Origin of the sequence: Variovorax sp. OV084, assembly GCF_900111625.1 — a bacterium.
GTDB lineage: Bacteria > Pseudomonadota > Gammaproteobacteria > Burkholderiales > Burkholderiaceae_C > Variovorax.
In genome coordinates this window covers 1-112,914 of record NZ_FOII01000012.1, presented here as the reverse complement: position 1 = coordinate 112,914, position 112,914 = coordinate 1, and the positions used below count along the sequence as shown (strand labels likewise).

Annotated in this window: 101 protein-coding genes and 2 riboswitches (1 of these 103 only partly in view); of the genes, 54 read left to right on the top strand and 47 right to left on the bottom strand. The window is 66.2% G+C overall.

Annotated features, from left to right (window positions below):
* On the top strand, positions 1 to 663 hold the 3' portion of the coding sequence (locus tag BMW87_RS24770) for an AEC family transporter (RefSeq protein ID WP_093079438.1). Its footprint begins 363 nt before the window's first position; 663 of the gene's 1,026 nt are visible here — the last part of the coding sequence; its start codon lies off the left edge, out of view; the stop codon is at positions 661 to 663.
* Here BMW87_RS24770 and BMW87_RS24765 read toward each other — a convergent pair.
* Positions 652 to 1,329, bottom strand: a complete 678-nt coding sequence (locus tag BMW87_RS24765) for a hypothetical protein (protein ID WP_093079277.1) — start codon at positions 1,327 to 1,329, stop codon at positions 652 to 654. The two genes, BMW87_RS24770 and BMW87_RS24765, sit on opposite strands and share 12 nt — an antisense overlap.
* A gap of 240 nt (positions 1,330 to 1,569) precedes the next feature.
* On the opposite strand from BMW87_RS24765, the gene BMW87_RS24760 reads away from it, so the two are divergent.
* Positions 1,570 to 1,779, top strand: coding sequence for a hypothetical protein (locus BMW87_RS24760; RefSeq protein ID WP_093079274.1), 210 nt, complete (start codon positions 1,570 to 1,572; stop codon positions 1,777 to 1,779).
* Between the two features lie 29 nt (positions 1,780 to 1,808).
* Here BMW87_RS24760 and priA read toward each other — a convergent pair whose 3' ends face one another.
* The 3 genes from priA to BMW87_RS24745 form a co-directional block, all read right to left on the bottom strand.
* Positions 1,809 to 3,884 (bottom strand): replication restart helicase PriA, encoded by a 2,076-nt coding sequence (gene priA / locus BMW87_RS24755; protein ID WP_093079271.1) that lies wholly within the window; start codon positions 3,882 to 3,884, stop codon positions 1,809 to 1,811.
* A gap of 477 nt (positions 3,885 to 4,361) precedes the next feature.
* Positions 4,362 to 5,471 (bottom strand): uroporphyrinogen decarboxylase, encoded by a 1,110-nt coding sequence (gene hemE, locus BMW87_RS24750; RefSeq protein ID WP_093057222.1) that lies wholly within the window; start codon positions 5,469 to 5,471, stop codon positions 4,362 to 4,364.
* Positions 5,472 to 5,504: 33 nt separating this feature from the next.
* Complete coding sequence (locus BMW87_RS24745; protein WP_093079268.1) at positions 5,505 to 6,440, bottom strand: LysR family transcriptional regulator; 936 nt, start codon at positions 6,438 to 6,440, stop codon at positions 5,505 to 5,507.
* 80 nt (positions 6,441 to 6,520) lie between these two features.
* On the opposite strand from BMW87_RS24745, the gene BMW87_RS24740 reads away from it, so the two are divergent.
* From BMW87_RS24740 to BMW87_RS24730, 3 genes are all read left to right on the top strand, one after another.
* Positions 6,521 to 7,240: an SDR family oxidoreductase gene (locus tag BMW87_RS24740; protein WP_093079265.1), complete on the top strand. Its 720-nt coding sequence runs from the start codon at positions 6,521 to 6,523 to the stop codon at positions 7,238 to 7,240.
* Between the two features lie 154 nt (positions 7,241 to 7,394).
* Positions 7,395 to 8,417 (top strand): alpha/beta fold hydrolase, encoded by a 1,023-nt coding sequence (locus BMW87_RS24735; RefSeq protein ID WP_093079263.1) that lies wholly within the window; start codon positions 7,395 to 7,397, stop codon positions 8,415 to 8,417.
* Between the two features lie 172 nt (positions 8,418 to 8,589).
* The gene (locus BMW87_RS24730) at positions 8,590 to 9,996 is read left to right on the top strand and encodes a TPM domain-containing protein (RefSeq protein WP_177192841.1); all 1,407 of its coding nucleotides are present in this window, start codon (positions 8,590 to 8,592) and stop codon (positions 9,994 to 9,996) included.
* A 7-nt stretch (positions 9,997 to 10,003) separates the two neighbouring features.
* On the opposite strand, the gene BMW87_RS24725 is transcribed toward BMW87_RS24730, so the two are convergent.
* The 4 genes from BMW87_RS24725 to BMW87_RS24710 all read right to left on the bottom strand — a co-directional run bounded on the left by BMW87_RS24725 (position 10,004) and on the right by BMW87_RS24710 (position 15,317).
* Positions 10,004 to 11,341, bottom strand: coding sequence for an MFS transporter (locus BMW87_RS24725; protein ID WP_093079257.1), 1,338 nt, complete (start codon positions 11,339 to 11,341; stop codon positions 10,004 to 10,006).
* Positions 11,342 to 11,475: 134 nt separating this feature from the next.
* Entirely contained in the window at positions 11,476 to 12,168 is a 693-nt protein-coding gene (locus tag BMW87_RS24720; RefSeq protein WP_176928854.1) for a thioredoxin family protein, read from the bottom strand.
* Positions 12,169 to 12,262: 94 nt separating this feature from the next.
* Positions 12,263 to 14,500, bottom strand: a complete 2,238-nt coding sequence (locus BMW87_RS24715; protein WP_177192840.1) for a protein-disulfide reductase DsbD family protein — start codon at positions 14,498 to 14,500, stop codon at positions 12,263 to 12,265.
* A 43-nt stretch (positions 14,501 to 14,543) separates the two neighbouring features.
* Positions 14,544 to 15,317 (bottom strand): alanyl-tRNA editing protein, encoded by a 774-nt coding sequence (locus BMW87_RS24710; protein WP_093057227.1) that lies wholly within the window; start codon positions 15,315 to 15,317, stop codon positions 14,544 to 14,546.
* Positions 15,318 to 15,447: 130 nt separating this feature from the next.
* On the opposite strand from BMW87_RS24710, the gene BMW87_RS24705 reads away from it, so the two are divergent.
* Positions 15,448 to 16,821, top strand: coding sequence for a PQQ-dependent sugar dehydrogenase (locus BMW87_RS24705; RefSeq protein WP_093079255.1), 1,374 nt, complete (start codon positions 15,448 to 15,450; stop codon positions 16,819 to 16,821).
* Positions 16,822 to 16,828: 7 nt separating this feature from the next.
* Here BMW87_RS24705 and BMW87_RS24700 read toward each other — a convergent pair whose 3' ends face one another.
* Both BMW87_RS24700 and BMW87_RS24695 read right to left on the bottom strand, forming a co-directional pair.
* Entirely contained in the window at positions 16,829 to 17,392 is a 564-nt protein-coding gene (locus BMW87_RS24700; protein WP_093079252.1) for a GNAT family N-acetyltransferase, read from the bottom strand.
* An 18-nt stretch (positions 17,393 to 17,410) separates the two neighbouring features.
* A complete protein-coding gene (locus BMW87_RS24695; protein WP_093079250.1) occupies positions 17,411 to 18,433 on the bottom strand; it encodes a zinc-binding alcohol dehydrogenase family protein in 1,023 nt (340 codons plus the stop codon).
* An 85-nt stretch (positions 18,434 to 18,518) separates the two neighbouring features.
* Here BMW87_RS24695 and BMW87_RS24690 point away from each other — a divergent pair, with 85 nt between their 5' ends.
* The gene (locus BMW87_RS24690) at positions 18,519 to 19,427 is read left to right on the top strand and encodes a LysR family transcriptional regulator (protein WP_093079248.1); all 909 of its coding nucleotides are present in this window, start codon (positions 18,519 to 18,521) and stop codon (positions 19,425 to 19,427) included.
* Positions 19,428 to 19,692: 265 nt separating this feature from the next.
* Here the strand turns inward: BMW87_RS24690 and BMW87_RS24680 are convergent, their stop codons facing one another.
* The 5 genes from BMW87_RS24680 to pgaA all read right to left on the bottom strand — a co-directional run bounded on the left by BMW87_RS24680 (position 19,693) and on the right by pgaA (position 27,068).
* On the bottom strand, positions 19,693 to 20,490 hold the full coding sequence (locus BMW87_RS24680) for an SDR family oxidoreductase (protein ID WP_093057232.1): 798 nt from the start codon (positions 20,488 to 20,490) through the stop codon (positions 19,693 to 19,695).
* Between the two features lie 84 nt (positions 20,491 to 20,574).
* Positions 20,575 to 21,147 carry a poly-beta-1,6-N-acetyl-D-glucosamine biosynthesis protein PgaD gene (gene pgaD / locus BMW87_RS24675; RefSeq protein WP_093079245.1) on the bottom strand — a complete coding sequence of 191 codons (573 nt, stop codon included), beginning with the start codon at positions 21,145 to 21,147 and terminating at the stop codon, positions 20,575 to 20,577.
* Positions 21,137 to 22,414 (bottom strand): poly-beta-1,6-N-acetyl-D-glucosamine synthase, encoded by a 1,278-nt coding sequence (gene pgaC, locus BMW87_RS24670; protein WP_093057234.1) that lies wholly within the window; start codon positions 22,412 to 22,414, stop codon positions 21,137 to 21,139. The genes pgaD and pgaC overlap by 11 nt, the downstream gene beginning before the upstream one ends.
* Positions 22,411 to 24,486 (bottom strand): poly-beta-1,6-N-acetyl-D-glucosamine N-deacetylase PgaB, encoded by a 2,076-nt coding sequence (pgaB, locus tag BMW87_RS24665; protein WP_093079243.1) that lies wholly within the window; start codon positions 24,484 to 24,486, stop codon positions 22,411 to 22,413. The genes pgaC and pgaB overlap by 4 nt, the downstream gene beginning before the upstream one ends.
* Entirely contained in the window at positions 24,486 to 27,068 is a 2,583-nt protein-coding gene (pgaA, locus tag BMW87_RS24660; protein WP_093079240.1) for a poly-beta-1,6 N-acetyl-D-glucosamine export porin PgaA, read from the bottom strand. Before pgaA ends, pgaB begins: the two co-directional genes overlap by 1 nt.
* A gap of 291 nt (positions 27,069 to 27,359) precedes the next feature.
* On the opposite strand from pgaA, the gene BMW87_RS24655 reads away from it, so the two are divergent.
* Positions 27,360 to 28,202 (top strand): creatininase family protein, encoded by an 843-nt coding sequence (locus BMW87_RS24655; protein WP_093079238.1) that lies wholly within the window; start codon positions 27,360 to 27,362, stop codon positions 28,200 to 28,202.
* A 7-nt stretch (positions 28,203 to 28,209) separates the two neighbouring features.
* Here BMW87_RS24655 and BMW87_RS24650 read toward each other — a convergent pair whose 3' ends face one another.
* From BMW87_RS24650 to BMW87_RS24610, 9 genes are read right to left on the bottom strand one after another with little or no spacing between them, the layout of a single operon-like run.
* Positions 28,210 to 29,181, bottom strand: a complete 972-nt coding sequence (locus BMW87_RS24650) for a threonine dehydratase (protein ID WP_093079235.1) — start codon at positions 29,179 to 29,181, stop codon at positions 28,210 to 28,212.
* Positions 29,182 to 29,190: 9 nt separating this feature from the next.
* Positions 29,191 to 29,823 carry a LysE family translocator gene (locus BMW87_RS24645; RefSeq protein WP_093079232.1) on the bottom strand — a complete coding sequence of 211 codons (633 nt, stop codon included), beginning with the start codon at positions 29,821 to 29,823 and terminating at the stop codon, positions 29,191 to 29,193.
* Positions 29,824 to 29,830: 7 nt separating this feature from the next.
* A complete protein-coding gene (locus BMW87_RS24640; RefSeq protein WP_093079230.1) occupies positions 29,831 to 30,523 on the bottom strand; it encodes a VOC family protein in 693 nt (230 codons plus the stop codon).
* Positions 30,524 to 30,544: 21 nt separating this feature from the next.
* Positions 30,545 to 31,468 (bottom strand): PhzF family phenazine biosynthesis protein, encoded by a 924-nt coding sequence (locus BMW87_RS24635; protein WP_176928856.1) that lies wholly within the window; start codon positions 31,466 to 31,468, stop codon positions 30,545 to 30,547.
* 5 nt (positions 31,469 to 31,473) lie between these two features.
* Positions 31,474 to 32,115, bottom strand: coding sequence for a glutathione S-transferase family protein (locus BMW87_RS24630; protein WP_093057249.1), 642 nt, complete (start codon positions 32,113 to 32,115; stop codon positions 31,474 to 31,476).
* A 36-nt stretch (positions 32,116 to 32,151) separates the two neighbouring features.
* Positions 32,152 to 32,790, bottom strand: coding sequence for a LysE family translocator (locus tag BMW87_RS24625; protein ID WP_093079227.1), 639 nt, complete (start codon positions 32,788 to 32,790; stop codon positions 32,152 to 32,154).
* A gap of 22 nt (positions 32,791 to 32,812) precedes the next feature.
* Complete coding sequence (locus tag BMW87_RS24620; protein WP_093079225.1) at positions 32,813 to 34,015, bottom strand: aminotransferase-like domain-containing protein; 1,203 nt, start codon at positions 34,013 to 34,015, stop codon at positions 32,813 to 32,815.
* Between the two features lie 60 nt (positions 34,016 to 34,075).
* Positions 34,076 to 35,014: a DMT family transporter gene (locus tag BMW87_RS24615; protein ID WP_371127392.1), complete on the bottom strand. Its 939-nt coding sequence runs from the start codon at positions 35,012 to 35,014 to the stop codon at positions 34,076 to 34,078.
* Between the two features lie 8 nt (positions 35,015 to 35,022).
* On the bottom strand, positions 35,023 to 35,622 hold the full coding sequence (locus BMW87_RS24610) for a LysE family translocator (RefSeq protein WP_093079222.1): 600 nt from the start codon (positions 35,620 to 35,622) through the stop codon (positions 35,023 to 35,025).
* Between the two features lie 114 nt (positions 35,623 to 35,736).
* Here BMW87_RS24610 and BMW87_RS24605 point away from each other — a divergent pair, with 114 nt between their 5' ends.
* From BMW87_RS24605 to BMW87_RS24595, 3 genes are all read left to right on the top strand, one after another.
* The gene (locus BMW87_RS24605; protein ID WP_093079220.1) at positions 35,737 to 37,182 is read left to right on the top strand and encodes an aminotransferase-like domain-containing protein; all 1,446 of its coding nucleotides are present in this window, start codon (positions 35,737 to 35,739) and stop codon (positions 37,180 to 37,182) included.
* Between the two features lie 92 nt (positions 37,183 to 37,274).
* On the top strand, positions 37,275 to 38,024 hold the full coding sequence (locus tag BMW87_RS24600) for a PhaM family polyhydroxyalkanoate granule multifunctional regulatory protein (RefSeq protein WP_093079217.1): 750 nt from the start codon (positions 37,275 to 37,277) through the stop codon (positions 38,022 to 38,024).
* Positions 38,025 to 38,069: 45 nt separating this feature from the next.
* Positions 38,070 to 39,350: an FIST signal transduction protein gene (locus BMW87_RS24595; protein ID WP_093079433.1), complete on the top strand. Its 1,281-nt coding sequence runs from the start codon at positions 38,070 to 38,072 to the stop codon at positions 39,348 to 39,350.
* Positions 39,351 to 39,356: 6 nt separating this feature from the next.
* Here the strand turns inward: BMW87_RS24595 and BMW87_RS24590 are convergent, their stop codons facing one another.
* A complete protein-coding gene (locus BMW87_RS24590) occupies positions 39,357 to 40,658 on the bottom strand; it encodes a D-amino acid dehydrogenase (protein WP_093057256.1) in 1,302 nt (433 codons plus the stop codon).
* 92 nt (positions 40,659 to 40,750) lie between these two features.
* A riboswitch (glycine riboswitch) is annotated at positions 40,751 to 40,867 on the bottom strand.
* Positions 40,868 to 40,870: 3 nt separating this feature from the next.
* Positions 40,871 to 40,971: riboswitch (glycine riboswitch) on the bottom strand.
* 116 nt (positions 40,972 to 41,087) lie between these two features.
* Here BMW87_RS24590 and rfbB point away from each other — a divergent pair.
* From rfbB to BMW87_RS24540, 10 genes are all read left to right on the top strand, one after another.
* Positions 41,088 to 42,161 (top strand): dTDP-glucose 4,6-dehydratase, encoded by a 1,074-nt coding sequence (gene rfbB, locus BMW87_RS24585; protein WP_093079215.1) that lies wholly within the window; start codon positions 41,088 to 41,090, stop codon positions 42,159 to 42,161.
* Positions 42,158 to 43,048: a dTDP-4-dehydrorhamnose reductase gene (gene rfbD / locus BMW87_RS24580; RefSeq protein WP_093079212.1), complete on the top strand. Its 891-nt coding sequence runs from the start codon at positions 42,158 to 42,160 to the stop codon at positions 43,046 to 43,048. Before rfbB ends, rfbD begins: the two co-directional genes overlap by 4 nt.
* A gap of 20 nt (positions 43,049 to 43,068) precedes the next feature.
* A complete protein-coding gene (rfbA, locus tag BMW87_RS24575) occupies positions 43,069 to 43,965 on the top strand; it encodes a glucose-1-phosphate thymidylyltransferase RfbA (RefSeq protein WP_093079430.1) in 897 nt (298 codons plus the stop codon).
* Complete coding sequence (gene rfbC, locus BMW87_RS24570) at positions 43,962 to 44,513, top strand: dTDP-4-dehydrorhamnose 3,5-epimerase (protein WP_093079210.1); 552 nt, start codon at positions 43,962 to 43,964, stop codon at positions 44,511 to 44,513. The genes rfbA and rfbC overlap by 4 nt, the downstream gene beginning before the upstream one ends.
* A 71-nt stretch (positions 44,514 to 44,584) precedes the next feature.
* Positions 44,585 to 45,658, top strand: coding sequence for a CDP-glucose 4,6-dehydratase (rfbG, locus tag BMW87_RS24565; RefSeq protein WP_256216896.1), 1,074 nt, complete (start codon positions 44,585 to 44,587; stop codon positions 45,656 to 45,658).
* Positions 45,655 to 46,491, top strand: a complete 837-nt coding sequence (locus BMW87_RS24560) for an NAD-dependent epimerase/dehydratase family protein (protein ID WP_093079205.1) — start codon at positions 45,655 to 45,657, stop codon at positions 46,489 to 46,491. The genes rfbG and BMW87_RS24560 overlap by 4 nt, the downstream gene beginning before the upstream one ends.
* A gap of 35 nt (positions 46,492 to 46,526) precedes the next feature.
* Complete coding sequence (locus BMW87_RS24555) at positions 46,527 to 47,468, top strand: glycosyltransferase family 2 protein (RefSeq protein WP_256216895.1); 942 nt, start codon at positions 46,527 to 46,529, stop codon at positions 47,466 to 47,468.
* A gap of 14 nt (positions 47,469 to 47,482) precedes the next feature.
* A complete protein-coding gene (gene rfbF / locus BMW87_RS24550) occupies positions 47,483 to 48,256 on the top strand; it encodes a glucose-1-phosphate cytidylyltransferase (protein ID WP_093079200.1) in 774 nt (257 codons plus the stop codon).
* Positions 48,253 to 48,645: a GtrA family protein gene (locus BMW87_RS24545; protein ID WP_256216894.1), complete on the top strand. Its 393-nt coding sequence runs from the start codon at positions 48,253 to 48,255 to the stop codon at positions 48,643 to 48,645. Before rfbF ends, BMW87_RS24545 begins: the two co-directional genes overlap by 4 nt.
* A gap of 40 nt (positions 48,646 to 48,685) precedes the next feature.
* Positions 48,686 to 50,896, top strand: coding sequence for a hypothetical protein (locus tag BMW87_RS24540; protein WP_093079194.1), 2,211 nt, complete (start codon positions 48,686 to 48,688; stop codon positions 50,894 to 50,896).
* Between the two features lie 26 nt (positions 50,897 to 50,922).
* On the opposite strand, the gene BMW87_RS24535 is transcribed toward BMW87_RS24540, so the two are convergent.
* The 4 genes from BMW87_RS24535 to BMW87_RS24520 all read right to left on the bottom strand — a co-directional run bounded on the left by BMW87_RS24535 (position 50,923) and on the right by BMW87_RS24520 (position 57,166).
* On the bottom strand, positions 50,923 to 51,789 hold the full coding sequence (locus tag BMW87_RS24535; RefSeq protein ID WP_093079192.1) for a GDP-mannose 4,6-dehydratase: 867 nt from the start codon (positions 51,787 to 51,789) through the stop codon (positions 50,923 to 50,925).
* Entirely contained in the window at positions 51,786 to 52,823 is a 1,038-nt protein-coding gene (gene gmd, locus BMW87_RS24530) for a GDP-mannose 4,6-dehydratase (RefSeq protein WP_093079188.1), read from the bottom strand. The genes BMW87_RS24535 and gmd overlap by 4 nt, the downstream gene beginning before the upstream one ends.
* Before the next feature lie 90 nt (positions 52,824 to 52,913).
* Complete coding sequence (locus tag BMW87_RS24525) at positions 52,914 to 55,901, bottom strand: glycosyltransferase (RefSeq protein ID WP_093079186.1); 2,988 nt, start codon at positions 55,899 to 55,901, stop codon at positions 52,914 to 52,916.
* Positions 55,901 to 57,166, bottom strand: a complete 1,266-nt coding sequence (locus BMW87_RS24520) for a class I SAM-dependent methyltransferase (RefSeq protein ID WP_093079183.1) — start codon at positions 57,164 to 57,166, stop codon at positions 55,901 to 55,903. Before BMW87_RS24520 ends, BMW87_RS24525 begins: the two co-directional genes overlap by 1 nt.
* A 437-nt stretch (positions 57,167 to 57,603) precedes the next feature.
* Between BMW87_RS24520 and BMW87_RS24515 the strand changes: the two genes are divergently transcribed.
* Complete coding sequence (locus BMW87_RS24515) at positions 57,604 to 59,724, top strand: glycosyltransferase family 4 protein (protein ID WP_256216893.1); 2,121 nt, start codon at positions 57,604 to 57,606, stop codon at positions 59,722 to 59,724.
* Between the two features lie 29 nt (positions 59,725 to 59,753).
* Here the strand turns inward: BMW87_RS24515 and BMW87_RS24510 are convergent, their stop codons facing one another.
* Genes BMW87_RS24510 through BMW87_RS24500 form a run of 3 tightly spaced genes read right to left on the bottom strand, consistent with a single transcriptional unit; the run spans position 59,754 to position 62,677 of the window.
* The gene (locus BMW87_RS24510) at positions 59,754 to 60,455 is read right to left on the bottom strand and encodes an ABC transporter ATP-binding protein (protein ID WP_093079180.1); all 702 of its coding nucleotides are present in this window, start codon (positions 60,453 to 60,455) and stop codon (positions 59,754 to 59,756) included.
* Between the two features lie 3 nt (positions 60,456 to 60,458).
* Positions 60,459 to 61,262 (bottom strand): ABC transporter permease, encoded by an 804-nt coding sequence (locus tag BMW87_RS24505; protein ID WP_093079178.1) that lies wholly within the window; start codon positions 61,260 to 61,262, stop codon positions 60,459 to 60,461.
* A complete protein-coding gene (locus BMW87_RS24500) occupies positions 61,259 to 62,677 on the bottom strand; it encodes a mannose-1-phosphate guanylyltransferase/mannose-6-phosphate isomerase (protein WP_093079175.1) in 1,419 nt (472 codons plus the stop codon). Before BMW87_RS24500 ends, BMW87_RS24505 begins: the two co-directional genes overlap by 4 nt.
* 215 nt (positions 62,678 to 62,892) lie before the next feature.
* On the opposite strand from BMW87_RS24500, the gene BMW87_RS24495 reads away from it, so the two are divergent.
* Positions 62,893 to 64,755 carry a glycosyltransferase family 2 protein gene (locus BMW87_RS24495; RefSeq protein WP_256216892.1) on the top strand — a complete coding sequence of 621 codons (1,863 nt, stop codon included), beginning with the start codon at positions 62,893 to 62,895 and terminating at the stop codon, positions 64,753 to 64,755.
* On the top strand, positions 64,755 to 65,738 hold the full coding sequence (locus BMW87_RS24490; RefSeq protein ID WP_093079170.1) for a glycosyltransferase family 2 protein: 984 nt from the start codon (positions 64,755 to 64,757) through the stop codon (positions 65,736 to 65,738). The genes BMW87_RS24495 and BMW87_RS24490 overlap by 1 nt, the downstream gene beginning before the upstream one ends.
* A gap of 13 nt (positions 65,739 to 65,751) precedes the next feature.
* On the opposite strand, the gene BMW87_RS24485 is transcribed toward BMW87_RS24490, so the two are convergent.
* Entirely contained in the window at positions 65,752 to 66,498 is a 747-nt protein-coding gene (locus BMW87_RS24485; protein WP_093057277.1) for a glycosyltransferase, read from the bottom strand.
* A gap of 45 nt (positions 66,499 to 66,543) precedes the next feature.
* Here BMW87_RS24485 and BMW87_RS24480 point away from each other — a divergent pair, with 45 nt between their 5' ends.
* From BMW87_RS24480 to BMW87_RS24465, 4 genes are all read left to right on the top strand, one after another.
* Positions 66,544 to 67,641 carry a glycosyltransferase family 4 protein gene (locus BMW87_RS24480; protein ID WP_093079168.1) on the top strand — a complete coding sequence of 366 codons (1,098 nt, stop codon included), beginning with the start codon at positions 66,544 to 66,546 and terminating at the stop codon, positions 67,639 to 67,641.
* 57 nt (positions 67,642 to 67,698) lie between these two features.
* Positions 67,699 to 68,592 carry an acetylglutamate kinase gene (argB, locus tag BMW87_RS24475; RefSeq protein WP_093057279.1) on the top strand — a complete coding sequence of 298 codons (894 nt, stop codon included), beginning with the start codon at positions 67,699 to 67,701 and terminating at the stop codon, positions 68,590 to 68,592.
* 65 nt (positions 68,593 to 68,657) lie between these two features.
* Positions 68,658 to 69,308 carry a nucleoid occlusion factor SlmA gene (slmA, locus tag BMW87_RS24470; protein WP_093057280.1) on the top strand — a complete coding sequence of 217 codons (651 nt, stop codon included), beginning with the start codon at positions 68,658 to 68,660 and terminating at the stop codon, positions 69,306 to 69,308.
* Between the two features lie 131 nt (positions 69,309 to 69,439).
* Positions 69,440 to 70,327: a DMT family transporter gene (locus BMW87_RS24465; RefSeq protein WP_093079164.1), complete on the top strand. Its 888-nt coding sequence runs from the start codon at positions 69,440 to 69,442 to the stop codon at positions 70,325 to 70,327.
* Between the two features lie 17 nt (positions 70,328 to 70,344).
* On the opposite strand, the gene BMW87_RS24460 is transcribed toward BMW87_RS24465, so the two are convergent.
* The 4 genes from BMW87_RS24460 to BMW87_RS24445 are packed head-to-tail and all read right to left on the bottom strand — an operon-like array spanning position 70,345 to position 74,643.
* Complete coding sequence (locus tag BMW87_RS24460) at positions 70,345 to 71,403, bottom strand: malate/lactate/ureidoglycolate dehydrogenase (RefSeq protein ID WP_093079162.1); 1,059 nt, start codon at positions 71,401 to 71,403, stop codon at positions 70,345 to 70,347.
* A 3-nt stretch (positions 71,404 to 71,406) separates the two neighbouring features.
* Positions 71,407 to 72,339, bottom strand: coding sequence for an SMP-30/gluconolactonase/LRE family protein (locus BMW87_RS24455; RefSeq protein WP_093079159.1), 933 nt, complete (start codon positions 72,337 to 72,339; stop codon positions 71,407 to 71,409).
* Between the two features lie 30 nt (positions 72,340 to 72,369).
* Positions 72,370 to 73,896, bottom strand: coding sequence for a UxaA family hydrolase (locus BMW87_RS24450; protein ID WP_093079157.1), 1,527 nt, complete (start codon positions 73,894 to 73,896; stop codon positions 72,370 to 72,372).
* A 30-nt stretch (positions 73,897 to 73,926) separates the two neighbouring features.
* Complete coding sequence (locus tag BMW87_RS24445; RefSeq protein ID WP_093057285.1) at positions 73,927 to 74,643, bottom strand: FadR/GntR family transcriptional regulator; 717 nt, start codon at positions 74,641 to 74,643, stop codon at positions 73,927 to 73,929.
* A 134-nt stretch (positions 74,644 to 74,777) separates the two neighbouring features.
* On the opposite strand from BMW87_RS24445, the gene BMW87_RS24440 reads away from it, so the two are divergent.
* Genes BMW87_RS24440 through BMW87_RS24425 form a run of 4 tightly spaced genes read left to right on the top strand, consistent with a single transcriptional unit; the run spans position 74,778 to position 78,002 of the window.
* Entirely contained in the window at positions 74,778 to 75,512 is a 735-nt protein-coding gene (locus BMW87_RS24440) for an SDR family oxidoreductase (RefSeq protein ID WP_093057286.1), read from the top strand.
* A complete protein-coding gene (locus BMW87_RS24435; RefSeq protein WP_093079154.1) occupies positions 75,509 to 76,264 on the top strand; it encodes an SDR family NAD(P)-dependent oxidoreductase in 756 nt (251 codons plus the stop codon). Before BMW87_RS24440 ends, BMW87_RS24435 begins: the two co-directional genes overlap by 4 nt.
* A 31-nt stretch (positions 76,265 to 76,295) precedes the next feature.
* Entirely contained in the window at positions 76,296 to 77,144 is an 849-nt protein-coding gene (locus BMW87_RS24430; protein ID WP_093057288.1) for a fumarylacetoacetate hydrolase family protein, read from the top strand.
* A 27-nt stretch (positions 77,145 to 77,171) separates the two neighbouring features.
* Positions 77,172 to 78,002 (top strand): AraC family transcriptional regulator, encoded by an 831-nt coding sequence (locus BMW87_RS24425; protein WP_093079152.1) that lies wholly within the window; start codon positions 77,172 to 77,174, stop codon positions 78,000 to 78,002.
* 3 nt (positions 78,003 to 78,005) lie between these two features.
* Here BMW87_RS24425 and BMW87_RS24420 read toward each other — a convergent pair whose 3' ends face one another.
* Positions 78,006 to 78,893, bottom strand: coding sequence for a LysR family transcriptional regulator (locus BMW87_RS24420; protein WP_093079149.1), 888 nt, complete (start codon positions 78,891 to 78,893; stop codon positions 78,006 to 78,008).
* A gap of 114 nt (positions 78,894 to 79,007) precedes the next feature.
* Between BMW87_RS24420 and BMW87_RS24415 the strand changes: the two genes are divergently transcribed.
* From BMW87_RS24415 to BMW87_RS24360, 12 genes are all read left to right on the top strand, one after another.
* The gene (locus tag BMW87_RS24415) at positions 79,008 to 79,766 is read left to right on the top strand and encodes an SDR family oxidoreductase (protein WP_093079147.1); all 759 of its coding nucleotides are present in this window, start codon (positions 79,008 to 79,010) and stop codon (positions 79,764 to 79,766) included.
* Between the two features lie 145 nt (positions 79,767 to 79,911).
* The gene (locus BMW87_RS24410) at positions 79,912 to 80,598 is read left to right on the top strand and encodes a TetR/AcrR family transcriptional regulator (RefSeq protein ID WP_093057292.1); all 687 of its coding nucleotides are present in this window, start codon (positions 79,912 to 79,914) and stop codon (positions 80,596 to 80,598) included.
* 76 nt (positions 80,599 to 80,674) lie between these two features.
* Positions 80,675 to 82,471, top strand: coding sequence for an acyl-CoA dehydrogenase C-terminal domain-containing protein (locus tag BMW87_RS24405; RefSeq protein WP_093057293.1), 1,797 nt, complete (start codon positions 80,675 to 80,677; stop codon positions 82,469 to 82,471).
* Positions 82,472 to 82,514: 43 nt separating this feature from the next.
* Positions 82,515 to 82,949 carry a DUF2147 domain-containing protein gene (locus tag BMW87_RS24400; protein WP_093057294.1) on the top strand — a complete coding sequence of 145 codons (435 nt, stop codon included), beginning with the start codon at positions 82,515 to 82,517 and terminating at the stop codon, positions 82,947 to 82,949.
* Between the two features lie 39 nt (positions 82,950 to 82,988).
* A complete protein-coding gene (locus tag BMW87_RS24395) occupies positions 82,989 to 85,388 on the top strand; it encodes a 3-hydroxyacyl-CoA dehydrogenase/enoyl-CoA hydratase family protein (RefSeq protein WP_093079144.1) in 2,400 nt (799 codons plus the stop codon).
* A gap of 11 nt (positions 85,389 to 85,399) precedes the next feature.
* The gene (locus BMW87_RS24390; protein ID WP_093057296.1) at positions 85,400 to 86,599 is read left to right on the top strand and encodes an acetyl-CoA C-acyltransferase; all 1,200 of its coding nucleotides are present in this window, start codon (positions 85,400 to 85,402) and stop codon (positions 86,597 to 86,599) included.
* A gap of 130 nt (positions 86,600 to 86,729) precedes the next feature.
* Positions 86,730 to 87,641: an alpha/beta hydrolase family protein gene (locus BMW87_RS24385; RefSeq protein WP_093079142.1), complete on the top strand. Its 912-nt coding sequence runs from the start codon at positions 86,730 to 86,732 to the stop codon at positions 87,639 to 87,641.
* Between the two features lie 29 nt (positions 87,642 to 87,670).
* Positions 87,671 to 88,507 (top strand): acyl-CoA thioesterase, encoded by an 837-nt coding sequence (locus BMW87_RS24380; protein ID WP_093079139.1) that lies wholly within the window; start codon positions 87,671 to 87,673, stop codon positions 88,505 to 88,507.
* A gap of 6 nt (positions 88,508 to 88,513) precedes the next feature.
* Positions 88,514 to 89,263, top strand: coding sequence for an SDR family oxidoreductase (locus BMW87_RS24375; protein WP_093079137.1), 750 nt, complete (start codon positions 88,514 to 88,516; stop codon positions 89,261 to 89,263).
* A 17-nt stretch (positions 89,264 to 89,280) separates the two neighbouring features.
* Positions 89,281 to 89,874: a 2-hydroxychromene-2-carboxylate isomerase gene (locus BMW87_RS24370; RefSeq protein WP_093057300.1), complete on the top strand. Its 594-nt coding sequence runs from the start codon at positions 89,281 to 89,283 to the stop codon at positions 89,872 to 89,874.
* Between the two features lie 38 nt (positions 89,875 to 89,912).
* Positions 89,913 to 90,677: an enoyl-CoA hydratase gene (locus BMW87_RS24365; RefSeq protein ID WP_093057301.1), complete on the top strand. Its 765-nt coding sequence runs from the start codon at positions 89,913 to 89,915 to the stop codon at positions 90,675 to 90,677.
* 183 nt (positions 90,678 to 90,860) lie between these two features.
* Positions 90,861 to 91,967: an ABC transporter substrate-binding protein gene (locus tag BMW87_RS24360; RefSeq protein ID WP_093079425.1), complete on the top strand. Its 1,107-nt coding sequence runs from the start codon at positions 90,861 to 90,863 to the stop codon at positions 91,965 to 91,967.
* A 15-nt stretch (positions 91,968 to 91,982) separates the two neighbouring features.
* Here BMW87_RS24360 and BMW87_RS24355 read toward each other — a convergent pair whose 3' ends face one another.
* Complete coding sequence (locus BMW87_RS24355) at positions 91,983 to 92,408, bottom strand: acyl-CoA thioesterase (RefSeq protein ID WP_093057333.1); 426 nt, start codon at positions 92,406 to 92,408, stop codon at positions 91,983 to 91,985.
* Positions 92,409 to 92,449: 41 nt separating this feature from the next.
* Here BMW87_RS24355 and BMW87_RS24350 point away from each other — a divergent pair, with 41 nt between their 5' ends.
* Together BMW87_RS24350 and BMW87_RS24345 are read left to right on the top strand one after the other, a co-directional pair.
* Positions 92,450 to 94,282 (top strand): ABCB family ABC transporter ATP-binding protein/permease, encoded by a 1,833-nt coding sequence (locus tag BMW87_RS24350; protein ID WP_093079134.1) that lies wholly within the window; start codon positions 92,450 to 92,452, stop codon positions 94,280 to 94,282.
* Between the two features lie 42 nt (positions 94,283 to 94,324).
* Complete coding sequence (locus BMW87_RS24345) at positions 94,325 to 95,263, top strand: 2-hydroxyacid dehydrogenase (protein ID WP_093057303.1); 939 nt, start codon at positions 94,325 to 94,327, stop codon at positions 95,261 to 95,263.
* A 4-nt stretch (positions 95,264 to 95,267) separates the two neighbouring features.
* On the opposite strand, the gene BMW87_RS24340 is transcribed toward BMW87_RS24345, so the two are convergent.
* Positions 95,268 to 96,710 (bottom strand): amidase, encoded by a 1,443-nt coding sequence (locus BMW87_RS24340; protein WP_093079132.1) that lies wholly within the window; start codon positions 96,708 to 96,710, stop codon positions 95,268 to 95,270.
* 61 nt (positions 96,711 to 96,771) lie between these two features.
* Between BMW87_RS24340 and BMW87_RS24335 the strand changes: the two genes are divergently transcribed.
* The 6 genes from BMW87_RS24335 (at position 96,772) to BMW87_RS24310 (ending at position 102,772) form a co-directional block, all read left to right on the top strand.
* Positions 96,772 to 97,761: a LysR substrate-binding domain-containing protein gene (locus BMW87_RS24335; protein WP_093057305.1), complete on the top strand. Its 990-nt coding sequence runs from the start codon at positions 96,772 to 96,774 to the stop codon at positions 97,759 to 97,761.
* Between the two features lie 174 nt (positions 97,762 to 97,935).
* Positions 97,936 to 99,402, top strand: coding sequence for an aspartate ammonia-lyase (locus BMW87_RS24330; RefSeq protein ID WP_093079130.1), 1,467 nt, complete (start codon positions 97,936 to 97,938; stop codon positions 99,400 to 99,402).
* A 168-nt stretch (positions 99,403 to 99,570) separates the two neighbouring features.
* Complete coding sequence (locus BMW87_RS24325) at positions 99,571 to 100,470, top strand: amino acid ABC transporter substrate-binding protein (protein ID WP_093057307.1); 900 nt, start codon at positions 99,571 to 99,573, stop codon at positions 100,468 to 100,470.
* A gap of 98 nt (positions 100,471 to 100,568) precedes the next feature.
* Complete coding sequence (locus BMW87_RS24320; RefSeq protein ID WP_093057308.1) at positions 100,569 to 101,300, top strand: amino acid ABC transporter permease; 732 nt, start codon at positions 100,569 to 100,571, stop codon at positions 101,298 to 101,300.
* Position 101,301: 1 nt separating this feature from the next.
* Positions 101,302 to 101,991 carry an amino acid ABC transporter permease gene (locus BMW87_RS24315; protein ID WP_093057309.1) on the top strand — a complete coding sequence of 230 codons (690 nt, stop codon included), beginning with the start codon at positions 101,302 to 101,304 and terminating at the stop codon, positions 101,989 to 101,991.
* A gap of 43 nt (positions 101,992 to 102,034) precedes the next feature.
* A complete protein-coding gene (locus BMW87_RS24310; protein ID WP_093057334.1) occupies positions 102,035 to 102,772 on the top strand; it encodes an amino acid ABC transporter ATP-binding protein in 738 nt (245 codons plus the stop codon).
* Between the two features lie 57 nt (positions 102,773 to 102,829).
* On the opposite strand, the gene BMW87_RS24305 is transcribed toward BMW87_RS24310, so the two are convergent.
* The 4 genes from BMW87_RS24305 to BMW87_RS24290 all read right to left on the bottom strand — a co-directional run bounded on the left by BMW87_RS24305 (position 102,830) and on the right by BMW87_RS24290 (position 107,106).
* Positions 102,830 to 103,873 carry an alpha/beta hydrolase family protein gene (locus BMW87_RS24305; protein WP_093079127.1) on the bottom strand — a complete coding sequence of 348 codons (1,044 nt, stop codon included), beginning with the start codon at positions 103,871 to 103,873 and terminating at the stop codon, positions 102,830 to 102,832.
* 129 nt (positions 103,874 to 104,002) lie between these two features.
* Positions 104,003 to 104,818 (bottom strand): class I SAM-dependent methyltransferase, encoded by an 816-nt coding sequence (locus BMW87_RS24300; protein WP_093079125.1) that lies wholly within the window; start codon positions 104,816 to 104,818, stop codon positions 104,003 to 104,005.
* Between the two features lie 158 nt (positions 104,819 to 104,976).
* The gene (locus tag BMW87_RS24295; RefSeq protein WP_371127393.1) at positions 104,977 to 105,963 is read right to left on the bottom strand and encodes a nucleoside hydrolase; all 987 of its coding nucleotides are present in this window, start codon (positions 105,961 to 105,963) and stop codon (positions 104,977 to 104,979) included.
* Positions 105,964 to 106,275: 312 nt separating this feature from the next.
* Positions 106,276 to 107,106, bottom strand: coding sequence for a dienelactone hydrolase family protein (locus tag BMW87_RS24290; RefSeq protein WP_093079122.1), 831 nt, complete (start codon positions 107,104 to 107,106; stop codon positions 106,276 to 106,278).
* Positions 107,107 to 107,214: 108 nt separating this feature from the next.
* On the opposite strand from BMW87_RS24290, the gene BMW87_RS24285 reads away from it, so the two are divergent.
* Positions 107,215 to 108,180, top strand: a complete 966-nt coding sequence (locus BMW87_RS24285) for a GlxA family transcriptional regulator (RefSeq protein ID WP_093079120.1) — start codon at positions 107,215 to 107,217, stop codon at positions 108,178 to 108,180.
* Between the two features lie 27 nt (positions 108,181 to 108,207).
* Here the strand turns inward: BMW87_RS24285 and BMW87_RS24280 are convergent, their stop codons facing one another.
* Genes BMW87_RS24280 through BMW87_RS24270 form a run of 3 tightly spaced genes read right to left on the bottom strand, consistent with a single transcriptional unit; the run spans position 108,208 to position 111,161 of the window.
* Positions 108,208 to 109,245 carry a DctP family TRAP transporter solute-binding subunit gene (locus tag BMW87_RS24280; RefSeq protein ID WP_093079117.1) on the bottom strand — a complete coding sequence of 346 codons (1,038 nt, stop codon included), beginning with the start codon at positions 109,243 to 109,245 and terminating at the stop codon, positions 108,208 to 108,210.
* A gap of 39 nt (positions 109,246 to 109,284) precedes the next feature.
* The gene (locus BMW87_RS24275) at positions 109,285 to 110,583 is read right to left on the bottom strand and encodes a TRAP transporter large permease (RefSeq protein ID WP_093079115.1); all 1,299 of its coding nucleotides are present in this window, start codon (positions 110,581 to 110,583) and stop codon (positions 109,285 to 109,287) included.
* Positions 110,580 to 111,161, bottom strand: a complete 582-nt coding sequence (locus BMW87_RS24270; RefSeq protein ID WP_093079112.1) for a TRAP transporter small permease — start codon at positions 111,159 to 111,161, stop codon at positions 110,580 to 110,582. Before BMW87_RS24270 ends, BMW87_RS24275 begins: the two co-directional genes overlap by 4 nt.
* A 663-nt stretch (positions 111,162 to 111,824) precedes the next feature.
* Here BMW87_RS24270 and BMW87_RS24265 point away from each other — a divergent pair.
* The gene (locus tag BMW87_RS24265; protein WP_256216889.1) at positions 111,825 to 112,703 is read left to right on the top strand and encodes a hypothetical protein; all 879 of its coding nucleotides are present in this window, start codon (positions 111,825 to 111,827) and stop codon (positions 112,701 to 112,703) included.
* Positions 112,704 to 112,914 lie beyond the last annotated feature (211 nt).

The following is a 112,914-nucleotide window of genomic DNA, read 5'->3' as shown; positions in this document are numbered from 1 at the left end:
GCAGCGGGGCCGATGATCATCACGATCGCGTTCGATCTCGTGGTGACTTCGTCGCTGTGCATTGCGCTGTCGCGCCTCGACGGTGCAGGCGGCGCGGGACGGCATGGTGCCACGCAGGCCGCGCGCAAGGCGCTGCGCGGGATCGTCGTCAACCCGATGCCGTGGTCGATCCTGCTGGGCGTGCTGCTGTCGGCCGCGCGCTGGCCGTTGCCCGGGCCCATCGAGCGCACCATCGCCATGCTGGCCGATGCGGCCTCGCCGGTGGCGCTCTTCACCATCGGGGCGGTGCTGGCCCGTTCGGCACTGCTGGCGCGCGAGCATGGCGCCAGCGCCGCGGTGGCCGAGGCCATGGGCACCACGGCGCGCAGCCCTGCGACCAAGGCACCGTGGAGCGACGTGCTGCCGGTGGTGGCGGTGAAGCTGCTCGCGCATCCGCTGCTGGTGTGGGGCCTGGGGCTGGGTGCCATCGCGCTCGGGCTGCCGCTGTCGCACGAGGCGCTGGTGGTGATCGTGCTGGTCGCGGCGCTGCCGAGCGCGAGCAACGTGTCGATGTTGGCCGAGCGTTTCGGTGCGGACAACGGACGCATCGCGCGCATCATCCTGTGGACGACGGCGATCGCCTTCTTCAGCTTTCCGCTCGCGGTGAGCGTGCTACGGGGTTAGGACGCCGAGCTTGTACGGATCGGCATCGGCAAGGCGCTCGCACTTCGAGAAGTCGCGGCCCTGCGTGCCGTCGCAGTAGTAGGTGTTGTAGATGCGGCCGAAGAGCGTCGGGCTCGCGGTGAAGAGCACGCCGTGGTCGGGCTGCCAGTTGTCCTTGACGACGGGCGGGGCGCTGGCTTCCACCGGCTTGGCTGCCGAGTTGGTGGTGGGCGTGAAGTCGGCCAGCGTCTTGTGGGCCTCCTCGCCGCGCCAGCGTATTGCCAGCTCGGCGGCCGTGGGGCGCGACGCGACCGGCAGCAGGATGCCGTTGACCTGCAGGCCGTAGCCGAAGCGATGTGTCTTGCCGGCCAGGAAGGCATAGGCGCATGCGGCCATGCATTGGCCTCGTATTTCGGTCTGCACGCCGCTCGCGCGGATGGCGTCGGCATATGCGCCCGCTGCTTCGGCGGTGCCGCCGAACGAATCTTCGAAGACCACGGTATGGACTGTTCCGCTGCCCAGCTGGTCGGTGAATTCCTTGATTGCGGTGCCGTCGAGCATGCCCGACACCACCAGGCGGCTGCCCTGCAGATCGAGCTCGGCCGCCGAAGCAATGGGTGCGGCAAAAACGCAGGCGAAGCACGACGCGAGCGAGAGAACCCAACCTGAGAAAGACGGCGGTTTCACGGCGACCTACCCTTTGCCTTCGATGAGCGAGCCAGTTTGGAACGCGAAACCCGCGAGGAGTTCGCGCGCTGTTACAGCTTGAACAGCGACGAGGCATGTCGTCAACTCTTTTTTCACAAATTTTCGGGTAGGCCGAGGCAGGCCGTAAGACATAGATATCGCTATGACTTCAGATGAATGCTTGAGTTTGCAGATGCGCTGCTACAGTGCTTGCAAGTCAAAGGTGTGAAGGGGCGCGCAATGGCAATTCTTTTTCGCATCCTGCTGTGGTTGGCCTGTCTCGCCGGCGTCGGCTGGTTCTGGCATGCCGGCAAGTTCGGCACCGCCACCGGGCTCGCGCTTGCCGCGCTGAGCCTCGTGGTGTTCGCCTGGCCCGTGAGCATCGCGCGGCGCAGGCACAACGAGCTGCGTTATGTGGACATGGGCAAGGAGCCCACTGGCTACCACTGAAACCGCGGTCTCAGGTTGATTGCCGCCGGTCAGATGCTGTGCGGATCGACGTCGACGAGCCAGCGGATCACGCCTTTGCCCTCCGGCGTGCGCCGCAGCTCGTGCAATAGCGGCTGCCAACTCGCAAGCAGCCGCTGCAGCGCGGCGCGCGAGGGGCTTTCGATCAGCATTTGCGCACGTTCCACATTGGCCACGCGCTGGATCGCCAGCGGCACCGCCGGGTAGCGCGTGACGAGGTCGGAGCCCGGCAGCGCCTCGGCCTGATCGGCTGCGATGTTCAGGAAGCCCTGCGCCACCGACTGCTCTCGCGCATCGGCCCGCAGCAGCGCCTGGAACGCGAAGGGCGGCATGCCGGCCGCGCGGCGCTCGTCGAGCTGCTGCTGCGCGAAGCTGGCGTAGTCGTGCTTGCGCAGCGCCATGAACAGCGGGTGCTGCGCATGATGCGTCTGGATCCACATTTCGGCCTTGGCGCCCTGCGCCGCGAGATACGCGGCATCGCGGCCCGCGCGGCCGGCCGACTGCATCAGCAGGCTGAACAGCCGCTCGGGCGCGCGGAAGTCACTGGAGAACAGCGCGCCGTCGGGGTTCACCGCCGCCACCAGCGTGATGCGGCGGAAGTCGTGGCCCTTGGCGATCATCTGCGTGCCGACCAGCACGTCGACCTCGCCCGCGTGCACGGCCGCGAGCTGCGATTCGAGCGCGCCCTGCTTCTTGGTGCTGTCGGCGTCGATGCGTGCGATGCGCACCGCGCTGCCATCGGGGTGCTTCACGGCCGAGAACAGCTCGGCCAGGTGCTCTTCGAGTCGCTCGGTGCCGCGGCCCACGGGCGCGATGTCGGGGTTGCCGCAGGCCGGGCAGGCGCGCGGCACGCGCTCGGTAAAGCCGCAGTGGTGGCAGCGCAGCGTGCGGTCGATCTTGTGGAACACGCGATACGCGCTGCAGTGCGGGCATTCGCTCTTCCAGCCGCAGTCGCCGCAGGCCAGCACCGGTGCGTAGCCGCGCCGGTTCAAGAAGATCATGCTCTGCTCGCCGCGCGCGATGCGCTGGCCGATGGCGTCGAGCAGCGCGCCCGAAATCACCGTCTTCGGCGGCTGCAGGTTCATGTCGACCAGCCGCACGGCCGGCAACTCGCCCGCGCCGATGCGCGATGGCATGGCCAGCCGCACGTAGCGCCCGCCCGGGTCTTCGCCTTCGGCGGGCCGGCTCTGGTGCCAGCTTTCGAGCGAGGGCGTGGCCGAGCCCAGGATCACCTTGGCCTTTTCGCGCTGGCCGCGCCACACGGCGAGGTCGCGCGCGGAATAGCGCGCGCCTTCCTGCTGCTTGTAGCTCGGGTCATGCTCTTCGTCGACCACGATGAGCTTGAGCCCCGGGATCGACGCGAACACCGCCATGCGCGTGCCCAGCACGATGCGCGCCGCGCCGCTGTGCGCCGCCAGCCAGCTCGCGAGCCGCTGCGGGTTGGTCATGCCGCTGTGCAGCGACACCACCGCTTCTTCGCCGAAGCGGGCCTTGAAGCGGGCTTCGAGCTGCGGCGTGAGGTTGATCTCGGGCACCATCACCAGCGCCTGCGCCTCGGGGTCGCGCGCGAGCAGGTCGGCCACGCAGCGCAGGTAGACCTCGGTCTTGCCGCTGCCGGTGCTGCCGACCAGCAAAAAAGTACCTGCTTCGGCCTCGATGCGCGCCAGGGCGGCCGTCTGCTCCGCACTCAGCGCGATCAGGTTCGCCGACTCGGCTGTTTCGGCCACTGGTCCGGCCGTCGTCTTGCGCTTGAGCCGGCGCGTCAGCTGCGTCGTCGACAGGTCGCGCAGCTGCGGCGGCAGGGCGGCCAGCGCGATCTCGCCGATCGAGCGCTGGTAGTAGCGCGCTGCAAAGGCCACGAGGCCGCGCCACGCCTCGCCCAGCGGCGCCAGCGCGTCGAGCGCCGCGCCCACAGGCTTCAGCGCCATGTCGGGCTCGGCACCCACCAGCGAAACCGGCTCGTTCCAGACCACGCCCAGCACTTCGCGCTTGCCCAGCGGCACGCGCACCAGCGTGCCGGGCGGCATCGGCTCGGCGCTGGCGTAGCTCAGCAGGTCGCCGAGCGCGGCATGCGCGGGCGTCTGCACCGCGATGTCGAGTCGCCACGGCAGTGCTGGCGGCGCACCGTTCGTTGGCTGGGAAGCGCTGTCTGAGGGGAGGCCGGCTGTGGAGATGAGCGGTCCTTCTTGGAAAGGTTTGTTAAGAAGACTTTGAGCAAGAGCGCTTAAGTCGTTGATTTTTCAGAGCTTTGGAGGCCGTCCAGAGTTTCTGTGGATAACTTTGTTGACAAGCCGGCTCGATTCGCTGCGGGGCCTTGAAAATCAAGGCTCTGGCTGGAATGCCCGGAAAAAAAGCAAAGTTCAAATCTTATATAAATCAATAACTTAGCGTCGCTATCTCTTTAGGAGCAAAGAGGGAGGTCCCCCGGAAAATCTTGCGCAGTGCAACACGGGTTTTGTGCATAAGTCAGACCGATATGCCGTTTTTGCGCTTGACAAACGGCTTCGTACCAACTTTACGGGGCGCCTCGGTGCCCCGCCGGCCCGTTCCCGAAGACTGCAGTGTTAACCGCGCAGCGCGCGCGACTGGGCGTGCACCGCCTGCACCAGCGCCGCCACGTGGTCCGGCGGCGTGAACTGGCTGATGCCGTGGCCCAGGTTGAAGATGTGCGTCGGGCCCTGGGCGTTGCGGTCGGCGTGGGGCTTGCCGAAGGCCTGCAGCACTTTCGCCACCTCGGCCTCGATCTGCGCGGGCGGCGCGAACAGCACGTTGGGGTCGATGTTGCCCTGCAGGGCCTTGGCCTTGCCGTCCGAGCCTTCGGCGATCTGCTTTCGCGCCGAGGCCAGGTTCACGGTCCAGTCGACGCCCAGCACTTCGCAGTCGAGTTCGCGCATGGCGTCGAGCCACAGGCCGCCGCCCTTGGTGAACACGATGCGCGGCACGGGCTGGCCGTCGGCGCCGGTGCGTTTGAGGCCGGCCAGCACGCGGGCCGTGTAGGCGAGGCTGAATTCCTGGAACGCGCCGTCGGCCAGCACGCCGCCCCAGCTGTCAAACACCATCACGGCCTGCGCGCCGGCGTCGATCTGGGCATTGAGGTACGCGGCCACCGAGTCGGCATTCACGGCCAGCAGGCGATGCATGAGATCGGGGCGGCTGTAGAGCATGCTCTTCACGAGGCGGTAGTCGCTGGAGCCCGCGCCTTCCACCATGTAGCAGGCCAGCGTCCACGGGCTGCCCGAGAAGCCGATCAGCGGCACGCGGCCGTCCAGCGCCTTGCGGATCGAGGCCACTGCATCGAACACGTAGCGCAGCTTGTCCATGTCGGGCACTTCGAGCGCGGCCACGGCCGCTTCGTCGCGCACCGGGCGCGCAAAGCGCGGGCCCTCGCCGGCCTCGAACGACAGGCCCAGGCCCATGGCGTCGGGCACCGTCAGGATGTCGGAAAACAAAATGGCCGCGTCGAGCGGATAGCGCTCCAGCGGCTGCAGCGTGACCTCGGTGGCGTAGTCGGTGTTGGTGGCCAGCCCCATGAAGCTGCCCGCCTTGGCGCGGGTGGCAACGTACTCCGGCAGGTAGCGGCCGGCCTGGCGCATGAGCCAGACGGGCGTGTGGTCGGTGGCCTGGCGCCAGCAGGCTCGCAGGAAAGTGTCGTTTTGCAGTGGGGCGAAAGGCATCCCGCGATTGTCGCAGGGGTGTGTCCTGGCCTCTCAGTTGACGGGCTTGCCGCCGAACACCTCGACCATCAGCGACACCAGCCATTTCAGGCCCGGGTCGCCGTCGTGTGCGGCCGCCCACAGCAGCGAGACCTCGTAGCTGGGCGTCTCGAAGGGCAGCGGGCTCACGGCCAGCCCGAGCGCGTCGCGCCACGTGGCGGCGGCGAAGGTGGGCACGGTGGTGATGGCGGGCATCTGCCGCACGATGAAGGGGCTGGTCGCGAAGTTGCGGCTGGAGAACACGACCTGGCGCGCATGCCCCTGCTCGCGCAGCAGATCGTCGACGAGGCCGCTCAGGTCGGCGCTGAACGAGGTCAGCAGGTGCGGGTGGTCCAGGTATTCCGCCAGCGTGATCTTCCTGCCCCGCGTCTTAACGAGCGCGGCGTTGTAGACGCAGACGAAATGCCAGCCGAACAGCGCGCGTTGCCGGTGCCATGCGGCGCACTCGATGAACACGCCCACCGCCAGTTCGATCTCGGTCGCGTCGAGCATGCCGGGCGCGTTGGTGCGGTCGGCCGCGCGTGCGATGAGCCGCACCCCCGGCGCCTGTTCGGAAAGTCGCTGCATGAGCTGCGGCATCAGCGCCACCTCGAGCGCGTCGCTCAAACCGATGCGGAACACGCGCTTGGCCGTGGCGGGGTCGAACGCCGGCTGTGCATGCAGCGCCTGCTGCAGCGACAGCAGCAGCGGCTCGATGACGCGCGCGAGTTCGAGCGCGCGCGGCGTCGGCGTCATGCCGTGCGAGGTGCGCACGAACAGCTCGTCGCCCAGCGCGGCGCGCAGGCGCTTGAGTGCGCCGCTCAGGGCCGGCTGGCCGATGAACAGGCGCTGCGCCGCACGCGTGACGCTACGTTCGTGCAGCAGCGCGTGGAACACCAGCAGCAGGTTCAGGTCGAGCCGCCTGAAATCACTTTCGTTGATGTATTCCATGGTTTCAAACGATTTGAATGATAGGGCGCCGCTCCCTAACCTGAAGGCACTTTCTTCATCAGGCATTCAAAGGAGTCGACATGGCTTTGGAACAACAGACAGTGGTGGTGGTCGGTGGCTCGTCGGGCGTGGGGCTCGAAACCGTGCGGCGGCTCGCGGCAAGCGGTGCGCGGGTGATCGCGACCGGGCGCGACAACGGCAAGCTGCAGGAAGCGATCGGCGGGCTGGGCGCGAACGTGAGCGGCGCGGCCTTCGACGCCTGCGACCGCGGCGCGCTCGATGCCTTCTTCGAGAAGACCGGGCCCGTCGACCACCTGGTGCTCACGCTCAGCGGCGGCGAGGGCGCGGGCGAGTTCGCGCAGCTCGATCTTCAGTCGCTGCGCCGCGGCTTCGAGGCCAAGTTCTGGCCGCAGCTCGAAGCGGCGCAAGCCGGCGCGCGGGTGCTGCGCAAGGGCGGCAGCCTGACTTTCGTGACGGCGATTTCCGCGCGCAATTCGCTGCCCGGCACAGCGGGGCTGGCCGCGATCAACGGCGCGATCGAAGCGATGGTGGGCAGCCTGGCGCGCGAGCTGCGGCCCAGCCGGGTGAATGCCGTGTCGCCGGGGCTGGTCGATACGCCCTGGTGGAACCGCGTGCCCGCCGCGATGAAGGACGACCTGTTCCGCCAGCAGGTCGAGATGCTGCCCGTCGGCCGCGTGGGCCGGCCGCAGGACGTGGCGCATGCGATCCAGTTCCTGATCGAGAACGGCTACACGACGGGGACCGTCATAGAGTGCGATGGGGGGCTGCGGCTGGTGTGACGTGACGGGGGAGCCGGCCCGCGCATCGAAAAGTTTTGTTGAAAAAACAGCGGCAGATACAGAGCGATACGCAGGACCGGGTGAATGGCGGTTCGAGGGGCGACATTGGGACCTGTCAGCCCTTCCCCCACCTTCAGTCACTCAGGAAAATCCAATGTCAACGTCGTTCCAACTGCCCCGCAGAAGCTTCCTCGCCGCAACGGCCCTCGGTGCTGCGGCTGCCCAGCTCGCAGCGCTCACGCCGGCCTTCGCGCAGGCCGCCACGGGCGCGTCTTCCAGGCGCCTCGAGCCGCTCAAGAGCATCGATGCTGGCACGCTCAGCATCGGCTACTACGAAGCAGGTCCGGCCGATGGCGCGCCGGTGATCCTGCTGCACGGCTGGCCCTACGACATCCACATGTTCGTCGACGTGGCGCCTGCGCTCGCGGCGGCGGGCTTCCGCGTCATCGTGCCGTACCTGCGCGGCTATGGCACCACGCGCTTCCTGTCGGTGGACACGCCGCGCAACGGGCAGCAGTCGGTGGTTGCCGTCGACATCATCGCGCTGATGGATGCGCTGAAGATCCCGGTCGCTACGGTCGCCGGCTGCGACTGGGGCGCGCGCACGGCCTGCATCATGGCGGCGCTGTGGCCGGAGCGCGTGAAGGCGCTGGTCTCGGTGAGCGGCTACCTCATCGGCAGCCAGGAGGCCGGCAAGGTGCCGCTGCCGCCGCAGGCCGAGCTGCAGTGGTGGTACCAGTATTACTTCGCGACCGAGCGCGGCCGCGCGGGCTACGAGAAGAACCGCCACGACTTCGCCAAACTGATCTGGCAGACGGCATCGCCCAGGTGGAACTTCGACGCGGCCACCTTCGACCGCAGCGCGGTGGCGCTCGACAACCCCGACCACGTGGCGATCACGGTCCACAACTACCGCTGGCGACTCGGCCTCGTCGAAGGCGAGGCGAAGTACCAGGCGCTGGAGAACCGGCTCGCCAAGGCGCCGGTGATCGGCGTGCCCACGATCACGCTCGAAGGCGATGCCAATGGCGCGCCGCATCCGGAGCCCAGCGCCTATGCGAAGAAGTTCTCGGGGCGCTACGAGCATCGGCTGGTCAGCGGCGGCATCGGCCACAACCTGCCGCAGGAAGCGCCCGAGGCCTTCACGAAGGCCGTGATCGACGCTGCGCGAGGCTGAGAGCGCGCCAGCGCAGCGCGGATGGGGCAGGGCGTTATCCTGCCTCATGCTTTCTACAGACTCCGCTTCCGCCGCGTTCATCGAATCAGCATCAGTGGACGTCGGCAGAAGGCAGTCGGGGATCCGGGCGTGGCTCTGCTTCGTTCTCTTCTCGCTGTGCATCGCGATGGGCATGAGCCCGGCTTTCGCGCAAACCAAGACCAGCCTGGTGCCCGTGCCGCAGATGAAGACGCGCGTGGTCGATCTCACGAACACGTTGAGCGCGGGCGATGCCGACGGGCTGCGCCAGGAAATCGCCGAGCTTGAGAGCAGCACGCAGGCGCAGCTTGCGGTGCTGATCGTGCCGACGACGGGGCAGGAGGCGATCGAGCAGTACGCCGCGCGCGTGTTCGCGCGCTGGAAGCTGGGCCGCAAGGACGAGGACGACGGCGTGCTGGTGCTCGTTGCGCTGAAAGACCGGAAGATGCGCATCGAGGTCGGCAAGGGCCTCGAAGGCATGGTCACCGACATCCAGGCGGCTGCGATCATCGACAAGCAGATGGCACCGCGCTTTCGTGGCGGCGACTACGCGGGCGGCGTGCAGGCCGCAGTGCGGGCGCTGTCGGAGCTGATCGGCGTGCCGGCGGCGCAGGCATGGCCCGACACGCTCGCGTCGGACACCGCGTCCACGCCGCTGCCGGTGGATGAGGAGGCTGCGCGCGAACCGACTGCAGGCGGCGGAGGCCTCACGCCAGAAGGAAAGGCCTTCCTCGGCGTCATGCTGTGGAGCATCGGCGTGGGGGCGTGGCATGGCCTCGGCGCGGGGCCTCTCGTCGGCATGCGGCGCCGCGCCGCGCGGCCTCCTTCGCGCGGCAAGCGTTCGGGCAAGCGCGGGCGCCGCATCCAGCGTCCCGAGCCCTGGGCCGAGTCGCTGCAGGCGATCGAGCCCGAGGCGCCGCGAAAGCCGCGCGACTGGCGGCTCGTGCTCGGCCTGGTCGGCGCGGGTCCGGTGGGCGGGGCCGCCATGCTGCTGAACCCGTTCATGGCTGGGTTCCTGGCGATTCCGGCGCTCTTTCTGTACGGCCTTGGCTACCTCTGCGGGCGCGTGAAGGAAGTGGCCTATGTGCTCGGCAGCATCGCCGCGGTGATCGCCGCGCTGGTCTGCATTGCCTTCATGGTCGGCGGCGACGTGTTCTGGCCGGGCTTCCTGTGGGTGCTGGGCATCGGCGGCGTGGGCCTCCTGATCACGGTCATCGTCTTCGGCATCCGCAACACCTGGCGGGACGGCAGCGCGCTCGGCTTCGTGATCCGGTGGATCGTCGTGCTGGGGGTGGTCGGCACGGTGGTCGTGATCACCGTGCCCGGCCCGTTGCCCGACGAGACATGGATTCCCACCGCGATCGCGACCGTTCTCGCGCTGCTGTTCATGTTCGTCTTCCCGACCTTCGCCACGGGCAGTGGCGATGGCGACAGCTCGGACAGCGGCTGGAGCAGCGGCTCGTCGAGCAGTCCTTCGAGCAGCAGTAGCAGTTCGTCGGACAGCTCCTCGTCCGGCGGTGGCGGCTCCAGCAGCGGAGGCGGGGCCTCGGGCAGCTGGTAGCGGTCGATCAGACCACCGGCACGCGCCCAGCGTCGGCCGGGTTCACGTTGCGGCGGTACAGCACCAGCGTGGCGATCAGGCCGCAGATGGCGGCGCCCGTCATCCACAGGCCCGGCGCGCCCTTGTCGCCGGTCATCTCGATCAGCCCCGTGGCGATGGCCGGCGTGAAGCCGCCGAAGATCGCGGTGGCCAGGCTGTAGGCCAGCGAGAAGCCGGCGGTGCGCACGTTCACCGGCATCACCTCGGTCAGTGCCACGACCATCGCGCCGTTGTAGCTCGCGTAGAGGAACGACAGCCACAGCTCGACTTCGAGCATGCGCGCGAAGCTCGGCGCGCCCACCAGCCACTTGAGCGACGGATACGCCGTGAGGATGGTCAGCACCGTGAACAGAATCAGCAGCGGCTTGCGGCCCACGCGGTCCGACAGCGAGCCCATGATCGGCAGCCAGATGAAGTTGGAGATGGCCACGCACAGCGTGACGATCAGCGCGTCGGTGGTGCTCAGGTGCAGCACGGCCTTGCCGAAGGTGGGCGTGTAGACGGTGATCAGGTAGAACGACACCGTGGTCATCGACACCAGCATCATCCCGGCGACCACCAGACCCCAGTTGGCGACCATCGACTGGAAGATCTCTCGCGCGTCGGGGCGGTGCTTGCGCGCCATGAACTCCTCGGTTTCCTGCAGCGAGCGGCGGATGATGAACAGCACCGGCACGATCAGGCAGCCCACGAAGAAGGGAATGCGCCAGTAGAAGTCGCCGATCTCCTGCGACGTGAAGGTCACATTGAGCCAGTAGCCGAGCGCCGCCGCGACGACGATGGCCACCTGCTGGCTGGCCGACTGCCAGCTCACGTAGAAGCCCTTGTGGCCCGGCGTCGCCATTTCCGACAGGTACACCGACACGCCGCCCAGCTCCACGCCGGCCGAGAAGCCCTGCAGCAGCCGGCCGATCAGCACCAGCAGCGGCGCCGCCAGGCCGATGGTGGCGTAGGCCGGCACGCAGGCGATCAGCAGCGTGCCGACGGCCATCAGCGCGAGCGTGACGATCAGGCCCTTGCGGCGGCCGACGCGGTCGACGTACGCGCCGAGAAAGATCGCGCCCAGCGGCCGCATCAGGAAGCCCGCGCCGAAGGTCATGAAGGTCAGCATCAGCGAGGCGAATTCGTTGCCCGCGGGGAAGAACGCCTTCGAGATCTGCGTGGCATAGAAGCCGAACAGGAAGAAGTCGAACATCTCCATGAAGTTGCCGCCCGTCACGCGCAGGACGGTGGCGACCTTGGAGGACGAGGCAGTGGAGGCGTGGGCGGCCGTGCCCGATTGCGCAGCGTTGGGCGCAGGATTCATCTTTTTGTCCCCTTGGGCTGTATTGGCGATGTGCTCGCACAAGGGTAGGCCGGACTCCCCGACCGCTACCTGACTGCGCAGGTCAGGTAGCTGTCACGCGCGCATTGCGTTACGTTGCGTCGCGCGGACGGACTTCAGGTTTTGTACTTGATCGAACAGCCGTAGGGCCGCGTGCTGGCGGCCGAGATCGGCTTGCCGCCGAAGGCCTCGCCCAGCGCCTGGTTCACGTAGTTGGTCGCGGTCTTGATGTCGTCCGCCCGCGCCGAGGCGATGCTGTCGATGCCGCCCGCGTACACCAGCGTGCCCTTGGGGTCGATGATGAAGATGTGCGGCGTGGTACGCGCGCCGTAGACCTGGCCGATCAGGCCGTCTTCGTCCATCAGCACGGCGGTGGGTGCGGCCTTTTGCGACCTCATCCACGCGTCGAGCGCGTCGGGCTTCAGGTAGTCGGTGGCGGCGCGCTCGGTGGAATTGATGGCCAGCCACACCACGCCCTTGTCGGTCGCGGCCTTTTGCGTGGCGGGCATGTTGCCGCTGCCGTAGTGCTTGCGCACGAAGGGGCAGCCGGGGTTGGTCCATTCGAGCACCACGAACTTGCCGGCGAAGTCCGAAAGCTTGTGCTTGGCGCCGCTGGTGTCTACGGCAACGAAATCGGGCGCCTGCTGGCCCACGGCGGGTGCGGCGGCGGCATTGCTGCCCATCAGGAAGGTGGCGCCGAGCGCCACGGCGGCGGCGACTACGGCACGGCGGGAGGCACGGCTCAGGGCGGCGCGGGCATGACGCGCGGCACGACGGGAACGCGAGTCTGTGGATGGCGAAAGAGACATGGCCAGCTTGAACTCCAAAACAAAATTCCAAACAACGAGTGCAGCTTAGAACGGTTTCTTCAAGTGCATGTGACAACCCATGTCACGGCGGTGGTCAAAGCGCGGCGAGCGCGGCGCGGACCTCGTCTTTGCCGAGGATTTCGGTCAGCACGACCGGCGGCTTGCCCGGCGCCTGCAGCACGTACACCGGCACGCCGCTGCGGCCCAGCGCGGTGAGCGCCGCGGTGATGGCGGGATCGCGCCGGGTCCAGTCGGCGCGCAGCATGGCGACCTTCTTGGCGTCGAAGTCGGCCAGCACCTGCGTGTCGGCCAGGGTGCTCTTCTTGTTGTACTGGCAGGTCACGCACCAGGCGGCGGTGAAGTCGATGAACACCGGCTGGCCGGCGCCAGACAGCTCGGCCACGCGCTCGGCGGACCATGGCTGCCAGCGCTGGCTGGCGGTGCCCTGGGCAGATGCCAGTCTGGCCGGCTCCACCACTTGCAACACATTGCGGCCGATGGTGGCGGTGAGCACGGCGGTGAAGCCGATCAGCATCGTCGCGATCACGACCCGCGTGCGTCCGCGCAGCGTGAACGCCCAGACGATGGCGGCCAGGCAGACCAGCAGCGCGAGCAGCGTGCCGGCGCCATCGATGCCGCTTTGCTGGCCCAGCACCCACACCAGCCACGCCACGGTGGCGAACATCGGGAATGCGAGCAGGCGGCGCAGCGTGTGCATCCACGGGCCGGGCTTGGGCAGCAGGTGCGCGACGGCGGGCACGAAGCCGGCCAGCAGATACGGCAGCGCCAGCCCGAAGCCCAGCGCAACGAACAGCAGCAGCGCCTGGGCGGCCGGCAGGCCGATGGCGAAACCCATCGACGCGCCCATGAACGGCGCGGAGCACGGTGAGGCGATGACCACGGCAAGCACGCCGGAGAGGAAGTCGTTGGCCAGCGGGTGCTTGGCCTGCGCGCTGCACACCGACGAGGGTGCGGCCCGGCCGAACTCGAACACGCCCACAAGGTTGAGCCCGATCAGCGTGAACAGCGCCGCCAGCGCCGCGACCACGCCCGGCGACTGCAGCTGGAAGCCCCAGCCCAGCCCAGCGCCGGCCGCGCGCAGCGCGAGCATGCCGCCGCCCAGCGCGAGGAAGGACAGCATCACGCCGCCCGTGTAGGCCAGCCCGGCCTTGCGGTGCGCGCTGGCGTTGCCCGCCTGCCGCGCGAAGCCCAGTACCTTGATCGCGAGGATCGGGAACACGCAGGGCATGAGGTTGAGCAGCAGGCCACCGAGCAGCGCGCCAAGCAGGGCGGCCATGAAGGTGGTCGAGGAGGGGGCGGGCAACTCGCCGGCCGGCGTTGCTGCTGCGCCGTTGTTGGCAGCGTTGGCGGTGAGCGCGGCCTGCAGCGCTGGCGACACCTCGGCGCGCGGCGCCGCGCCCGCAGGCCAGGCGCCCGTGACCGGCGCTTCGGCGCGCCAGGCCACCGGCTGGCCAGCTTGCCGGTCGGCCTCGGCCAGCGCCACCACCACCGGCATCGTCGTGGGGCTGGCGCTGCGCTGGTCGGCCAACGGCATCGTCGCGGTCCAGGTGCCGCCCTGCCAGGATTGGGTCCAGTCCTTGCCGGAGACGGCCGCGGTGCGGATCACCTCGGGAGTCTCGGGGAAGAAGCCCAGTGTTTTGCCCTGAACGGCGGCCGGCAGGCCTTCGAGCCGCACCTTCAGGTTGTGGCCGTCGACTTCGACGGTGCCGGGCTTGGCCAGCGGCTGGGGCTGGGCCGCCGCGGCGGTGTCGAAATCGGCCTTGTGCAGCGCGGTCGAGCCTTGCAGCGGCAGGGCCAGCGTGAACGTGCCCTCTTCGGGAATGCATTCCTTGCGGCAGACCAGCCAGGAGGCCTTGAGCTGGATGTCCATCGCCGGCGTGCCGCCCAGCGCCACCGGCGGCTTGTAGAGCGTCGACACCTCCAGCGGCACCGGCAGCAGCACGGTGTTCTCGTAGCCGTAGTTGGCGAGGCTGCCGACCGGGATCTTCTTCGGCACCGGCCAGGCGATTTCGCCGGTGGACACGCCGGTCGGCAGGGTCCACGTCATCTCGGTGGGCAGGCCCGAATCGCCGGCGTTCTTCCAGTAGGTGTGCCACTCGGGCTGGTGCGTGATCTGCAGGCCGACCCACACCGGGGCGCCGGGCGTCACGCCGTCGGGGGCGTGTGCGATCAGTTCGGCGCGTACGTGGGGAGTGGTTACAACCGCGCCCGGCTTGGATGGCAGGCTGGAGGTCGATTGCGCCGCAGCCGGCATGCTGGCTGCGGCTGTTGCTATCAGAAGCGTAGCGAAATGGATGCGCGAAAAGATCATGCCGTCAGTCGGAGCATTCAGTGGGGGCGAAGTTCCGGGTGTTTCAGGCGGCCAAATCGGCTGATGAGGCCCAGCCCAGCACCACGCGCCGGCTGTTGGCGCTCTTCTTCTCGATCTTGGTGACCACTACCGCCCCGATTTCCGAAGTGTTTGCAACATGCGTGCCGCCGCAGGGCTGGAAGTCGATCTGCGCGTCGCCTTCGCCCGTTCCGCCGATGCGGATGGTGCGCACCGTGCCCGTACCGCGAGGCGGCTGCACGCTCATGCTCTTGACCAGCGCGGGGTTGGCGTCGAGTTCTTCGTCGGTGATGGCGCCCACGGTCAGCGGGTGGGCGGCTTCGACCAGCCTGGCGAGGCCGGCGGTCAGCGCTTCCTTGTCCAGCGGGTCGGTCATGTGAAAGTCGAGCCGTGCGTACTCGGGGGTGATGGAGCAGCCGTTCACCGGCTGCGGCACCAGATGGCACAGGAGATGGGTGGCGGTGTGGAAGCGCATGAGCCGGTGGCGGCGCTCCCAGTCGAGGCGGGCGGTGACGGTGTCGCCGGGCTTCAGCGCGGCCAGCAGCTCGGCTTGCTCGGGGGCCGGCACGTGGACGAATTCATTGGTCGGCAGGCCCTCCGCATCCTTGGCCTTGCGGGTGTCGGCAATGACCAGTTCACGCCCGTCGGCCAGGGCCAGCACGCCGCTGTCTCCAGCCTGCCCGCCGCCCAGCGGATAGAACACGGTGCGGTCCAGCACGATGCCGGTGTCGTCGATGCGCAGCACGCGGGCTTCGCAGGTGCGCAGGTAGGCGTCGGCACGGAACAGGTCGTCGGTCATCCGGCGATGGTAGCGGCGATGCGCAAATGAGGTGCGCCCACGCCAGAAAGCGCCCACGACCGACAACCCCCGGGCCGCCCGGCTGTGGATGATCCGGTGCATGCGGCCCCCGGCCGCGCAAGGACCATGCATGAATGAACCGCAGCAAGCACCCACCCGCACAGTGTTTCCCTGGCAGACGACCGCCCTGGCCCTGGCCGCCGCACTGCTGGTCGCCGGCTGCGGCGAGGCCGCCAAGCTGGCGCCCGAGCTGACCACCGGCCCCCGCCCACAGCTGGCCGAGCCGAACAAGACCCTGATTCCCACCGTCAACGTGGCCCCCGCCGTGGGGTGGACCGACACCGCCTCGCCCACTCCGGCCGAAGGCCTGCAGGTGACGGCGCTGGCACGCGGCCTCGACCACCCGCGCTGGGTCTACACCCTGCCCAACGGCGACATCCTCGTGGCCGAGAGCAACAAGCCGCCCAAGCCCGGCGGCGGCGCCACCGATGGCGGCGATGGCCTCATGGCCAAGATCCGCAACTGGGTCATGGGCAAGGTCATGGGCCGCGCTGGCGCCGGCGTGCCCAGCGCCAACCGCATCACCCTGCTGCGCGACGCCAACGGCGACGGCCTGGCCGAGGTCAGGCAGGTGTTCATGACCAACCTGATGTCGCCCTACGGCATGGCGCTGGTCGGCAACGAACTCTTCATCGCCAATGCCGATGCGCTGGTGAAGGTGCCCTACACAGAGGGCCAGACCTCTATCAGCGCCAACCCCACGCTGGTGACGCCGCTGCCCGCCGGCATCAACCACCACTGGACCAAGAACGTGATCGCCAATGCCGACGGCAGCAAGCTCTACGTGACGGTCGGCTCCAACAGCAACATCGGCGAGAACGGACTCGCGGCCGAAGAGGGCCGCGCCGCCATCTGGGAAGTCGACACCAAGACCGGCGAGAAGCGCCTGTTCGCCAGCGGCCTGCGCAACCCCAACGGCATGGGCTGGGACCCGGACACCAAGGCGCTGTGGACCGTGGTGAACGAGCGAGACGAAATCGGCAGCGACCTCGTGCCCGACTACCTCACCTCGGTGAAAGACGGCGCCTTCTACGGCTGGCCCTGGAGCTACTACGGCGGCATCGTCGATGCGCGCGTGACGCCGCAGAACCCCGAGATGGCGGCCAAGGCCATCGCACCCGACTACGCGCTGGGCTCGCACGTCGCGCCGCTGGGCCTGGCGTTCTCGCGCGCCGGCGGCATGCCCGAGCAGTTCGCCAGCGGCGTCTTCATCGGCGAGCACGGCTCGTGGAACCGCAAGCCCAAGTCGGGCTACAAGGTGGTGTTCGTGCCCTTCATCGGCGGCAAGCCCAGCGGACCGCCGGTCGACGTTCTGACCGGCTTCCTGACGGCCGACGAGAAGGCGCAGGGCCGGCCGGTGGGCGTGGCGCTGGACAAGGGCGGCGCGCTGATCGTGGCGGACGACGTGGGCAACGCCGTGTGGCGTGTGTCGAAGGCGAGGTAACGCTTCTTCAGCGCTGGATCCGGTAGAGGCGGTGCCGGCGCAGCGGATGCCCCTCGGGCACCAGCGGGTGATCGAATGCGCCGGCCACGTCTTCCTTCATGCCGATGCGTTCCATCACCGCTGCCGAGCGAGTGTTGTTCCAGGCGGTGAATGCCACGATCTCGGCGAGCCCGAGCTTTTCGAAGCCGACCTGCAGCGCACCGCGCGCCGCCTCGCTCGCAAACCCCTGGCCCCACCACTTGCGAGCGAAGCGCCAGCCGATCTCGACGCATGGCGAAAACGGCAGGTCGGCCAGCGGCGAGTTCAGCCCGGTAAAGCCCATGAACTCGCCGGACGCCTTGTGCTCCACGGCCCAGAAGCCCCAGCCGTTCCCGGCAATACGCGTCCTGATGCGCTCGACCATCGCATCGCTGTCGGCCCGCGTCGCCAGCGGCAGCAGGAATTCCATCACCTGCGGGTCGCAGGCAAGCGCAAAAAATGGCGCGAGATCGCTCTCGCGCCATTGGCGCATCCGCAGGCGTTCGGTTTCGAATTCGATGATGAGGCGAGGACGGGCAGCGTTATCGGTCATGCGACCGATTGTGCTGACTCAGAACCCCGCCAGCACCACCTTGCCCTGCGCCTTGCCGCTTTCGACCAGCGCATGTGCACGCTGAAGGTTCGCGGCGTTGATGGTGCCGAAGCTCGCGTTCGCCGTCGTGCGGATCCGGCCCGCGTCGACCAGCGCCGCCACTTCCGCCAGCAGCGCGCCCTGCTCGGCGATGTCCGGCGTCTCGAAGCGCGAGCGCGCGAACATCATTTCCCAGTGCAGCGAGATGCACTTGGTCTTCAGCGGCATCGCGTCGAGCACCTTCATGTCGTCGATCACCGCCAGCTGGCCCTGGGGCTTGAGGCTTTCGATGATCTGCGCGTAGTGCTGCTCGGTCTGCGTGAGGCTGGCGACCATGTCGACTTCGCCGATGCCGGCCGCCTTGAGCTCGGCCGCGAGCGGCTTCGAATGGTCGATGACCACGTGTGCGCCCAACTCCAGGCACCACGCGCGCGTTTCGGCACGCGAGGCGGTGGCGACGATGCGCAGCTTGGTGAGCTGGCGCGCCAGCTGGATGAGGATGGAGCCCACGCCGCCCGCGCCACCAGTAATCAGAAGCGTCTGGCCTTCGCCGCCGCCAGCACTACCGGTTTTGGGCACCTGCAGGCGGTCGAACAGCAGCTCGTACGCGGTGATGGTGGTCAGCGGCAGCGCGGCGGCCTGTGCGTCGTCCAGGCTCTTCGGCGCGATGGCGGCGATGCGCTCGTCCACCGCGTGCAGCTCGGCATTCGCGCCCGGCCGGATGATCGAGCCCGCGTAGTACACGCGGTCGCCCACCTTGAAGTTCTTCACGCCGCTGCCGATGGCCTCGACCGTGCCGACGGCGTCCCAGCCCAGCACCTTGGCCTGGCCGGCCTCGGGCGCGGCGTTCTTGCGGACCTTGGTGTCCACCGGGTTGACCGACACCGCCTTCACGCGCACCAGCAGGTCGCGGGGGCCCGCCACGGGGGCGGGCAGCTCGATGTCCTGCAGCGATTCGGGGTTGTCGATGGGGAGGGGCTGGTAATAGCCGACGGCTTTCATGACGGGAACCTTTCAGTAACGATGCCTCGAATGTAGGATCGCAAGACCGGTTTGATAAGGTGGCTCAAACCAGCAACACTTTCAAATGAAGATTGAAAATCTCTCCGACCTGCAGGTGCTGGTGCACACGGCGCGCGGCGGCACGCTCACGGCGGCGGCGCATGCGCTGGGCATCACGCCCGCGGCCGCCAGCGCCACGCTCAAGAGGCTGGAGGCCCAGCTCGGCGCGCGCCTGTTCGAGCGCTCCACCCGCGCCATGCGCCTCACGCCGCAGGGCCAGACGCTGCTCGACTACGCGGTGCGTGCGTTCGAGCTGCTGGACGAGGGCGAATCGCTGGTCACGGCCGACCGCGGCGAGCTGGTCGGCACGCTGCGCGTGGCCTCGCCGTCCGATCTCACGCGCAGCACGCTGCTGCCGTGGTTCGACGAATTCCTGGCGCTGCACCCCGGCGTGCAGTTGTCGCTTTCGGTGGGCGACCGCCCGCTGGACGTGATGCGAGACGAGGTCGACGTGGCGCTGCGCTACGGCGCGCTGGCCGATTCGCGGCTGGTGGCGCGGCCCTTCGCCCTGACCAACCCGGTGCTCACCGCCTCGCCCGATTACCTGCGCCGCAATTCCGCGCCGAAGGTGCCGCAAGACCTTGTGCACCACAACTGCCTGACCTTCAATCGCTCGGGGCGGCGGCATCGCGTGTGGCGGTTTGCGCAGAACGGGCAGTGGACCGAGGTGCGGGTGAATGGCAACCGCAGCGTGGACGATGCCTCGCTGGCGCGTGAATGGGCTGTGGCGGGGTATGGCGTGACGCTCAAGTCGGCGCTAGATGTGCGGAACGACATTCGCGAAGGCCGTCTGGTACGGCTGCTGCCTGATTGGGAGACCGAGCCTTATCCGCTGCACGCGTTGCTGCCGAGTGGGCGCTTTGTGCCGGCGCGGGTAAGGGCGTTTGTTGATTTTCTTGGGTTGAAGTTTGAGGGGTTGTTGGCGCTGGGGTGAGGTTTTTTCCCGAGGCCGGGACTCGCCCCGGCGGGCGACCTACTTTTCTTTGCTTCGCCAAAGAAAAGTAGGCAAAAGAAAGGCGACCCCACTGTCTGCGACCCCTTCGCGTAGCGAAGGGGCAACCTGCGGTGCTCGCGTTTCGCGGGGTCTCGCCCAAACTCGCTTCGCTCAGACAAGGGCGAGCCCTGATCCGCGAAACGCTGCGCTCCTCGGCGCAGCCAGAGGGGAGGGGGAGACGGGCGGGCCTTTGCTTCGCTCGGCCTCAGATCATGGGGGTGACGGCGCCGTCCATTGCCACGATGGCGCCGGTCACGTAGCTCGCCTTTGGCGATGCCAGGAATACGACCGTGTTGGCGATCTCTTCGGGCGTTGCGATACGGCCCAGCGGCAAGCGGGCCTTGGCGCGCTGCAGTGCTTCGTCGGTGCCGATGCCTTGCAGTTTCGCGTCGGCCTTCATGCCTTCCTGCAGCCGCTCGGTCAGCGTGAGTCCGGGGTTCACCGCGTTCACGCGCACGCCCTTGGCGGCGTAGGCAGCGGCCATGCCGGCGCTCACCAGCATCAGCGCCGCATTGGCCGCGCCGCCGGCCATGTGCACGGGGCTCGCGACTTTGCCGCCCTGGCCGATCACGTTGACGATGGCGCCGCGGCCGCGTTGGCCCATGCGCTTCACGACCGGGTCGATCATGTGGATGTAGGTGAAGTACTTCGCGTCCATCGCGTCGTGCCACGACGCGGCGGTCAGATCGTCTGGCGGGGTGCGGCGCGCGGCGCCGGCCGAGTTGACTAGCACGTCGACCGCACCGAAGGCTTTCTCTGCCGCATCGAGCGCGGCCACTGCGCTGGCCGGGTCCTTGAGGTCGGCCGCATGCACGGAGACCCGGCCTTCGGCCTGCGCGAAGGTCTCGATCAGCGTCTTGCGGCCCTGCTCCAGGTTGGCGATGTCGCGTGACACGAGGCTCACGCGCGCGCCTTCGCGCAAAAAGCCCAGTGCGCAGGCCAGGCCGATGCCCTTGCTGCCGCCGGTGATGAGTACGTGCTGGTCCTGGAGCTGGAGGTCCATGAAAGAGTCCTTGCCGTGATGAGTGGTGTGAATCGGCGATTGAAGCATCGCCGCGAAACCCCTGCACGGACGCGGCTGTGCCCCTCAGCGCCGCGCGGCCGCGCGCTGCAGCGGTTCGGGCTCCAGCGCGCCCGGCGCGGTGTCGGTGGCGTCGCGCAGGTGGCCGTTGTTGTCGTGGTGCACCAGCAGCTGCCGCGTGCGCTGCCAGGCCGACAGCCGCGCGGGCGGCACCTCGATGTACGAAGCCAGCGCGAACAGCGACGACTGCTCCTGCTCCGGCGGGGCCTCGCGCCGGTGCTGGCGGCGGCGCCACGGCGCCATCATCAGCATCGACACCAGGATCACGCCGATCACTACCGCATACAGGCCCAGCAGGTGCAGCACCTCGGGTTGCGAGCGCGCGCCCAGCACATAGGGCCACGCATACCAGACCGCGCAGAACCAGATCGCGATGGTGATGGCCGGGCGCAGCACGCGCAGCCACAGGTACATGGCCAGCGTGCGCTGCCGCGAGCGGCCGCTGCCGAACGCGCGCAGCGAGATGCGCGCGGCGTCGATGATCGGTTCGTCCACCGCGGGCTGCCCCCAGGAGCGCTGGCGGCTCGGCGGCGGTTTGTCGTCGTGCGGTCGGCTGTGGGCATGGGTCTCAAGGTGCATCGGAAACTCCTCGGTCAGGGCTCGTCCACACCGCGCGCTTGCCGCGGCGGCGTATCAGAGCGTTGGGAAGGGCGACGACGGTGCTCGCCATCGTGATGGTCCAGAAAGCGATCGGATACCAGATCGTTCCGGCGAAATAGCGCATCAGGTCGCGGTCGTAGCGGCGGTCGATCCACAGGCTCAGCAGCATCTGCAGGATGCAGGTCATGGCCAGCAGCGTGCCCTGCCAGTGCGGCAGCAATGCCGAGTGCCAGGACGAGTCGGCCGGCAGGAACGGCCGCACCAGGCTGACGAGCAGCACCCCGGCCATCGCATAGGCCCAGACCACGCTCGTCATGTACTCGAAGTAGATGAGCCACATGCGCCAGTGGCGCGGCCGCAGGATCTTCGAGGTGTAGCGCAGCATGGTCTGGATGCCGCCGACGGCCCAGCGCAGGCGCTGCTTCCAGAGACCGCGCAAGGTCTCGGGCATCAAGATCCAGCACAGCGCGCGCGGCTCGAAGCGCAGCTGCCAGCCGCCGAGCTGGAGCTTCCAGCTCATGTCGATGTCCTCGGTGAGCACGTCGGGGCTCCAGAAACCCACTTCCAGCACGGCGCGGCGGCGGAACATGGCAATCACGCCCGACACAGTGAACAGCGTGCCCACCAGCTGCTGCGATCGCTTGATGAGCCCGATGATCGAAGAGAACTCGCCCACCTGCATGCGCCCCAGCAGCGTGGTGCGGGTGCGGATGCGCGGGTTGCCCGTGACCGCGCCGATGCGCTCCGACGCCAGCATCGGCTGCAGCATCCACGCAATGGCGTCCTCGTCGATCAGCGCGTCGCCGTCGATGCCCAGGATGTATTCGCCGCGCGCGAGCTGGCAGGCGGTGTTGAGCCCGACGGCCTTGCCCTGGTTGCTTGCGTTGTGGATCACGCGCAGGCGGCCGTACTCCTTCGTCATCTCGTCGAGCAGCTCGCCGGTGCCGTCGGTGCTGCCGTCGTTCACGGCAATGACCTCGTAGTGCGGGTAGCGCGTGCGCATCAGCTGCTCGATCACCTCGCGCAGGTGCGGCGCTTCGTTGAAGCATGGCACCACCACCGTGACCAGCGGGTGCGAGGGCAGCAGGGTGAGCGGGTTCACGTCGACGTCGCGCTTGCGCTCGAACACCCACGCATGCGAGAGGCCGCCCGCCATCCACACATAGGCCATGAAGAACGGGTAGTAGAAGACGAAGCCGAACAGCAGCGTGGGCAGCGTCTGCGCGAGGAACTGTGTGGTGGTCATGGCGACCGTTCTCCTGGCGCGGCTTGCGCGGGCTGTGCGGGAGTTTCCGCGGCGGAAGGCGTGCGCAATGCGCGCGGCAGCAGCGTGCGCACCGAGATCGCGCGGCGCACGGTCTCCAGCGATGGCTGGTTATCGAGGAAGTCGTCGGGGTAGTAGCCCAGGTGGCGCACGCCGGCGCGCTGCAGCAGCGTCCACTGGCGCGCGAGCTCCGCGTCGGGCACGGGCTTGCCGGTGCGCCAGTCGCGCGCCTGCAGCTCGAACACCGTGCCGTCGAGGCCACGCGGCGTGTCAGCCACGCGACGCGCGAGCCGGCCCAGCCACGCGTCCGCATCGGTCTCGCGCTCCATGCGTGGCATTGCCATCAACGCGACGTAGTCGTAGGCGGCGAGCGAGGCTTCGTAGTTCTGCGCGAACCACTGCTCGGCCTGGGGCTCCAGCACCGGGCGCGCGTAGAGATTGCGCGCAGTTTCCAGCGCGGGCCGCCAGGCTCCCACGCGCGCGGCGAGTTCCTGCGTGAAGGCGATCAGGTAGCGCGTCTTGGCGGTGGTCCAGCGCGCCATCAGCTCGGGGTTCGCGCGGATCGCGGCCACGTCGGCCGGCAGGCCCCATTGCGCATAGGTGGCCAGCGCGGCGGGGCTCGCGTCCTCGTCGTCGGACAGGGTCGCGTCGTCGTGGAACAGCAGGCCTTCGAAGAAGGCGTGGCTGCCAAGGTCTTCGTAGATGTCGCCGACCAGCGCGCGCACCGCGGGGTCGAAGGGTGTGAGCCGGTGGTAGCGGTCGGCCGGCATCGCGCCGCCTTGCGCCGCCACCGTGTGCGTGGCGAGCGGGTTCGAGGCCGGCAGCCGGAAGGCCGTTACCGGCATCCACGCGTAGACCTTCACGCCGGTGCGGCTGCGCAGTTGCCACGCAGCGCGGCCGAACAGGTCGGCGCGCACCGGCAGGTGGCGGTTGGGAAAGTACAGCGCGTCGGCCACGCCGTCGCCGTCGGGGTCGGCGTACGCCTGCAGGAACACCGAGCGCGGGCGCACGGCGGCCACGCGGTCGATCAGCGCCGAGAGGTTGCGCTCCTGCTGGGCCGGGTCGGGGTCGTACACGTAGTCGAGGTCGACGTGCATCACGCGGTTGATGGGCCGCACCTCGCCGCCCACTGGGCTGCGCAGCAACTGCGCGTATTCGGGCGCCTCGTTGTCGTAGGCAGCGAGCGCACGGCGGATGCGCGAGAGCGGCACGGCGGGCGTGTTCGAGCCGTCGTCCAGCGTGAAGGTGATGGGCATGCCCGCGCGCGCAGAGGCTTTCAGCGCCGCGTCGTTGTAGGCGCCGTAGGGCCACACCATGGCGCGCACCTTCGCGCCAGTGCGTTTCTCGATGAGCTCGCGGCTGCGGCGCAGGTCGGTCTCGATGCGCCGCGCGTAGGCGGCGTCGTCCTCGTAGCGGCCGGTCTTCGGGTCGTAGCGGTGCGTGGCCGCGGCCGGCAGCATGTTGCCCTGCGGGTTGGCGAGGATGCCGGTGTGCATTGCGTCGGTATGACTCGCGAACTCGACGAGGCCCGAGCGCGCCATCTCGGCGGCTTCGCTCCACAGCAGGAAGTCTTCGCGCGGCGCGGGCTTGTCGCCCCAGTGCACCTGCTGGCCTTGGGGCACTTCGAGCCAGCTGGTCACCAGCGCCATCAGCGCGGGGTAGTTGTAGCGCTTGAGCAGCGGAAACACCTTGGTGTAGGCGCTGCGGTAGCCGTCGTCGAAGGTCAGCAGCACGGGCCTGGGCGGCAGCGGCTTGCCGCCGGCGCGCGCGTCGACGATCTGCTGCAGGCTCACTGGGTGGTAGCCGCTGTATTGCAGCCAGGCGAACACTTCGGCGAAGGTGCGCTCGTCCACGGCAGTCTCGTCGGGCGAGGTCTCGAAGCTCGCACGCACGTTGGTGCGCACGTCGTGGAAGGAGATCACGCGAAAGCTCAGGCCGTCGTCGGGGTCGGCGCTCGGCAGCGGCTGTGCGAGGGCCGGCAGGCAGAGCGCCAGCAGCAGCCATGGCAGGGCTGCGCGCAGGAAGGTGAAAGGGTTCTTCGTCGTTCTTCGCATCACGGCAGGGGCGTCGAGAGGTTCAGGAAGACGCCGCGCTGTCGTTCGCGCACGCCGTCGTAGGGATGGCTGGAAATGCTCAGGCCGTAGCGCAGCGCGAGTCTGGGGCCGAGGTTCCAGCGGTGCTCGTAGCGCAGGGTCCACATCGGGCCGCTGCCGAAGCCGGCCTGCCGGTAGCTGCCACCGCCGAGCTCCACGGCCTGGAAGAACTGGCGGTCGTCGCGCTTCCAGTTGAGCCATTGCGCGCGCACGCTGAGTTGCACGCTGCTGTCGCTCGAGGGGTTGAAGTAGGGCGCGGTGTCGATGGCGCGGCCGCGGCTGGCGTCGGCGCCAAGCTTCGTCTCGAGCTGGAAGCCCGGAGTGCTGACCCAGCGCTCGCTCCAGCCAATGTCGAAGCCGTTGCGCAGGTTGCCGTCGCTGAAGTCCAGCTGCTGCCACTTCAGGTCGAAGCGGCGCGACTCGTTCACCACATAGCCCACGCTCGCGCCGGCTTCGCGCGCGCCGATGCCGGCCACGCGCGCCTTCCACGGCAGCTCCTTGCTGTCGCCGTCATAGGTGGCCGACAGCCGCCACGCGTCGCCCGCGCGGTAGTCGAGCCGGCCGGCCACGCTGTTGCGGTAGGGGCCGCTGTTGGCGTGCTGCAGCGCGCCTTCGGCCAGCCAGCGGCCGCGCTGCCAGCCCAGGCCGAGGCCGCCGCGCGCCCAGTTGGCGTTGCCGATGTTGGTGACGCCGCGGCCCAGCGACTGGTCGTAGAACACGCGCCACTGGTCGTCGATGAGGCCGGAGCTGAGCCGGCTGTCGATGCGCCACTCGCGGCTGGCGATGGCCGCGCCGCCGGAGGAGGCTTCGGCGTCCACGTCGAGCCGCGGGCCGACCTGGGCGCGGCGCTTGCGCTCCATGTCGCGCACCTGCACCGCGTCCGGCAGGTCGGCCGCGAGCGATTCGGCGCGCCGGCGGGCTTCGGCGAATTCGCCGGCATCGAGCAGGGCCTCGACGTGGCCGGTGCGCGCGCCGATGTCGTAGGGCGAGTCGGCCGCCAGCGCCTCGAAGCGCGCGAGCGCGGCTTCGGGGTGTTCACGCAGGCGCTCGGTGAGGGCCGCGCCGTAGGCATAGCCCGGGTTGAGCGGCGCTTCGCGCGTCAGCACCGAGAAGCTTTGCTGCGCCAGCGTCGGCCGGTCTGTGTAGAGCTGCGTCAGGCCGCGCAGGCCGCTCACGTCGGTGTACTCGCCGTTGGGGCGGCCGGCTTCGGGCGTGAGGCGCAGCAGGGCGGGCGTGCCGTGCTCCAGCCGCTGCAGCAGCGCCTCGGCGTCCTCGAAGCGGCCTGTGTCCTGGTAGGCGTAGAGCAATCCGAAGTAGAGCGGGTCGGGCGTCTGCAGCTCGGCGCCGCCGCGTGCCACGGCCGCCTCGTAGACCGGCACGGCCTCGGCCGAGCGGCGCTCCTGCGCGAGGGCGCGTGCCGCGGCCCCGAGGCCGTAGAAGGGCAGCTCCATGCCAGTGGCGCGCGCCGTGTCGTAGAGCGCGATGGCGTCGGCCGGGCGGCCGCTTTCGACCAGCGCCAGCAGGCGGTCGGACAGCAGGCGCACGCGCACGGTGCGCCATGCATCGGCGTCGCTGGAGTCCGCCTTCAGGGCCGCGGCATCGGCCCGTGCCATCGCGGCCTCCTGGTCGGCGAGCACGCGGTCGAGCGCGACGAGGCGCTCCGCGCCAAGTCGCTGGTCGCGCGCCTGGATCGCCCAGCGCAGCCGCTGCGCCAGCGCCTCCTGCTGCAGGGTCGAGAGCGCCAGCGGCGAGAAGCTGCCCGGCGCGGCACGCTCCGCCGCCTCTGCGTCTTCGAAGGCGCTCGATGCGGCGCCGGCGCTGGCGAGCAGGAAGTCGGCCTCGCGGCGGATGTCGCGGCGTTCGGGCCGCAGCGCGCCGGCCTCGGTGTAGGCAGCGAGTGCCTGCAGCGGGTCTTTCGCCGCGCGCGCCAGGGCGGCACGCAGCTCCAGCAGCGCGACGCGGTCTTCGATCTGCGTGGGCGCCGGCTGCGACAGCGCGCGGTACAGCGCCTGCGCGCCCGCGACGTCGCCGCTGTCGATGCGCCACCAGGCTTCGTGCAGGCGCGGCTCGCGCGCTCCGGGTTGCCGGGCGCGCCAGACGGCCACGGCCTCGCCCTGCAGGGCGAGCTCATGGGTGCGCCGCGCGGCCAGCGCGAGCGGGCCCAGGGCGTAGTCGCTCAGCTTCGACGGTGCGAACTGGCGGCCCAGCGCCACGGCTTCGGCGAACTGGCCGTCGCCCGCGGCGATCGCGATGGCATCGGAAGCCACGCGCTGGCGGGCGTCGTCGCCGATGGGCGCCGCAAGCCAGGCCTTCAATTGCTGGAGCGCTTGGGTCGCGGTAACGCGGCCTTCGCGCCGCGCGACGATCAGCGCATCGTGCTGCCGGACGTCGTAGGTCGTGGCGGCGATAGCGGCAGACGGCTGCGCGAGCACTGCGGGCGTGACGAGGGCCAGTGCGCAGGCTGCTAGAGGTGGAAATCCTTGTGATGTATGTGCAAGGCGATGAGACAACGAGCAGGCGAGCGCAGCTTTGCGCCCGGCCATGACCGTGCCTCCAGCTTTTTTCTGGATGAACACTCTGCTCCCTTGAATTCGGACGGCGGTTTCCGGCGACCGAAGCCGCAGCGAAAAACGGGTCGCCGGCGTATGTGACAGGCCGGCAACCTTGAAAACTCACTTGGGAATCACTCTAGAGAGGATCATTAACAATGGCAAACCAAAGTGTCACGAACTGGTTGTATGTGTGAACAGATTCGCGTTTTTGGCGTCCCCGTCGTTTACTTTTGTGGTCCGGAAGCCATCGATGCCGGCTCGCGACCGGCCTAAGATCGCGCGATGAACGCTGCTACCCAGGCCCCTTCGCCTTCGCTACTTCCCCGCTTCTGGTCCCGCCTCACCACGCGCGACTTCGCGTCGCTCGATGCGGCAACCACCGTCGCGGTGCTGCCGCTGGGCGCGACCGAGCAGCACGGCCCACACCTGCCGCTGGGCGTGGATACGGTGCTGGCAGACGGCATCGTCGCCGCGTCGTTGCCCCTGCTGCCGGCCGAGCTACCGGTGCTCTTCCTGCCGACCCAGCAGATCGGCCTGAGCCCCGAGCACGCGCGCTTCGCGGGCACGCTCACGCTGTCGGCCGAGACTTTGATCCGCCTGTGGAACGAGATCGGCGCGGGCGTGGCACGCGCGGGCGTGAAGAAGCTGGTGCTGTTCAATGCGCACGGCGGTCATGTGGGCGCGATGGACATCGTGGCGCGCGAGCTGCGCGCGGCGCACGGGCTCATCGTCTACAGCGTGAGCTGGTTCAACCTGCCGCTGGGCGACGCGGGCACGCAGTTCAGCGTGCAGGAGCACCGCTTCGGCGTGCACGCGGGCGAGATCGAGACTTCGATGATGCTGGCGCTGACGCCGCAACTCGTGCGCATGGGCGAGGCGCAGGATTTCCGCTCGACCTCCGAGCAACGCGCGGCCGACTACGCCATCCTGGGCAACGGCAAGAGTGCCAAGCTCGGCTGGGCCATGGAGGACTACAACGCCCACGGTGCCGCCGGCAACGCGGCTGCCGCCACGGCGGAGCATGGCCAGGCGGTGATCGATGCGGCGGCGAGGCAACTGGCGCTGCTGCTGGCAGAGGTGTCGCGGCTGCCGCTTAGCACGGCAAATACCGGCCCGCTGCCCTGAACCCGGCTCAGGCAGCGCTGCGCGCAAGCACGCCCGCGTACATGCCTGTATCGACATTGCCCCCGCTCACGCACACACCCACCGTCTTGCCGCGCCAGCGTTCCTGCTGCTGGAGCGCGGCCGCCAGTGCGGCTGCGCCGGCCCCCTCGGCCACGTTGTGCGTGTCGCTGAAGAGGATGCGCATGGCCTCGGCGATCTCGTCATCGGTGACGGTGACAACGTCGTCGGCTTCGCGCAGGATCACTTCGACCGATTCGGGCACCGGGACGCGGCAGGCCATGCCGTCGGCCAGCCGCGTGGTGACGGGCGACTCGACGGGCTTGCCTGCGCGGAAGGAATCGCGATACGCCGTGGCATGCGCCGACACCACGCCGATGAGCTTGGTCGACACACCGCAATGCGCGCGCGCTGCAGCCGCGGCGGCAAAGCCGGAGCCCAGGCCGATGGGCACGAACAGCACGTCCGGCGGCGCGTCTTTCAACGCGTCGAAGAACTCCACATACGCAGTCGACACGCCGCGCACCAGTTCGCGGTGGAACGAAGGCACGCGATGCAAGCCGTCACGCTCTGCCAGCTCGGCTGCGTGCTCGGAGGCGGCCTGGAAGTCGTCGCCATGCTCTACCAGCGTGACGCCGAGCGCTCGCATCGCGGCGTTCTTCTCGGTCGAATTGCCGTGCGGCACCACGATGGTCGCGGCCAGCCCGTGGCGCCGCGTGGCGAAGCCGACCGACTGGCCGTGGTTGCCGCGCGTGGCGCTGATGGCGTGGCGTACTCCGGGCCGCTCGCGCGCCAGGGTTTCGAAGTAGGTCAGGCCGCCGCGAATCTTGAAGGCGCCGGCCGGCGTGTGGTTCTCGTGCTTGGCCCACACGGTGGCGCCCAGGCGCTGCGAAAGCAACGGCCAGGCGTACTGCGGCGTGGGTGGCATGGCCGCATGCACGGTGCGCTGCGCGGCTTCGATCTCTTCGCGGGTGAACTTCACGGGATGTCCTTACTTGCGTTCGGTGAGTGCCACGCGAACGGCCAGCGCGGCCAGCACGCTGCCCATCACATAGCGCTGCGCACGCAGCCAGCCGGCGCTTTGCGACAGCACGGCCGTGATGCTGGCGGCGCCGACGATCATCACCGTGTTGACCGCGGCGCTGGTCGCCATCTGCGCGATGCCCAGTTGCATGCTCTGCAGCAGCACCGAGCCGCGCTCGGGGTGGATGAACTGCGGAAAGAACGAGAGGTAGAACATCGCCACCTTCGGGTTCAGCAGGTTCGTGAGAAAGCCCATGCGAAACAGCTTGCCCGGCGGATCGGCCGGCAGTGCGCGCGCCTCGAAGGGTGCATTGCCGCCGGGCCTGACCGCCTGCCACGCGAGCCACAGCAGGTAGGCCGCACCGGCGATGCGGATCGCGTCGAAGGCCAGCGGCACGGCCAGCAGCAGCGCGGTGAGCCCGAGCGCCGCGGCGAACAGATGTGCCAGGAACGCCAGCAGCACGCCGCCCAGCGAGATGAGCCCCGCGCGTCGACCCTGCACCAGCGTGCGCGAGACGCAATAGATCATGTTCGGCCCCGGCGTGAGCGCCAGCAGCAGCGAGGCGAGGGCGAACCAGGCGATTTCGGTGAGGCTCAGCATGATCGGGTCAGAGTCCTTGCGATTCGAGCGTGACGGGGCCGCGCGGCGTGTCGAGTACGGCGATGAGAGTGGGCGGGCCGGCACTGATGTCCATGCCGGTCATGCCTATGGCCGACAGCGCTGCGACCAGCGTGGGCGCGCGCGGGTGCACGGCGCGCAGCGAGCGCATGGCAAGGCCAGACTTCGGCATGGCATCGGTGGGGTGCACTGGGCCCCATTGAATGAGCGTGGGCAGTGCGCCGTAGAACAGCCGCTGGCCGTCGTCGCGCACGGTGATCTGCCATTCGAGCCGGCCGGCGGGCGTGTCGCGCGAGGCTTCGAGCAACTGGCCGCGGTCGATGTGCGCGTGCTCTTCATGTGCGAGCGCCCGCGTTGCCGCATGCGCGTCGGGCACGCGGGCGACGAAATGAATCAGCTTCGGGCCATGCTGTGCGAGCCCGGCCTGCAGCGCGGCGTCGTCGAGGTCGAACCAGCGGTGCGTCTTGGGGCGCGAGGGTTGCTTGCCCGGCTCTATCGCGATGATTTCCGCGTAGGCTGCGGGGAAGGCGTCGCTTGCGATGTTCAGCAGGCGGTTGTGCGTGCCCATCAGCGGATGCGAGCCGCCCGGTGCCGGCGTGACGCCGAGCGTTGCCTCGCACCAGGCCACGCCCTCGGCGAGCGAGGCGGCGGCAATCACGAGGTGGTCGAGCTGCGCGTGCATGGCGGGCCTCAGGCGTTGTGCTTACAGCGTGACGTGGCCGTCGACGCAGGTCACGGCGTCGCCGCCGACCCAGATCTTTCCTTCGGCGTCGCGCTCGATGTAGACGCGGCCCGCGCGCCCCAGGCACTGGCCCTGCGCGGCAAGGTAGCGCTCGGGCATGTGGCCGTCGGCGATCAGCCATTCGGCCAGGCTGGCGTTGAGGCTGCCGGTGACCGGGTCTTCCTGCACGCCGATAGGCTCGGCGAAGGCGCGCACCTCGAGGTCGATCTTCGCGCCGTCTTCGTTCGGGGTAGCGGGCCGGTTGCCGAAGGCGCGCGCCTCGCGGTTCGAGCGGCCGATGAGCAGCGCGGTGTCGTGCGCCGCGGGCACGCCCGCCACGCCGGCCTTCACGCCCAGCTCCTTCAGGGCGCGGTGGTCGGGCTGCAGCGCCAGCACGGCGTCGGCGTCGTTCACCAGCAGGCCGAACCAGACCGGACCGTTGTCGAGCACCTGCGCCGCGATGACCTGCTGCGCCTTCAGGCCCAGCGCGCCGGCCACCTTGGCCAGCAGCGCGGGGCTCGGAGCGCTGCGCTTCAGGGGCGGCGCGGCGAAGGCCAGGCGCTCGCCGTCGCGCCGCAGGGGCACGAGGCCGGCGCCGCATTGCTGCACCACCAGGCCTGCAGCCTTGGGCTTGCCGCCGGCCTGCAGCCACGCATGGCAGCTGCCGATGGTCGGGTGGCCGGCAAAGGGCAGCTCGCCGCCGGGCGTGAAGATGCGCACGCGGTAGTCGGCGGCCGGATCGGTGGGCGGCAGCAGGAAGGTGGTTTCGGACAGATTGGTCCATTGCGCAAAGCGCTGCATGGCGGCGTCGTCGAGGTCCTGGCCATCGATCACCACCGCGAGCGGATTGCCGTAGTAGGCGGTGGCGGTGAAGACGTCGACTTGCTTGAAGGGGCGGGATTTCATCGGATTCATTCGAGGGGGAGGTCGAGCACGCCGCGCGTGCCCGGGCGGGAAAGCAACTCTGAATACCAGCGTTCGACGTTCGGCCAGTTCGGCCTGCGGTATTCGGCAGCCGGCAGGTTGAACCAGCGGTGCGCCTCACAGCCGACCGGGATGTCGGCCATGGTGAAGCGCTGGCCGGCCATGTACGGCTGGCTCGCAAGATGCGCGTCGAGCATCGAGAACAGCGCTTCGCTGTCGCGGACGGACGCCTCGATGAGCGCGCTCTGGCGTTCCGACGGCGGCGTGCGCACCCACTGGATGAAGGCGTCGCGGCTCGTGCGGTTGAGCGTGGTCTGCTGCCAGTCCATCCAGCGCTCGGCGTCGAAGCGCGCGGGCAGCTCGCTCGGGTAGAAGTTGCCGTGCGAATGCTTCGCGCAGAGGTAGCGCACGATCACGTTCGACTCCCAGAGCGTCACGCGCTCGGCGCCTTCGCCGTCGTCGATGGTGGGCACCATCGCATTCGGATTGAGCGCAAGGTACTCAGGCGTCTGCACCACGCCGAACTTGCCGCCGGCCTCGGTGCGTTGGAAGTCGAGCCCGAGCTCCTGCGCGCACCACACCACCTTGCGGACGTTGATCGAACTGATGCGGCCCCAGATGTTGAGCATGGTCGGTTTCTTTCTATCTTTTCTTTGCTGCCCGCTTCAGCGGGGCGAGGGACGATCGAGGAAGAGCAGGCGCACGGCCAGCCCCAGCATCACGGCGGCCAGCAGGCCGCTCTGGAAGCGCGCCGCGCCGGGCCGGTTGTGCAGCCAGCGGCCGACCTGGCCGCTGCACGCGCCCAGTAGTGTGTTGAAGGCCAGCGCGGCCATCGACAGCACCACGCCGAGCTGCACCAGCTGCAGCGGCACGCTGCCGCGCGAGGGATCGACGAACTGCGGCAGGAACACCATGAAGAACAGCAGCGCCTTCGGATTGACGAGGTTGTTCAGCAGTGCCATGCGCACGATGCGGCCGAAGCCGGCAGGCTGCGCCTGCGCGCCGATGCGAAGTCCGCCACCGTTGCGTAGCGCCTGCACCGCCAGCCACACCAGGTACAGCGCCCCCGCATAGCGCAGCACGTCGAACGAAGGCGGCCACGCGGCCACCAGCGCGGTGACGCCGGTGGCCGCGAACAGCGTGTGCACCAGGTCGGCCGCAGAGATGCCGATGGCCGCCGCAAAACCGCCGCGCGGGCCATGGGCCACGCCGTGCGAGAGCACGAAAGCCATGTTCGGGCCGGGCGACAGGAACAGCGCCAGAACCGCGAGCAGGAAGAGCGACAGCGTTGCAAGGCCGATCAAGGGAGGCTCCTGGTTTGTGCTTTCAGACCTGTGCGGCGGCCAGCTTCTTGTCGCCGAGCAGCACCAGCTCTTCGCGCAGCGTCTGCGCCAGCGCGGCGATGGCGGTGTCGATCTCTTCGACGCTGGCCGTCACGAACGACAGGCGCAGCGTGCGCGGATCGCCTTCGCCCGCGTAGAACGGCGCGCCGGGCACGAAGGCCACGTTGCGCTCCACCGCCTTGGGCAGCAGCGTCACGGTGTCGATGCCCTCGGGCAGGCGCGCCCAGAGGAACATGCCGCCCTTGGGCGCGTTGAACTTCACGTCCAGGCCGGCCATCTCGCGCTTGAGCGCGGCGATCATCGCGTCGCGCTGGCGCTTGTAGAGGGCGCGGATGGTGGGCACGTGGCGGTCGAGGAACTTGTCTTTCATCACGGCCGAGACCATGCGCTGCGTGAAGATCGGCGTGTGCAGGTCGACCGCCTGCTTGGCCTGCAGCAGCTTCGGGTAGATGGACTTGGGCGCCACCAGGAAGCCCAGGCGCAGGCCGGGGGCCAGCACCTTCGAGAACGAGCCCAGGTAGATCACGCCTTCGGGGTTGCGCGCGGCCAGCGGCAGCGGCGGGGCTTCGTCGAACCAGAGTTCGCCGTAGGGGTTGTCCTCGACGATCGGCAGGTTGGCTGCCGCAGCGGCGGCGGACACGGCGGCCCGGCGCTCTTCGGTCATGGTGCGGCCGGTGGGGTTCTGGAAGTTGGGCAGCAGGTAGACGAAGCGTGCGTCCTTGGCCTTGGCCACCAGGTCTTCGACGATCACGCCGTCATCGTCGCTGGCCACGCCCACGGGGTGCGGCTCCATCGGGCCGAAGGCCTGCAGCGCGCCGAGGTAGGTGGGCGTTTCGACCAGCACCTTGCTGCCCGGATCGATCAGCACCTTGGCCACGAGGTCGAGGCCCTGCTGCGAGCCGGTGGTGATGAGCACCTGCGAGGCGTCGACGTCCCACGGCAGCATGTCGGCCACGGCCTGGCGCAGCGGCGCATAGCCCTCGCTGGCGGCGTACTGCAGGGCGGCCTGGCCGTCGTTGTGCAGCACTTCGGCGCAGGCGTCGGCAAAAGCCTGGATCGGGAAGGTCTTGGGCGAGGGCAGGCCGCCGGCCAGGCTGATGATGCCGGGGCGCTCGGTGACCTTGAGGATTTCGCGCAGCACCGAGGGATTCATCTTGGCGGCGCGGGCGGCGAGTTTCCAGTTCATGGCTTTCTTCTTTCAGGCGGTGAGGTGAGATTCGAATGATGCGGGCAGGCGCGGCGGCGCTCAATCCGGCTGGATGTCGCCACGGTATACGACGCGGGCCTTGTTGTCTTGCGGCTGCGAGAGGCGCTTGCCGATGACCACCGTGGCCACCACCGCGACGGCAAAGCCCAGCGTGACCATGTCGAGCGGCTCGCCCAGCAGCGGGATCGACGCGAGGATCGAGAGAAAGGGCTGCAGCAGCTGGGTCTGGCTCACGCGCAGCGCACCGCCCAGGGCCAGGCCGCGATACCAGGCGAAGAAGCCGATCCACATCGAGAACGTGCCGACGTAGACGAAGCCCAGCCAGGCCGACGTGGCGACGGGCTGCTGCGGCCACAGCGCCAGCGCGGCCGGCAGCGTGAAGGGCAGCGCCATCACGCAGACCCAGCAGATCACGCGCTCGGCGCCCAGCGACGGCGTGACCTGCGCGCCGTAGATGTAGCCGATGGAGGCGGCGATGACCGCGCCGACCAGCAGCAGATCGGCCCATTCGAAGCCGAAGCCATGGCCGCTCTGGCTCGCGCGCAGCACCGAGAACGCCACCACCAGCAGGCTGCCCGCAATGGCGCAGAGCCAGAAGCCGAGCCGCGCGCGCTGGTGCAGCACCAGGGCCGCGACGGCGGCCGTGACCAGCGGCAGCAGGGCAGTCACCACCGCCGCATGGCTGGCCGTGACCACGCGCAGCGCATAGGCCAGCAGCAGCGGAAAGCCGATGGCATTGCCCAGCACCGCGAAGGCCAGCGGCTTCCACTGGTGCGCTGCAGGCCGCGGCGAGCGCGTTGCCAGCAGGAAGATGGCCGACAGCACGCCCGCCAGCGCCGCGCGCCCGAGCGTGACGAACCACGGCGACAGCTGCGGTGCGTCTTGCGTGCCGGTGGCCAGGCGCGTCATCGGCAGCGTGACGGCGAACATAGCCACGCCTACGACGCCGAGCCACATGCCCAGCGTCTCGTCTTTCATGGCGAGCTTCATACGCTCACCATCCACCAGGCTGTCAGCACCAGTACCAGGCCCATCGCGCGGTTGAACCACAGCAGCCGCGAACCCTTGGCCAGCCATTCGCGCAGCAGCGCGCCGACCAGTGCGTAGGCGAAGTTGCTGATGAAGGCATAGGTCAGCATCACCGGCGCCACGATGGCAAAGCGGCGCAGCGCATCGGGCTGCCCGGCGATCCAGCCGGCCACCAGCGTGAGCGCCAGCAGCCAGGCCTTGATGTTCACGAACTGCAGCATCACGCCCTGGCCGAAGCCTACAGACAGCTTGGCGCCGTCGGCCTTGCCGAGCGTGGCGCTACCGCTGAGCTTGTACGCGAGCCACAGCAGGTAGCCGATGCCCAGCGCCTTGATGGCCAGGCGCAGCGAAGGCATTGCCACCACCAGCGCGCCGATGCCGGCGGCGCACAGCGCCAGCAGCAGCGTCCAGCCCACGGGCACCGCGACCACGAAGCGCATGGCGCGCGGCAGGCCGCCGTTGGCCGCCAGGGCGGTGGAGAGCGTGGTGTTGGGACCGGGCGAGAAACTCATCGCCGTGGCCAGCACCAGCAGCGCGGTGAATTCTTGCCAGTTCATGACACACACTCTAAACTTGAGACCATTACAGTTCCAGTACAGTTGATCGAACAATCGGGCAATCTGTATTGGTCACTCCTTCGACACAGAAGCCGGCACAGCCCAAAACAACGCATGCTGACGCGCACCTCCACCCAGTCGCTGACGGGGCAACTGGCCGACCGCCTGGCCGAGCGCATCCGCACCCGCCTGCTGCCGCCCGGCGCCCGCCTGCCCTCGGTGCGCGAATGCGCGCGGCAGCAGGGCGTGAGCCCGTACACCGTCGTCGCCGCGTACGACCAGCTGCTGGCGCAGGGGCTGGTCGAGGCCCGCCGGCAGCGCGGCTTCTATGTGCGGGATTCGGCACCGGTACAGGACGGCCGTCCGAACCACGGCGCGGACGCCGGTGGCGCGAGCGGCATGCCGGCGGCGATGGCGGTGCAGATGATGGCCTCGCGCATACCGGCCGACGCGAGTTCGCTGATCCGCAGCATGTTCCACCGCCCGAGCGACAAGCCGCAGCCGGGCATGGGGGTGTTTCCGCCGGACTGGATGTCGTCCACCTTCATGCCTACGGCCGTGCGGCGCATGACCAGTACAGCCGCCCTGCAGGAGCTGTCGCTCCAGTACGGCGAGCCGGCCGGCGACATGAGCCTGCGGCGCAGCCTCTCGCAGAAGCTGGTGGGCATCAACGTGCCGGCCTCGCCCGACCAGATCGTGACCACCATTGGCGCCACGCATGCGCTGGACATCGTGAGCCGCACGCTGCTGCGCGCGGGCGACCCGGTGATGGTCGAGGAGCCGGGCTGGGCGCTGGAGTTCGCGCGGCTGGAGGCGTTGGGCATGCGCATCCTGCCGGTGCCGCGGCGCGCCGATGGGCCCGACCTGGAGGTGATGGCGCAATACTGCGCGCTGCACCAACCCAAGCTCTTCGTCAGCGTGAGCGTGCTGCACAACCCGACCGGCTACAGCCTCACGCCGGGCAGCGCACACCGCGTGCTGAAGCTGGCCAACGAATACGACTTCCACATCGTCGAGGACGACACCTACAGCCACCTCGCACCCGAGCACGCCACGCGGCTCAGCGCGCTCGACGGGCTGCAGCGCACCATCTACGTGAGCGGCTTTGCCAAGATCCTGGCGCCCAACTGGCGCATCGGCTTCCTGGCCGCGCCCCCGGCGCTGAAGGAGCGGCTGCTCGAAACCAAGCTGCTGGCCACGCTCACCTCACCCACGCTGTTCGAGCGGGCGTTGTCGTGGTGCATCGACCAGGGGCAGCTGCGCCGGCATTCGGAGCGCGTGCGCATCCGCCTCGACGGGGCGCGGGGGCGGGCGGTGAAGCTGGCGATGTCGCACGGCTGCACCTTCGCCTCGGAGCCGGCGGGGCTGTTCGGCTGGGTCGACACGGGCGTGGACACCGACGCGCTCACGCAGCGCATGCTCGACCAGGGCTACCTGCTGGCGCCGGGCTCGCTGTTCCATGCGCGCCGGCCCCCGAGCACGATGATGCGGATCAACTTCGCCACGTCGCAGGATGCGACCTTCTGGAAGGTCTTCAGCAAGGTCCGAAGCGAGCTCTGATGGCAGGTAAAAGGCGGGGAGGTCCGGGCCAAAAGGCCGGAGGCTTGGAGTAAGCTGGCAACACAAGAAAACCCACCCAGGAGACCACCCGCATGAGCACCGCCAGCAAGCCCTTCGACTTCAGCCAGTTCGTCCCCGGATTCGACTTCCTGAAGAACCTCGCCGGTGGCGCCGCGGCGGGCACCGGCGCCGGTTCGGTGCCAGGGATTCCGAGCCTTGCGAGCTGGGTGGCTCCCACGCTGAGCGTGGAAGAGGTCGACAAGCGCATCCAGGAGCTCAAGACGGTGCAGTACTGGCTCGAGCAGAACGGCCATGCCCTGAAGGCCACGATCCAGGCGCTAGAAGTGCAGAAGATGACGCTGTCGACGCTGCGCGGCATGAACGTGCGGATGGAAGACATCGCCAGCGCGTTCACCAAGCAGGCAGCCGCGATGGCGCCGGCGCCTGCCGCGGCAGCTCCGGAGCCCGAACCCGAAGAGGTCGAGGAAGAGGACGAGATGCCCGAAGAAGAGGCTCCAGCACCGACGAAGTCGCGCAGCAGGCCGGCTTCGGCCAAGGCAAAGACCGCGGCGGCCGACGGAGCCGGCGTGGTCGATCCCATGCAGTGGTGGGGCTCGCTCACCGAACAGTTCCAGCAGATCGCCAGCTCGGCGCTGCAGGACGCGGCCCAGCTGAAGGTGCCGGCCATGGCCCAGCCGCTGGCCGATGCGGTCGGCAAGGTCATGGGCAAGCCGGCAACAACGGCCGCCCGCAAGCCTGCTGCGGCCAAGAAGGCTGCAGCGCCGGCTGCCAAAAAGAAGACATCGACAGCCGCGCGCCAGCGAACCTCCGCCCGGCGCTGACGTCATACACATCCATTTGTTGAAGAGAACGGGTTGGCACGCATCATGAAGTTGTTTCCCTCCGGTCACGCCACCCATCCGCAATGGCGCATGGCGGCCGGCCTCGTGCTGGCCCAGTTGCGCGCACAGATGGCCCTGCCCGACTACGCCTCGTCGCCGACGCTGGGGCTGCTCTACATCACCGACCACTATGCAAGCGAGGCGCAGGACATCCTCGACCACCTGAGCGCCGAGCTGCCCGAAGTGACCGACTGGTCGGGCACCGTCGGCATCGGCGTGTCGGCCAACAACGCCGAGTACTTCGATGAACCCGGCATGAGCCTGATGCTTTGCGCCTTGCCGAGCGACCAGTACCGCGTGTTCTCGGGCGTGGCGCCGCTGGGCAATTCCGAAATGAGCGGCTTCGAGGCGCACACGGCACTGGTGCACGCCGACCCGGCAACGCCCGACCTGGCCGAGCTGATCGCCGAGATGGCGGGGCGCACCGACACGGGTTATCTGTTCGGCGGGCTGTCTTCGGGGCGCGGCAGCGCGCTGCAATTCGCAGTCGGCGGCAACGGCAACATCCGCGGGCACGGGGCGGCGGGTGGGGTGTTCTCGGGCGGCCTGTCGGGCGTGGTGTTCGGCGAAGGCGTACGGCTGGTGTCGCGCGTCACGCAGGGCTGCCAGCCGCTGCGCTCGGGGGCAGTGCGCGAACGCGAGATCACCGAGGCCGACGGCAATCTGCTGCTGAAGCTCGACGGCGAGCCGGCGCTCGACGTGCTGCTGGCCGATCTGCAGGTGTCGCTCGAACGGCCGCAGGAGGCCATCGACGCCGTGCGCAACACGCTGGTCGGCCTGGCCGATGCCGGTAGCGACGGCATCCGCCGCACCGGCGACCTGGGCGCCGACGTGCTGGTGCGCCACATCATCGGGCTGGACCCGACGCGGCGCGGCATCGCCATTGCCGATGTGGCCGAGGCCGGCATGCGGCTGACCTTCTGCCGCCGCAACGCGCAGGCCGCGCGGGCCGACCTGATGCGCATCTGCGCGGAAATCCGCGAGGAACTGGAGCCCGAAGAGCAGACGCTCGCCACCGCGCGCGCCGTGGCGGCGGGCGAAGCCGAGGCGGCGCCGCATCCGGCACGGCGCATCGCAGGGGCGGTGTACGTGAGCTGCTCGGGGCGCGGCGGGCCGCATTTCGGCGCACCGGGCGCTGAGTTGCAGATCGTGCGGCACGCGCTGGGCGACGTGCCGCTGGTCGGGTTCTTCGCTGCGGGCGAGATTGCCCGGCATCACCTGTATGGCTATACCGGGGTGCTGACGGTGTTTACGGCCAACGACTGAACGCGATCAGGCCGGCTGCAGCGCGCGCGGCGCGGGCGCAGGCATGCCGGTGAACGCGAAATCCACCTCCGGCGCCAGCCCGCTCACGATCCGCGCGATCGACTTGCCCGAGCCGCAGGCATGCGTCCAGCCGAGCGTGCCGTGGCCCGTGTTGAGGAACAGGTTCGGAAGCCTGGTCTTGCCGATCAGCGGCACGTTGCTCGGCGTGGCGGGGCGCAGACCGGTCCAGAACTGGGCCTGCGTGGTGTCGCCAGCGCCGGGGAAGAGCTCTTCGACGCGGCGCACGATGGCTTCGCAGCGCACGCGGTTCAGGTCGCGGTCATAGCCGTTGAGCTCGGCCGTGCCGGCGATGCGCAGGCGGTCGCCCGACTCCGAGGTGTAGCGCGAAAACACGAGCTTGAATTCGTCATCCGTCAGCGAGACCTGGTGGGCCTTCGACGCGTCCTTGACGGGCAGCGTCACCGAATAGCCTTTGGCCGGGTAGATCGGCAGGCGAATGCCCAGCGGGGCGGCATACAGCGGGCTCAATGAACCCATCGCCAGCACGAAGGCGTCGCCGCGGATGCGCTGGAAGCGGCCTTCGCTGTCGGTGGCTTCGACGTGATCGATGCTGCCGCCGGCTTCGCGCAGCGCGGTCACGGTGTGGCTCATCAGGAACTTGACGCCCGCCGCGGTGGCCAGGCCCACCAGTTCGCGCGCGAAGCGGTTGGCGTCGCCGGACTCGTCCTCGGCCGTGTAGGTGGCGCCGGCCAGCTTCGGGCGGATGTGGGCGAGGGCGGGCTCGATCTTCACGGCTTCGTCGGCCGAGATGACCTGGCGCTCGCAGCCCAGGGCGCGCATCTGCTCGGCGGGCGCGAGGGCGCCGTCGAACTCTTTTTGCGTCGTGTAGAAGTGCAGGATGCCCTGCGTGCGCTGGTCGTAGTTCAGGCCGGTGTCGCGGCGCAACTGTTGCAACATCGAGCGGCTGTATGTTCCGAGACGCACGATCTGCTCGATGTTGTGGCGGGTGCGCGCCGGCGTGCATTCGCGCAGGAACTGGAGGCCCCAGAGCCACTGGCGCATGTCGGCGCGGATGCGGAAGAGCAGCGGAGCATCTTCCTTGCCCAGCCACTGCAGCACCTTGAGCGGCGCGCTGGGGTTGGCCCAGGGCTCGGCGTGGCTGACGGAGATCTGCCCACCGTTGGCGAAGCTGGTTTCGGCGGCTGGGGTGGCTTGCCGGTCGATCACGGTCACTTCGTGGCCGAGTTGCTGGAGGTAGTAAGCCGAGGTCACGCCGAGCAGGCCGGCGCCAAGAACGATCACGCGCATTTCAAGTACCTTTGAGGTTGCAGCGCTTGAACGACGGGCGTGGTGTGCTATTGAATGAATAGCAAAGCAACCGGACGACCGTAGTCCAAGTTGCCGCTCCCCCTGTCCTCGGTACCTGAGAGATTCACCCGCTGCGCCCGCAGAGGGTTTGCTCCTTCGGTGCATCACGACCACGTTGGGCGGTGTGATGGCTCTCCAGACGGCGTTTCAGTTGGTGCAGTACAGGTCCCTTGTTCGGACCGACCTGAGCGTTTATGGGAGTTTGCGCCTTCGGTAGGGCCACCGGGGTGGCCCGCTCTCCTGCAGTGGGGCGATTGTAGGCGGGGCTTGCGCGGGCGCCAACCTTTGATTTCTCTCCTCTGGCCGAATGGGATAATCGCCTGTTGATTTGCCGCAAGGCGATCGTTCCATATATCAGCAGGGGACTTCATGATCCTGGTTACCGGCGGCGCTGGCTTCATCGGCGCCAATTTCGTACTCGACTGGATCGCCAACGGCGAAGAGCCGGTCGTGAACCTCGACAAGCTGACCTACGCAGGCAACCTCGAGACCCTCGCGTCGCTCAAGGGCAACCCGAAACACATCTTCGTGCAGGGCGACATCGGCGACAGCGCCCTCATCGACCGCCTGCTGGCCGAGCACAAGCCGCGCGCCGTGGTCAACTTCGCCGCCGAATCGCACGTGGACCGCTCCATCCACGGCCCCGAAGACTTCGTGCAGACCAACGTGCTGGGCACCTTCCGCCTGCTCGAATCCGTGCGCGGCCACTGGAGCGCGCTGCCAGCCGAGCAGAAGACGGCCTTCCGCTTCCTGCACGTGTCCACCGACGAGGTCTACGGCTCGCTGTCGAAGACCGACCCCGCCTTCACCGAAGAGAACAAGTACGAGCCCAACAGCCCGTATTCAGCCAGCAAGGCCGCCAGCGACCACCTCGTGCGTGCCTGGCACCACACCTACGGCCTGCCGGTGCTGACCACCAACTGCTCCAACAACTACGGCCCCTTCCACTTCCCGGAGAAGCTCATCCCGCTGATGATCGTCAACGCGCTGGCCGGCAAGAACCTGCCCGTGTACGGCGACGGCATGCAGGTGCGCGACTGGCTCTACGTGAAGGACCACTGCAGCGCCATCCGCCGCGTGCTCGAAGCCGGCAAGCTTGGCGAGACCTACAACGTGGGCGGCTGGAACGAGAAGCCCAACATCGAGATCGTCAACACCGTGTGTGCGCTGCTCGACGAGCTGCGCCCCAGGGCCGACGGCAAGCCCTACAAGGAACAGATCACCTACGTCACCGATCGCCCCGGCCACGACCGTCGCTACGCCATCGATGCGCGCAAGCTCGAGGCCGAGCTCGGCTGGAAGCCCGCCGAGACCTTCGACACCGGCATCCGCAAGACCGTCGAGTGGTATCTGGCCAATGGCGAGTGGGTGCGCAACGTGCAAAGCGGCGCGTATCGCGAGTGGGTCGAGAAGCAATACGACACGACGAAGGCTGCGGCATGAAGTTGCTGCTGCTGGGCAAGGGCGGACAGGTCGGCTGGGAGCTGCAGCGCAGCCTGGCGCCCCTGGGTGAACTGGTCGCGCTCGACTTCGACAGCACCGATTTCAACGCCGACTTCAGCCGGCCGGAGCAACTGGCCGAGACAGTATTGAAGGTGCGTCCCGATGTGATCGTCAATGCGGCGGCGCACACGGCCGTCGACAAGGCCGAGAGCGAACCTGACTTCGCGCGCAAGCTCAACGCCACCTCTCCGGGAATCGTGGCCGAGGCGGCCCAGCAGATCGGCGCGCTGATGGTGCATTACTCGACCGACTATGTCTTCGACGGCAGCGGCACCAGGCCCTGGAAGGAAGACGACGCGACCGGCCCGCTCAGCGTGTACGGGCGCACCAAGCTCGAAGGCGAGCAACTGGTGACCCAGAACTGCGCTCGTCACCTGATCTTCCGCACCAGCTGGGTGTATGCCGCGCGCGGCGGCAACTTCGCCAAGACGATGCTGCGACTGGCGAAGGAGCGCGACAAGCTGACCGTCATCGACGACCAATTCGGCGCGCCCACGGGTGCGGAGCTGCTGGCCGACGTGACGGCGCATGCCATCCGGGCGACGCTGCAGGACCCGGCCAAGGCTGGCCTCTATCACGCCATCGCCGGCGGCGAGACCAGCTGGTACGGATATGCGCGCTTCGTGATCGAGCAAGCCAAGGCGGCCGGTGTCGAACTCAAGGCCGGACCGGAGGCCGTCGAGGCCGTGCCGACCAGTGCCTTCCCGACCCCGGCAAAGCGCCCGCACAACTCGCGCCTGGACACCACCAAGCTGCAGACCACGTTCGGCCTGCGCCTGCCGCCCTGGCAGGAAGGCGTCGCGCGCATGCTGCGCGAGATTCTTTGAACTTTCACGAGAAAAAGAACATGACCAAGACGACGCAACGCAAAGGCATCATCCTGGCCGGTGGCTCGGGCACCCGCCTGCACCCCGCGACCCTGGCGCTCAGCAAGCAGCTGCTGCCGGTGTACGACAAGCCGATGATCTATTACCCGCTGAGCACGCTGATGCTGGGCGGAATGCGCGACATCCTGATCATCAGCACGCCGCAGGACACGCCGCGGTTCGAGCAATTGCTGGGCGATGGGAGCCAGTGGGGGATCAACCTGCAGTACGCGGTGCAGCCCAGCCCTGACGGGCTGGCGCAGGCGTTCATCATCGGGGACAAGTTCGTCGGGAACTCTCCGAGTGCACTTGTGCTGGGGGACAACATCTTCTACGGGCATGACCTTGTGCACCTGCTGTCCGAGGCGGACACGAAGACTTCCGGGGCCACGGTGTTCGCGTACCACGTTCAGGACCCGGAGCGATACGGCGTGGTGGCCTTCGACGCCAAGGGCAAGGCGAGCAGCATCGAAGAGAAGCCGCTGAAGCCCAAGAGCAGCTATGCGGTGACGGGGCTGTACTTCTACGACAACCAGGTTGTCGACATCGCCAAGGCTGTAAAGCCAAGCGCGCGTGGGGAGCTGGAGATCACCGCGGTGAACCAAGCCTACCTGGATCGCGATCAGCTGAATGTGCAAATCATGCAGCGCGGCTATGCATGGCTGGACACGGGCACGCACGACAGCCTGCTGGAAGCGGGGCAGTTCATTGCGACGCTGGAGCATCGGCAGGGGTTGAAGATTGCCTGTCCTGAAGAGATCGCTTGGCGCAATGGGTTTATTACAAGTGAAGAACTCGAGAAGCTGGCAACGCCGCTGGCCAAGAGCGGGTATGGCAAGTACCTGAAGCATCTGCTGAGTGAAGAGGTCCGCTCGTGAAGGTCACCTCCACCGTCATTCCCGATGTGCTGATCGTCGAGCCAAAGGTGTTCGGCGACGCACGGGGATTTTTCTATGAGAGCTTTAACGGCCGGGCCTTCGACGAAGCCGTGGGCCGGCATGTCGAGTTCGTCCAGGACAATCATTCGCGTTCAGCCAAGGGTGTGCTGCGCGGATTGCACTACCAACTGCAGCAGACACAGGGCAAGCTGGTGCGCGTGGTGCGTGGCGCCGTGTTCGATGTGGCGGTGGACATTCGTCGCGCCTCGCGAACATTTGGCCAATGGGTGGGCGTGGAGCTTACTGAAGACAACCACAAGCAACTCTGGGTGCCCGAAGGCTTTGCGCACGGCTTCCTTGTATTGAGCGAATCGGCGGATTTTCTCTACAAGACCACCGACTACTATGCGCCGGCGCATGAACGAGCCATCCGGTGGGATGACAAGGCCATTGGAATCCGTTGGCCGGAGGTCGGCGTTTCGCCAGTCCTGTCCACGAAGGATCTGGCCGGTCTGTCGTTGGACCAGGCGGAACTGTTCGAACGCTGAAGATTTTCGCCCCAGGCTGGGTGTAGATTGAATGAGCTTGTTTGATGGGGAATGAACAAAAAATGACTGATATGGCGGAATTCGAAAAGGATCTACGCGGGCGCAGGGTTTTCGTCACGGGCCACACCGGGTTCACCGGCGGATGGGCTTGCCTGTGGTTGCAGTCGATTGGTGCCATCGTCGAAGGCTACTCGCTGCCTGCGGAAACAACGCCGTCGCTGTTTGCAGCTGCGGGTCTCGAAAAAGACGTGCCGGGCACGATGGGCGATATCGTCGACTATGAGCGCCTCCTGGCTGCGATGCAGGCCTTCAAACCCGAGTTAATCCTTCATTTGGCCGCGCAACCACTTGTGCGCCGTTCGTATCGCGAGCCGCTCCGGACGTTTCTGGTCAATGCACAGGGCACAGCGCATGTGCTCGAGGCCGCCCGTATCACAGGCGGCGTGCGAGGAGTGGTCTGCGTGACCACGGACAAGGTCTATCGCAACAACGAATGGCCGTGGCCCTATCGGGAAAATGATCCTCTCGGAGGAAAGGACCCCTACAGCGCGTCGAAGGCTTCGGCCGAGATGGTGATACAGAGCTATGCCGCGTCGTATCCCTTCGCTGAGGGCAAGGGGCCCGCAATCGCCACGGCGCGCGGTGGCAATATCGTCGGCGGCGGCGATTGGTCCGAGGATCGGCTGATTCCTGATTTCGTCCGTAGCGTTGTGAACGGAACGCCGTTGACATTGCGCTACCCGCAGGCAACGAGACCGTGGCAGCACGTGCTGGCGCTGGTCCACGGCTACCTGCTGTTGATGTCCAAGCTGATCGGCCCGAACCCGCAGGATGCCGCGCGTGCCTGGAACCTGGGGCCGCATGATCCGAAGCAGTATTCGGTGCGCGAAGTCCTGGAGTTGATGAGCGATGAATGGACGCGTCCTCCGCTCGAATTCATGGACAACCCGCTGCCCGAAGCCGGAGCGCTGGCGCTCGACAGCTCGCTGGCCCACAACCTCCTTGGTTGGGTGCCGGCATGGGACACGCACCGCGTGGCGCGTGAGACAGCCGCCTGGTATCGCAAGTATTACGAAGCGCCGCACGCTGCGAAAGCCATCACGCTGGCGCAGATCGATGCCTGGCGCGGAGACATTCGCGAATGATGTATCTCGTCGGTGGACGGGGGCGGTTGGGGCGAGCGGTCTGTGCATCTCTCCCCTCCCATGAGTCCATGCTGCTGGAGCGGTCTGTCTATGCGGACTGGTGGCGCCCCGGGGCCGCGAGTCTGGTAGAGCGGTTCTTCGGCGCAGCGCCGTCCGGGTCCGTCGTGCTGGTCGCTGCAGGACTGCTGGACCCAGCACTTTCCGCCGCCGAGCATCATCAGATCAACGTCGACCTTCCCAAGCGGATCATCGAAGGAGCGTGCAGGGCGGGTTTGCGTGTCGTGACTTGCGGCACCGTGATGGAGCGATTGACCCGGCATCCGAACCCGTACATTGCTAGCAAGGCTGAACTGGGGCGATTTGCAGAAGAGCGCGCGGCGGCTGGTGACGCTGTGTTGCATCTGCAGATTCACACCCTCTATGGCGCAGGCGCACCAGCGCCGTTCATGTTCCTGGGCCAACTCGTCGATGCATTGCGTCATGATCGTCCGTTCGAGATGTCTCCTGGCCGGCAATTGCGCGAGTACCATCATGTCGAAGACGAAGCTATTGCCCTGCGTGCCTTGGTCGATGCGGGTGCGATGGGGATCGTGCCCTTGAGTCATGGCGCACCGGTTACTTTGGCCGACCTGGCTTCACATGTCTTCGACGTTGTAGGCCGGCCGGATCTGCTGCGCATCGGGGCGCGCCCCGAGCCGCCTGACGACAACTACGCGACGGTCCTGCCGAGGCCGTCATTGATCGAGCAAGTCGACTTCAGGCCAGCGCTACAAGGTGTGGCGGCCTATGTCCAAGCCCAACTATCAGAATCAGAACCGCAGCAGCAAGCATGAACGGAGGTAATCATTTGTCCGCAACGCGACCTCTCGTGTCCATAGCCATTCCAGTGCTCAACGAAGCAGGCAACCTCGAAGCCTTGTACGCTCGGCTGGTGGCTCTCGGGGAGCGCATGGCTCAACGATGCGACCTCGAATTCGTTTTTACCGACAACCATTCGGATGACGACACCTGGCCGATGCTTGCGAAGCTCGCGGAAAAGGACGCCCGCGTGAGGGCGCTGAGGTTCTCGCGCAATTTCGGGTTCCAGAGTTCGATCCTTGCCAATTACCTTCACGCGCGTGGCGATGCCGTCATGCAGATCGACGCCGATCTGCAGGATCCCCCTGAGATGCTGGAAGAGTTCTTCGCACTCTGGCAGCAGGGTTTCCATGTGGTTTACGGCATCCGACGCAAGCGGCGAGAAGGCCCGCTGATGAACCTGATCCGCAAATGCGGCTATTGGGTTATCGACAGGGTCAGCGAACACCCCATTCCACGCGACGCGGGAGACTTCCGGTTGGTTGATCGGGCTGTGATCGAAGCAATAGCGAAATCGCGCACGAGCAACCCATACCTTCGCGGGATGATCGCCGGCATGGGCTTCAACCAGACAGGCATCGCCTACGACCGCGATGCACGGACGGTGGGGGAAAGCAAGTTCAACGTCATGCGTTTGATGCGGCTGGGTTTGACGGCCGTCTTCAACCATTCGACGGTGCCGCTTCGCATGGCGTCCTTTCTAGGCGTCGTCATCCTTCTGGGATGCCTGGCGGCGTCGGTGTACTACGTCATCCTGAGGCTGCTGCAACCGGATCTGCCGCGCGGATTTGTCAGCATCCAGCTGCTGATACTTTTCGGTATCGGGCTCAACGCGTTCCTCCTGGGAATCATTGGCGAGTACATCCTGCGGATCTATCGCATTCTCCGCGCGGATCCGATCGCCATCGTCGAGCGCAGCCTTAACATGCAACCCAACGATCTCAAGCTCTAGGAACAGATATCCCCATGAAAGCAGTCATTCTCGCGGGCGGTCTCGGCACCCGCATTGCAGAAGAATCCGATACCAAGCCGAAGCCGATGGTTGAAATTGGTGGGCGGCCGTTGCTGTGGCACATCATGAAAATCTATGCGCATCACGGCATCAAGGATTTCGTTGTATGCCTTGGTTACAAGGGCTACGTGATCAAGGAGTTCTTCTTCAACTACTACCGGCACATGTCGGACATGAGCATCGACCTGCGCAACGGCGATCACCAGATCCTCAACAGCCAGGCTGAAGACTGGCGCATTACGCTCGTCGATACCGGTGCGGAAACCATGACGGGTGGCCGTTTGAAGCGGGTTGCGAAGTACCTCGATGACGACACTTTCTGCCTGACCTACGGCGACGGACTCTCTGACGTGAACATAAGTGCTGAAGTCGAGTTCCACAAGCGCCATGGCAAGCTCGCAACGGTGTTGGCGGTGCAGCCACCAGGGCGCTTTGGCGTCCTGAATATCGACGCCAATCAGAAGGTGTCGAGCTTCGAGGAAAAACCCAGTGATGAAATCGGCTGGATCAACGGCGGCTTTTTCATCCTGGAGCCCAAGGCTATCGACTACGTTGCTGACGACACCACATCGTGGGAGCGCGCACCGCTCATGAACATTGCGCGCGATGGTGAGTTGGCTGGCTTCCAGCATCACGGGTTCTGGCAACCTTGCGACACGCTGCGCGACAAGCGTGAGCTCGAGGCACTCTGGCACAGCGGCAAGGCGCCCTGGCGCACCTGGGAGTGAGGCAACTCCTCCGATTCGCGGTTGTCGGTGTGTTGAACACCGTGGTCGGGTATGCCGTGATCTTCGCCTGCATGTACCTGGCGGGTTTGAGCCCTGTGGCCAGCAACATCGCAGGCTATGCCTGCGGGCTGGTGGTTTCGTATACCCTGAACCGGACGTTCACGTTTCGCAGTGCCGCAGGCAAGAAGCGGGAGATCGTCCGTTTTCTGTCGATCTTCATGGCGGCCTATCTGGCCAACATCGGGGTGCTGATGTTGCTGATCGATCATGCAGGCATGCACAAGGGGTGGGCACAACTGGTGGCCGGCGCGGTCTACACGGGGCTTTTCTACGTGTTTAGCAAATACTACGTTTTTGCCGAATCGCATTCGCAAGCAGGCGGCCGTTGAAGTCCGGTGTGACCGGCAGCGAGAACAGAGATTCAACTGAATGATGGCAGAGAAAGACAGGTATTCGTTCTTCAATCGCGTGTGCGTTTTGCTGCTGCCTTCGTTGGCCATCGTGCTTGCGCTGTGGCTTCCCTTTGGTTTCTCCATGGGGGGATTGGTGGAGGAGTGGGACCTGCTCGGGCTGTTCACGGAGCATGGGCCGTTTCTCATGGTGCACCTCGATGGCCCATTGCCCGCACACGCCATCCGGCCGTTCATGCCACTGAGCTTCGCGCTCTCCTATCTGGCTGACCGTGACTCGTTCGATGCCTGGCATTGGTTGACCATTGCGTCGCTCCTGATCAAGGGCGGCGCAATGACCTATCTCGTGAGCCGCGCCACAGGCTCGCGTGGCTGGGGAATCGTGGCAGCAGCGCTGCTGATCCTGTATCCCGCCGACACGATGCAGATGTCGCTGCGCAGCATCCACATCAACATTGCGATTGCGCTGGTCCTCGCAGGCAGTGCGTTGCTCGTGGTCGCCTTCGAAGCGCGCAGCCGCGTGCATGCCGTCGTTGCAGCTTTCGGGGCCGCGTTCCTCTATCTCGTGAGCCTGGGCATCTACGAGGCTGGTCTGGTGCTCATCGCCTTGCCTTTGGCCGTGCCTTTTGTTCGTCATGGGCTGGGCCGACTTCTGCGTTTCCGCAGGCGCGAACTGGGGTTGGCGATCATCTGGGTTGGTGGCGTCTGCCTATATCTGGCATATGCCGCCTGGGCCTCGCACAAGGTCGCCAGCTACCAGTCCCAAGTCACTGGCGGTGGCCAGGGGCCACTGGCCACCGCGCTTGCAGCATTGCCGAAACTGTTCACGATAGGTGGCGTGCGCGCTCTTGTGGGAGGGTGGGTCGACGCCTGGCACATGGTGGCCATCGAATACACGAGCTACCTGTATCTCGGATGTGCTTTCTTCGTGATTGTCGTGGTCGCGCTTGTAGCTATCGGGATGGCGCGCAGCAGAAACTCGTTGGAAGTCGAAGACTCCTCGACTTGGCGGGTACCTTTGCGCCTGATGCTGGTTGGTTTGGTGCTGATGCTGGCGGGCTATGCACCCTTCCTCACCTCGCCGTACCACATCGTGGTGAGCCAGCGGACCTTCCTGTGGGCCACGCCCGGCGCGGCGATGGTTTGGACGGGGTTGCTTCTGACGGTGTGGCGTTGGGCGCGTCCGCCCGCGGTTGCCGCCGCGTGCCTGCTTCTGATGCTCGGCCTTGGTGCCCAGCTCTTCCAGTTTCACCACTACGCCGAGTTGACGCAGCGGCAGCGCGCTGTGTTGCGAGGAGTGGTCGAAGCCACTGATGTCCCGCCGGGCAAGGCCGTGGTTGTTCTCGACGGTAGCAGTCAGATCGGCCACTCATGGTTCTTCGTGAATGGCGACATGGTGCGCAATGCGCTCAGCTACCTGTATGGTCGGTCACTTGGGCCAGTCGAGGTCTGCCGCTCGCCGAGCATGGAATGGGAGCGGGCCGATCAATTCGGGCGTAAGGGGCGCTGCGTGGAGAACGATGCTGGCTGGGCCTTTGAATACGCACCTTCCGTGAGCAGACCCGGAAGTCCTCCTTCCTCGGTGGAGGCCCCCAGACACTTTCCAAAGGACAGCACGATAGTCATCGGTGTGCGTGCAGATGGAACGCCCGCCGTTTCGGCACAAGCACAGGCGGAGCGCAAGCGCGAGTTGCAAACGGGCGACGATGTTGTCTCCCGGCGTTATCGGGGGGTTCTGGCGGCACGGTCGTCAGACAAGTTTGCTCCGATGTTTCGCGATGAAACCGTTGGAGCAAGCTATCGCTGGAGCTTTGGCGACTGGTGGAACCTCGACTTGCCCACGCGTGGCTCAGGCTGGCGCGAGGCGGAGTGGACTGTTCCCAATGGCCTGGAACAGCATTCGGCTGCATGGATGATGAACTCGACTGCGGATGTGATCTTCGAACTGAAGCCTTCGGCAGCCAGCTACCGTGTTCAAGGGGTGTTTGATCAATTCGCCAGCAATGCTGTGCGCGAACGCATGAGCTTGCGGATCAATAGCCAGTCCGTAGCGATGCGATGGGTGTCTTCAACCCGATTCGAGGCCGACGTGCCACCCGGTGCATTGATCCAAGGCACGAACCGCATCGATTTCGTGACTGAGGCCGATGCCAAGTACTTCGGCTTGGCTGGGCGGCTCGACTGGTTCGAGGTCGCGCCCGTGAATGCCGCGGCAGTATCCAACCGTTGAGAGCGCCGCTGGTCGCCGTCAACGCATCACAGTGCGGCGTGCGTCAACATGCTTTGCAGGGTTTCCCGTAAGGACGGGGTTTCCAGCGGGATGCCGTTCGCCGACGCCACGCGATTGAGCTTGTCGGGATTGCCGCACAGACGATGAACCTCGTTGGGACGGACAAAACGCGGATCGATTTCGACCTTCATCCGGTGTCCGGTCAACTGCTCGAAAGTCTCAATGACGTGGCGCAAGGTGTAGGGTTTGCCCGAGCACACGTTGTACGCTTCGCCAGGTTCGCCATACGCAAGCAGCAGCAGGTACGCATCGCATACCAGTCTGATGTCGTTGAATTCACGTTCGACATCGAGATTGCCCAAAGACACCGACGGTGCTCGCGCCGCGAAGTGCTTGGCGAGCTTGGGAATCACGAAGTTGGGATCTTGACCAGGACCTGTGTAGTTGAATGGGCGCGTGACGATCAGATTCAGCCGGCCTATGTACGTGCGGGACATGTACTCCATGGCCAGCTTGCTCATCGCATAGTGGTTGACCGGCGCCGGCGGCTGCGTTTCCTGCAAAGGAGACTGCTCGCTGTTCCCGTAGATGTTCGCGCTGCTCGCCAGCAGCACGCGCCGCGGCGGACGCGGCAGTTGCACCAGCGCATCGAGCAGATTGGTTGTGCCGAGCACGTTCACGGAGTAGAACGCCGCCTGGTCCGCGTGGCCGACAAAGCTGATGGCCGCGAGGTGAACCACCGCGTCGGGCTCGATGGCCATGACCTCTTCGAGCACCGCGACTTCGTCGGTCAGATCGGCACGCAGTGCAACGACTTCATGGCCGGCGGCTGCGGCCTGCTTTGCAAAGGGGCGGCCGGTGAAACCGTCCGCACCCGTCAAAAGGATCTTCAAAACGAGAAGCCCTGGTTATTTCGTCGCAGGTCGGCCTCGACCATCATCTGGCACAACTGTTCCAGCGTGGTGTGCGGTTCCCAGCCGAGCTTGGCCTTGGCCCGCGCGGGGTCGCCGATCAGCAGTTCCACCTCGGCCGGACGATAGAACTTGGGATTGATCCGCATCACGGTCTTGCCAGTCGCCGTATCCACTGCCAATTCGTTCTCGGCCGAGCCCTTGAAATCGACCTCGATGCCGGCACCCTTGAAGGCCATGCGCACGAAGTCACGCACTGTCTCGGTACGATTGGTGGCCAGCACGAAAGTGTCCGGCTGATCGGCTTGCAGCATGCGCCACATGCCTTCGACATACTCCTTGGCAAAGCCCCAGTCGCGCTTGGCATCGAGATTGCCAAGCTCCATCACGTCGAGTTGGCCGAGCTTGATCTTTGCCACCGAATCCGTGATCTTGCGCGTGACGAACTCGCGGCCCCGCAGTGGGCTCTCGTGGTTGAAGAGGATGCCGCTGCTACCGAAGATGCCGTAGCTCTCGCGGTAGTTCACGGTCATCCAGTGCGCGTAGAGCTTGGCCACGCCATAGGGGCTGCGAGGATAGAACGGCGTGTCCTCGACTTGGGGAATCGCCTGCACCTTGCCGAACATCTCGGAGGTCGATGCCTGGTAGAAGCGGATCTTCGGATTGACCAGTCGAATGGCTTCCAGCAGATGCAGCGCCCCAATGCCGGTGATCTGCGCGGTTGCAGCGGGCTGGTTGAAGCTCACGCCCACGAAGCTCTGGGCCGCCAGGTTGTAGATTTCCTCCGGTTCGGCATCTCGGACGAGAGTCAGGGAGCTGCCGAGGTCGGTCAGGTCATATTCGACCAGGTGCAGATCGGGGTTCTTTTGGATACCGAGTTCCTCGATACGCCAGAAATTGACGGAACTGGTCCGACGGTACGTCCCGTAGACAACGTACCCTTTGCTCAGCAGCAGTTCGGCCAAATAGGCGCCGTCCTGGCCAGTGATGCCGGTGACGATAGCGCGTTTCTTCATAAAAAATCCTTCCCGATAAACTGAACTTGTGACCTGATGGGGTGAGTATTGTGCCGCGAGCCGATCTGGCCGGCCCCACGGCATGCGGCTTCAATCGGAAGAGGCTGCGTCCCAGAAGGCGGCCTCGATGAAGCGTTGAGCGCTTTGCCGCCAGTTGAGATAGTGCAAGTCTTCCGAGCGGATTTGCGTTCCTTCCTGTGCGTCGGCCAGCCATTGACGCACTGCGTCGGCCAGCGCTTGCGCACCACCGGAGAAGTAGAGTGCGCAGTCGCCGCAGACCTCGCGAAAGACCGGCAGATCCCGCGTGATCAGAGAGAGGCCGCGCTGTGCTCCCTCGATCAGGGGTAGGCCGAAACCTTCGCCTTCGGAGGCCGTGATCAGGCAGGGCGAGGCCGAATAAACCAGCTCGAGGTATTCATCGCTAGCCTTCTCGACCCAGATGAGTCGCTGTCCTTGCTCAGGATGCTTGCGCATCCGTTCGGCGAGTTCTTCGACCATCCAGCCTTGCTTGCCGACGATGACGAGGTTGATATTAAGGCCCTCCGCCCAGAGGGTCTCGAAGGCATCCAGGGCAACGGTATGGCCCTTGCGCGGTTCGACGGTACCCACCATCAGGAAGCTCGTCCGTGCGGCAATTGCACGCATGGCGAGCCCCGCGCTCGGTGGCAAGCCCTTCGAGGCCACGGTGCTGAGGTCGGCACCAAGCGGAAAGGACCGTACCTGCAATTTGTTCGAACGGTGCGGCGCGTTGTGGCCTACCCATTCCTTCAGTTCGTTGGCAACCGCCTGGGAGATGCAGAGCGCCCCATCGAACTCCGCGATGGTACGAAGCCAGCGTGTGTGCAATGCCGCACTCCCTTCGGGAAAGCGGTGTTTCATCAGAACCGGCAGCAGGTCATAGACAACGAACTGGACCCGAACACCGGCATTCCGCATCCGGCGGAAGTAGGGCGCCTGGAAGTAGACGGGGTCGTGCATCAGATCCAGTCCGATGAAGTGATCTCCCTCGGCGTAGCTGATAGGCGTGTCCTCTAGTGTGTCTTCGGTGCAGCCCAGGAAGCGCAGGGTGTAGCGCCGTGCGTAGCGGTAACCGAGTTGCTGGGAATCTCCGTACACCGGCTCCACGCGAAAGCCTTCAGGCGGCGATTCAATCAACTCCCGAAGCAGCGACTTGACGACGCGCTGGATGCCCGTATGGAGGTCCTGGTGGACCATGGACGAAACATCGAGCAGCAGTTGCTTTGCCGGCCTAGCGGCAGGGAAGTTGATCGCAATTGCCGAGGCAATTGTGTTCTTCTCCTCGCCGTCCAATGCCGGTGCAATCCCTGCCACCTTGGCGATCAGTGCATCGCGCTCGTGGCCTCGGCTGTGCGCGAACTGCTCGATGGCCTCGGCGTACTGGTGACCGCAGCGCTCAGGTGAATGATGTTCATTGATGTACCGGCGGGCCCTGACCCCCAGCGCCTTGCGGCCTTCGACGTCCAGCCAGAGTTGCTGCAGTGCTTCGGCCAGCTGAGCGTCCGTGAACTCGTCTTCGAGCATGCAGAGGCTGTCCTTTGGCAGCCACGCCATCGCGCCGTGTGCATTCGCAATCGTCGCAACGCCATGATTCATGGTGTCCAGGACAGCCGCCGACGTTTCACCGCGCGATCTGCCGCGCAGTTGCACGGCAACGTCCGTCGCTCGCAGGTAGCGGCGGAACGTTGCCTCGTCCGCCCAGCCGGTGATCTGGACGTTGGGCGTGGGAAGCTCATCGATCGCTGCCCGGATGACGTCGCCGTAGGCATCCTGCCCGTTCTCTCCGACAAAGACCAAGCGACAGCGAGGATCGGTCCCGAGCGGGGAATTCTTCCATGCCCGTAACAGCCGGTCGTTCAGTTTCGTGACGCCAAGTAATCCGAAGGCGCAGACCAGGAAGTCGTCTTCGGTCAGTCCTAACGCGCGGCGATCCTCATCGCGCGACGCAGGCGCGTGGCTTTCCGCCGGCCGGCGCAACAGCGGAATCAGCGTGGTCTGCAGGTTGGATGCTGCCGCATACCAGCGCTTCATCAGTCCAAGGGAATAGTTGGAGTGAAAGATGATGCCCTGTGCCCGCCGAATCACTTCAAAGCTGCATGGGTACAGGGAGACGACCGCAGAGACATCTTTGACTCGTTCGCGATCGACCAAGGCCTGGTAGCCATGCGAGTCGTAGAGCGCACGGTCGAGACCATGGTGCTTGCCGCAGAGAAATTCGAGGTGCCACTGCGCGTCGCCCAGAAAGAAGTCGTGAAGCACAACCGTGCCCGGCACCACCTCCAGCAGCTCGAACATGTACTCGTGGAACTCGGAGTTTCCGATGTGATAAAGCACGCGGTCGTAGCTGCCCGCATGGGCGATCAGATGCGCCCCGTCGCGTACAGCAAAGGCTTGCGAAAGCGCTGGCGACGCCAGTCTCTGCGTACCGACGATGAGATCGATGTCGTAGTACTTCGCGAGTTCGGGCAGAAGCTCGGCGCTGTAATCCGCGATGCCGCTGCGTTGGGGGGGCAGGGGGGAGACGTAGGCAAGTCTGGGCCGCTTCCCGGGAGCGGTCGGTAGAGAAGCGACACCAGGTGCAGCGCTCTCGATGTCTTCGACAGCGATGCGAATCGCCGCTGTCAAATCGGCGGGAATGCTGCCGTCATTCGTGATCGGTGCGCTCTGCGGCAGCGCTCTGGCGGCCACGCGCGGGATCGAACGCGTGGCGTCACGCTGGATTGCCTTGTCAGGAGCGAAGACATACACGACGTCGGGACCGAGACGAGCAACGACAGCTTCGCTCAGGTATTCCGCGGCTTCGAGTGCTGCAGTCGTTCGCAGGCTCTCTGGGGGCGTGGACTGCCAGAGGTGGATGGAGGCTGGTGGAAGAACCTCGGTGAGCATGCTGCGCGCCTCGGCGGCGCTTTCGGGATATCGCCCGTCGAGCAGGACGTAGGTGTCATGTCTTTCGCGAAGTGCCTGAGCGAGCGCTTTCGAGAATATCCACGTCAACATCCGTTGTGCATCAGAAGAGCCCGCTGCAGGTTTCAATACCCGAAGATCCAGCAACACCCGCATCAATCGACCCCCTGTTCATGTTTGTTTTGGCTACGAATATTTAACTGATTCCAGACCGAGCGTGCGTCATCGGAAAGCTCGGCCAAAGGCCGGTCCGACGGCGTTTGCGGTGTAGGCGCTGGCGGCAGATCGACGTCCTTCTTCATCCGAGCTAATGCAAAACTACGCATCCGCACATAGACGGCTCGCATGGGGCCGTGAACTCCTAGCTTCTTCGCAACCTTCGAGAGCCGCCTGACGATGGGTCCCGGGCGTGGGTGCCGCAAGAATGCCTTGACTGCTCCAAGCCGCTCTCGCAGGCCTGCGGTGTGCACAGCGAATCCACGCTTTTCCAGTTCTTGCAGCCTGTCTGTTGTCTGTACAAGCTGTTGCTCCAGGAGAGTGACGCTGGCTTCCAGCGCGGCTGCAGTGGCCTTGGCTTGTCGGGCCTGTGTTTCGACAATCGCGAGCAGCTTGCGCAGGTGTCTCTCGCGGGATTCCGCCCGAGCCTCCGCCTCGCTCAGTTGTTGCTGCACGACTGCGTGATGCTGGTCATACCGCAGGGCAAGTTCAGGCAGCGACAACCCATACTTTTTTGAGAACGCATGATCCTGCGCATGCAGCGCATCGGCATCTCCATTCTTTTGCGCAACGACCGCGTAGTCGGGGCTGACGCCTCCCAGTACCGAGATCAGCGAGACAGGAGCATCGCCATGGAGAGCAGCGGCTTCCTGAAGTCTCAGTATCTTGTGCCGCTGGAATCCTGTGTGCTCGACCACAAAAGCCAGCAACTGCGAGGGAAGCGGTTTGACGTGCGAAGGATCCAGATAGAAGTTGGATGTGCCGACTTCAATGTTTTCCGGATTTGGCGTCTCAAGGATAAGCAGTCCGCCCGGGACCAGAACGCGCAGGGCCTCGGCCACCATCGCCTGCAATTCCTCGAAGCGAATGTGTTCGACCACATGGAACGCCGAAACAAGTAGCTGGCTGTTCGAAGGGGTTTGTTTAAGCGTGGCAAGCCCTTCCGAGTGGGCCACGTCGAGGCCGCGCTCTCGGCAGGCCTGGAGCATGCCCTCGTCCAGATCGACTCCGCGCCCCTGGAAACCCAGGTTGGCAAGGAGCTCCAGCCACTCGCCCCGCCCGCAACCGATGTCCAGGGCCGTCGCCGGCGTCTTCAAGCTCAGGAGCGGCTGAAGGAATGGGACATAGATTTCCAGGCGGGATCCAATGAGTTCTCGTGAGCCGCGGTATTTGTCTTCGAAGGCGCGATAAAAAAGGGCGCTCATTTGTTTTGTTGCCTTCTGCGTGGGAATGCGTCGTTGTAGTGCTGCAGCAGATCGTGCCAACCGTCAGGTGCGGATTTCAGGCGCTTCTGATAAAAGAAGATACAAATTCTAGTGGCGGCGTTTCAATTCCCGCCGTTTTCGACGCACTGTTCAGCCAAAGCCAATCGTGTCGATCTCGCATGCGGTCCCATGGCAGAAGTGCCGCGATGTCGTATGGCTGGCGTGGCACTCTTCTTTCTATCTGCCAGCTTCGGTCTCCAACTTGATAACAGCAGAATCTTAACTTCCGCATCACCGCTCTCTTGGGCCTGCGCTACTGAAGGGGCTACAGCATGTGAAGGATCTCCTGTTTATGTATCTGAAACGGATGTGTCCATGAGAACGAGGACGGGAACGTACGTTTCATTAAGTAAACTCAGGTCGTGATTCGAGTCCGTTTGCTGGCCAAGGGCCTGTGGTGGTTGATGACGCCTTGGCTTTTGCCGAAGCGAGTCCGGGTGCGCCGTGTCAACAGGGAGGCCGCGCAGACAGTGGCATTGCGCAATGCACAGGCCCGAGAGGGAATGCAACTGGTGCGGGATAGCATGGCCCGCACGGCCAAACTTCTTGCGATGCCGATCACAAGCAGCGCAGACGCGCTGTCGGCACTCCAGGCGGCTGCAACGGGCGATGCTGCATTCCTGTCACCTTGGCTACCCCAGAGTGCAGATATCGATGACGTGTGGTCTGCTGCAAGGTGGTGCATCGACTTCGTGAGATCGCAGCCGGAATGCCAAGGCGTTCTGCCTCGCAAAGCAACCAATGCCGAGGGCATGGCTCTTCGGTGGACGCCGGAAGGCGAGAGGGCATTGGCTTCGCTTTCGCCTCGGGCCCTTTCCTGCGTGACCGCGTTGCTCGAGAGCGATCTCTCGTCCCGTGCCAGGCAAGTGTTCCTGTTTCAGCAGGATCTCAGGGCCCTGGTGCCACACGGTTTGACCCCCGCGGGGTGGCCACATCTCCTGCCCTGGTTCATGCGGTATGGTTTGGTTTTCGGCAAACTGCGCATCGAGGAAATCTGGTGGCTCTTTCTTGAGGCGGCGCAGGATCCCCGGCGCGAGCTCATGCTAGCTCACGCGTTCACGCCCGCATGGCAGCAGCAGCATCCAGACGGTATGACTGTCTTCGGGCGCGAAGAATTCGCCACGTGGTTCGCCGCCAAGTATGCTGCTTCTGGCGATTGGCTGAACCCCTCGACGTGGCCGGAATGGGAGGATCCCGCTTCGCAGATCCGGATCGGTTATGCCGCCAGGGAGCGGTGGCGGACGACCCATCCCGATGCATTTGCCGACGCTTCACGCGCTGGTGCATTGCTGGCTTGGTTGAGCTCGCCGGCGAGCCCGTTGTCTGCGGCGTTGCAGGCATGGTGCGCCCAGTTCGACCCTTTGGTCCTCGGGATAGAGCTTGCCAAGCCGGGCGTCAACGTCATCGGCCATTTCTGCTATCCCTCCGGGCTTCGGGTTTCGGTCGAATCGTTGGTGACGGCACTGGGCTTGAACGACGTCGCGACCTCGCTGCGCGACATCAGGACCGATGCGAAGGACGACCCCCATCACACCGATTTTCGTGGCGTGGAGTGCCACGACATCACGGTCGTTCATGTGCAGCCTGAGCCGTTGTTCGATACGGCCTACGAACGCGCCGATCTCTTTGAGCGAGCGCCTCGTCCGTACCGGATCGGTTATTGGTATTGGGAGTTCGACTCCATTCCTGATTCATGGGTCACGCACGCGCAGAAGGTGAACGAGGTCTGGGCTGCGACAGAGTTCGTTGCGCGCGGGCTTCGAGAGCGGCTCTCCATTCCGGTTCGTACCTTGTTCCCTGGTGTCCAGTTGGCGCCCTACGCGCAACGCGGCAAATCGCATTTCGGCCTGAGCGAGGCGCCCTATACGTTTCTCTTCGTATTCCACATGATGAGCGTGATGGAGCGGAAGAACCCGCTCGGGCTGATCCGCGCATTCAAGACGGCTTTTGGTGAAGACGAAAGCGTGCGCCTCGTGCTCAAGACGTCCTTCGGCGACCGGCATCCGGAGCAGTTCGACGTACTGCAAAAGGCCGCGGCCGGCAGCAACATCGTGCTCATCAACGAGGTTTACACCCCCGACAATCTCCTGTCATTGATGGACGCCTGCGATGCCTACGTGTCGCTTCACCGAAGCGAAGGTCTGGGATTGACGATGGCCGAGGCGATGCTCATGGGCAAGCCAGTAATCGCCACCAACTTCTCCGGCAATGTCGACTTCATGGACGACGACAACAGCTTGCTTGTTTCGTACAAGCTCGTGAAACTCGGCCAGCCGATCCCGCCCTATGGCGCCGATCTGGAGTGGGCTGAGCCATCCATCGAGCATGCCGCGCAGCTCATGCGGCGCGTCTACGACAACCAGGAATGGGCGCGCGAACTTGGCGCTCGGGCCAAGGCGAGCGCTGAGACAAACCTCTCGCTTCAGAGCGCGGGCAAGAAGGTCAAGCATCGCCTCGAAGAGATCAAGGCGATGCAGCGGACTTCACAAGCAGGTTGAAGCCGGCTGCCGGCCGACCGGAATAGGCGCTATTGCTCGACGATCCGGCCGTGCTCGAGGTGGATCACCCGGTTGCACTCCTTGGCGATGAGTTCCGGCGAATGCGAGGCCAGAACCAGAATGCCGGACTTCGAAACCACGTCCCGCATCCGTTTCTCGGCCTTCTCGGTGAATTCCGCGTCGCCCACCGAAAGCCATTCGTCCATGAGCAGGATATCGGCTTCGACGCTGGTCGAGATCGAGAACGCCAAGCGCATCATCATGCCGGTTGAGTAGGTGCGCACGGGCATGTTCACATACTCGCCCAGGCCGCTGAACTCGCAGATGTCAGGTGTGAGCCGGTCGATCTGGCTTTTGCTCATGCCCATCACCAGGCCGCGCAGCATGATGTTCTCCACGCCCGTTGCATCCATTTCGATGCCCAGCGAAGGGTCGATCAAGCTGGCTACCGAGCCTTGGCGCGCGAACTCTCCTGAGGATGGCTCATAGACGCCGGCCAGCGTGCGCAGCAATGTCGACTTGCCCGCGCCGTTGTGGCCTACCAGGCCGAGCCGATCACCGCTCTTGAGCTCGAGGTTGATGCCGCTGAGCGCCTGCACCACTGTCACGCCGGTTTCCTTGCCGAAGCGCCCACCGGTCACGGAGGCCGCAAGCGTTTTCTTTAGGGAGTTGGCGCCAGCGCCATAGATCGGGAAGTTGACGGCGACGTTTTTGAGTGAAATGAATGCCATGGATCAGAGCCAGTAGACGACGCGACGGCGGTACTTCGAGAACAGAAGGATGGCGAGAGTCAGGCACAACACCGTCCAGAACAGGATGCCGATCCAGCTGTGGATATGTGCAACGCCGCCCATCAGGGGCGTGCGAAGCAGGTCCAGCATCTGCGCAAACGGATTCCACAGCACGTACTTGGCGCGGCCGGGAAGACTCTCGGGCAGCCAGAACACCGGCGTCAGGAACATCAGCATCTGCATCACGCTGGTGACGATCTGCGTGACGTCGCGGTAGCGGGTGCAAATCAGTCCCAGCAGCAGGCCCAGTGCATGCGCGTTGACTATGAGGATGGCGAAGGCCGGTAGGACGAGCAGCACTGACCAGGACAGCGAAACGCCGGCCCAGATCGCCACGGGGATGTAGAGCACGATCTGATGAGCAAACTGGATCAGGTTGCGCGCCAGGCTTCGCCAGACGAACAGGCTGATCGGGAAATACCCCTGCTTGAGGTAGTTCGACGACCCGACGAAGGCGTTGCATGCATCCGTCACGATGCTGGAGAAAAAACCCCAGAAGATGATGCCCAGCGCCAGGTGCGGAAAGAAACGCGAGAGTTCGGTGCCGAACAGCGAGCTGTACAACGGACCCATGCCGCCGATCATCACGCCCATGCTCAAGGTGAGCCACATCGGGCCGAGCATGGAGCGGCGATAGCGCAGGACGATGTCGAACCAGGCGAGGGTCCACCAGATATCGGTGCGGCGGGTGCCTTGCCACCAGTCGGACAAGGCGCTTCGGTGAAGATTGGAGTGGACTTGACTCATGTACGTCCGTAAGTGTCTGCAAGGCGGACGATGTCGTCTTCGCCCAGATAGCCGCCACATTGGACTTCGATGAGCACCAGCTCTTCGTCGCCGATATTGGTCAGGCGGTGTTTTTCCTTCAGGGGAATGTACCGATACTGGCCTGGGAGCGTCTCGTGCTCGGTGTCTCCGATTTGTACGATGGCGCGCCCCTGTACGACCACCCAGTGCTCCGCGCGCTGGTGATGGTATTGCAGGGACAGCGCTTCGCCGGGTCTGACGGTGATGCGCTTGACCTTGTAGCCTTCCTCTTCCTTGAGCGAGGCGTATGTGCCCCACGGACGGTGGACCACCGGCGGCAGGTGCACCGTGTCGTGCTTGCGAGCCTTGAGCACGTCGACGACCTTCTTCACCTTTTGTGCGCTGTCCTTGTGAAGCACCAGCAGCGCATCGGGCGTGTCGACGATCACGAGGTCGTGAACGCCAATGGTGGCAACGACCTTCGGGCCATAGCTTTCGACCTGCACGTGCGTGCCCGTCGTGTCGAGGGCTACGACATCGTCGGGAAGCGTGTTGCCGCTGGCGTCAGGCGTCAGCGCATTGGACACCGCAGGCCACGAACCCACGTCGCTCCAGCTGAACTTGGCGGGCACCACGTGGACATTCGAGGCGTGCTCCAGCACCGCGTAGTCGATGCTGATGTCCGGCTGCAAACCGAACGCATGCAGATCGAAGTTGACGGATGCACCGGAGGTCTTGGCGGTTTCGAGTGCACGCCTTGCTGCTCTGATCACGTCCGGAGCGTGCTTCTCGAGCGCGGCGATGATGGTGTCGGCAGTGAACGCGAACATGCCGCTGTTCCAGTAGTACCGGCCGGTGGCCAAGTACTTCTGTGCCGTTTCGAGGTCGGGCTTCTCGACGAAGCGCTTGACGCTCTGGCTCTCGCGCGAAACGTGTTCGACTTCGATGTAGCCGAAGCCGGTGTCGGGGCTTGTTGGGCTCACGCCGAACACAACGAGGTTGCCTTCCTGCGCCAGGCGGAAGGCTTCCGTCGCGCTGGCCACGAAAGCATGCACGTCGGGCACCAGGTGGTCTGCGGAAAGGACGAGCATCACTGTGTCGCCACTGAATTGGCGCGCGCATTGAAGCGCTGCAAGCGCGATGGCCGGACCAGTGTTGCGCCCCTTGGGCTCGAGGAGAAAGGTGGTGGTGGGCGGGTCGCTCATCTGCCCGAGCACGTCCTTCGTGAGGAACAGATGGTCCTTGTTGGTCACGACCATCAGGTCACCGGTCCCGCAGGCCTGTCCACGCTCGACAGCCTGTTGAAGCAGCGTGGAGTCGCCGATTTTCATGAATGGCTTGGGAAAAGCCTGACGCGAAGCAGGCCAGAGCCTGGAGCCGGCGCCTCCCGAGAGCACCACAGAGAGTAGCCTCATTGTTTTCCTTTAGCTTTTTGACCGACCAATTTTACGGGCAGCCCTCCGACGTCCGGCGTAGGAGTGAAACGGCCGCCGCCGTCCTTTGCGGCGGCTGGTTGCGAAGATAATCCCCTCCCGCAAGGCCAGCGACGCCATGTTTCGGCATCGCCCTGTCTATTTCAGGTATTTCCTCACAAGCTCCGCCTCATCCGCCTCGCGGGTGCGCAATTTCTATGAAATCTGTCTATCGATTCATCCTCGGCCTGGCCGGACTCTGGCAAGGCCCCGGAATGATGGGGCGCGTGCAGCGGGCATGGCGAATGTTCAAGAAGTCGGGGTGGGCGGGCATTCGCTGGGAGCTGGGCCGGCGATTCGGCGGCTACAACGACTATACGAAGTGGGTGCAACGCTATGACACCCTGACTCCCGAATTGCGCGACAAGATCGCCCAGCGCGTTGCCGCCATGAAAGACCGGCCGCTGATCTCGGTCGTGATGCCCACCTACAACCCCAACCCCGCGTGGCTGCGCGAGGCCATCGAGTCGGTGCGCAGCCAGATCTATCCGAATTGGGAGCTCTGCATTGCCGATGACGCGTCGCCTTCGGCCGAGGTGCGCGAGATCCTCAAGTCGTACAGCGAGAGCGACCCGCGCATCAAGGTGGTATTTCGCCCGAAAAACGGTCATATCTCGGCCGCTTCCAACAGCGCTCTGGAACTCGTCTCGGGCTCCTGGGTCGCGCTCATGGACCACGACGACCTGCTGCCGGCCCACGCGCTTTTCTGGGTGGCCGATTGCATCGCGACCCATCCTGACGTGAAGCTGATCTATTCCGACGAAGACAAGGTCGATGAGGGTGGGCACCGGTTCGGGCCCTATTTCAAGTCGGACTGGAACGTCGATCTCTTCCGCTCGCAGAACATGTTCAGCCATCTGGGCGTGCTTTCGACCGAACTGATGCGTTCAGTCGAAGGCTTCCGCGTCGGCATGGAAGGCTCGCAGGACTGGGATCTGGTGTTGCGCTGCATGGAGCGGATACAGCCCAGCCAGATCCAGCACATTCCGCGCGTGCTGTACCACTGGCGCGTGCACGTCGAGAGCACGGCCCGTTCGATGAGCGCCAAGCCCTATGCGGCCATCGCAGGCGAGCGCGCGCTGAACGAGCATTTCATGCGCACAGGCGTGCGTGCCACAGCCGAACACCTCGATTTCGGGTACCGCGTGCATTACGCCTTGCCCGATGTCTTACCGCTGGTTTCCGTGATCATCCCGACACGCAACGCCTTGCAGCTGACCCGGCAATGCGTCGAATCGATCCTGGAGAAAACCAGCTATTCGAACTACGAAATCATCATCGTCGACAACGGCTCCGATGATCCGGACACGCTGGCCTGGTTCAAGCGGATTGCCGCAGAGAAGCCGAATGTCCGCGTGCTGCGCGACGACCGCGATTTCAACTACGCGGCACTGAACAACGGCGCGGTTGCCGCGGCCAATGGCGAACTAGTGGCCTTGGTCAACAACGACATCGAGGTCATCACGCCGGACTGGCTCAGTGAGATGGTGAGCCTTGCGGTGCAGCCGGGCGTGGGCGCCGTGGGGGCGCGGCTGTGGTTCCCCAACAAGACTCTGCAGCACGCCGGCGTGATCCTGGGCGTGGGGGGCATTGCCGCGCATTCGCACCGCCGCATGCCGATGGGCCGCGAAGGCTATGCTGGCCGCGCGGCGTTGATCCAGACGCTCTCCGCGGTCACCGCGGCCTGCCTCGTGATCCAGAAGTGCCACTACCTCGAAGTCGGCGGCCTTGACGAAGTGCATCTGAAGGAATCTTTCAACGACATCGACTTCTGCCTCCGGCTGCGCGAAGCGGGCCTGCGCAACGTCTGGACGCCTTACGCGGAGCTGTTCCACTACGAGTCCGCTACCCGCGCCAAGGATGTCTCGCCGCAGAAGCAGGCACAGTTCCAGGAAGAAGCCGCCTACATGCACAAACGCTGGGGCGCCATCATCCAGAACGACCCCGCCTACAGCCCCAACCTCATGCTGGCCCGCGAAGACTTCAGCTACGCCTGGCCGCCCCGCCTGCCTCCGGTCTGATGGCCCTCGACGTTTCCGTCGCGCTCTGCACCCGCAACGGCGCGCGCTATCTTCCCGAGCAGGTCCGAAGCATCTGCGCGCAGACGCCATTGCCGCGGGAGATCGTGCTGTCCGACGACGGCTCGACCGACGACACCCTGGCCGTCGTGCGCGACACCCTCGCGCAGTGCGGCGTGGCGGACCAGGTCGCGCTGCGCGTGTTCAGCAATACGCCGCCGCTGGGCGTCACGCGTAACTTCGAGCAGGCCGCGCGCGCCTGCAGCCATGAGCTCATCGCCCTGTGCGACCAGGACGACGCCTGGCACCCAGGCCGGCTCGCGCGCATGGTGGCGCAGTTCGAGGCGCGGCCCGACCTGCTGCTGCTGCACACCGACGCGCGCCTCGTCGATGCCGAACTGAAGCCCCTAGGCTCCACGCTCTTCCACGCGCTGGAGGTGCAGCCTGCCGAACTGGCGGCCATCGCGGGCGGCGAGGCCTTCGGTGTCCTGCTGCGGCGCAATCTCGTGACCGGCGCCACCACGATGTTCCGCAAGACCCTGCTCGACACAGCGCTGCCGTTCGCACCGGAGTGGGTGCACGACGAGTGGCTGGCCGCCGTGGCGGCAGCCATCGGCCGCATGGACGTGCTGCCCGAGCCGACCATCGACTACCGCCAGCACGCCAGCAACCAGATCGGCGCACGGCGGCTCACGTTGTCCGAGAAGATGGCCAAGGCCTTTGCCGAACGCGGCGACAAGCACGTGGCACGGCTGCGCAGGGCCGAAGCGCTGCTGCAGCGCTTGCAGCAGCTTGGCGCCCGGGTGCCGGCGGCTTATCTGGAGGCACAGCGCGCCAAGGTCGAGCATCAGCGGTTCCGGGCCGAGCTTCCGGCGGCGCGGCCGCTGCGTCTGCTGCCGATCCTGATCGAGGCGGCGCGCGGCCGCTATGCGCGCTTCGGCCGCGGCGGGCACGCCATCGTGCAAGACTTGCTCGAACGCGGCTGACGGACTTGATCGGTCAACCGCGAAGCCGCCAGTACCGCCAGAACGACCCCGACAGCCACACCTTCAGCAGGCTGGTCACGTGCCAGTACAGGTATTTCTTGCTCCGGTGGCTTTCTCGTTGCGCGTCGTGCCGGGCGACCAGGTCTTCGCCGACCTGCAGTTTCCACCCCGCGAGCCGGGTGCGGGCGCAGATGTCGAAGTCTTCGCCGTACATGAAGAATTTCTCGTCGAAGCCACCGAGCTGCCGGTAGACCTCGCTGCGAAACAGCATGAACAGCCCCGGAATCCACGCGGGCACCGTCGGCCGCACATAGCCGGGCTTCCTTCTTCCTACGATTTCAAGCGGCGTGAGCATCGCCCGGTGCGGCTCCGGCTCGGCCTTGCCGGGCTCCAGGATGCGCGGCGTCAGCAGGCCGGCGTCGGCCGCGGCCTGCGCGAGCAACGGCGTCAGCACGTCGCTGTCAAAGCGGATGTCCGGGTTGAGCACCAGGAACCACGGCGTGCCGCAGCGCTCGAAGGCCTGGTTGTGATTGGCACCGAAGCCCTTGGGGCTCGCGTTCTCGATCCGCTCCACCTCGAAGCCCCAGTTGCGGCCAGCGAGCACATCGGGCTCGGGAATGTTCAATGTGAGCAAAACCTTGTCGATGACTTCGCGGCTGTGCCGGTCCAGCTGCTCGAGCAGCGGCAGCACCAGCGCGAGCTGGCCGTGGCTCACGATTGAAATGGTGATCGGGGGGCGGGGGGAGGGGGGCGTGGGCATGGTCTAATTTCGCTCGGGAATTCTAGGGTTCCCCAACCCCCACACATGATTGCTCTGATCGTCATCAGTTTCTTCGTCGCTGCCTTCTCGGTCCAGCTGTTCATGCGCCGCGCGCGCAGGCATGCCCGCCTCTACGGCGCCGACATGCCCCAGCGCTTCCACAAAGGCCACGTGCCGCGCCTGGGCGGTGCGGGCATCCTGGTGGGCATGGGGGTGGCCTGGCTGGCCGCCGGCATCACCGGCACCGATCCGTTCAATGTGTCGTGGCCGGTCAAGACCTCGATGCTCACGCTGCTGTGCATCTTGCCGGCGGTGCTGGGCGGCATCGTCGAAGACGTTACCCAGAACGTGAAGGTGCGCTACCGGCTGGGGCTCACCATCGGTTCGGCGCTGCTCGTGTGCTGGCTGCTGGGGCTGGGCGTGGCACGCACCGGCTTCGAGACGGTCGACGGCTGGCTGGCGATGATTCCGTATGCCACAGTGCTGTTCGCGGCCCTGGCCATCGGCGGCCTGCCGCATGCCTTCAACATCATCGACGGCTACAACGGGCTCGCGGGCACGGTCGCCGTGCTGGTCTGCCTGGCAATTTCCCACGTGGCGCTGCAGGTGGGCGACCGGCAACTGGCGGCCATGGTGATCTGCCTGGTCGGCGCCACCTTCGGCTTCCTGGTCTGGAACTACCCGCGCGGCAAGATCTTCGCCGGCGACGGCGGAGCCTACGTCTGGGGCATGGTGATCGCCGTGGCCTGCGTGACGCTGGTGCAGCGGCACCGCGTGGTGTCGCCCTGGTTCCCGATGCTGCTGCTGATCTATCCGGTGTGGGAGACGCTGTTCTCCATCTACCGCAAGCTGGCGCGCGGCCAGTCGCCCGGCACGGCCGATGCGCTGCATTTCCACCAGCTGATCTTCCGGCGCATCGTGCGCGTGGCTTTCGCGGACGACGAGGCCCGGCAACTGCTGGCGCGCAACAACCGCACCTCGCCGTACCTCTGGATGTTTGCCGCGCTGTCGGTGGTGCCGGCCGTGCTGTTCTGGAACAACACGATCATGCTGATGTTCTTCTGCCTGCTGTTCGTCACCACATACGTGGGCGCCTACCTGATGATCGTGCGCTTCAAGGTGCCCCGTTGGTTGCGCCCCTGACGACATCTTTCTTTGCGAGAATTTCCTTCCGTCCTTCGCTTTGGAGCCTGACCGCCCATGACCGACCCCGTCCTCAACATCCCCCCGCGCGACAAGGCCGAGATCCTGGCCCAGGCGCTGCCGTACATCCGCAAGTTCCACGGCAAGACCATCGTCATCAAGTACGGCGGCAACGCCATGACCGATCCGGCGCTGCAGGCAGACTTTGCCGAAGACGTGGTGCTGCTCAAGCTGGTCGGCATGAACCCGGTGGTGGTGCACGGCGGCGGTCCGCAGATCGAGGCGGCGCTCAATCGCCTGGGCAAGAAGGGCAGCTTCATCCAGGGCATGCGCGTCACCGACGCCGAGACCATGGAAGTCGTCGAATGGGTGCTGGCCGGCGAGGTGCAGCAGGACATCGTGGGCCTGATCAACCAGGCCGGCGGCAAGGCGGTGGGCCTCACGGGGCGCGACGGCGGGCTGATTCGTGCGCAGAAGCTCAAGCTGGCCGACCGCGCCGATCCCAACGTGCACCATGATGTGGGCCAGGTCGGCGACATCGTCTCCATCGATCCCAGCGTGGTCAAGGCGCTGCAGGACGACGCCTTCATCCCCGTCGTCAGCCCCATCGGCTTCGGCGAGGACAACGAAAGCTACAACATCAACGCCGACGTCGTGGCCGGCAAGCTCGCCACCGTGCTCAAGGCCGAGAAGCTCATGCTCCTGACCAACACGCCCGGCGTGCTCGACAAGGACGGCAAGCTGCTCACCAACCTGAGCGCACGCGAAATCGACGACCTGTTCGCCGACGGCACCATCTCGGGCGGCATGCTGCCCAAGATCGAAGGCGCCCTCGACGCCGCCAAGAGCGGCGTGAACGCGGTGCACATCATCGACGGCCGGGTGCCGCACGCGATGCTGCTGGAGATCCTGACCGACCAGGCCTACGGGACGATGATCCGCGCCCGTTGAACGGGTGGGCGCGTGCTCACTGCGCTGTGCGAGAATCAATTGATTACATCTTTGCACGCGCTCCCATGCAGAACGAAGAGACGACCAGTGCTTCCGGCGTAGAGACCCCCGCGGACACGCTCACTCCCCCGGCGCGCAAGCGCCCGAAGCCGGGTGAGCGGCGCGTGCAGATCCTGCAGGCGCTCGCCGCCATGCTCGAGCAGCCCGGCGCCGAGCGGGTCACCACCGCCGCGCTGGCCGCCCGTCTCGAAGTGAGCGAGGCCGCGCTCTACCGCCATTTCGCCAGCAAGGCCCAGATGTTCGAGGGCCTGATCGATTTCATCGAGCAGAGCGTCTTCACGCTGGTCAACCAGATCCTCGAGCGCGAGGGTGCCACCGGCGCCCAGCAGGCCGCCAAGATCCTCACGCTGCTGGTCCAGTTCGCCGAGCGCAACCCCGGCATGACCCGCGTCATGGTGGGCGACGCGCTGGTCTACGAGAACGAACGCCTGCAGCAGCGCATGAACCAGTTCTTCGACAAGATCGAAGCCACCCTGCGCCAGGTGTTGCGCGGGGCTGCCGCGGCCGACGGCTCGGCCACGCCCAGCGTCGACGCCCAGGTGCGCGCCGCTGCGCTCACGGCCTTTGTCGTGGGCCAGCTGCAGCGCTTTGCGCGCTCGGGTTTCCGCCGCGCACCGTCTGAGCACCTTGAAGCCACGATCGCATTGATCGTTTGATTCGCGTTCGTCCCTTGCGGGGCGTCGGCCGGCTCGCCTAGAGTCTTCGAGCGGAGTAGCATCAACTCGCCCCTTGCCGCCGGGCCTCGGCGGCAGGCCAATGTTTGCGCAGGTTCCTCGACGGAGGGCGCATGCCCGATGACGCGCGCGACAACCGGCAGCCCACGCTGCAGACGATCCTCCTCACGGCGGTGGCCATGCTCGCGTTCGCGGCCAATTCGCTCCTGTGCCGGCTTGCGCTGCAGCACAAAGGCATTGATGCAGCGAGCTTCGGCAGCGTCAGGCTCGTGGCGGGAGCGCTCATGCTGGGGCTCATCGTGCGGTTCAGGGCGCAGCCGCCGGCCTCGTCCGCCCGCGTCGACTGGCTGGCCGCCGTCATGCTGTTCGGCTATGTCGCGTTCTTCTCCTTCGCCTACCTCAGCCTGTCGGCGGGCACGGGCGCGCTGATCCTGTTCGGCGCGGTCCAGCTGACGATGTTCGGCGTGGGCTTGCGCTCTGGCGGCGAGCGCTTCGGGGCTCTCGCGTGGTTCGGCTTCGTCCTGGCGGCTGGCGGACTCGTCTACCTGGTGTCCCCGGGCATCGCCGCGCCGCCGCTTCTCGGCGCCGTGCTGATGGCGATCGCGGGTGTGGCGTGGGGCGTGTATTCCTTGCGCGGCCGTGGGGTGGCTGACCCGCTGGCCGCTACGGCACGCAACTTCACGCGGGCCGTGCCGCTTGCCTTGGCGTTGAGCCTGGTGTTTGCGGCCAGCGCTCGCGTGGACGCGACCGGCCTTGTGCTTGCTGTCGCTTCCGGCGCGTTGACATCGGGCCTCGGCTACGCGGTCTGGTATGCGGCGCTGAGCCGTCTTTCGGCCATGCGCGCGGCCACCGTGCAGTTGTCGGTGCCGCTCCTGGCTGCGTTCGGCGGCGTGCTGTTCCTGTCGGAGGCGATCACGCCGCGGCTGGCGGCTGCTTCGGTGGCAATTCTGGGAGGCATCGCGCTGGTGCTGAGCCAGAAGTCGCGAAGCGCCCGCCGATAGCCGCTGGCGCCAAAGCCCTATGCGACGGCCACGCCTACCTTGGCTCCCGCCGCGACGATTTCTCCCCACGTCGCGTCGTCCACCCAGATTCCGTCCTTGCGACGCGCCGCGCGCGCCTTGCGCTCCGGCTCGCCGGCAATCTGCACTTCGTCGAAGCCTTGCCCCGGCGGGCTCTGCCTCAGCCACTCGACAAACTCACGCGCCTCTTCGTCGAAAGACTTTTGCGTGCCCAGCCGCGCCGGGTCGATCAGCACCGTCAGCATACCGTTGAGCACGGTGCGCGCCGTGTCCGCCGGCCGGTGCCACGTGCCGCCGCCAGTGAGCGCACCGCCGAGCAACTCGCACGCCACCGCCATCCCGTAGCCCTTGTGCTCCCCGAAGGTCATGAGCGCGCCGAAGAGCCCGTTGCCCTGCGGCACCACCACCACGCCCGGGTCGTTGGTCGGCGCGCCGTTCTCGTCGATCAGGTAGCCGTCGGGCACGCGCTCGCCCTTGTTGTGCGCCACGCGCATCTTTCCCTGCGCCACGCGGCTGGTCGCGTAATCGAGCACGAAGGGCTCGGCACCCGCGAGCGGAATGCCGATGCAGCACGGGTTGGTGCCAAAGCGCCCGTCGCCGCCGCCCCACGGCGCGACCACCGGCCGCGACAGCACGTTGACGAAGTGCATGGCCACCAGCCCCTGCGCCGTCGCCATTTCCGCGAAGTGCCCGATGCGCCCCAGGTGGTGCGCGTGCGAGAGCGTGAAGATGCAGCTGCCATGCTGCTTGGCTCGCGCGATGCCGAGTTCCATCGCCTGCACGCCGACGATCTGCCCGTAGCCGTGCTGGCCGTCCAGGCCCATCAGCGTGCCGATGTCGAGGTTGATGCGCACCGGTGCGTTCGGCTTCAGCCCGCCCTCGGCCACCGCATCCACATAGCGCGGCAGCATGCCCACGCCGTGCGAGTCGTGGCCGCTCAGGTTGGCCAGCACCAGGTTGGCGGCCACCTGTTGTGCTTCGGCCGGTGAACTGCCCGCGGCCTCGAGGATGCGGGTGACGGTGGCTTGCAGGCCGTTGGCCTCCAGCGTTCTGGACATGGATCAGACTCCCTTCGCGTTCAGCGTGATGGCATAGAGCGACGTGGTCGCGCAGATGAAAAGGCGGTTGAGCTTGGGCCCGCCGAAGCAGACGTTGGCCACGCGCTCGGGGATCAGGATCTTGCCGAGCAGCGTGCCGTCGGGGTGATAGGCGTGCACGCCGTCGAGTGCGCTGGTCCAGATGCGGCCTTCGGTGTCGAGCCGGAAGCCGTCGAACAGCCCGTTGGTGCATTCGGCGAACACCTCGCCGCCGTCCAGCCTCCTGGCATAGGGGCTGACACTGAAGCGGCGAATGTGCCGCGGCCCGTCCGCCGCATGGCTCGCGCCCGTGTCGGCGATGTACAGCGTCGATTCGTCGGGCGAGAACGCCAGGCCGTTGGGCTTCACGAAGTCATCGGCCATGCGTTCGACTTCGCCGCTCGCCGGGTCGATGCGATAGACATGGCAGGCGCCGATTTCGCTGTCTGCCTTCAGGCCCTCGTAGTCGGAGAGGATGCCGTAGCTCGGGTCGGTGAACCACACGGCGCCGTCCGAATGCACGACTACGTCGTTGGGCGAATTGAGACGCTTGCCCTGCCAGTGCGAGGCCAGCACGGTGATCGTGCCGTCATGCTCGGTGCGCGTTACGCGCCGCGTTAGATGCTCGCAACTCACGAGGCGGCCCTGGCGGTCGACCGTATTGCCATTGGTGTTGTTCGACGGCTCACGGAAGATGCCGACCGTGCCATTGACTTCGTCGTAACGCAGCATGCGGTTGTTCGGAATGTCCGACCACACCAGCGTGCGGTGCGCGGCGAACCACACGGGGCCTTCGCACCAGCGCGCACCGGTCCACAGGCGCTGCACGCGCTCGGGGCCGGGAATGCAAGACTTGAAGCGAGGGTCTCTATGCTCGAAGCCGGTGCCCTCGAGAAAGCCGAAGGGGAGGTTGGCCATGTCGTTCCTTGCCGATGGATTCACATCACGTCACATCACCGCGCCGACCTGCCACGGCACGAACTCGTTCTGGCCGTAGCCGTGCTGCTCGCTCTTCGACTGCGCGCCCGAAGCGGTCGCCAGCACCAGCTCGAAGATGCGCTGGCCCATCTCCTGGATCGACGCCGTGCCGTCCACGATCTCGCCGCAGTTGATGTCCATGTCTTCTTCCTGCCGCTGCCACAGCGCAGAGTTGGTCGCGAGCTTGAGCGAGGGCGAAGGCGCGCAGCCATACGCCGAGCCGCGCCCGGTCGTGAAGCAGATCAGGTTGGCGCCGCCGGCCACCTGGCCCGTGGCGCTCACCGGGTCGTAGCCCGGCGTGTCCATGTAGACGAAGCCGTGCGCCGTCACGGGCTCGGCGTATTCGTACACCGCCTCGAGGTTGCTGGTGCCGCCCTTGGCCACCGCGCCCAGTGACTTTTCGAGAATGGTGGTGAGCCCGCCGGCCTTGTTGCCCGGCGAGGGGTTGTTGTTCATCTCGCCTTCGTTGATTTCGGTGTAGTGCTCCCACCACTTGATGCGGTCCACCAGCTTCTGCCCCACTTCGCGCTTCACCGCGCGGCGCGTCAGCAGGTGCTCGGCGCCGTACACCTCGGGCGTTTCGCTGAGGATGGCGGTGCCGCCATGCGCCACCAGCAGGTCGACCGCCGCACCCAGCGCCGGGTTGGCGCTGATGCCCGAGTAGCCGTCGGAGCCGCCGCACTGCAGTCCGATGGTGATGTGCGCCGCACTGCACGGCTCGCGCTTTGCCGCGTTGGCGCGCGGCAGCATCTCGTTGATGAGCGCCACGCCCTTCTCGACCGTCTTGCGGGTGCCGCCCGTGTCCTGGATGTTGAAGGTGCGAAAGTTCTCGCCCTCGGCCAGGTGGCCGGTCGCGAGCCAGGCGTTGATCTGGTTGGCCTCGCAGCCGAGCCCGACCACCAGCACGCCCGCGAAGTTCGGGTGCGTGGCGTAGCCCGTCAGCGTGCGCTCCAGGATCTGCATGCCCATGCCCTGCGTGTCCATGCCGCAGCCGGTGCCGTGCGTGAGCGCGACGATGCCGTCCACGTTCGGAAACGCCGCGAGCGCCTGCGGATTGGTCTTGCGCGAGAAGTGGTCGGCAATGGCGCGCGCGGCCGTGGCCGAGCAGTTCACGCTGGTCAGCACGCCGATGTAGTTGCGCGTGGCCACGCGGCCGTCGGCGCGCTTGATGCCCATGAAGGTGGCCTCGCGCTTCGCAGGGGCGGGCTTCACGTCGGCGCCGAAGGCGTAATCGCGTTCGAAGTCTCCCTTGTCCGGGCCCATGTTCAGGTTCTGCGTGTGCACGTGCTCGCCGGCAGCGATGGGCTTGCTCGCGAATCCGATGATCTGGTTGTAGCGCCGCACCGGCTCGCCCTGGGCGATGTCGCGCATCGCGATCTTGTGGCCCGGCGGAATCAGGCCGCGCACGGCCACGCCTTCGACGACGGTGCCGCCGAGCAGTTGCGAGCGCGCGATGACGACGTCATCGGCGGGGTGGAGTCGGATGTAGGGAGTCATCGTGAGTGCCTGTCGGCGCTTGTTTGTTTGTCAGGAGACCTTCGCGCGGCGCCAGCTCGCGCTGAATCTCTGGTGGAACTTGTCCATGTGCTGGTGCATTGCCTCGCGCGCCGCTGCCGGGTCGCGCGCAGCGACGGCGTCGAGGATGGCTTCGTGCTCGCCGATGGCGGCCTGCCACGAGTCCATGGTCTCGAAGTAATCGATCATCCGCGCAAAGATCGGCCCGTGGCGCGACTCCAGGAAGCCCTGCACCGTCTCGGTCAGCACCACGTTGCCGCAGGCGTTGACGATGGCCAGGTGGAAGGCGCGATCGCCCTCGTGCGGTACTTCGCTGCGCGCGGCCATCTCGCGCATCATCTTGATTGCGCGGCGGATGGCGTCCACGTCCTTGCGCTTGCCGTACTGGGCCGCCGTGGCGGCGGTCTCGCCTTCCACCAGGCGGCGCGCGCGGATGATTTCGAGCGGCCCCCATTCGGCGCCGGCTGCTCCGTTGGCGGGCGGGGCCGTGCGGTGCGAGCGGTCGAGCACGTACACGCCCGAGCCGGTGCGGATCTCGACCCAGCCTTCCACCTCCAGCGCGATCAGTGCCTCGCGCACCGAGGGCCGGCTCACGCCCAGCTGCTTGGCCAGGTCGCGCTCGGCCGGAATGCGCGCGCCCACCGCGAACTCGCCCTTGCCGATGAGCACGCGCAACTGTTCGGCAATCTGGCGGTAGAGGCGCTGGGGTTCGAGGGTCTGGATCGGCACGGGAGCGAAAAAAGGAGGTCGAGGGGCTTAAGGGTTGTCCTGAATTGGACAAGTGGTAAGGCCAATTCAGAATACGATACACCGCCCGCGCCATCATCGGGCCTAACCCGAAGACACGACCAGAGGAGACACCGATGAGATTGCAGGGAAAGACCGCGCTGGTCACCGCCGCCGGCCAGGGCATCGGCTACGCCAGCGTGCTGGCCATGGCCGCCGAGGGCGCGCAGGTCTGGGCCACCGACGTCAACGAGAAGCTGCTCGAACGCTACGCGGGCGTGCCCAACGTCACCGCGCTCAAGCTCGACGTGCTCGACAAGGCAGCCATCGGCGCGGTGGTGGCGAAGCTGCCCGCGCTCGACGTCCTCTTCAACTGCGCGGGCGTGGTGCACAACGGCACCATCGAGCAGGCCACCGACGACGAGCTGCTTTTCGCCTTCAGCCTCAACGTGCGCGCCCAGATGTGGACCATCCAGGCCGTGCTGCCCGGCATGCTGGCGGCCGGGCGCGGCAGCATCATCAACATGGCGAGCGTGTGCTCCAGCATGAAGGGGCTGCCCAACCGCTTTGTCTACGGCACCACCAAGGCGGCGGTGCTGGGCCTCACCAAGAGCGTGGCGGCCGACTACGTGGCCCGGGGCATCCGCTGCAATGCCGTGTGCCCGGGCACGGTCGACACGCCCTCGCTTGGCGACCGCATCAACGCCAATGCCGACCCCGAAGCCGCGCGCAAGGCCTTCATCGCGCGCCAGCCCATGGGCCGGCTCGCGCAGGCCGAGGAAATCGCGCCGGTGGTTGTATTCCTTGCCAGCGACGAATCGGTCTTCGCCACCGGCCAGGCCTTCACCGTCGACGGCGGCATCACCATATGAACCAGCTCGACTTCAAGGGCCGCCACGCGGTCGTCACCGGTGGCGCCACGGGGCTCGGCTTCGGCATCGCGCAGCGGCTCGTGGCCTCGGGCGGCGGCGTCACGCTGTGGGACCGCGATGAAGACGCCGCCGCGAAGGCGGCCGAGTCGCTCGGCGACAAGGCCTTTGCGCTGAAGGTCGACGTGTCGCAGCAGCCCTCTGTTGCCAAGGCCGTGGCCGCCACGCTGGCGCACGCGCCGCGTATCGACGCTCTGGTCAACAGCGCCGGCATCACTGGCCCCAACACCAGGCTGTGGGACTACCCCGTGGACGACTGGCGCCAGGTGATAGACGTCAACATCAACGGCGTGTTCCTGTGCTGCCGCGAAGTGGTCGCGCAGATGCGCAAGCAGGGCACTGGCGGCTACGGCCGCATCGTCAACATCGCCTCGGTGGCCGGCAAGGAGGGCAACCCCAACGCCAGTGCCTACAGCGCGAGCAAGGCGGCCGTTATCGGGCTGACCAAGTCGCTCGGCAAGGAGCTGGCCGACACCGGCATCCGCGTGAACTGCGTGACGCCCGCGGCCGTGAAGACGGCCATCTTCGACCAGATGACGCCCGAGCACATCGCCTTCATGCTCTCGAAGATTCCCATGGGCCGCTTCGGCACGGTGGAGGAGGTGGCCGCGATGGTCGGCTGGCTCTGCACCGAAGATTGTTCGTTTTCCACCGGCGCGGTCTTCGACCTCTCCGGCGGCCGCTCCACGTACTGATCAATTCAATTCAATGCACTGAAAGGAAAGCATGAAACTCGTCCGCTATGGCAACCCCGGCAAGGAAAAGCCCGGCCTCATCGACGACAAGGGCCAGCTGCGCGACCTGAGCGCCGTCGTCAAGGACATCGGCCCCGAGCAACTGGGCGATGCCGCCATTGCCAAGCTGCGCAAGCAGAAGATCGACAAGCTGCCGCTGGTCAAGGGCAAGCCGCGCTTCGGCAGCCCCGTGGCCAACGTCGGCAAGTTCATCGCCATCGGCCTGAACTACGCGGACCACGCGGCCGAATCCGGCCTGCCGGTGCCCAAGGAACCCGTGGTGTTCACCAAGGCCAACAGCTGCATCCAGGGCCCGAACGATCCGGTGATGCTGCCCAAGGGCTCGGTCAAGACCGACTGGGAAGTCGAGCTCGGCGTGGTCATCGGCACGCGCGCACGCTACGTGTCGCAAAAGAGCGCGCTCGACTACGTGGCCGGCTACTGCACCATCAACGACATCAGCGAGCGCGAATACCAGATCGAGCGCGGCGGCACCTGGGACAAGGGCAAGGGCTGCGACACCTTCGGCCCGCTCGGCCCCTGGCTGGTGACGCGCGACGAAATCGAGAACCCGCAGAAGCTTTCGATGTGGCTCGACCTGAACGGCCAGCGCGTGCAGACCGGCAGCACCAAGACCATGATCTTCAGCGTGGCCAAGATCGTGAGCTACGTGAGCCAGTTCATGACGCTGATGCCCGGCGACGTCATCACCACCGGCACGCCGCCCGGCGTCGGCATGGGCATGAAGCCGCCGCTCTTCCTGAAGAAGGGCGACGTGATGACGCTGGGCATCGAAGGCCTGGGCGAGCAGCGCCAGGAAGTGATTCCGTTCAAGCTCTGAACGAGGTTCTCTGAGATCATCCGGCGGATGAAGACGCCGCCGGACCATCGCTCGCAGGTCTTTGGAACGCCCTGGGAGGGCGTCCATGGCACCGCGATGGACAGTGCCCGCCACTACGGCCGGCACTGGCATTCGACCTACGGCGTCGGCCTGCTCGACCATGGCGCGCAAAGCTCGGCCAGCGGCCGCGGCAAGGTAGATGCCTATGCGGGTGATCTCATCACCACCAATCCCGGGGAAGTGCACGACGGCCGGCCGCTTGGCGGCCCGTCGCGGCGTTGGCGCATGGTGTATCTCGACGCGGCAGTGATGGCGGGCATGCTTGGCGGCACTGCGATGGACGGCAGCGTTGAATTCACACGGCCCGTGCTCAAGGACTTGCGGCTGGTCCAAACACTGCGCCGCCTGTTCACCCGCCTCGATGATTGGCGTAACCGCGCCGCGAGCACCTCTGCAAGCGCCGAAGCCCTCGCCTGCGAAGAGTCGCTGGTCGAAGTCTGCGGCCTGCTGCTCGATGGCCATTCCACCGCCGTGCCGCAGCCCGAGATCGACGGCGACGTGCGGCTGGTGCGCGAGCGCCTCGCCGATGACCTGCTTGCCGCGCCCATGCTCGATGAGCTTGCAGCGATGGCCGGCCTCGGCAAGTTCCAGCTGCTGCGTCGTTTCCAGAAGGCCTATGGCGTGCCGCCCCACGCATGGCTTTTGCTGCAGCGCGCCGAACGCGCACGCGCCTTGATCCGACGCGGCACGAGCTTGGCGGACACCGCCGCCGCAAGCGGCTTCGCGGACCAGAGCCACATGACGCGCATCTTCACGCGCCACTTCGGTTTCACGCCCGGCGCCTGGCAGCGGGCATAGCGCTCAGCGCAGCACGCGGATCAACTCGTCGTACACCAGCCGCACGCGCGCCGGCACCGGTGCGCGCTGCGAGCGGTACACATAGATCGGCCACGGCTCGGGCGCCTCGGCCTCCAGCACCGACACCAGCGCGCCGCGCTCGATCCAGGGCTCGGCCAGCGAGCCGATCAACTGGGCGAAGCCCAGGCCCGCGAGCACCGCGGCGCACTCGGTGTCGAAGTCGTCGGTGACGAAGGCCGGCGAGGTCACGGCCAGCTGGCGCTCCTTGCGGAACATCATCGGCCAGGGCCGGCCCGACTTGCGATCGATCAATGCGGTGAGCGGCAGCGAGGCCAGCGCCTCGATCTTCTTCGGCACGCCGGTACGCGCGATCAGCGAGGGCGCGGCCACCACGTGCAGCGCCATCCGGCCGACCGGCCGCGCGACGAAGCGGGCATCGCGCAGCGGGCCCACGCGCACGCCGATGTCGATCTGCTCGCCGACCACGTCGGCATGCGACTCCGAGACGCGCAGGTCGAGCACCAGGCCCGGGTGCGCGGCGAGCATCGGCGCCAGCGCCTGCGGAATGAGCTGGCGCCCGAAGATGCCCGGCGCCGTGACCCGCACCGTGCCCTCGTGCTGCGACAGTGCGCGGCGGTCGGTGCGATGGAAGAGTTCGTCGACTCCGCTCAGGGCGGTGCGCGCCCGCTCCGAGAGCTGCCGACCGAAGTCGGTGAGCTGAACGCCGCGCGTGCTGCGGTGGAAGAGGGGCTCGCCGAGCTCGTCTTCGAGCTCGCGCACCGCGCGCGTCACCACCTGCGGTGACACCGAAAGCCGCGCCGCCGCGTCGCGGAAGTTGGCGGCATCGGCGGCGGCGCAGAACACGCGCAGGGCTTCGAGACGATTGGACATGGTGTTGAGAGTTCCTTTTTGAGGAATTCTGAAGTCGCCAGAGTTTCATTTACGGGAACATTTGGATTTTCCACACTGGAGGCACTTCTTCCACACACCCGAAAGGAATTTCCCATGACATCCGTTCAAGACAACATCAAGGGCAAGGTCGCCATCGTCACCGGCGCGAGCAGCGGGCTCGGCGAATCGACGGCGCGTCACCTGGCCGCGCGCGGCGCAAAAGTGGTGCTCGCGGCCCGCCGCACCGACCGGCTCGACAAGGTCGTCGCCGAGATCCGCGAAGCCGGCGGCGAGGCCATCGCCGTGGCCACCGACGTGGCCAAGCGCGCCGACCTCGACAAGCTCGCCGCCGCCACCGTCGAGGCCTTCGGCCGCATCGACGTGCTGGTCAACAACGCGGGCGTGATGCCGCTGTCGCCCCTCGACAAGCTCAAGGTCGACGAGTGGGACCGCACCATCGACGTCAACATCAAGGGCGTGCTCTACGGCATTGCCGCCGTGCTGCCGCGCATGCAGGCGCAGGGCAGCGGGCACATCGTCAACGTCGCATCCATTGCCGGGCTGAAGGTGTTCACGCCCATCGGCACCGTCTACAGCGCGACCAAGTACGCGGTGCGCGCCATCTCCGAAGGCCTGCGCGTGGAAGTGGGCAACAGCGGCGTGCGCGTGACCATCGTGTCGCCCGGCGCGGTCGAGTCGGAGCTGAAGTTCGGCAGCAGCGATGCCGAGTCCGCTGCGGGCGTGAAGGCGTTCTACGACGCCAACCAGATCCCGTCGGATTCGGTAGCGCGCGCCATCGTCTACGCGGTGGAGCAGCCGGCGAACGTGGACATCAACGAAGTCGTGCTGCGGCCGGTGTCGCAGGAATTCTGAAGAGAGCTTCCGAGGGGTAGGGATGGGGCCGATTGCGCCCCGTCCCGCATCAATTAACCTTCAATACCTGAAGGTTTCTTGCGGGCGAAAGTGGTAAAGCCCTGCAAAATAGAACGACCGTTCGTTTTTGCATGGAAATTCCACGATGACCGCAGCAGCCGTTCCCGCCAAGCCCGTTCGCGCCGCCCAGAAGGGCCAGCAGACCAAGGCCGTCATCGTCGACGCCGCGCTGGCGCTAGCCGCGCAGATCGGGCTCGAGGGCCTGTCGATCGGTGCGGTGGCTGAAATCACCAAGATGAGCAAGTCGGGCGTATTCGCCCACTTCGGCTCGCGCGAAGAACTGCAGATCTCGGTGGTGCGTGAATACCACGCGCGCTTCGAGCAGGAAGTGTTCTTCCCCGCCCTGAAGGCGCCGCGCGGCCTGCCGCGCCTGCGCGCCATGTTCGCCAACTGGATGAAGCGCACCTCGACCGAAATCGACTCGGGCTGCATCTACATCAGCGGCGCTTCCGAATTCGACGACCGCCCAGGCCCGGTGCGCGATGCGCTGGTCGAGTCGGTCAGCATCTGGCAGGCGGCAGTGCTGCGCGCCATCGTGCAGTCGCAGAGCGAAGGCCATCTGCGCGCCGATGCCGACGAGCGCCAGGTGGCGTTCGAGATTCACGGCCTGATCCTCGCACTGCACTACGAAGCGCGCTTCCTGCAGGTGCCCGGCTCCATTGGCCGCGCCAACGTCGGCTTCGACAACATCCTCGCGCGCAGCGCCACGCCCGATGCGCCCAAGGCTGACACGGCCGCGCCGGCCGGCCGCCGCCTCAAGACCGTGCGCTGAAGAAGCGCGCGGCCTGCCCCGTTTTCGTTTTCCCCCTTTTCTTTTTTCTATCTAGCTTCGACCAGGAGAGTTCCGGATGCCTACCTACAACCCACCCGTGCGCGACATGCAGTTCGTGCTGCACGAAGTGCTCAACGTCGCCGAGGAACTCAAGGCGCTTCCGGCACATGCCGAGACCGATGCCGACACCATCAACGCGGTGATCGAAGAGGCCGGCAAGTTCGCAGCCGAAGTGACCTTCCCGCTCAACATCAGCGGCGATGAAGAGGGCTGCACGCTCGACAAGACCACGCATGAAGTGAAGACGCCCAAGGGCTTCAAGGACGCCTACGCCAAGTACATCGAAGGCGGCTGGCCCGCGCTGTCGTGCGACCCGGCCTTCGGCGGCCAGGGCCTGCCGTTCGTGGTGAACCAGTGCCTGTTCGAAATGCTCAACAGCGCCAACCAGGCCTGGACCATGTACCCCGGCCTCTCGCACGGCGCGTACGAGGCGCTGGCGGCCCACGGCACCGACGAGCAGAAGAAGACCTACCTGCCCAAGCTCACCAGCGGCGAATGGACCGGCACCATGTGCCTGACCGAACCCCATTGCGGCACCGACCTCGGTCTGCTGCGCACCAAGGCCGAGCCGCAGGCGGACGGCACCTATCGCATCAGCGGCAGCAAGATCTTCATCTCGGCCGGCGAGCACGACATGACGAGCAACATCATTCACCTGGTGCTGGCCCGCCTGCCTGACGCGCCCAAGGGCAGCAAGGGCATCAGCCTGTTCGTGGTGCCGAAGTTCAAGGTCAAGGCCGACGGTTCGCTCGGCGAGCGCAACCCGATCTTCTGCGCGGGCCTGGAGCACAAGATGGGCATTCACGGCAACGCCACCGCGCAGATCGTGATCGAAGGCGCCACCGGCACGCTGGTGGGCGAGCCCAACAAGGGCCTGGCCGCGATGTTCGTGATGATGAACGCCGCGCGCCTGGGCGTGGGCAACCAGTCGCTGGGCCTGACCGAAGTGGCCTACCAGAACGCGCTGGCCTACGCCAAGGACCGCATCCAGATGCGTTCGCTCTCCGGCGTGAAGGCCAAGGACAAGGAAGCCGACCCCATCATCGTGCACCCCGACGTGCGCAAGATGCTGCTCACTGCCAAGGCCTATGCCGAAGGCGGCCGCGCGCTGCAGATCTTCTGCACGCTGCTGCTCGACAAGGAGCACAACCACCCCGACGAGAAGGTGCGCAAGGACTCCGGCGAACTGGTCGCGCTGCTGACCCCCATCGTCAAGGCCTTCATCACCGACAACGGCCACGTTGCAACCAACGCCTGCATGCAGGTGTTCGGCGGCCACGGCTTCATCAAGGAATGGGGCATGGAGCAGTTCGTGCGCGACAACCGCATCAACATGATCTATGAAGGCACCAACACCATCCAGTCGCTGGACCTGCTGGGCCGCAAGGTGCTGGGCAACAACGGCGCCTCGCTGAAGAAGTTCGGCAAGCTGGTTGCGAAGCTGGTGGAAGAAGAAGGCGTCAACGAGAAGATGGCCGAGTTCATCAACCCCATCGCGGGCCTGGGCGACCAGCTCACCAAGTTCACGACCGAGATCGGCTTCAAGGGCTTCCAGAACCCCGACGAAGTGGGCGCCGCTGCTGTCGACTACCTGCGCGTGGCTGGCCACTTCGTGTTCGGCTACCTGTTCGCCCGCATGGCGCAAGTGGCCCTGCGCGAAATCGCCGCCGGCAACACCGACCCGTTCTACGTCGCCAAGCTGCAGACCGCGCGCTTCTACTTCGCCAAGCTGTTCCCCGAGACTGCGACGCTGATGCGCACCGCGCGCGCCGGCAGCAAGGTGCTGATGGACACCGACGCGGCACTGGCCTGAAGCAAGCCCTTTGCCTTTTCCTTCACTTCGCCGGGAGACACGCATGAAGAAAACATTCGCCGCCGTTCTGTTCGCCGTCACCGCAGCCTCGGCCATGGCCCAGGTCACGCCGGTCGGCCTGTGGCGCAACGTTGACGACAAGACCGGTGAGGTCAAGGCCGAGATCCGCATCGATGAAACCAACGGTGCGCTGCTCGGCCGCATCGAAAAGGCACTGGGCAAGGACGCCAAGCCCGGCGCCACCTGCGACGAATGCAGCGACGACCGCAAGGGCAAGCCCATGGTGGGCCTTGACATCATCCGCGGCGGCAAGAAGGCCGAAGGCAAGGAAGTCTGGGAAGGCGGCAAGATCCTCGACCCCGAGAACGGCAAGGAATACCGCGCGAGCTACACGCCCGTCGACGGCGGCAAGAAGCTCGAAGTGCGCGGCTATCTGGGCCCCTTCTGGCGCACTCAAACCTGGAACCGCGTGCAGTAACAAGCCTGCGCGCAACCAATCCAAGAAATACCAAGCAACATGTCCCGATTTCAAGTGAAGAAGGTCGCCGTGCTCGGCGCCGGCGTGATGGGCGCGCAGATTGCGGCCCACCTCGTCAACGTGCGCGTGCCTGTCGTGCTGTTCGATCTGGCCGCAAAAGAAGGCCCGAAGAACGGCATCGTCACGCGCGCCATCGACAACCTCAAGAAGCTCAAGCCCGCGCCGCTCGGCGACGTGGCCGACGCGGGCCTGATCGAACAGGCCAACTACGAAGACGACCTTGCCAAGCTCGGCGAGTGCGACCTCATCATCGAAGCCATTGCCGAGCGCATGGACTGGAAGCTCGATCTCTACAAGAAGATCGCGCCGCACGTTGCCAAGCATTCGATCCTGGCCTCGAACACCTCGGGCCTGTCGATCACCAAGCTCAGCGAGGCATTGCCTGAAGCGCTGAAGCCGCGCTTCTGCGGCATTCACTTCTTCAACCCGCCGCGCTACATGTTCCTGGTGGAGCTGATCAACACGCCCACCACGCAGCCGCAGGTGCTCGACGACCTCGAAGCCTTCGTCACCAGCACGCTCGGCAAGGGCGTGGTGCGCGCGCACGACACGCCCAACTTCATCGCCAACCGCGTCGGCATTGCCGGCATGCTGGCTACGCTGAAGGAAGTCGAGAAGTTCGGCTTGACGCCCGACGTGGTGGACGACCTCACCGGCAAGAAGCTGGGCCGCGCAAGCTCGGGCACCTTCCGCACCGCCGACGTGGTGGGCCTCGACACGATGGCCCACGTCGTGAAGACGCTGCAGGACAACCTGAACGCCGAGACCGATCCGTTCTACGCCAACTTCGCGACGCCGCCGGTGCTCGCCAAGCTGCTGGAGCTGGGCAACCTGGGCCAGAAGGCCAAGGCCGGCTTCTTCAAGAAGGTCGGCCGCGACATCCTGCGCTTTGACCTGAAGAGCGGCGAGTACGTGCCCGCCGGCGCCAAAGCTGACGAGGTGTATGGCCGCATGCTGAAGAAGCCCGCGGGCGAACGCCTGAAGCTGCTGCGCGAGAGCGAAGGACCGCAGGGCCAGTTCCTCTGGGCCATCTTGCGCGACGGCTTCCATTACGCCGCCGTGCACCTGGGCGACATCGCCGAGAGCGCACGCGACATCGACTTCGCCATGCGCTGGGGCTTCGGCATGAAGCAGGGCCCGTTCGAGCTCTGGCAAGAGGCCGGCTGGGCGCAGGTCGCCAAGTGGGTGCAGGAAGACATCGACGCCGGCAAGGCGCTGAGCAGCGCACCGCTGCCCAAGTGGGTGTTCGAAGGTCCGGTGGCCGAGGCCGGCGGCGTGCACACGCCCGAAGGCTCGTGGAGCGCATCGCAGAACAAATTCGTGCCGCAGCGCAGGCTGCCGGTGCATGACCGCCAGCTGTTCCCCGAGAGCGTGCTCGGCGCGAACGCAGCCGATGCCAACACCGCCGGCACCACCATCAGCGACGAAGGCGACGTGCGCGTGTGGACGCTCGATGGCGAAGTGCTCATCGCCAGCATCCATTCGAAGATGCACGCCATCAGTCCCGACGTGGCCGAGGCGCTTGGCGCCGCGGTCGAGCTGGCCGAAGCCGAATACAAGGGCCTGGTGATCTGGTCGCCCGACGAGGTGTTCTCGGTCGGCGCCGACCTGCAGGCGATGCTGCCGGCCTTCGTGGTCGCAGGCATCGGCGCGGTCGAAGGCGCCGAGGAAGAGCTGCAGAACGTGATGCTCAAGATCCGCTACGCCAGCGTGCCGGTGATTTCGGCCGTGCGCGGCATGGCGCTGGGCGGCGGCTGCGAGCTGGCCGTGCATTCGGCCAAGCGCGTGGCTGCGATGGAAAGCTACATCGGCCTGGTCGAAGTCGGCGTGGGCCTGATCCCCGGCGCCGGCGGCCTGACCTACATCGCGCGTCGTGCTGCGGAGAACGCAGCGGCCTCCACGGGTAGCGACCTGCTGCCGTTCCTCACCGAAGGCTTCACTGCTGCGGCGATGGCGAAGGTCGGCACCGGCGCGCTCGATTCGAAGAAGCTGGGCTACCTGCTCGACAGCGACGTGATCGTGCCGAACAAGGACGAGCTGCTGTACGTGGCGCTGCAGCAGGCCAAGGCCATGGCCGACGCCGGCTACCGCGCACCGCTGCGCCGCACCTTCCGCGTGGCGGGCCGCAGCGGCGCCGCGACCATCAAGGGCCAGCTGGTGAACATGCGCGACGGCGGCTTCATCAGCGCGCACGACTTCCACATTGCCAGCCTGATCGCGAACGTGGTCACCGGCGGCGACGTGGACGCGGGTTCGCTCGTGACCGAGGAATACCTGATGACGCTGGAACGCAAGGCGTTCTGCTCGCTCATCGTGCATCCCAAGACGCAGGAGCGGATCATGGGGATGCTCAGCACCGGCAAGCCAGTGCGCAACTAAGGACAGATTTCATGAGCAAGCAAGTACAAGACGCCTACATCGTCTCCGCCACCCGCACCCCCATCGGCAAGTCGCACCGCGGCTACTTCCGCAACTACCGTCCTGACGACCTGCTGGCCACTACGCTGCGCGCCGCACTGGCTGCTGTGCCCAGCCTCGACCCGAAGGCCATCGAAGACATCATCTGCGGCTGCGCGATTCCCGAATCGCAGCAGGGCCTGAACGTCGCGCGCATCGGCGCGGTGCTGGCGGGCCTGCCGACCAGCGTCGGCGGCATCACCGTCAACCGCTTCTGCGCATCTGGCCTGTCGGCCGTGCAGATGGCGGCCGATCGCATCCGCGTTGGCGAGGCCGACGTGATGATCGCAGCCGGTGTCGAAAGCATGAGCATGGTGCCGATGATGGGCAACTCGCCCTCGCTGTCGCCCTCGATCTTCGAGCGCGAGGGCGACGTGGGCATTGCCTATGGCATGGGCCTCACGGCCGAGAAGGTCGCGCAGCAGTGGAAGGTGAGCCGCGAGGCGCAGGACGAGTTCGCGCTCGCCTCGCACCAGAAGGCGCTGGCCGCGCAGAAGGCCGGCAAGTTTGCCGACGAGATCACGCCCATCGAAGTGACCGACCGCACGCCGAACCTGGAGACCGGCGAGTCGATTGCCAAGACCCGCACCGTGAATCTCGACGAAGGCGCGCGTCCCGACACCAGCATCGAAGGCCTCGCCAAGCTGCGCACCGTGTTCGCCGCGCGCGGCACGGTCACGGCCGGCAACAGCTCGCAGACCTCGGACGGCGCGGGCGCGCTGATCCTGGCGAGCGAAAAGGCCGTGAAGCAGTACGGCCTCACGCCGCTCGCACGCTTCGTGAGCTTCGCCAGCAAGGGCGTGCCGCCGCACATCATGGGCATCGGCCCGATCGAGGCGATTCCGGCCGCGCTGCGCTATGCCGGCCTGAAGCACGAGGACATCGACTGGTTCGAGCTGAACGAAGCCTTTGCCGCGCAGTCGCTGGCCGTCATCAACACGCTGGGGCTCGATCCGTCGAAGGTCAACCCGATGGGCGGCGCGATTGCGCTGGGCCATCCGCTCGGCGCTACAGGCGCCATCCGCTCGGCGACCGTGGTGCATGCGCTGCGCCGCGAGAACCTGAAGTACGGCATGGTCACGATGTGCGTGGGCATGGGCCAGGGCGCTGCCGGGATCTTTGAAAGGGTTTGAGCAAACCCCCAGGCTTCGCGCACTTCGTGTCGCTGCGCCAACCCCCTTGCAGGGGGCAACACCTGCGGCCCGGCAAAGCCGGTTCCGCGGTGTTCCGCGAATGGACCGTGACCGTTCTGGAGAAACGAGCATGCAACAGGAAGTTCTGGAGGTCGACGGCGGCGCACAGCAACTGGCGGTGCGCCGCTACGAGCCCGCCGGCGCACCGCGCGCCAGCATCGTGATCGGCGGCGCAATGGGCGTGCGCCAGTCGTTCTACGAACCCTTCGCGCAGTGGCTTGCAGAACAGCAGGGCCTGCGCGTCTGGACCTTCGACTACCGGGGCTCGGGCGATTCGCGCGGCGATGCGTCGCTGCGCGGCTTCAAGGCCGACCTGTTCGACTGGGCGCGCGACTATGAAGCGGTGATCGATGCCGCCAAGGCCGCACTGCCCGACCAGCCGCTCTACCTGCTGGGTCACAGCCTTGGTGCGCAGTTGCCGGGCTTCCTGCAGCGCCCGGAACAAGTCGACGGCCTCGTCAGCATCGCGGCCGGCAGCGGCTACTGGCGCGAGAACGCGCCGAAGCTCAGGCGCGGCATTCTCTACTTCTGGTTCGTGCTCGTGCCGCTGGTCACGCGACTGTTCGGCTACTTTCCGGGACGCAAGCTGAAGAAGGTCGGCGACCTGCCGCGCGGCGTGATCCTGCAATGGCGGCGCTGGTGTCTCAACCCGCGCTACAGCGTGGGTGCCGAGGGCGAGCTTGCATCGCAGAGCTACGGACGCGTGCGCTTCCCCGTGCTCGCGCTGTCGATCACCGACGACGAGCTCATGACGCTCGCCGGCACCGAAAGCCTGGTGAGCTTCTATGCCGGCGCACCGAGCGCGGTCGAGCGCATCGCACCGGCGGACGTGCAGGCCCGGCGCATCGGCCACTTCGGATTCTTCCGCGAGCAGTTCAGCCAGAGCCTGTGGCCGAGCACGGTCGACAAGCTGCACCGGCTGGCTGCGTTGACCGAACGTACTGCGGTGCAGCACGCCAACGTCCCGCACACGACTGCGTGACGCCATCCTCCGGAGGCACACTGCCGATCATGACGAGCACGCAGCACCCCTTCGACAAAGCCCTGACGATCCACCACAGCGACATCCGCGTGGGGCACTTCACCGGCATGACCAGCCCCGACTACTGGAACATGGTCGGGCCCTTCGGCGGCACCACTGCGGCCCTGGTGCTGCAGTCGGTGATGCAGCACCCCGACGTGCTGGGCACGCCCATCGCGCTCACCGTCAACTACGCGGCGGCGATCGAAGCCGGCGCGTTCGACATCCAGGCCACTGCCGTGCGCACCAATCGCTCGACGCAGCACTGGACGGTGCAGATCACGCAGGCCGGCCCCAGCGGTGCGCCCAACATGACGACCACCGCCACCGTGGTGACGGCCGCGCGCCGCGACACCTGGGGCGAGAGCGACATGCCGATGCCCGAGGCGCCAAGGCCCGAGACGGTCGACCGCATGAGCATCGGCCCGTCCGGCGTGGCGTGGATCAACCAGTACGAGATGCGCCCCTTCAGCGGCGGCATTCCCGCGAAGTGGGACGAGAGCCTGCACCACAGCGAAACCCGCATCTGGCTGCGCGACGCACAGCCACGGCCGCTCGACTTCGCCTCGCTCGCCGCGATGAGCGACATGTTCTACCCGCGCGTGTGGCTGCGCCGCGCGAAGCACGTGCCCGCGGGCACGGTGTCGATCACCACCTACTTCCACGTCGGGCCGGCGCAGCTGGCCGAGGTCGGCACGGGCTATCTGCTGGGCCGTGCGGCGGGGCAGCAGTTCTTCAACGGCTTCTTCGACCAGACGGCGCATCTGTGGAGCGAGAAGGGCGTGCTGCTGGCCACTTCGAACCAGATCGTCTACTACAAGGAATAAAGAGACATGACCACCCTGCAGAAAGCCGCACTCATCGTCGGTGCCGGCGATGCCACTGGCGGTGCCATTGCCCGCCGCTTCGCGCGCGAAGGTTTTGCCACCTGCGTCACGCGCCGCAGCCTCGACAAGCTGCAGCCGCTGGTCGCGCAGATCGAGGCCGACGGCGGCCGCGCGCACGCCTTCGCCTGTGATGCGCGCAAGGAAGAGGAAGTGGTCGCGCTTGTCGAGCAGATCGAGTCGACCATCGGGCCGATCGAGGTGATGGTGTTCAACATCGGCGCCAACGTGCCCGAGAGCATCCTGAACGAGACCGCACGCAAGTACTTCAAGGTGTGGGAGATGGCCTGCTTCTCGGGCTTTCTCAATGGACGCGAAGTGGCGAAGCGGATGGTGGCGCGCGAACTGCCCAAGGGCGGGCATCGCGGCACGATCATCTTCACCGGCGCGACGGCCTCGTTGCGTGGCGCGGCGAACTTCGGCGCTTTTTCTGGCGCGAAGATGGCGCTGCGTGCGCTGGCGCAGTCAATGGCGCGCGAGCTGGGGCCGCAGGGCATTCACGTTGCGCACGTTGTGGTCGATGGCGCCATCGACACTGAATTCATCCGCAGCAATTTCCCCGAGCGCTATGCGTTGAAGGAGAGCGACGGCATCCTGAACCCGGAGCACATTGCCGACAGCTACTGGATGCTGCATTCGCAGCCTCGTGACGCGTGGACGCACGAGCTCGACCTGCGGCCGTGGTCCGAGAAATTCTGAGAGAAGGAGACAACCCCATGGCGAAATCCGTCGACTTCTATTTCGACTTCGGCAGCCCAGCCGCCTACCTGGCCGCGACGCAACTGCCGCACATCTGCGCCGATACAGGCGCCGAGCTGGTGTGGAAGCCCATGCTGCTGGGCGGCGTGTTCCAGGCCACCGGCAATCATTCGCCCGCCGAGATCAAGCCCAAGGGCCCGTACATGACGACCGATCTGAAGCGCTTTGCCAAGCGCTACGGCGTGCCCTTCGTGCACAACCCCCACTTCCCGATCAACACGCTGCTGCTGATGCGCGGCGCCACGGGCGTCCAGATGAAGGAGCCGGCGCGTTTCGGTGCGTACGTCGATGCGGTTTTCCACGCGATGTGGGTCGATCCGAAGAACCTCAACGACCCGGCAACCGTCGGTGCCGTCTTGCAAAATGCGGGCTTCGACGCCGCGGGCCTGCTTGCGCTGGCTGGCGCGCAGGAAACCAAGGACCGCCTCAAGGCCGTCACGCAGGAAGCCGTGGAGCGCGGCGTGTTCGGCGCTCCCACCATGTTCGTCGGCAGCGAGATGTTCTGGGGGCAAGACCGCCTCGATTTCGTCCGCGAAGCCCTTTGCGCCTGACCGCGGCGCCAACCTTTTTCATCCAAGGACTACCACCCATGAGCGACATCCTCGTCCACACCGAAGCCGGTGTGATGACCATCACCTTCAACCGCGTCGACAAGAAGAACTCCATCACCAGCGCCATGTACGCCGAGCTGGCCGACGCGCTGGCTACAGCCGAAAGCGAAGCGGCCGTGCGCTGCGTGCTGATCCAGGGCGACCCGACGATCTTCAGCGCAGGCAACGACATCGGCGACTTCCTCAACGGCCCGCCGTCGACGGAAGAGTCGCCGGTGTTCCGCTTCCTGCGCGGCATTGCGACCTTCCCCAAGCCCATCGTCGCGGCCGTGTGCGGCCCGGCTGTGGGCATCGGCACCACGATGCTGTTCCATTGCGACCTCGTCTACGCGGGTGACAACGCCGCCTTCTCGATGCCCTTCGTGAACCTGGGCCTGTGCCCCGAGGCTGCATCGAGCCTGCTGGTGCCGCAGATGCTGGGCTACCACCGCGCGGCCGAGGCGCTGCTGCTCGGCGAACCCTTCATGGCAGAGGCCGCGCTCGAAGTGGGCCTGGTCAACCGCGTGGTGCCGCCGACCGAAGCGAACGCCATCGCGCAGACGCAGGCTCGCAAGCTGGCCGCCAAGCCGCTGAGTGCGCTGGTGGAAACCAAGCGTCTGCTGAAGAAGGCGCAGATGCCCGCCGTGCTCGAACGCATGGGTGAGGAGGGCGCGAGCTTCGGTCGCATGCTGCGCGAGCCGGCGGCACGCGAGGCTTTCGGTGCTTTCATGGAGAAACGCAAGCCGGACTTCTCCAAGGTCTGATGCGTTTTCGGGGCTTGCACGCGTACACTGGCCGCCGTGCAAGTTTCAGAGACAAGAACGCTCACAACGCCCGGCCAGTGGGCGAATGATGCTACTGAAAAAGTAGCAATCGACCTCACGCGCCGGCGTACTTTCGGCTTGCTGGCGGTTGCCTTGGCAGCGCCTTCGCTGGCCCTGGCGCGTGTGCGACCGCTACGCATCGGCGTCATCGGCTCATGGTCCGGCCCTTACGCGGGCGGCGGGCGGCAGTTCGATGCCGGCATGGCCGTCTGGCTGGCGGCGCACAACCAGAACATCGCTGGCCGGCCGGTCGAGCTGCTGCGGCGCGATGTACCCGGCAGCGCGCCCGAGCAGGCACGCCGCCATGCGCAAGACCTCGTCGAAAGCGAGCGCGTCGACATGCTGGCGGGCCTGGATTTCAGCTCCAACGCCTACGCCGTCGGCACCGTCGCCACGCAGGCCAGGCTGCCCCTGGTGGTGATGAACGCGGCCTCTTCGGGCATCACGGCGCGCTGCCCGTTCGCGGTGCGGGTGTCCTTCACCATCGGCCAGGTCACGCTGCCGCTGGCGCGATGGGCGCTCCAGCAGGGGCTGCGCGACGTCTGCACCGTGGTGGCCGACTACGCCTCGGGCGTCGATGCCGAAAGCGCCTTTGTCTCTGGCATCACCGCGGGCGGCGGCCGGGTCGGCGCGATGCTGCGGGTGCCGCTGAACACGCTTGACTACTCGGCCTACATGCTGCGGCTGCGCGAACTCAAGCCGCAGGCGGTGTTCTTCTTCCTGCCCTCGGGGCAGATGCCGGCCACCTTCCTCAAGTTCTGGCGCGACCGCGGCATGGCCGACACGGGCATCCGCCTGCTGGCCACCGGCGACGCCACGGACGACCACTACCTCGAAGGCATCGGAGAGCTGGCCGATGGCCTCGTCACCAGCCACCACTATTCGTTCGCCCACGAATCGCCGGCCAACCGCCGCTTCACGGGCATCTTCGAGACGGAGTACGGCAGCCATCTGCGCCCGGGGTATTTCGCGGTCGCGGCCCACGATGCGCTTGCCGCCATCGATGCTGCGATGAGCTCGCCCGTGGCGCGCGGCGGTGTGGTCGGGGAGCGGCTGGTGGATGCGTTCCGGGGCGTGAAGCTCGACAGCCCGCGCGGCCCGGTAGAGATTGACGCCCACACCCGGGACATCGTGCAGACCGTGTACATCCGCCGCGTCGAGCGGCGCGACGGGCGCTGGGTCAACCGCGAATTCGAACGCTTCGAGCGCGTGCGCGACCCGGGCGTCTGAGCCCGGGGGCGTTGCTCAGGGCTGCTGTTCGATGGGCCGTGGGCGGCCGTTGTCGTCGATGGCCACATAGGTGAACGTGGCCTGCGTCACCTTGATGTATTCGCCCTGCGCCCGGAAGCGCTCGGCAAACACCTCGACCGTCACCGTGACCGAGGTACGCCCGATGCGCACCAGCTTCGAATAGAACGACAGGATGTCGCCCAGCCGCACCGGCTGCTTGAAGATGAATTCGTTCACCGCCACCGTGGCCTGGCGGCCCTTGGCGTAGCGCGCCGGGATCACCGAGCCGGCCAGGTCGCACTGCGCCATGACCCAGCCGCCGAAGATGTCGCCGTTGGCGTTGCAGTCGGCCGGCATCGGAATGACCTTGAGCACCAGCTCCATGTCGGTGGGCAGGCTCTTGAGGATGGCGGCAGCGGCAGCGCTGGAAGTATCTGACATGGGCACAATCTGGAACAAACAAGCAACCACGATTGTCTCCCATGCGCCGCAGCGGCGAAGCCCTTCCCCCCTCCCACTCCGTCTCCGGCCACCCGCCGGAGCGCAGCGACCGTTCCGACTGGGCGACGCTGCGCCGCCTGTTTCCCTACCTCTGGCAGTACAAGTGGCGGGTGGCCGCGGCGCTGGCCTTCATGGTGGGCGCCAAGGTGGCCAACGTCGGCGTGCCGGTGCTGCTGAAGAACCTGGTCGACACGATGACGCCCAAGCCGGACATGGCGCAGGCGCTGCTTATCGTGCCCATCGGCCTGCTGCTGGCTTACGGCCTGCTGCGCTTCTCGACCTCGCTGTTCGGCGAACTGCGCGAGCTGATCTTCGCCAAGGCCACCGAGGGCACGGCCCGGCAGATCGCGCTGGAGGTGTTCCGTCACCTGCACGCGCTGAGCCTGCGTTTCCACCTGGAGCGCCAGACCGGCGGCATGACGCGCGACATCGAGCGCGGCACGCGCGGCGTGCACTCGCTCATCTCGATGTCGCTCTACAGCATCGTGCCGACCATCATCGAGCTGGTGCTGGTGCTCACCATCCTGGGCGTGAAGTTCGATTCGCTGTTCGTCTGGATCACGGCGGCGGCGCTGGTGCTGTACATCACCTTCACCGTGACGGTGACCGAGTGGCGCACGCAGTTCCGCAAGACCATGAACGAGCTCGACTCGGTGGCGCAGAGCCGCGCGGTCGATTCGCTGCTGAACTACGAAACCGTCAAGTACTTCAACAACGAAGACTTCGAGGCCGGCCGCTACGACGCCAGCCTCGACCGCTACCGCAAGGCCGCCATCAAGAGCCAGCGCACGCTGAGCATGCTCAACACCGGGCAGCAACTGCTGATTGCCGTGAGCCTGGTGCTGATGCTGTGGCGCGCCACCTCGGGCGTGGTCGAAGGGCGCATGACGCTGGGTGACCTGGTGATGGTCAACGCCTTCATGATCCAGCTCTACATTCCGCTGAACTTCCTGGGCGTGATCTACCGCGAGATCAAGCAGAGCCTGACCGACCTCGACAAGATGTTCGTGCTGATGGAAAAAGAGCGCGAGGTGCGCGATGCGCCCGGCGCACAGCCGCTGGCCGGTGCCGACGCCACCGTGCGCTTCGAGGACGTGAGCTTTGCCTACGAGGCCGCACGGCCCATCCTCAAGCACGTGAGCTTCGAGATTCCGGCCGGCAAGACGGTGGCGGTGGTCGGGCCCTCGGGCTCGGGCAAGTCCACGCTCGCGCGGCTCTTGTACCGCTTCTACGACGTGCAGCACGGCCGCATCACCATCGGCGGGGAAGACATTCGCGAAGTGACCCAGTCCAGCGTGCGCCGCGCCATCGGCATCGTCCCGCAGGACACGGTGCTGTTCAACGACACGGTCGAATACAACATCGCCTACGGCCGCCCGGGGGCGAGCCGCGAAGAAGTGGAGGCCGCCGCGCGCGCCGCACGCATCCACGACTTCATTGCCGCCACGCCCAAGGGCTATGAAACGACCGTGGGCGAGCGCGGCCTCAAGTTATCTGGCGGCGAGAAGCAGCGCGTGGCCATCGCGCGCACGCTGCTGAAGAACCCTCCGATCGTGATCTTCGACGAGGCCACTTCGGCGCTCGACTCGGCCAACGAGCGCGCCATCCAGTCCGAGCTGAAGAGCGCCGCGCAGGACAAGACCACGCTGGTCATCGCGCACCGCCTGTCGACGGTGGTCGACGCGCACGAGATCCTGGTGCTGGAGTCGGGCGTGATCGTCGAGCGCGGCACGCATGCCCAGCTGCTCGCGAAGCAGGGCCGCTACGCCCAGATGTGGGCTTTGCAGAAGAGCGAAGCAACTCCATTGATGTAGCGCGATCATCCATTCCTTTTTATCGATCTCAGGAGTTCAGACGTGTCGACCAAGATTCCCCTGCTGGTGCTCAGCGGCCTCTCGAGTGCCCACCAGGCCCAGATTGCCGAGGTCTATGACATGACCTACGCCTTCGACCCCGCCCTGCGCGCGGCCGCCATCGCCGAGCACGGCAAGAAGTTTCGTGCGGTGCTGACCATCGGCGTCATCGGCATCACGCCCGAGGAAATCGCGGCGATGCCGGCGCTGGAGCTGATCTGCTGCATGGGCGCCGGCTACGAAGGCGTGCCGCTCGAAGTGACGCGCGCTCGCGGCATCGCGACGGCCAACGGCGCGGGCACCAACGACGACTGCGTGGCCGACCACGCCTTCGGCCTGCTGATCAGCATCGTGCGCGAGTTCCGCAAACTCGACCGGCTGTGCCGCGAAGGCGTGTGGCGCGAAGCCATTCCGCAGCCGCCGAACGTGTCGGGCAAGAAGCTGGGCATCCTGGGGCTGGGCACCATCGGCCAGAAGATCGCGAAGCGTGCGGCGGCCTTCGACATGGAGGTCGGCTATCACAACCGCAAGCCGCGCGAAGGCGCAACGCAGCGCTACTTCGACGACCTGAAGTCGCTGGCCGCGTGGGCCGACTTCCTGGTGCTGGCCGCACCGGGCGGGCCGGCGACCAAGCATCTGGTCAACGCCGAAGTGCTCGACGCGCTGGGGCCGCAGGGCTACCTGGTGAGCATCGGGCGCGGCAGCGTGGTCGACACCGAGGCGCTGGCGGCCGCATTGCGCGAGAACCGCATCGCCGGGGCCGGCGTCGACGTGTACGAGAGCGAGCCGAAGCGGCCCGAGCCGCTGGTCGGCCTCGACAACGTGCTGCTGACGCCGCACATGGCCGGCTGGTCGCCCGAGGCGACGCAGAAGTCGGTGGACCATTTCCTCGCGAATGCCGAAGGGCACTTCGCGGGGCGCGGCGTGTTGACGCCGATCTGAGGCCTCAGCCCAATGCGGAGGGGCGGTGCGCCGCCCAGCCGCAGGCCTGGTCATAGGCATGGCCGAGCCGCAGCACGTCGAGGTCCGCATGAATCGGCCCCGCCAGCTGCAGCCCCATCGGCAGCCCGCCTTCGCCGAAGCCGGCGCGCACATTCAGCGTCGGCAGCCCGGCCAGCGTGAACGGCGTGACGATCTCCATCCAGCGGTGGTACGTGTCGCTCTTCACACTGTTCACCTCGGCAGGCCAGTGCAACTCGGCATCGAACGGAAACACCTGCGCGGTCGGTGCCAGCACGAAGTCGAAACGCTCGAACAGCTTCAGGAACGCGCGGTACACGTTCGAGCGGTACACCGATGCCTGGTACAGCGAAGCCGCATCGAGGTGCCGGCTCTGCTCGATTTCCCATTGGGCCTCGGGCTTGAGCTGCCCGAACAGCTTCGGGTCGCTGAGGTAGGCACCGAGCTTGCCGCCCACCAGCAGTTGCCTCAACCGCAGCCACGCGCTCCAGTTGTGCTCGCGCGGCACGTCGAGCGTGCAGGGCTCGACCTCGCAGCCGATGGTGCGGAAGGTGCCGAGCGCCTTCTCGCCCAGCTCGCGGATGCCGGGGGCCAGCGGCAGGTCGGGCCAGATGCTGCCGAGCCAGCCGATGCGCAGGCCCTTGCCGTCGCCGTCCAGCTGCAGCGCATCGGGCGAGGGCAGGGCGTGCGGTGACGACAGCGGGACTCGTGTGTCGAAGCCCGCCTGCACGGCCAGCAGCCGCGCCGCGTCTTCCACCGTGCGCGCCATCGGGCCTTCGCAGCCCAGTTGCTGGAAGAACAGTTCCTCGTCGGGGTTGCCCGGCACACGCCCGCGCGATGGCCGCATGCCGATCACGTTGTTGAAGGCGGCCGGGTTGCGCAGCGATCCCATCATGTCGCTGCCGTCCGCCACGGGCAGCATGCCCAGGGCCAGCGCCACGGCGGCGCCGCCGCTGCTGCCGCCCGCGCTGCGTTCGGGCGCATAGGCGTTGCGCGTGATGCCGAACACCGTGTTGTAGGTGTGCGAGCCGAGCCCGAACTCGGGCGTGTTGGTCTTGCCGATGACGACTGCGCCGGCCGCCCTGGCGCGGGCCACGTGCAGGCTGTCGGTGCGCGCCGGCGAACGCGGCGACAGCGGCGAGCCCATCGAGGTCGGCAGACCGGCGGCGTGGCTCAGGTCCTTCACTGCCAGCGGAAAACCGTGCATCCAGCCGCGCCGTTCGCCGCGCGCCAGTTCGGCGTCGCGCTCATCGGCCTCGGCCAGCAACTGCGCCGGATCGCGCAGCGACACGATGGCGTTGAAGCGCGGGTTCAGCGCCTCGATGCGGGCCAGCGAGGCCTGCATCACCTCGCGGCAGGACACGTCGCGCGCGGCGATGCGGCGGGAGAGTTCGGTGGCGCTGAGTTCGAGCAGGTCGGCTGAAGGCATGGCGAGTGCGGGAAAAGGAGGGGGCGCCCAGTATGGCGCGGCGCTCGCATAATCGCCGCGTATGGAAACCAAGTGGCTCGAAGACTTCATCAGTTTGGCGGAAACCCGCAGCTTCAGCCGCTCGGCTCAATTGAGGCATGTGACCCAGCCGGCGTTTTCCCGCCGCATCCAGGCGCTCGAAGGCTGGGCCGGCACCGACCTGGTAGACCGCAGCTCGTACCCCACGCGGCTCACGCCAGCGGGCCAGACGCTCTACAGCCAGGCCATCGAGATGCTGCAATCGCTGCAGAGCACCCGGGCCATGCTGCGCGGGCACTCGGCCGCCGGGCAGGATGTGATCGAGATCGCCGTGCCGCACACGCTGGCCTTCACCTTCTTCCCCTCGTGGGTGACCAGCCTGCGCGAGCACTTCGGGCCGATCAAGAGCCGCCTCATCGCGCTCAACGTGCACGACGCGGTGCTGCGGCTGGTCGAAGGCAGCTGCGACCTGCTGATCGCCTACCACCACCCCTCGCAGCCGCTGCAGCTCGATGCCAACAAGTACGAGATGGTCAGCCTCGGCGAGGAAACCGTGGCCCCCTGGGTCAAGGCCGATGCCGAAGGCGCGCCGCGCTACCGGTTGCCGGGGCGTCCCGGCCAGCCGCTGCCCTACCTGGGCTATGCGCCCGGCGCCTACCTGGGCCGCGTGGTCGACCAGCTGCTGAAGGAGTCGGGCACTGCCATTCACCTCGACCGCGTTTACGAGACCGACATGGCCGAAGGCCTGAAGGTCATGGCGCTCGAAGGCCACGGCATCGCCTTCCTGCCGCAGAGTGCGGTGCGCAAGGAGATCAAGGCCCGCAAGCTCGTGAGCGCGCTGCCGCCCGAAATCGACAGCCTGGAGGCGACCATGGAAATCCGCGCCTACCGCGAACGGCCCGGCGCGCCGGTGCCGGTCAAGGCCGGCGCCAGCCGTGCCGCCAGCAAGGCCGCGGCCGCTGACAGCCTGCAACCCAAACGCACCGCCGATGCGCTATGGTCTTACCTGGTCGGCACCCAGCCGCACCGCTGACAACGGAGATTTGTGCACCGCACAATCTATAAATGCCGCGCATAGGACTCCCCGCAAACGGCATTGGCGCCCCGAACCCGGCGCCACTACAGTCGCGGCTGCTTTTAGTCGCTGTCACAGCAACATCTCCGGCACGCGCCCTGCGCGTGCTTTTTTTTAAGCCGAGGAACCTGTATGAGCTCCAATTTCAGGACTGAACACGACTTCCTCGGCGACAAGCAGATCCCTGCCGTCGCCTACTGGGGCGTGCACACGGCGCGTGCGGTCGAGAACTTCCCCATCTCCGGCACGCGCATCTCGGCCATGCCCGACCTGGTGCGAGCGCTGGCCTACGTGAAGAAGGCCGCCACGCGCGCCAATGCCGACCTCGGCGCCATCGACCGCGACCGCGCGGCGGCCATCATCCTGGCCTGCGAGGACATCATCGACGGCAAGCTGCTCGACGAGTTCGTGGTCGACGTCATCCAGGGCGGCGCGGGCACCTCGACCAACATGAACGCCAACGAGGTCATCTGCAACCTCGCGCTCGAAAAGCTGGGCCACGAGAAGGCGCGCTACGACGTGCTGCACCCCAACGACCACGTCAACGCCTCGCAGAGCACCAACGACGTGTACCCCACGGCAGTGCGGCTGGCGCTGTGGTTCGCCATCGGCCGGCTGCTCGAATCGATGGCCACCCTGCGCCGCAGCTTCGAGGCCAAGGCGCTCGAGTTCAAGGACATCCTCAAGATCGGCCGCACCCAGCTGCAAGACGCGGTGCCGATGACGCTGGGCCAGGAGTTCCTGACCTACGCGATCATGATCGGGGAAGACGAGGCCCGCCTTGGCGAGGCCCGCGCGCTCATCGAAGAAATCAACCTCGGCGCCACCGCCATCGGCACCGGCATCAACGCGCCGCACGGCTACGCGAACCTGGCCTGCCAGTACCTCGCCGAGCAGACCGGCGTGCCGCTCAAGCAGGCCGCCAACCTCATCGAGGCCACGCAGGACACGGGCGCCTTCGTGCAGCTGTCGGGCGTGCTCAAGCGCGTGGCGACCAAGCTCAGCAAGACCTGCAACGACCTGCGCCTGCTGTCCAGCGGCCCGCAGGCCGGCTTCGGCGAAATCCGGCTGCCGGCGCGGCAGGCGGGCTCGTCGATCATGCCGGGCAAGGTCAATCCGGTGATCCCGGAAGTCATGAACCAGGTGGCCTTCGAAGTCATCGGCAACGACGTCACCGTGACGATGGCCTCCGAGGCCGGCCAGCTGCAGCTCAACGCCTTCGAGCCGATCATGGGCTGGAGCCTGTTCAAGAGCATCCAGCACCTGAGCCGGGCCTGCATCACGCTGCAGGTGAACTGCGTCGACGGCATCGAGGCCAACCGCGAGTTCCTTGCCAAGAGGGTGCGCGAGTCGGTCACGCTGGTCACGGCGCTCAACCCGCTCATCGGCTACGAAAAGGCCGCGCTCATCGCCAAGACCGCGCTCGCCACCGGCGGGCCGATCGACCTGGTGGCCGAATCGCTGGGCATCATGACGCGCGCCGAGATGGAGGCGCTGCTCGTGCCCGAGAACCTGACGCAGCCGGTGCGCCTGTCGGCCGCACCGGTTCCGCCGGCTGCCGAGCCTTCGGGCCAGGCTTCGGGCATAAAGGCTGCTTAGTGAAAGTCGGACAATGCCAGGAGGCAGGATCGCACCAGGCTGGCGCTGCCATGCGCATGCCCGGTGCAGCGTGTGTGTGTATGCACCGGGTTGGTCCGGGTATCACGCAAAATGTAAATGTCTAGAATTTAGTTGTATCTGTTTCAGTCACCCTCAGGAGTTTTCCGTATGAAAAAACAAGTATTGGCATTGGCAGTCGCGGCACTGGCCGCTGGCGGCGCGATGGCGCAAGCCAATGACACGCTGGCCAAGATCAAGGCTTCCGGTGTCATCACCGAAGGCGTGCGTGAATCGTCGGGCCTGTCGTACACACTGGGCAATGGCCAATACACGGGCTTCCACTACGACGTCTGCGCCAACATCATCAAGGACCTCGAGAAGGCCGCCGGCAAGAAGCTCGAAGTCAAGTACCAGCCCGTGACCTCGCAGAACCGCATTCCGCTCGTGCAGAACGGCACCGTGGACATCGAGTGCGGCTCGACCACCAACAACGCCACGCGCCAGAAGGACGTGGCTTTCGGCGTGACCACCTACGTCGAAGAAACCAAGATCGTCGTCAAGGCCAACTCGGGCATCAACTCGCTGGCCGACCTGAAGGACAAGACGGTTGCAACCACCACCGGCACCACGCCGCTGCAGACCGTGCGCAAGCAAAAGCGCGCCGAGAACCTGACCTTCAAGGAGGTCTACGGCAAGGACCACTCCGACAGCTTCCTGCTGCTCGAAACCGGCCGCGCCGACGCCTTCGTGATGGACGGCTCGATCCTGGCTGCACTGGCCGCCAAGTCGAAGTCGCCCAAGGACTACAAGATCCTGTCCGACGTGCTGGCCGTCGAGCCCATCGCCATCATGATCCGCAAGGACGACGCCGCCTTCAAGAAGGCCGTGGACGACAGCATCAAGGCACAGGCCAAGTCTGGCGAACTCGCCAAGCTGTACGACAAGTGGTTCCTCAAGCCGATTCCGCCCGCAGGCGTGACCATCGGCCTGCCGCTGGGCGAAGCCACCAAGAACGCTTGGGCCAACCCGAACGACAAGCCTGCTGAAGACTACGTCACCAAGGAATAAGCGCCGCGTCGCTGCGTGATGACGCCCACCTTTCGCGGTGGGCGTTTCTTTTCAAGGGACTGGTTTTCGAAGAGACGGTGAAGAAGGAGTAAACACAAATGGGCAACTGGGATTGGCAGGTATTCCTGCAAGACCCCGGGGGGGAATATCCGAGCTACCTTCAATGGATGCTCTCGGCGTGGGGCTGGACCGTGTCGGTCGCGCTGCTGGCGTTGATCGTGGCGCTGGTGCTGGGCTCGCTCATCGGCATCATCCGCACGCTGCCCGACAGCCCGTGGCTGGTGCGGCTGGGCAATGCCTGGGTCGAGCTGTTCCGCAACATTCCGCTGCTGGTGCAGATCTTCCTCTGGTACCACGTGATCCCGGCGCTCATCCCCGTCATGAAGGGCGTGCCGAGCTTCATCCTCGTGGTGCTGGCGCTGGGCTTCTTCACTTCCGCGCGTATCGCCGAGCAGGTGCGCTCGGGCATCCAGGCGCTGCCCAAGGGCCAGCGCTATGCGGGCATGGCGGTGGGCTTCACCACCGTGCAGTACTACCGCTACGTGATCCTGCCGATGGCCTACCGCATCATCATCCCGCCGCTCACGAGCGAGACGATGAACATCTTCAAGAACTCGTCCGTCGCGTTCGCCGTGTCGGTCACCGAACTCACCATGTTCGCCATGCAGGCGCAGGAAGAAACCTCGCGCGGCATCGAGGTCTACCTTGCGGTGACAGGCTGCTACGTGATCTCGGCCCTCATCATCAACCGCCTCATGGCATTCATCGAGAAGAAGACCCGCGTGCCGGGCTTCATCGTGTCTGCAAGCGCGGGCGGCGGAGGACACTGACATGATGAATCTCGACCTGTCCTTCTACAACTGGGACGTCATCAGCAACTTCGTCGTCAAGGGCTTCTACTTCAGCATCATGCTGACGATAGTCGCCACGATCGGCGGCGTGATCTTCGGCACGATCCTGGCGCTCATGCGCCTGTCGGGCAAGAAGTGGCTCGATGCGCCGGCGGCCATCTACGTCAACGGCATGCGAAGCATCCCGCTGGTGATGGTGATCCTGTGGTTCTTCCTGCTCGTGCCGGCGTCGTTCTACTCGCTGTTCGGTTCGGTCGGCTCCAACTACCGCTCCGAAATCTCGGCCGTGATCACCTTCGTGGCGTTCGAGGCCGCGTACTTCAGCGAGATCATGCGTGCCGGTATCCAGTCGATCCCGCGCGGCCAGGTGAATGCGGGCCAGGCGGTCGGCATGACCTACGGCCAGAACATGCGCCTGATCGTGCTGCCGCAGGCCTTCCGCAACATGCTGCCGGTGCTGCTCACGCAGACCATCATCCTGTTCCAGGATACGTCGCTGGTCTACGCCATCGGTGCCTACGACATGCTCAAGGGCTTCGAGACCGCGGGCAAGAACTTCGGCCGCCCGATCGAGGCCTACCTGCTCGCGGCTGTCGTGTACTTCGTCATGTGCTACGCCCTTTCTTGGCTGGTCAAGCGCCTGCACAAGAAGATCGCCATCATTCGCTGATTGTTTGAGTGGCTGAACCGGAGAGAAAGAAATGTCCGAAAAAATGATTGAAATCAAGAACGTATCCAAGTGGTATGGCCCGGTGCAGGTGCTCAACGATTGTTCGGTGAGCATTTCCAAGGGCGACGTGGTGGTGGTGTGCGGGCCCTCGGGCTCGGGCAAGTCCACCCTCATCAAGACCGTGAATGCGCTGGAGCCCTTCCAGAAGGGCGAGATCACCGTCAACGGCATTCCGCTGCACGACCCCAAGACCAACCTGCCCAAGCTGCGCTCCAAGGTCGGCATGGTGTTCCAGCACTTCGAGCTGTTCCCGCACCTGTCGGTGACCGAGAACCTCACGATCGCGCAGATCAAGGTGCTGGGCCGCACGCCCGACGAAGCCAAGACCCGTGGCCTGAAGATGCTCGACCGCGTGGGCCTGATGGCGCACAAGGACAAGTTCCCGGGCCAGCTGTCGGGCGGCCAGCAGCAGCGCGTGGCCATTGCCCGTGCGCTGTCGATGGACCCGATCGTGATGCTGTTCGACGAACCCACCTCGGCACTCGACCCCGAGATGGTCGGCGAAGTGCTCGACGTGATGGTGAGCCTGGCCAAGGAAGGCATGACCATGATGGTGGTCACGCACGAAATGGCTTTCGCCCGCAAGGTCGCGAGCCGCGTGATCTTCATCGACGTGGGCGGCAAGATCCTGGAAGACTGCCCGAAGGACGAGTTCTTCAGCCACCCGGAAAACCGCCAGCCGCGCACCAAGGACTTCCTGAACAAGATCCTGCAGCACTGATCCGCTGCTGCCGCGCAAGAAAGTCAAAAGCCACGCTGTTCTGCAGCGTGGCTTTTTTCATTCTCGACCGGGCAATGCCTTGTCGAAGAAGGCCGGAATCTCAAGGCCCAACTGCGCCAGGAAGGCCTTCCTATCGAAGCCCGGCGGGTCGTTCCTGATGTCTCCATCGTCGCTTGGAATGGCGCTGGCCGGGGTGTCCATGAATGCGAAATGCCAGGCGTTGGGAACCCGGTGGAGTTCGGCGCGGGGCATGTTCTGCGCAATCCATTCGGCGTGAAAACGCGGGACGAGGAACCGGTCCAGCTCCGCCTCATAGATCTGCGTCGGGATCCTGATCTCCGCCAGCGAAGACGCCGTGAAGACAACACCCGCCGGCGCCAGCAGCACGACCGCACGCACCCGCGGGTCGCGCAGCGAAGGCAGCACCGATGCTGATGCAGCAGGCGAGCCAGTCGTCGTTGGGGCGTTCCGGCCCACGCCGCAAAAAACCGGATCGGCCTCGCGCTCGCTCTCGCAGTGCCTGCGAATGCGCGACAGGTCGACCTGCCCACCCGCCAGTGCCAGCACGGTATAGCCGCCGGCCGAATGCCCCACCGCGCCAATGCGAAGGCCCTGGGCGTCGCTGGCGATGCGATCCTTCCACTGCGGGTCTTGCAGCAAGGCGTCGATCACGCGCGATACCTGCCGTGGCCGTTCGGTGAAGTAGACGCTGCCGCCTTTCTGCAGCAGCGACCCGTCCTGCCAGTTGTCGCCGGGATGGCGAAGGGCCGCGACCATGTAGCCGTCCCGCGCGAGGGCCTCGGCGAGGCTGCTGTGGCCCAGTTCGGTGCCGCCGATACCGTGGCTCAGCACGATCAATCCCTTGAACTTGTCCTCGGGCGGCGCCTGGATGGCCGCCTGTACCGTGAACGGGCCCATGGCCGTCGTGCGCTCGGTCGCCTTCGTCGGGTAGTAGAGCGCGACCACCGTGGGTGCGGCGTCGGGCGTGTCGCCCGGAATGCGCAGCTGCCGCCAGCCGGCCTGGGCTGCCAGGAGCTGGAAGGACAGCAGCAGGCCCGAGGCAAGCAGCAGGGGCTGGCGAAAGAAGAAGGCAGTGCGCATCGCGGATCTCCATCACATGGTTATGGAGTGCGCATGGTTGCCGCGCCGCGGCGCAACTGCCATGCGAATGCGATGAAGTGCGCCAAAGGCGGCGCGAGATGACCGGATGAAGCGCGCGCCGGAACCCCGCTATCCCGCCGCCACGATCACATGTGCCTGAATCTTGCCGGCCACCGGGCCCTCTTTGCCATGGCGGCTGGCGATCGCCTCCGTTGCGCGCTCCGTAGCGAGCTGAAGCAGGGTGGCGTCGCGCGTCTCGATTTCATTGCGCAGCGGCGTTCCCTGGCAATAGGCGGTGGCAACGTCGCGTGCCGAGGGGGCGCGGCTCAGCTTCTCGCGCGTCTCGATCCCGATGTTGGTGAACCCTGCGCGGCCCAGATCCTCGCGGATCAGTGCGGTGTCGTGATAGCCGTGCGGAGTGCGGGCGAGAAATCGCGGAGGGTCATGCGGAAACACCGTGGCGACGGCGTTCGTGACGTCGTCGGCAAAGGCGTTCTCTTCGATGCGGTCCCACACGCTGAAGACAAAGCGCCCGCCCGGCCTCAGCACGCGACGCGCCTCGGCGTAGCCGGCAACCCGGTTGGGGAAAAACATCGCGCCGAACTGGCAGCAAACAACGTCGAACGATGCATCTTCGAACGGCAGGGCGAGCGCGTCCGCCTGCCGCCACTCGATACGGCCATCGGGCCCCTGCCGGGTGGCTGCATAGTCGAGCATGGGCTGGTTGAGGTCGGTTACCACGTAGCGCGCGCCAGCGCCGAGTTTTGGCGCAAGCGCCCGCGTAACCACACCGCTGCCGGCCGCCGTTTCAAGCACCGAGCCGGGCGAGGAAGCCGCAACAAGCTCTGCCATGTCGGTGGCGTAGGCCTCGAAGATGAGGGGGACCATCAGCGTGTCGTAGAACTTCGGGATCGAGCCTGCGAACACCTTGTCGCTTTCAGCCATGAGACCTCCTCGGAAGCCCTGAAATGGCGCGTTTGCTCACCTATTCCAGAGCGGGCAGGCCTCCCCGACGAGTCCGCCGCCTAGCCGGGCATTGGCGACGGTGCACCATGGTGGCCCCGCATGCCACCGCCGTCAACGTCGTTCTGGGGCGATGCAGCTCAAGGCAGGCGGGAAATGCGCTGCGTCAGCAGATCGAAGAACCCCTGCGCATCCCCCTCGGCAATCCAGTTCACGTTGGCGGGCTTCTTCAAACCGCCGTACCAGTCGACCACCGTCTGGCCGAAGCCCAGCCCTTCGCGGCTGTCGACTTCCACGTTCACCTTCCGGCCCCTGAACAGCGAGGGCTGCAGCAGGTAGGCGATCACGGTGGCGTCGTGCACCGGGCCGCCGGGCAGGCCGTAGTACTGCATGTCGTGCTGCACATAGGCATCGAGGATGTCGGCCACCGTCTTGCCTGCCTGGTTGCCGATGCCGCGCAGCCTGGCAATGCGCTCGGGGCTGGTCAGCACCTTGTGCGTCAGGTCGAGCGGCAGCATGGTGATCGGCACGCCGCTCTTGAGCACGATCTCTGCCGCATGCGGATCGGCGAACACGTTGAACTCCGCCGTCGGCGTGATGTTGCCGCCATTGAAATGCGCGCCGCCCATGAGCACCAGCTCGCGCAGGCCGCGCGTGATGTCGGGGGCCTGCGTCAGTGCCAGCGCGAGGTTGGTCTCGGGCCCGAGCATGGCGAGCGTCACGCTTTTTTCGGGCGCCGCGCGCAGCGTGCGGATCAGGTAGTCGACCGCATTGCCATCGGCCAGCGGCTGGCTCGGCTCGTGCACCTTGACGCCGGTGATGCCTTCGCTGCCGTGGATGTCGGCTGCATAGATGGGCGTGCGCAGCAGGGGCCGCGGCGCACCGGCGTAGACCGGAATGTCGGGCCGCTTCGCCCACTCGCGCGCAAGGCGCGCATTGCGCGAGGTCTTGGCGAGCTGCACGTTGCCGGCCACGGTGGTCAGCGCCTGGATCTTCAACTGCTCGGGCGAGGCCATGGCAAACAGCAGGGCGATCACGTCGTCGGCGCCGGGGTCGGTGTCGATGATCAGCGTGTGCACGGTGGCATCGGCTGCATGTGCCTTCGGGGTGATGAAGCTGGTGGTCAAGAAAACGAGTGCTGCGAGAAGAACCGAAAAGATCGCGAAGCGCGATGGCCGTGTTGTTGCGACGGTCGATGCGGTGGACCTGGGATGCATGGTGAAGGAGGCTCCTTGCTGCGCGAAGAAGTGCGCTGTGCAAGTCAGTCTGCCAGAGCATCTCGCGGCGCGGCATCGGATCGCGGGTGCATTGTCGGTGGCGATGCACGGGCTCGCAACGGTGCGCATACCAAGGGGTTAGCGCGTGCGGGCGGCCGAAGTGGAAAGTGCGCAAACACGCCCAGGAAGAGGTCGGCCGCCTGTTGTGAAAACGCCGCTTGCTCAGCGCCGACGATCCAGCAGCCGCAGCGCAAAGAACGCCAGGATCTCGTCCCTTGCAGCAAGCGTCGGTTGCCCCGCCTCATCGATCAGGTGCGCCGTCACCACGCTGTGCGGGCTGGCCACCACCTGCGCGAAGAAGGGCGGCGTGTTCGGGTTGGCTGCGCTGTCGGGCAACACGCGCGCGACAAAACGCTCGCCCAGTGCTTGAGAGAACGCAGCGAAGCGCTCGGCCTTGCAGAACCTGTCGCCGTCGAAGCGGTAGGCCATCACGCTCAGATCCTCGCGCTCCAGGCGCTGGCGCACGGCCGCGAGTTCGTCGGCCGCCACGTTTGTGCCGGCAGGGTCGTCCAGCGGCAGCGAAGGCTGGCACACCACCGGCGCGAGCATGGCGGGCTCCATCATCATCGAGAGCGCGAAGTTGCCGGTGAAGCACATGCCGATCGCGCCCACGCCCGGGCCGCCGCATTCCTCATGCGCCAGCCGCGCGAGCGCGCGCAGCCATTGCGTCACCGGGCTCGATGCGTTCGATGCAAAGGCGCGGAACTCCGCGCTCACGCAGGCGCGCTTGAACACGGCGGCGCCTTCCTCGGCCTGCGGCACCGCGCCGTCGCGGCCGAACAGCGAAGGCATGTAGACAGTGAAGCCCGCGTCGCGCACCCAGCGTGCAAAGCGTGCCACGTGCGGGCTGATGCCCGGCATCTCGGTCATCACGATCACGGCGGGGCCTTGGCCCATCAGGTAGACCTTCTTCTCGATGCCGTCGAGCGTGATCTGGCGCGGGGTGAAGTCGTCGAGCGGATCGTCTTCGTTCAGGGAGCGGGTCGGTGTCATGTGAGTGCGGCCGTGGACGGCGCGGGGAAAGCGGATGAGCTTGTATTGGGCCGCGCGCGTCGCCAGAATGGCAGTGTCAAATTTGACCGTTTCAGGGCTGAATCAGACATGCACGATTTCACCGTTCTGGTGCTGCCCGGCGCCTTCAACTCCAGCGTGGCGGTCACGCTCGACATCCTGGGCGCCGCGCAGGCCGTGGCCGCTCGTGCCGGCGTGGCGCCGCCGCGCTGGAGGCTGTGCTCGGTGCAGGGCGGCCCGGTGCGGTTGCAGGCCGGTATGAGCCTGGAGACTGTGCGCCTGCCCGTGCGACCGCGTGACGACCGCTCGACGTGGGTGGTGCCGGGGCTCGGGCTCAACACGCCGGGCGAGATCAGGCGGTGCCTCGACGGCGATGACGCGGCCAAGGCCATCGCGGGCCTCGTGCGTCATGCGAAGGCCGGAGGGCAGGTCGCGGCCTCGTGCTCGGCGGTGTTCCTGCTGAATGCCGCGGGCCTGCTTCAGGGGCGGCGCGCGACAACTTCATGGTGGTACTCGGCGCTGCTCAAGCAGATGGCGCCTGGCTGCACCGTCGACGTCGACCGCATGGTGTGCTCCGACGGACCCGTGGTCACGGCCGGCGCCGCGTTCGCGCAGACCGACCTGATGCTGCATCTGCTGCGCGAGCGCTGCGGCAGCGCACTCACCGATCTTGTCTCGCGCATGCTGCTGATCGACGGGCGTCAGGCGCAGGCACCGTTCATCGTGCCGGAGGTGCTGGCCAACGGCAACGATCTTGTGGCGCGACTGGCGGCGCGGGTCGAATCGGCATTGCCCGATCCGCCCGCGGTCAGTGCGTTGGCGCGCGAGTTCTGCATGTCGGAGCGCACGCTGTCGCGCCACGTCCAGAAGGCCATAGGCAGGAGCACGCAGGCGCTGGTGCAAAGCGTGCGTTTGCGGCGCGCCCGCGCGCTGCTCGAGTCGAGCCGGATGACTGTCGAGCAGGTGGCCGGCGCCGTGGGCTACCAGGACGCCACGGCGTTGCGGCGCCTGATGAAGAAGATGGCGGGCGCGAACCCGAGCCGCTACCGAGGCTGATGCGCCCGCAATGCGCCGTGCCTGCTCTTACTTCTTGCGTGCGGCAATCGCCTGCTCGGCCTTCGCAACAAGGTCGGCACCCACGGTCGACTTCCACTTGTCGTACACCGGTCGCGTTGCCTTCACGAAGGCATCGCGTTCGGCTGGTGTGAGGCTGGTCACCGTCACGCCCATGCCTGCGATTTCCTTCAGCAGGGGCTTGTCGGCTTCGATCAGGCCTTTGCGCGCGATGACGATTTCTTCCTTGCCCGCATCGATGGCGGCCTGGCGCACGATGGCCTGGTCAGCCGGCGTCCACGAGGCCCAGATTTCCTTGTTCACCACGAACACCAACGGGTCGGCCACGTAGCCCCAGGCGGTCAAAAATTTCTGGCCCACGTTCTGCATCTTGAGCACTGTGAACAGGAACAGCGGATTCTCCTGACCGTCGACCGCGCCGCTTGCGAGTGCGGGCTGTGCGTCGGCCCAGCTCATCTGCGTGGGGTTGGCGCCGAGCGCGGTGAACATGTCGGAGTAGATGGGCGAGCCGACCACGCGGATCTTCATGCCCTTGACGTCGGCCGGCGACTTGATCGCCCGCTTCGAATTGGTGATTTCGCGGTAGCCGTTCTCGCCCCAGGCGAGCGGCACCACGCCGGCCTTGTCGAGCGTCTTGAACATCTCCTTGCCGACCTCGCCCTGCGTGAGCGCGTCGATCGCCGCGTAGTCCGGCATCAGGAAGGGCATGGAGAAGAGGTTGAGCTGCTTGACCTGCGGCGACCAGTTGATGGTCGAGCCCACGGCCATGTCGATCACGCCCTGGCGCAGCGCGCTGAACTCGCGCGTCTGGTCGCCCTGAATGAGCGACACGCCGGGGTACAGCTTGATGTTGATGCGGCCCTGGGTGCGCTCCTTCACCATGTCGGCCCAGATCTTTCCGGCCTGGCCCCAGGGCGTGGGCGGGCCCAGCACCAGCGACATCTTGTATTCGGGCTTGTAGGCGGCTTGCGCCATGGCGCCGGTCGAGAACATGCCCAGGGCGGTTGCTGCGGCGGCGAGGCCGAGAAGGGTGCGGCGGAATTTCATGATGAGGGCTCTCCTTATGGTTCTGAGACGGGACAAAAATCAGTAGCCGAGCTTGCGCGGCAGCCAGAGTGCGAGTTCGGGAAAGATGATGACCAGCACCATCACCACGAACATCGAGAACAGCATCCAGCCCACCCAGCGCACGGTTTCTTCCATGCGCACCTTGGCGATGCGGCACGACACCATCAGGTTGACCGCGAGCGGCGGCGTGAACTGCCCCAGCGCCACCTTCAGCGTGAGGATCACGCCGAACCACACCGGGTCCCATTTGTAGTACTGCACGATGGGCAGCAGCAGCGGCACGAAGATCAGGAAGATCGACACGCCGTCGAGGAACATGCCCACGGTGATGAGCAGCAGTATCAGCAGCGCCAGGATGCCGTACTCGCCAAGGCCCGAATTCACGATGGCGCGCGTCACCGGATCGATCACGCCCAGCGTCGACAGCGAGTACGCGAAGATGCCCGCCAGCGACACCACCAGCAGGATCACGGCAGAGAGCTCGCCCGACTCGCGCAAGATCACGAACAGGTCGCGCACCTTGATGGTCCGGTGGATGCACATGCCCACGAACAGGCCGTAGAACACCGCCACCACTGCAGCCTCGGTCGGCGTGAACCAGCCCGCGCGCATGCCGCCGAGGATGAGCACGGGCGCGGCCAACCCCCAGGTCGCTTCGCGAAAGCTCTTCCAGAACGGCGGGCGCGGCAGCGTGGCTTCGAGTGCACCCATCTTGTGTTTGCGCGCCAGCATCACGGCCGGAATCATCAGCGCCAGGCCGGCCATCACGCCGGGGATCATGCCGGCCGCGAACAGCGCAGGCACCGAGGCACCGGGCACCAGCACCGAGTACACGATGAAGGCAACCGATGGCGGAATCAGGATGTCGGTGGCCGCTGCAGCGCCCACCACGCTGGCCGAGAAGGCGGCAGGGTAGCCGGCGCGCGACATGGCCGCGATCATCACCGCGCCCACTGCGGCCGCGTTGGCCGGGCCCGAGCCCGAGATGCCGCCGAGAAACATCGCCACCGCAATCGCCACCAGCGGCAGCATGCCGGGGCCGCGGCCCACGATGGCGACGGCAAAGTTGACGAGCCGCAGCGCCACGCCCGAGCGGTCGAAGATGGAGCCGACCAGCACGAACATCGGAATGGCCAGCAGCGGGTATTTGCCCAGGCCCGCATAGAAGTTCTGCGGCACGGCCAGCAGGCCGAACCATTGGGCGTCGCTGTTGGCCAGTGCGATGCAGGCGGCGCCTGCAAGGCCCAGCGCCGCGCCGATGGGCACGCCCACCAGCATCATCACGACGAAGGCGACGAAGAGCAGGGTGGCGATCACTTGGTGTCGTCCTTGCTCTCTTTGGTGTCCGAGCCGTAGTTCGTCTTGCGTCCGCGGCGGATCATGAGGCCCACCGCGCGCAACGCGATGGCGAACGACACGATCGGCAGCCAGATCGAATACCACCACGCGGGCAGCCCGATGCCAGGCGTTGTCTCCTCGAAGCGGAAGTCGTCCCACACCATGCGGATGCTGAGTGCGCCGATGAGCGTGAACAGAATGGCGATCATCAGCGCGCCGAACTGCGCGAGCCGCTTGCGCCGCGCCATCGATCCGCTTTCGGAAAAGTACTCGATGCGGATGTGCCGGTCGCGCGCCACAGCGGCCGAGCCGGCCACCAGCGCCAGCATGATCATGAGGAACACCGAGAACTCTTCAGTCCACGCAAAGGACGAGTCGGTGAAGTAGCGAACGATGACGTTGGCGAAGGTGATGAGCGCCAGCGCGCCCATGATGATGACCGTGAGCCAGTCTTCGATGGCAAGGGGAACTTTGGTCGGTTCGTCGGCTGCTTCGATGTCGGGGGGAAGGGGGCTGGCGGCGTCCAGCGTGGGGCCGGACTCGGGTGGAGTTGTCATCGCAGGATGGTCAGTGAGGCACGAACGGCGGGACGCGTCCGGTACACCTCGACAGGGAACAGCCTTCGATGCTAGGTGGTCGATGACCACTCATGTATCGGGGGTTTCCTTAGCTGCGGGGCCTGCAGAGCGGCTTTCAGGGCCTGTGCACGGTGAGTGCGGCTGTGAGGTTGGCGGTTCGACCGCTGCGGCGGATTGCAGATGGACGTGCGGGGGGCGTACCGCTGAGCTTTCGTGAGAGATGGGCGGTGGATACGCAGAAGTCCGAAGGGCTGGTGTCGGCTGCGGTCGTTGGTATGACTGCGTTCAATGTTCGCGTCAGACTGATTGCGGAAATTCAACGAAGCGGACCGGGAAGTCTGTTTCGAGACCGGTTGTGGAACGGCACCAGTTGGCCGTCAAGTGAAGGGCCGGTCCAGTGGGGGGAAATGCGAGGCGACTTCAGTCGGTCCAATGATGGTCGAGGGCCCTTTAACCCAGAAAATCGACACCTACGGATCGCGGTGAGCGATCTGTGAGCAGTAGCCGCCATCATTCTGGTGGTGCGTTCCATCGGTAGCCGGACGACGCTCCATGTACTTGATCTGTTCTCCGGCAATGGAAACGTCCTGATCATTACGGGCAGCCTCCCAGTGGATAAGTTTTGGACGCCGATAATTGGGCATGGCCAAAGTCCCTTACTCGATCCGCACCGGGATCAATCCGCGCACCAACGGGTTCGACCTGAAGACCACTAATGGTCTCTTCGTGCGGCTCTATGAGCAGCTTCGAGAAGAGGGTTACACGCACGAGCAATTCGGTTTCTGGTGCGTGGACATGCATGACGTGAAGGGCAAGTTGGTGGACGTAGAGTTCACCGTCCTGATGACGCTGCGGAAGCCCGACCTGTGGCCAATTGCCGACAAGGCGCCTGGATATTCGGAAGACGATCTGTTCGACATGATCGAGTTCTTGTTCGACCACGTCTCCAAACCCCTGACTGGCAGCATGCATAGCTATGACCAATGCGGCATGCATTGGGAGACCTTCGACAAGGAAGCAGGGCAGAAGAAATTTCGGAAACGGGTCAACGATTTACTTGCGCTCTACGAACATCGGTTCGAGTTGTCTGCCGATGGCCTGATCCTCCGCCAAGCGCCCAGCGGTTTTGAGCAACTACTTGATGCTACTGTCCCTACCGACGACAAGACCATCACCGCTAGGGTCAAGGCAGCGGTGAACGAATATCGTCGTCACGGCGCATCCCTCGATGTTCGGCGGCATGCCGTGTCTGATCTGGCGGGTGTGCTGGAAGCACTGCGCCCGAAAATGTCTGAGGCGATCACGTCTAATGATGAGAAGGACCTGTTCAACATCGCCAACAATTTCATGATTCGGCACCACAACGACAAGCAGAAGACCGACTATGAAGCCAACCTCTGGTTGAGTTGGATGTTCTATGTGTACCTGTCCACCATCCACCTTATCCTGAGGCGAGTGGAACTGAAGAAGCCGAAACGCAACCCGGGTGACCTTGTCTTCAGAGAGCGGGTAGAGCGGTAGAGCTCGTCGAACATCGCAGCTTTGCTTTCACAAGCTTCCAGGGTTTCTTCAGGTCAACGCTGCCCCCACAGACCGGGCTTGAGTTCGACGGGGCTGCGGGAATCTAGAAGACTGCTATCGCTGGAGGCCGTGTGATAACGCGCAAGAAGGTCGCGCGACGCGGATACAGCTCGCAACCTGATGGAAGTTTCGGATTGGTCGCGTCTACGCC

Excerpts from the sequence above, each read along its gene's own strand:
- BMW87_RS24760 (WP_093079274.1), top strand. The coding sequence starts at position 1,570 with ATGGCAATTCTTTTTCGCATCCTGCTGTGGTTGGCCTGTCTCGCCGGC.
- hemE (WP_093057222.1), bottom strand. The coding sequence starts at position 5,471 with ATGCCTTTCGCCCCACTGCAAAACGACACTTTCCTGCGAGCCTGCTGG.
- BMW87_RS24745 (WP_093079268.1), bottom strand. The coding sequence starts at position 6,440 with ATGGAATACATCAACGAAAGTGATTTCAGGCGGCTCGACCTGAACCTG.
- BMW87_RS24740 (WP_093079265.1), top strand. The coding sequence starts at position 6,521 with ATGGCTTTGGAACAACAGACAGTGGTGGTGGTCGGTGGCTCGTCGGGC.
- BMW87_RS24735 (WP_093079263.1), top strand. The coding sequence starts at position 7,395 with ATGTCAACGTCGTTCCAACTGCCCCGCAGAAGCTTCCTCGCCGCAACG.
- BMW87_RS24730 (WP_177192841.1), top strand. The coding sequence starts at position 8,590 with ATGAGCCCGGCTTTCGCGCAAACCAAGACCAGCCTGGTGCCCGTGCCG.
- BMW87_RS24725 (WP_093079257.1), bottom strand. The coding sequence starts at position 11,341 with ATGAATCCTGCGCCCAACGCTGCGCAATCGGGCACGGCCGCCCACGCC.
- BMW87_RS24720 (WP_176928854.1), bottom strand. The coding sequence starts at position 12,168 with ATGTCTCTTTCGCCATCCACAGACTCGCGTTCCCGTCGTGCCGCGCGT.
- BMW87_RS24715 (WP_177192840.1), bottom strand. The coding sequence starts at position 14,500 with ATGATCTTTTCGCGCATCCATTTCGCTACGCTTCTGATAGCAACAGCC.
- BMW87_RS24710 (WP_093057227.1), bottom strand. The coding sequence starts at position 15,317 with ATGACCGACGACCTGTTCCGTGCCGACGCCTACCTGCGCACCTGCGAA.
- BMW87_RS24705 (WP_093079255.1), top strand. The coding sequence starts at position 15,448 with ATGAATGAACCGCAGCAAGCACCCACCCGCACAGTGTTTCCCTGGCAG.
- BMW87_RS24700 (WP_093079252.1), bottom strand. The coding sequence starts at position 17,392 with ATGACCGATAACGCTGCCCGTCCTCGCCTCATCATCGAATTCGAAACC.
- BMW87_RS24695 (WP_093079250.1), bottom strand. The coding sequence starts at position 18,433 with ATGAAAGCCGTCGGCTATTACCAGCCCCTCCCCATCGACAACCCCGAA.
- BMW87_RS24690 (WP_093079248.1), top strand. The coding sequence starts at position 18,519 with ATGAAGATTGAAAATCTCTCCGACCTGCAGGTGCTGGTGCACACGGCG.
- BMW87_RS24680 (WP_093057232.1), bottom strand. The coding sequence starts at position 20,490 with ATGGACCTCCAGCTCCAGGACCAGCACGTACTCATCACCGGCGGCAGC.
- pgaD (WP_093079245.1), bottom strand. The coding sequence starts at position 21,147 with ATGCACCTTGAGACCCATGCCCACAGCCGACCGCACGACGACAAACCG.
- pgaC (WP_093057234.1), bottom strand. The coding sequence starts at position 22,414 with ATGACCACCACACAGTTCCTCGCGCAGACGCTGCCCACGCTGCTGTTC.
- pgaB (WP_093079243.1), bottom strand. The coding sequence starts at position 24,486 with ATGCGAAGAACGACGAAGAACCCTTTCACCTTCCTGCGCGCAGCCCTG.
- pgaA (WP_093079240.1), bottom strand. The coding sequence starts at position 27,068 with ATGGCCGGGCGCAAAGCTGCGCTCGCCTGCTCGTTGTCTCATCGCCTT.
- BMW87_RS24655 (WP_093079238.1), top strand. The coding sequence starts at position 27,360 with ATGAACGCTGCTACCCAGGCCCCTTCGCCTTCGCTACTTCCCCGCTTC.
- BMW87_RS24645 (WP_093079232.1), bottom strand. The coding sequence starts at position 29,823 with ATGCTGAGCCTCACCGAAATCGCCTGGTTCGCCCTCGCCTCGCTGCTG.
- BMW87_RS24640 (WP_093079230.1), bottom strand. The coding sequence starts at position 30,523 with ATGCACGCGCAGCTCGACCACCTCGTGATTGCCGCCGCCTCGCTCGCC.
- BMW87_RS24635 (WP_176928856.1), bottom strand. The coding sequence starts at position 31,468 with ATGAAATCCCGCCCCTTCAAGCAAGTCGACGTCTTCACCGCCACCGCC.
- BMW87_RS24630 (WP_093057249.1), bottom strand. The coding sequence starts at position 32,115 with ATGCTCAACATCTGGGGCCGCATCAGTTCGATCAACGTCCGCAAGGTG.
- BMW87_RS24620 (WP_093079225.1), bottom strand. The coding sequence starts at position 34,015 with ATGAACTGGAAACTCGCCGCCCGCGCCGCCAAGATGAATCCCTCGGTG.
- BMW87_RS24615 (WP_371127392.1), bottom strand. The coding sequence starts at position 35,014 with ATGAAAGACGAGACGCTGGGCATGTGGCTCGGCGTCGTAGGCGTGGCT.
- BMW87_RS24610 (WP_093079222.1), bottom strand. The coding sequence starts at position 35,622 with ATGAACTGGCAAGAATTCACCGCGCTGCTGGTGCTGGCCACGGCGATG.
- BMW87_RS24605 (WP_093079220.1), top strand. The coding sequence starts at position 35,737 with ATGCTGACGCGCACCTCCACCCAGTCGCTGACGGGGCAACTGGCCGAC.
- BMW87_RS24600 (WP_093079217.1), top strand. The coding sequence starts at position 37,275 with ATGAGCACCGCCAGCAAGCCCTTCGACTTCAGCCAGTTCGTCCCCGGA.
- BMW87_RS24595 (WP_093079433.1), top strand. The coding sequence starts at position 38,070 with ATGAAGTTGTTTCCCTCCGGTCACGCCACCCATCCGCAATGGCGCATG.
- BMW87_RS24590 (WP_093057256.1), bottom strand. The coding sequence starts at position 40,658 with ATGCGCGTGATCGTTCTTGGCGCCGGCCTGCTCGGCGTGACCTCGGCT.
- rfbB (WP_093079215.1), top strand. The coding sequence starts at position 41,088 with ATGATCCTGGTTACCGGCGGCGCTGGCTTCATCGGCGCCAATTTCGTA.
- rfbD (WP_093079212.1), top strand. The coding sequence starts at position 42,158 with ATGAAGTTGCTGCTGCTGGGCAAGGGCGGACAGGTCGGCTGGGAGCTG.
- rfbA (WP_093079430.1), top strand. The coding sequence starts at position 43,069 with ATGACCAAGACGACGCAACGCAAAGGCATCATCCTGGCCGGTGGCTCG.
- rfbG (WP_256216896.1), top strand. The coding sequence starts at position 44,585 with ATGGCGGAATTCGAAAAGGATCTACGCGGGCGCAGGGTTTTCGTCACG.
- BMW87_RS24560 (WP_093079205.1), top strand. The coding sequence starts at position 45,655 with ATGATGTATCTCGTCGGTGGACGGGGGCGGTTGGGGCGAGCGGTCTGT.
- rfbF (WP_093079200.1), top strand. The coding sequence starts at position 47,483 with ATGAAAGCAGTCATTCTCGCGGGCGGTCTCGGCACCCGCATTGCAGAA.
- BMW87_RS24540 (WP_093079194.1), top strand. The coding sequence starts at position 48,686 with ATGATGGCAGAGAAAGACAGGTATTCGTTCTTCAATCGCGTGTGCGTT.
- gmd (WP_093079188.1), bottom strand. The coding sequence starts at position 52,823 with ATGAAGAAACGCGCTATCGTCACCGGCATCACTGGCCAGGACGGCGCC.
- BMW87_RS24525 (WP_093079186.1), bottom strand. The coding sequence starts at position 55,901 with ATGCGGGTGTTGCTGGATCTTCGGGTATTGAAACCTGCAGCGGGCTCT.
- BMW87_RS24520 (WP_093079183.1), bottom strand. The coding sequence starts at position 57,166 with ATGAGCGCCCTTTTTTATCGCGCCTTCGAAGACAAATACCGCGGCTCA.
- BMW87_RS24510 (WP_093079180.1), bottom strand. The coding sequence starts at position 60,455 with ATGGCATTCATTTCACTCAAAAACGTCGCCGTCAACTTCCCGATCTAT.
- BMW87_RS24505 (WP_093079178.1), bottom strand. The coding sequence starts at position 61,262 with ATGAGTCAAGTCCACTCCAATCTTCACCGAAGCGCCTTGTCCGACTGG.
- BMW87_RS24500 (WP_093079175.1), bottom strand. The coding sequence starts at position 62,677 with ATGAGGCTACTCTCTGTGGTGCTCTCGGGAGGCGCCGGCTCCAGGCTC.
- BMW87_RS24495 (WP_256216892.1), top strand. The coding sequence starts at position 62,893 with ATGAAATCTGTCTATCGATTCATCCTCGGCCTGGCCGGACTCTGGCAA.
- BMW87_RS24490 (WP_093079170.1), top strand. The coding sequence starts at position 64,755 with ATGGCCCTCGACGTTTCCGTCGCGCTCTGCACCCGCAACGGCGCGCGC.
- BMW87_RS24485 (WP_093057277.1), bottom strand. The coding sequence starts at position 66,498 with ATGCCCACGCCCCCCTCCCCCCGCCCCCCGATCACCATTTCAATCGTG.
- BMW87_RS24480 (WP_093079168.1), top strand. The coding sequence starts at position 66,544 with ATGATTGCTCTGATCGTCATCAGTTTCTTCGTCGCTGCCTTCTCGGTC.
- argB (WP_093057279.1), top strand. The coding sequence starts at position 67,699 with ATGACCGACCCCGTCCTCAACATCCCCCCGCGCGACAAGGCCGAGATC.
- slmA (WP_093057280.1), top strand. The coding sequence starts at position 68,658 with ATGCAGAACGAAGAGACGACCAGTGCTTCCGGCGTAGAGACCCCCGCG.
- BMW87_RS24465 (WP_093079164.1), top strand. The coding sequence starts at position 69,440 with ATGCCCGATGACGCGCGCGACAACCGGCAGCCCACGCTGCAGACGATC.
- BMW87_RS24460 (WP_093079162.1), bottom strand. The coding sequence starts at position 71,403 with ATGTCCAGAACGCTGGAGGCCAACGGCCTGCAAGCCACCGTCACCCGC.
- BMW87_RS24455 (WP_093079159.1), bottom strand. The coding sequence starts at position 72,339 with ATGGCCAACCTCCCCTTCGGCTTTCTCGAGGGCACCGGCTTCGAGCAT.
- BMW87_RS24450 (WP_093079157.1), bottom strand. The coding sequence starts at position 73,896 with ATGACTCCCTACATCCGACTCCACCCCGCCGATGACGTCGTCATCGCG.
- BMW87_RS24440 (WP_093057286.1), top strand. The coding sequence starts at position 74,778 with ATGAGATTGCAGGGAAAGACCGCGCTGGTCACCGCCGCCGGCCAGGGC.
- BMW87_RS24435 (WP_093079154.1), top strand. The coding sequence starts at position 75,509 with ATGAACCAGCTCGACTTCAAGGGCCGCCACGCGGTCGTCACCGGTGGC.
- BMW87_RS24430 (WP_093057288.1), top strand. The coding sequence starts at position 76,296 with ATGAAACTCGTCCGCTATGGCAACCCCGGCAAGGAAAAGCCCGGCCTC.
- BMW87_RS24425 (WP_093079152.1), top strand. The coding sequence starts at position 77,172 with ATGAAGACGCCGCCGGACCATCGCTCGCAGGTCTTTGGAACGCCCTGG.
- BMW87_RS24420 (WP_093079149.1), bottom strand. The coding sequence starts at position 78,893 with ATGTCCAATCGTCTCGAAGCCCTGCGCGTGTTCTGCGCCGCCGCCGAT.
- BMW87_RS24415 (WP_093079147.1), top strand. The coding sequence starts at position 79,008 with ATGACATCCGTTCAAGACAACATCAAGGGCAAGGTCGCCATCGTCACC.
- BMW87_RS24410 (WP_093057292.1), top strand. The coding sequence starts at position 79,912 with ATGACCGCAGCAGCCGTTCCCGCCAAGCCCGTTCGCGCCGCCCAGAAG.
- BMW87_RS24405 (WP_093057293.1), top strand. The coding sequence starts at position 80,675 with ATGCCTACCTACAACCCACCCGTGCGCGACATGCAGTTCGTGCTGCAC.
- BMW87_RS24400 (WP_093057294.1), top strand. The coding sequence starts at position 82,515 with ATGAAGAAAACATTCGCCGCCGTTCTGTTCGCCGTCACCGCAGCCTCG.
- BMW87_RS24395 (WP_093079144.1), top strand. The coding sequence starts at position 82,989 with ATGTCCCGATTTCAAGTGAAGAAGGTCGCCGTGCTCGGCGCCGGCGTG.
- BMW87_RS24390 (WP_093057296.1), top strand. The coding sequence starts at position 85,400 with ATGAGCAAGCAAGTACAAGACGCCTACATCGTCTCCGCCACCCGCACC.
- BMW87_RS24385 (WP_093079142.1), top strand. The coding sequence starts at position 86,730 with ATGCAACAGGAAGTTCTGGAGGTCGACGGCGGCGCACAGCAACTGGCG.
- BMW87_RS24380 (WP_093079139.1), top strand. The coding sequence starts at position 87,671 with ATGACGAGCACGCAGCACCCCTTCGACAAAGCCCTGACGATCCACCAC.
- BMW87_RS24375 (WP_093079137.1), top strand. The coding sequence starts at position 88,514 with ATGACCACCCTGCAGAAAGCCGCACTCATCGTCGGTGCCGGCGATGCC.
- BMW87_RS24370 (WP_093057300.1), top strand. The coding sequence starts at position 89,281 with ATGGCGAAATCCGTCGACTTCTATTTCGACTTCGGCAGCCCAGCCGCC.
- BMW87_RS24365 (WP_093057301.1), top strand. The coding sequence starts at position 89,913 with ATGAGCGACATCCTCGTCCACACCGAAGCCGGTGTGATGACCATCACC.
- BMW87_RS24355 (WP_093057333.1), bottom strand. The coding sequence starts at position 92,408 with ATGTCAGATACTTCCAGCGCTGCCGCTGCCGCCATCCTCAAGAGCCTG.
- BMW87_RS24350 (WP_093079134.1), top strand. The coding sequence starts at position 92,450 with ATGCGCCGCAGCGGCGAAGCCCTTCCCCCCTCCCACTCCGTCTCCGGC.
- BMW87_RS24340 (WP_093079132.1), bottom strand. The coding sequence starts at position 96,710 with ATGCCTTCAGCCGACCTGCTCGAACTCAGCGCCACCGAACTCTCCCGC.
- BMW87_RS24335 (WP_093057305.1), top strand. The coding sequence starts at position 96,772 with ATGGAAACCAAGTGGCTCGAAGACTTCATCAGTTTGGCGGAAACCCGC.
- BMW87_RS24330 (WP_093079130.1), top strand. The coding sequence starts at position 97,936 with ATGAGCTCCAATTTCAGGACTGAACACGACTTCCTCGGCGACAAGCAG.
- BMW87_RS24325 (WP_093057307.1), top strand. The coding sequence starts at position 99,571 with ATGAAAAAACAAGTATTGGCATTGGCAGTCGCGGCACTGGCCGCTGGC.
- BMW87_RS24320 (WP_093057308.1), top strand. The coding sequence starts at position 100,569 with ATGGGCAACTGGGATTGGCAGGTATTCCTGCAAGACCCCGGGGGGGAA.
- BMW87_RS24315 (WP_093057309.1), top strand. The coding sequence starts at position 101,302 with ATGATGAATCTCGACCTGTCCTTCTACAACTGGGACGTCATCAGCAAC.
- BMW87_RS24310 (WP_093057334.1), top strand. The coding sequence starts at position 102,035 with ATGATTGAAATCAAGAACGTATCCAAGTGGTATGGCCCGGTGCAGGTG.
- BMW87_RS24305 (WP_093079127.1), bottom strand. The coding sequence starts at position 103,873 with ATGCGCACTGCCTTCTTCTTTCGCCAGCCCCTGCTGCTTGCCTCGGGC.
- BMW87_RS24300 (WP_093079125.1), bottom strand. The coding sequence starts at position 104,818 with ATGGCTGAAAGCGACAAGGTGTTCGCAGGCTCGATCCCGAAGTTCTAC.
- BMW87_RS24290 (WP_093079122.1), bottom strand. The coding sequence starts at position 107,106 with ATGACACCGACCCGCTCCCTGAACGAAGACGATCCGCTCGACGACTTC.
- BMW87_RS24285 (WP_093079120.1), top strand. The coding sequence starts at position 107,215 with ATGCACGATTTCACCGTTCTGGTGCTGCCCGGCGCCTTCAACTCCAGC.
- BMW87_RS24280 (WP_093079117.1), bottom strand. The coding sequence starts at position 109,245 with ATGAAATTCCGCCGCACCCTTCTCGGCCTCGCCGCCGCAGCAACCGCC.
- BMW87_RS24270 (WP_093079112.1), bottom strand. The coding sequence starts at position 111,161 with ATGACAACTCCACCCGAGTCCGGCCCCACGCTGGACGCCGCCAGCCCC.
- BMW87_RS24265 (WP_256216889.1), top strand. The coding sequence starts at position 111,825 with ATGGCCAAAGTCCCTTACTCGATCCGCACCGGGATCAATCCGCGCACC.